The 111,602-nt window shown below is 60.2% G+C and carries 109 protein-coding genes and 4 pseudogenes (2 of these 113 only partly in view); 60 read left to right on the top strand and 53 right to left on the bottom strand.

What is annotated here, in order from left to right; genetic code table 11:
- The 7 genes from ACP7C6_RS09390 to ACP7C6_RS09420 all read right to left on the bottom strand — a co-directional run.
- A protein-coding gene (locus tag ACP7C6_RS09390) for a TrkH family potassium uptake protein (RefSeq protein WP_028617711.1) crosses the window boundary here: on the bottom strand, positions 1-44 show its start. Its footprint begins 1,411 nt before the window's first position; 44 of the gene's 1,455 nt are visible here — the first part of the coding sequence; the start codon lies at positions 42-44; its stop codon lies off the left edge, out of view.
- Between the two features lie 259 nt (positions 45-303).
- Positions 304-1,647 carry an imelysin family protein gene (locus ACP7C6_RS09395; RefSeq protein ID WP_426108646.1) on the bottom strand — a complete coding sequence of 448 codons (1,344 nt, stop codon included), beginning with the start codon at positions 1,645-1,647 and terminating at the stop codon, positions 304-306.
- Between the two features lie 127 nt (positions 1,648-1,774).
- On the bottom strand, positions 1,775-3,826 hold the full coding sequence (locus ACP7C6_RS09400) for a putative bifunctional diguanylate cyclase/phosphodiesterase (protein ID WP_028617709.1): 2,052 nt from the start codon (positions 3,824-3,826) through the stop codon (positions 1,775-1,777).
- A 161-nt stretch (positions 3,827-3,987) separates the two neighbouring features.
- Entirely contained in the window at positions 3,988-4,203 is a 216-nt protein-coding gene (locus ACP7C6_RS09405; protein WP_028617708.1) for a hypothetical protein, read from the bottom strand.
- Between the two features lie 130 nt (positions 4,204-4,333).
- Positions 4,334-4,930 carry a superoxide dismutase gene (locus ACP7C6_RS09410; protein ID WP_003175739.1) on the bottom strand — a complete coding sequence of 199 codons (597 nt, stop codon included), beginning with the start codon at positions 4,928-4,930 and terminating at the stop codon, positions 4,334-4,336.
- A 178-nt stretch (positions 4,931-5,108) separates the two neighbouring features.
- Positions 5,109-5,708: a LysE/ArgO family amino acid transporter gene (locus ACP7C6_RS09415; RefSeq protein WP_028617707.1), complete on the bottom strand. Its 600-nt coding sequence runs from the start codon at positions 5,706-5,708 to the stop codon at positions 5,109-5,111.
- 5 nt (positions 5,709-5,713) lie between these two features.
- A complete protein-coding gene (locus tag ACP7C6_RS09420; RefSeq protein WP_028617706.1) occupies positions 5,714-6,115 on the bottom strand; it encodes an ACT domain-containing protein in 402 nt (133 codons plus the stop codon).
- Between the two features lie 98 nt (positions 6,116-6,213).
- Here ACP7C6_RS09420 and ACP7C6_RS09425 point away from each other — a divergent pair, with 98 nt between their 5' ends.
- From ACP7C6_RS09425 to ACP7C6_RS09470, 10 genes are all read left to right on the top strand, one after another.
- A complete protein-coding gene (locus ACP7C6_RS09425; protein ID WP_068934978.1) occupies positions 6,214-7,107 on the top strand; it encodes a LysR family transcriptional regulator ArgP in 894 nt (297 codons plus the stop codon).
- A 52-nt stretch (positions 7,108-7,159) separates the two neighbouring features.
- The gene (locus ACP7C6_RS09430) at positions 7,160-8,158 is read left to right on the top strand and encodes an NAD-dependent epimerase/dehydratase family protein (RefSeq protein WP_323987385.1); all 999 of its coding nucleotides are present in this window, start codon (positions 7,160-7,162) and stop codon (positions 8,156-8,158) included.
- A gap of 114 nt (positions 8,159-8,272) precedes the next feature.
- The gene (locus tag ACP7C6_RS09435; RefSeq protein WP_028617704.1) at positions 8,273-9,118 is read left to right on the top strand and encodes a hypothetical protein; all 846 of its coding nucleotides are present in this window, start codon (positions 8,273-8,275) and stop codon (positions 9,116-9,118) included.
- A gap of 114 nt (positions 9,119-9,232) precedes the next feature.
- A complete protein-coding gene (locus tag ACP7C6_RS09440; RefSeq protein WP_311893435.1) occupies positions 9,233-10,492 on the top strand; it encodes an AGE family epimerase/isomerase in 1,260 nt (419 codons plus the stop codon).
- 104 nt (positions 10,493-10,596) lie between these two features.
- Positions 10,597-11,883, top strand: coding sequence for an ABC transporter substrate-binding protein (locus ACP7C6_RS09445; protein ID WP_028617702.1), 1,287 nt, complete (start codon positions 10,597-10,599; stop codon positions 11,881-11,883).
- 158 nt (positions 11,884-12,041) lie between these two features.
- A complete protein-coding gene (locus ACP7C6_RS09450; protein WP_028617701.1) occupies positions 12,042-12,950 on the top strand; it encodes a carbohydrate ABC transporter permease in 909 nt (302 codons plus the stop codon).
- The gene (locus ACP7C6_RS09455; RefSeq protein ID WP_016975397.1) at positions 12,943-13,788 is read left to right on the top strand and encodes a carbohydrate ABC transporter permease; all 846 of its coding nucleotides are present in this window, start codon (positions 12,943-12,945) and stop codon (positions 13,786-13,788) included. Before ACP7C6_RS09450 ends, ACP7C6_RS09455 begins: the two co-directional genes overlap by 8 nt.
- A gap of 2 nt (positions 13,789-13,790) precedes the next feature.
- Entirely contained in the window at positions 13,791-14,951 is a 1,161-nt protein-coding gene (locus ACP7C6_RS09460) for an ABC transporter ATP-binding protein (RefSeq protein WP_016975396.1), read from the top strand.
- Positions 14,952-15,036: 85 nt separating this feature from the next.
- Positions 15,037-16,383, top strand: coding sequence for a carbohydrate porin (locus ACP7C6_RS09465; RefSeq protein ID WP_122685479.1), 1,347 nt, complete (start codon positions 15,037-15,039; stop codon positions 16,381-16,383).
- 102 nt (positions 16,384-16,485) lie between these two features.
- Positions 16,486-17,331 (top strand): D-hexose-6-phosphate mutarotase, encoded by an 846-nt coding sequence (locus tag ACP7C6_RS09470; protein WP_028617698.1) that lies wholly within the window; start codon positions 16,486-16,488, stop codon positions 17,329-17,331.
- 204 nt (positions 17,332-17,535) lie between these two features.
- Here the strand turns inward: ACP7C6_RS09470 and ACP7C6_RS09475 are convergent, their stop codons facing one another.
- Positions 17,536-18,396 (bottom strand): MurR/RpiR family transcriptional regulator, encoded by an 861-nt coding sequence (locus ACP7C6_RS09475; RefSeq protein ID WP_174890969.1) that lies wholly within the window; start codon positions 18,394-18,396, stop codon positions 17,536-17,538.
- Between the two features lie 218 nt (positions 18,397-18,614).
- On the opposite strand from ACP7C6_RS09475, the gene zwf reads away from it, so the two are divergent.
- Genes zwf through ACP7C6_RS09490 form a run of 3 tightly spaced genes read left to right on the top strand, consistent with a single transcriptional unit; the run spans position 18,615 to position 21,464 of the window.
- Positions 18,615-20,081 carry a glucose-6-phosphate dehydrogenase gene (gene zwf / locus ACP7C6_RS09480; RefSeq protein ID WP_028617697.1) on the top strand — a complete coding sequence of 489 codons (1,467 nt, stop codon included), beginning with the start codon at positions 18,615-18,617 and terminating at the stop codon, positions 20,079-20,081.
- Entirely contained in the window at positions 20,068-20,781 is a 714-nt protein-coding gene (gene pgl / locus ACP7C6_RS09485) for a 6-phosphogluconolactonase (RefSeq protein WP_028617696.1), read from the top strand. Before zwf ends, pgl begins: the two co-directional genes overlap by 14 nt.
- 17 nt (positions 20,782-20,798) lie before the next feature.
- A complete protein-coding gene (locus tag ACP7C6_RS09490) occupies positions 20,799-21,464 on the top strand; it encodes a bifunctional 4-hydroxy-2-oxoglutarate aldolase/2-dehydro-3-deoxy-phosphogluconate aldolase (RefSeq protein ID WP_025858441.1) in 666 nt (221 codons plus the stop codon).
- A gap of 182 nt (positions 21,465-21,646) precedes the next feature.
- Here ACP7C6_RS09490 and ACP7C6_RS09495 read toward each other — a convergent pair whose 3' ends face one another.
- Together ACP7C6_RS09495 and ACP7C6_RS09500 are read right to left on the bottom strand one after the other, a co-directional pair.
- Positions 21,647-22,828, bottom strand: a complete 1,182-nt coding sequence (locus ACP7C6_RS09495; protein WP_068932385.1) for an aminotransferase class V-fold PLP-dependent enzyme — start codon at positions 22,826-22,828, stop codon at positions 21,647-21,649.
- A gap of 11 nt (positions 22,829-22,839) precedes the next feature.
- Positions 22,840-23,076, bottom strand: a complete 237-nt coding sequence (locus tag ACP7C6_RS09500; RefSeq protein ID WP_028617694.1) for a DUF3820 family protein — start codon at positions 23,074-23,076, stop codon at positions 22,840-22,842.
- Between the two features lie 205 nt (positions 23,077-23,281).
- On the opposite strand from ACP7C6_RS09500, the gene ACP7C6_RS09505 reads away from it, so the two are divergent.
- Positions 23,282-23,749, top strand: coding sequence for a ferritin-like domain-containing protein (locus ACP7C6_RS09505; protein WP_003175720.1), 468 nt, complete (start codon positions 23,282-23,284; stop codon positions 23,747-23,749).
- 55 nt (positions 23,750-23,804) lie between these two features.
- Here ACP7C6_RS09505 and ACP7C6_RS09510 read toward each other — a convergent pair whose 3' ends face one another.
- Complete coding sequence (locus tag ACP7C6_RS09510; RefSeq protein ID WP_010208208.1) at positions 23,805-24,275, bottom strand: MaoC family dehydratase; 471 nt, start codon at positions 24,273-24,275, stop codon at positions 23,805-23,807.
- Between the two features lie 57 nt (positions 24,276-24,332).
- Positions 24,333-25,277, bottom strand: a complete 945-nt coding sequence (locus tag ACP7C6_RS09515) for a lysophospholipase (protein WP_426108647.1) — start codon at positions 25,275-25,277, stop codon at positions 24,333-24,335.
- A 219-nt stretch (positions 25,278-25,496) separates the two neighbouring features.
- Here ACP7C6_RS09515 and fadD2 point away from each other — a divergent pair, with 219 nt between their 5' ends.
- Complete coding sequence (fadD2, locus tag ACP7C6_RS09520; protein ID WP_068932381.1) at positions 25,497-27,185, top strand: long-chain-fatty-acid--CoA ligase FadD2; 1,689 nt, start codon at positions 25,497-25,499, stop codon at positions 27,183-27,185.
- A 344-nt stretch (positions 27,186-27,529) separates the two neighbouring features.
- On the top strand, positions 27,530-29,221 hold the full coding sequence (gene fadD1, locus ACP7C6_RS09525; RefSeq protein ID WP_028617690.1) for a long-chain-fatty-acid--CoA ligase FadD1: 1,692 nt from the start codon (positions 27,530-27,532) through the stop codon (positions 29,219-29,221).
- Between the two features lie 45 nt (positions 29,222-29,266).
- On the opposite strand, the gene ACP7C6_RS09530 is transcribed toward fadD1, so the two are convergent.
- Positions 29,267-29,644, bottom strand: a complete 378-nt coding sequence (locus ACP7C6_RS09530; protein WP_010208214.1) for a hypothetical protein — start codon at positions 29,642-29,644, stop codon at positions 29,267-29,269.
- Positions 29,645-29,845: 201 nt separating this feature from the next.
- Here ACP7C6_RS09530 and ACP7C6_RS09535 point away from each other — a divergent pair, with 201 nt between their 5' ends.
- The 3 genes from ACP7C6_RS09535 (at position 29,846) to def (ending at position 31,706) form a co-directional block, all read left to right on the top strand.
- Positions 29,846-30,031, top strand: a complete 186-nt coding sequence (locus ACP7C6_RS09535; RefSeq protein ID WP_028617689.1) for a CsbD family protein — start codon at positions 29,846-29,848, stop codon at positions 30,029-30,031.
- Positions 30,032-30,212: 181 nt separating this feature from the next.
- Positions 30,213-31,163 (top strand): YihY/virulence factor BrkB family protein, encoded by a 951-nt coding sequence (locus tag ACP7C6_RS09540; RefSeq protein ID WP_016975971.1) that lies wholly within the window; start codon positions 30,213-30,215, stop codon positions 31,161-31,163.
- A gap of 3 nt (positions 31,164-31,166) precedes the next feature.
- Positions 31,167-31,706 (top strand): peptide deformylase, encoded by a 540-nt coding sequence (def, locus tag ACP7C6_RS09545; RefSeq protein WP_028617688.1) that lies wholly within the window; start codon positions 31,167-31,169, stop codon positions 31,704-31,706.
- Positions 31,707-31,908: 202 nt separating this feature from the next.
- Here def and ACP7C6_RS09550 read toward each other — a convergent pair whose 3' ends face one another.
- A complete protein-coding gene (locus ACP7C6_RS09550) occupies positions 31,909-32,727 on the bottom strand; it encodes a class I SAM-dependent methyltransferase (protein ID WP_305382520.1) in 819 nt (272 codons plus the stop codon).
- A gap of 59 nt (positions 32,728-32,786) precedes the next feature.
- Positions 32,787-33,224, bottom strand: a complete 438-nt coding sequence (locus ACP7C6_RS09555; RefSeq protein ID WP_068932377.1) for a GNAT family N-acetyltransferase — start codon at positions 33,222-33,224, stop codon at positions 32,787-32,789.
- A 301-nt stretch (positions 33,225-33,525) separates the two neighbouring features.
- Between ACP7C6_RS09555 and ACP7C6_RS09560 the strand changes: the two genes are divergently transcribed.
- From ACP7C6_RS09560 to ACP7C6_RS09600, 9 genes are all read left to right on the top strand, one after another.
- Entirely contained in the window at positions 33,526-34,455 is a 930-nt protein-coding gene (locus ACP7C6_RS09560) for a fatty acid desaturase (protein ID WP_426108648.1), read from the top strand.
- 9 nt (positions 34,456-34,464) lie between these two features.
- A complete protein-coding gene (locus ACP7C6_RS09565; RefSeq protein WP_426108649.1) occupies positions 34,465-35,256 on the top strand; it encodes a phosphate/phosphite/phosphonate ABC transporter substrate-binding protein in 792 nt (263 codons plus the stop codon).
- Between the two features lie 108 nt (positions 35,257-35,364).
- Entirely contained in the window at positions 35,365-35,874 is a 510-nt protein-coding gene (locus tag ACP7C6_RS09570) for a sigma-70 family RNA polymerase sigma factor (RefSeq protein WP_068932374.1), read from the top strand.
- A complete protein-coding gene (locus ACP7C6_RS09575; RefSeq protein WP_122554760.1) occupies positions 35,871-36,815 on the top strand; it encodes a FecR domain-containing protein in 945 nt (314 codons plus the stop codon). The genes ACP7C6_RS09570 and ACP7C6_RS09575 overlap by 4 nt, the downstream gene beginning before the upstream one ends.
- Before the next feature lie 241 nt (positions 36,816-37,056).
- A complete protein-coding gene (locus ACP7C6_RS09580) occupies positions 37,057-39,693 on the top strand; it encodes a TonB-dependent receptor domain-containing protein (protein ID WP_426108650.1) in 2,637 nt (878 codons plus the stop codon).
- 66 nt (positions 39,694-39,759) lie between these two features.
- Positions 39,760-40,773, top strand: coding sequence for an ABC transporter substrate-binding protein (locus tag ACP7C6_RS09585; protein WP_426108651.1), 1,014 nt, complete (start codon positions 39,760-39,762; stop codon positions 40,771-40,773).
- Positions 40,773-41,699 (top strand): aliphatic sulfonate ABC transporter substrate-binding protein, encoded by a 927-nt coding sequence (locus ACP7C6_RS09590; RefSeq protein WP_122685456.1) that lies wholly within the window; start codon positions 40,773-40,775, stop codon positions 41,697-41,699. The genes ACP7C6_RS09585 and ACP7C6_RS09590 overlap by 1 nt, the downstream gene beginning before the upstream one ends.
- Positions 41,700-41,701: 2 nt before the next feature.
- On the top strand, positions 41,702-42,706 hold the full coding sequence (locus ACP7C6_RS09595) for an ornithine cyclodeaminase family protein (RefSeq protein WP_311893427.1): 1,005 nt from the start codon (positions 41,702-41,704) through the stop codon (positions 42,704-42,706).
- Positions 42,703-44,091 (top strand): aromatic amino acid lyase, encoded by a 1,389-nt coding sequence (locus ACP7C6_RS09600; protein WP_311893426.1) that lies wholly within the window; start codon positions 42,703-42,705, stop codon positions 44,089-44,091. Before ACP7C6_RS09595 ends, ACP7C6_RS09600 begins: the two co-directional genes overlap by 4 nt.
- 76 nt (positions 44,092-44,167) lie before the next feature.
- Here ACP7C6_RS09600 and gstA read toward each other — a convergent pair whose 3' ends face one another.
- Positions 44,168-44,770 carry a glutathione transferase GstA gene (gene gstA / locus ACP7C6_RS09605; protein WP_311893425.1) on the bottom strand — a complete coding sequence of 201 codons (603 nt, stop codon included), beginning with the start codon at positions 44,768-44,770 and terminating at the stop codon, positions 44,168-44,170.
- 96 nt (positions 44,771-44,866) lie between these two features.
- On the opposite strand from gstA, the gene ACP7C6_RS09610 reads away from it, so the two are divergent.
- The 3 genes and pseudogenes from ACP7C6_RS09610 to ACP7C6_RS09620 all read left to right on the top strand — a co-directional run.
- Entirely contained in the window at positions 44,867-45,736 is an 870-nt protein-coding gene (locus tag ACP7C6_RS09610) for a LysR family transcriptional regulator (protein ID WP_028617675.1), read from the top strand.
- 167 nt (positions 45,737-45,903) lie between these two features.
- Positions 45,904-46,680 (top strand): annotated as a pseudogene (locus ACP7C6_RS09615) (PAS domain-containing protein); the annotation flags it as partial.
- A gap of 129 nt (positions 46,681-46,809) precedes the next feature.
- A pseudogene (locus tag ACP7C6_RS09620) lies at positions 46,810-47,223 on the top strand (methyl-accepting chemotaxis protein); the annotation flags it as partial.
- Positions 47,224-47,314: 91 nt separating this feature from the next.
- Here the strand turns inward: ACP7C6_RS09620 and ACP7C6_RS09625 are convergent.
- From ACP7C6_RS09625 to ACP7C6_RS09645, 5 genes are all read right to left on the bottom strand, one after another.
- Complete coding sequence (locus tag ACP7C6_RS09625) at positions 47,315-47,812, bottom strand: hypothetical protein (protein WP_078049946.1); 498 nt, start codon at positions 47,810-47,812, stop codon at positions 47,315-47,317.
- A 133-nt stretch (positions 47,813-47,945) separates the two neighbouring features.
- Positions 47,946-49,355 carry an MFS transporter gene (locus tag ACP7C6_RS09630; protein WP_028617672.1) on the bottom strand — a complete coding sequence of 470 codons (1,410 nt, stop codon included), beginning with the start codon at positions 49,353-49,355 and terminating at the stop codon, positions 47,946-47,948.
- An 8-nt stretch (positions 49,356-49,363) separates the two neighbouring features.
- A complete protein-coding gene (locus tag ACP7C6_RS09635; protein WP_426108652.1) occupies positions 49,364-50,101 on the bottom strand; it encodes an NAD-dependent epimerase/dehydratase family protein in 738 nt (245 codons plus the stop codon).
- A 16-nt stretch (positions 50,102-50,117) separates the two neighbouring features.
- The gene (locus ACP7C6_RS09640; RefSeq protein ID WP_028617670.1) at positions 50,118-50,750 is read right to left on the bottom strand and encodes a glutathione S-transferase family protein; all 633 of its coding nucleotides are present in this window, start codon (positions 50,748-50,750) and stop codon (positions 50,118-50,120) included.
- A gap of 40 nt (positions 50,751-50,790) precedes the next feature.
- A complete protein-coding gene (locus ACP7C6_RS09645) occupies positions 50,791-51,822 on the bottom strand; it encodes a LacI family DNA-binding transcriptional regulator (protein WP_028617669.1) in 1,032 nt (343 codons plus the stop codon).
- Positions 51,823-52,035: 213 nt separating this feature from the next.
- Between ACP7C6_RS09645 and ACP7C6_RS09650 the strand changes: the two genes are divergently transcribed.
- Together ACP7C6_RS09650 and ACP7C6_RS09655 are read left to right on the top strand one after the other, a co-directional pair.
- On the top strand, positions 52,036-52,569 hold the full coding sequence (locus ACP7C6_RS09650) for a gluconokinase (protein WP_016975994.1): 534 nt from the start codon (positions 52,036-52,038) through the stop codon (positions 52,567-52,569).
- Positions 52,570-52,653: 84 nt separating this feature from the next.
- Positions 52,654-54,006: a GntP family permease gene (locus ACP7C6_RS09655; protein ID WP_068932357.1), complete on the top strand. Its 1,353-nt coding sequence runs from the start codon at positions 52,654-52,656 to the stop codon at positions 54,004-54,006.
- 218 nt (positions 54,007-54,224) lie between these two features.
- On the opposite strand, the gene alaC is transcribed toward ACP7C6_RS09655, so the two are convergent.
- Positions 54,225-55,436, bottom strand: a complete 1,212-nt coding sequence (gene alaC, locus ACP7C6_RS09660) for an alanine transaminase (protein ID WP_028617667.1) — start codon at positions 55,434-55,436, stop codon at positions 54,225-54,227.
- 196 nt (positions 55,437-55,632) lie between these two features.
- Here alaC and ACP7C6_RS09665 point away from each other — a divergent pair, with 196 nt between their 5' ends.
- Positions 55,633-56,115, top strand: coding sequence for a GyrI-like domain-containing protein (locus tag ACP7C6_RS09665; RefSeq protein WP_236320925.1), 483 nt, complete (start codon positions 55,633-55,635; stop codon positions 56,113-56,115).
- Between the two features lie 60 nt (positions 56,116-56,175).
- Here ACP7C6_RS09665 and ACP7C6_RS09670 read toward each other — a convergent pair whose 3' ends face one another.
- Entirely contained in the window at positions 56,176-56,676 is a 501-nt protein-coding gene (locus ACP7C6_RS09670) for a GNAT family N-acetyltransferase (RefSeq protein ID WP_426108653.1), read from the bottom strand.
- A gap of 149 nt (positions 56,677-56,825) precedes the next feature.
- Here ACP7C6_RS09670 and ACP7C6_RS09675 point away from each other — a divergent pair, with 149 nt between their 5' ends.
- Genes ACP7C6_RS09675 through ACP7C6_RS09690 form a run of 4 tightly spaced genes read left to right on the top strand, consistent with a single transcriptional unit; the run spans position 56,826 to position 59,348 of the window.
- Positions 56,826-57,245, top strand: a complete 420-nt coding sequence (locus tag ACP7C6_RS09675; RefSeq protein ID WP_028617664.1) for a YybH family protein — start codon at positions 56,826-56,828, stop codon at positions 57,243-57,245.
- 42 nt (positions 57,246-57,287) lie between these two features.
- Positions 57,288-57,632 carry a YciI family protein gene (locus ACP7C6_RS09680; protein ID WP_028617663.1) on the top strand — a complete coding sequence of 115 codons (345 nt, stop codon included), beginning with the start codon at positions 57,288-57,290 and terminating at the stop codon, positions 57,630-57,632.
- Between the two features lie 34 nt (positions 57,633-57,666).
- Positions 57,667-58,143, top strand: a complete 477-nt coding sequence (locus tag ACP7C6_RS09685) for an SRPBCC family protein (protein ID WP_028617662.1) — start codon at positions 57,667-57,669, stop codon at positions 58,141-58,143.
- Complete coding sequence (locus tag ACP7C6_RS09690; protein WP_426108654.1) at positions 58,140-59,348, top strand: RNA polymerase sigma factor; 1,209 nt, start codon at positions 58,140-58,142, stop codon at positions 59,346-59,348. The genes ACP7C6_RS09685 and ACP7C6_RS09690 overlap by 4 nt, the downstream gene beginning before the upstream one ends.
- Before the next feature lies 1 nt (position 59,349).
- Here the strand turns inward: ACP7C6_RS09690 and ACP7C6_RS09695 are convergent, their stop codons facing one another.
- Positions 59,350-60,075, bottom strand: coding sequence for an SDR family oxidoreductase (locus ACP7C6_RS09695; RefSeq protein ID WP_028617660.1), 726 nt, complete (start codon positions 60,073-60,075; stop codon positions 59,350-59,352).
- 111 nt (positions 60,076-60,186) lie between these two features.
- On the opposite strand from ACP7C6_RS09695, the gene ACP7C6_RS09700 reads away from it, so the two are divergent.
- On the top strand, positions 60,187-61,029 hold the full coding sequence (locus ACP7C6_RS09700; RefSeq protein WP_426108655.1) for a LysR family transcriptional regulator: 843 nt from the start codon (positions 60,187-60,189) through the stop codon (positions 61,027-61,029).
- 128 nt (positions 61,030-61,157) lie between these two features.
- Here ACP7C6_RS09700 and ACP7C6_RS09705 read toward each other — a convergent pair whose 3' ends face one another.
- Positions 61,158-62,012, bottom strand: a complete 855-nt coding sequence (locus tag ACP7C6_RS09705; RefSeq protein WP_123474628.1) for a LysR family transcriptional regulator — start codon at positions 62,010-62,012, stop codon at positions 61,158-61,160.
- A gap of 88 nt (positions 62,013-62,100) precedes the next feature.
- Here ACP7C6_RS09705 and ACP7C6_RS09710 point away from each other — a divergent pair, with 88 nt between their 5' ends.
- On the top strand, positions 62,101-62,613 hold the full coding sequence (locus tag ACP7C6_RS09710; protein ID WP_068932343.1) for a multidrug/biocide efflux PACE transporter: 513 nt from the start codon (positions 62,101-62,103) through the stop codon (positions 62,611-62,613).
- Here the strand turns inward: ACP7C6_RS09710 and ACP7C6_RS09715 are convergent.
- Positions 62,512-63,270: an SDR family NAD(P)-dependent oxidoreductase gene (locus ACP7C6_RS09715; protein WP_068932340.1), complete on the bottom strand. Its 759-nt coding sequence runs from the start codon at positions 63,268-63,270 to the stop codon at positions 62,512-62,514. The genes ACP7C6_RS09710 and ACP7C6_RS09715 overlap by 102 nt on opposite strands.
- Positions 63,271-63,376: 106 nt before the next feature.
- Between ACP7C6_RS09715 and ACP7C6_RS09720 the strand changes: the two genes are divergently transcribed.
- Positions 63,377-64,273, top strand: coding sequence for a LysR family transcriptional regulator (locus ACP7C6_RS09720; protein WP_028617656.1), 897 nt, complete (start codon positions 63,377-63,379; stop codon positions 64,271-64,273).
- Here ACP7C6_RS09720 and ACP7C6_RS09725 read toward each other — a convergent pair.
- Positions 64,270-65,187 (bottom strand): LysR family transcriptional regulator, encoded by a 918-nt coding sequence (locus ACP7C6_RS09725; RefSeq protein ID WP_028617655.1) that lies wholly within the window; start codon positions 65,185-65,187, stop codon positions 64,270-64,272. The two genes, ACP7C6_RS09720 and ACP7C6_RS09725, sit on opposite strands and share 4 nt — an antisense overlap.
- Before the next feature lie 130 nt (positions 65,188-65,317).
- On the opposite strand from ACP7C6_RS09725, the gene ACP7C6_RS09730 reads away from it, so the two are divergent.
- From ACP7C6_RS09730 to ACP7C6_RS09740, 3 genes are read left to right on the top strand one after another with little or no spacing between them, the layout of a single operon-like run.
- Positions 65,318-66,076, top strand: a complete 759-nt coding sequence (locus ACP7C6_RS09730) for a 5-oxoprolinase subunit PxpA (protein WP_426108656.1) — start codon at positions 65,318-65,320, stop codon at positions 66,074-66,076.
- Between the two features lie 57 nt (positions 66,077-66,133).
- Positions 66,134-67,012 carry a 5-oxoprolinase subunit B family protein gene (locus tag ACP7C6_RS09735; protein ID WP_028617653.1) on the top strand — a complete coding sequence of 293 codons (879 nt, stop codon included), beginning with the start codon at positions 66,134-66,136 and terminating at the stop codon, positions 67,010-67,012.
- Complete coding sequence (locus ACP7C6_RS09740; RefSeq protein WP_122685437.1) at positions 67,009-67,983, top strand: biotin-dependent carboxyltransferase family protein; 975 nt, start codon at positions 67,009-67,011, stop codon at positions 67,981-67,983. The genes ACP7C6_RS09735 and ACP7C6_RS09740 overlap by 4 nt, the downstream gene beginning before the upstream one ends.
- A 59-nt stretch (positions 67,984-68,042) precedes the next feature.
- Here ACP7C6_RS09740 and ACP7C6_RS09745 read toward each other — a convergent pair whose 3' ends face one another.
- Together ACP7C6_RS09745 and ACP7C6_RS09750 are read right to left on the bottom strand one after the other, a co-directional pair.
- On the bottom strand, positions 68,043-69,659 hold the full coding sequence (locus tag ACP7C6_RS09745; protein ID WP_426108657.1) for an inorganic phosphate transporter: 1,617 nt from the start codon (positions 69,657-69,659) through the stop codon (positions 68,043-68,045).
- A gap of 102 nt (positions 69,660-69,761) precedes the next feature.
- Positions 69,762-70,784: a transporter gene (locus ACP7C6_RS09750; protein ID WP_016978332.1), complete on the bottom strand. Its 1,023-nt coding sequence runs from the start codon at positions 70,782-70,784 to the stop codon at positions 69,762-69,764.
- A gap of 1,283 nt (positions 70,785-72,067) precedes the next feature.
- Here ACP7C6_RS09750 and ACP7C6_RS09755 point away from each other — a divergent pair.
- Entirely contained in the window at positions 72,068-72,676 is a 609-nt protein-coding gene (locus ACP7C6_RS09755; RefSeq protein WP_426108781.1) for a methyl-accepting chemotaxis protein, read from the top strand.
- Here ACP7C6_RS09755 and ACP7C6_RS09760 read toward each other — a convergent pair whose 3' ends face one another.
- Both ACP7C6_RS09760 and ACP7C6_RS09765 read right to left on the bottom strand, forming a co-directional pair.
- Positions 72,677-73,849, bottom strand: a complete 1,173-nt coding sequence (locus tag ACP7C6_RS09760; RefSeq protein WP_068932333.1) for a GAF domain-containing sensor histidine kinase — start codon at positions 73,847-73,849, stop codon at positions 72,677-72,679.
- Positions 73,850-74,027: 178 nt separating this feature from the next.
- Positions 74,028-74,336 carry a PepSY domain-containing protein gene (locus tag ACP7C6_RS09765; RefSeq protein ID WP_068932331.1) on the bottom strand — a complete coding sequence of 103 codons (309 nt, stop codon included), beginning with the start codon at positions 74,334-74,336 and terminating at the stop codon, positions 74,028-74,030.
- A 153-nt stretch (positions 74,337-74,489) separates the two neighbouring features.
- Here ACP7C6_RS09765 and ACP7C6_RS09770 point away from each other — a divergent pair, with 153 nt between their 5' ends.
- Entirely contained in the window at positions 74,490-75,353 is an 864-nt protein-coding gene (locus ACP7C6_RS09770) for a sterol desaturase family protein (RefSeq protein ID WP_308907933.1), read from the top strand.
- On the opposite strand, the gene ACP7C6_RS09775 is transcribed toward ACP7C6_RS09770, so the two are convergent.
- Entirely contained in the window at positions 75,345-75,998 is a 654-nt protein-coding gene (locus ACP7C6_RS09775) for a helix-turn-helix domain-containing protein (RefSeq protein ID WP_068932327.1), read from the bottom strand. The two genes, ACP7C6_RS09770 and ACP7C6_RS09775, sit on opposite strands and share 9 nt — an antisense overlap.
- Positions 75,999-77,126: a glycerophosphodiester phosphodiesterase family protein gene (locus ACP7C6_RS09780; RefSeq protein WP_028617645.1), complete on the bottom strand. Its 1,128-nt coding sequence runs from the start codon at positions 77,124-77,126 to the stop codon at positions 75,999-76,001. It lies immediately after the preceding gene.
- Positions 77,127-77,358: 232 nt separating this feature from the next.
- On the opposite strand from ACP7C6_RS09780, the gene ACP7C6_RS09785 reads away from it, so the two are divergent.
- Positions 77,359-77,682, top strand: coding sequence for a DUF2025 family protein (locus ACP7C6_RS09785; RefSeq protein WP_028617644.1), 324 nt, complete (start codon positions 77,359-77,361; stop codon positions 77,680-77,682).
- On the opposite strand, the gene ACP7C6_RS09790 is transcribed toward ACP7C6_RS09785, so the two are convergent.
- Together ACP7C6_RS09790 and ACP7C6_RS09795 are read right to left on the bottom strand one after the other, a co-directional pair.
- Positions 77,679-78,002, bottom strand: coding sequence for an antibiotic biosynthesis monooxygenase family protein (locus ACP7C6_RS09790; protein WP_068932324.1), 324 nt, complete (start codon positions 78,000-78,002; stop codon positions 77,679-77,681). The two genes, ACP7C6_RS09785 and ACP7C6_RS09790, sit on opposite strands and share 4 nt — an antisense overlap.
- Positions 77,999-78,700, bottom strand: coding sequence for a CTP synthase C-terminal region-related (seleno)protein (locus ACP7C6_RS09795; protein ID WP_311893419.1), 702 nt, complete (start codon positions 78,698-78,700; stop codon positions 77,999-78,001). The genes ACP7C6_RS09790 and ACP7C6_RS09795 overlap by 4 nt, the downstream gene beginning before the upstream one ends.
- 80 nt (positions 78,701-78,780) lie before the next feature.
- On the opposite strand from ACP7C6_RS09795, the gene ACP7C6_RS09800 reads away from it, so the two are divergent.
- Complete coding sequence (locus tag ACP7C6_RS09800) at positions 78,781-79,659, top strand: LysR family transcriptional regulator (RefSeq protein WP_426108658.1); 879 nt, start codon at positions 78,781-78,783, stop codon at positions 79,657-79,659.
- Here the strand turns inward: ACP7C6_RS09800 and ACP7C6_RS09805 are convergent.
- The 5 genes and pseudogenes from ACP7C6_RS09805 to ACP7C6_RS09825 all read right to left on the bottom strand — a co-directional run bounded on the left by ACP7C6_RS09805 (position 79,656) and on the right by ACP7C6_RS09825 (position 83,708).
- Positions 79,656-80,174 carry a DUF1003 domain-containing protein gene (locus ACP7C6_RS09805; protein WP_028617640.1) on the bottom strand — a complete coding sequence of 173 codons (519 nt, stop codon included), beginning with the start codon at positions 80,172-80,174 and terminating at the stop codon, positions 79,656-79,658. The two genes, ACP7C6_RS09800 and ACP7C6_RS09805, sit on opposite strands and share 4 nt — an antisense overlap.
- A gap of 76 nt (positions 80,175-80,250) precedes the next feature.
- Positions 80,251-80,802, bottom strand: a complete 552-nt coding sequence (locus tag ACP7C6_RS09810; RefSeq protein ID WP_426108782.1) for a methyl-accepting chemotaxis protein — start codon at positions 80,800-80,802, stop codon at positions 80,251-80,253.
- A pseudogene (locus ACP7C6_RS09815) lies at positions 80,803-81,570 on the bottom strand (PAS domain-containing protein); the annotation flags it as partial.
- A 262-nt stretch (positions 81,571-81,832) separates the two neighbouring features.
- Positions 81,833-82,891: a diguanylate cyclase gene (locus tag ACP7C6_RS09820; RefSeq protein ID WP_068932318.1), complete on the bottom strand. Its 1,059-nt coding sequence runs from the start codon at positions 82,889-82,891 to the stop codon at positions 81,833-81,835.
- 190 nt (positions 82,892-83,081) lie between these two features.
- Entirely contained in the window at positions 83,082-83,708 is a 627-nt protein-coding gene (locus ACP7C6_RS09825; protein WP_068932317.1) for a TetR/AcrR family transcriptional regulator, read from the bottom strand.
- Between the two features lie 123 nt (positions 83,709-83,831).
- Here ACP7C6_RS09825 and ACP7C6_RS09830 point away from each other — a divergent pair, with 123 nt between their 5' ends.
- From ACP7C6_RS09830 to ACP7C6_RS09840, 3 genes are all read left to right on the top strand, one after another.
- Positions 83,832-84,881, top strand: a complete 1,050-nt coding sequence (locus ACP7C6_RS09830; protein ID WP_028617636.1) for an MBL fold metallo-hydrolase — start codon at positions 83,832-83,834, stop codon at positions 84,879-84,881.
- A 569-nt stretch (positions 84,882-85,450) separates the two neighbouring features.
- Positions 85,451-85,750, top strand: a complete 300-nt coding sequence (locus ACP7C6_RS09835) for a hypothetical protein (protein WP_240040354.1) — start codon at positions 85,451-85,453, stop codon at positions 85,748-85,750.
- A gap of 249 nt (positions 85,751-85,999) precedes the next feature.
- The gene (locus tag ACP7C6_RS09840) at positions 86,000-87,364 is read left to right on the top strand and encodes an amidase family protein (RefSeq protein WP_426108659.1); all 1,365 of its coding nucleotides are present in this window, start codon (positions 86,000-86,002) and stop codon (positions 87,362-87,364) included.
- Here the strand turns inward: ACP7C6_RS09840 and ACP7C6_RS09845 are convergent.
- Positions 87,348-88,151: an SDR family NAD(P)-dependent oxidoreductase gene (locus ACP7C6_RS09845; RefSeq protein WP_028617633.1), complete on the bottom strand. Its 804-nt coding sequence runs from the start codon at positions 88,149-88,151 to the stop codon at positions 87,348-87,350. The genes ACP7C6_RS09840 and ACP7C6_RS09845 overlap by 17 nt on opposite strands.
- A 114-nt stretch (positions 88,152-88,265) precedes the next feature.
- Between ACP7C6_RS09845 and ACP7C6_RS09850 the strand changes: the two genes are divergently transcribed.
- The gene (locus tag ACP7C6_RS09850) at positions 88,266-89,204 is read left to right on the top strand and encodes a GlxA family transcriptional regulator (RefSeq protein ID WP_426108660.1); all 939 of its coding nucleotides are present in this window, start codon (positions 88,266-88,268) and stop codon (positions 89,202-89,204) included.
- Positions 89,205-89,208: 4 nt separating this feature from the next.
- On the opposite strand, the gene ACP7C6_RS09855 is transcribed toward ACP7C6_RS09850, so the two are convergent.
- The 7 genes from ACP7C6_RS09855 to argH form a co-directional block, all read right to left on the bottom strand.
- A complete protein-coding gene (locus ACP7C6_RS09855; RefSeq protein WP_028617631.1) occupies positions 89,209-89,574 on the bottom strand; it encodes a helix-turn-helix domain-containing protein in 366 nt (121 codons plus the stop codon).
- Between the two features lie 93 nt (positions 89,575-89,667).
- Entirely contained in the window at positions 89,668-90,615 is a 948-nt protein-coding gene (locus tag ACP7C6_RS09860) for a hypothetical protein (protein WP_353632238.1), read from the bottom strand.
- A gap of 54 nt (positions 90,616-90,669) precedes the next feature.
- Positions 90,670-91,839 carry an MFS transporter gene (locus ACP7C6_RS09865; RefSeq protein WP_028617629.1) on the bottom strand — a complete coding sequence of 390 codons (1,170 nt, stop codon included), beginning with the start codon at positions 91,837-91,839 and terminating at the stop codon, positions 90,670-90,672.
- A gap of 118 nt (positions 91,840-91,957) precedes the next feature.
- Positions 91,958-92,779: an ABC transporter substrate-binding protein gene (locus tag ACP7C6_RS09870; RefSeq protein ID WP_421557354.1), complete on the bottom strand. Its 822-nt coding sequence runs from the start codon at positions 92,777-92,779 to the stop codon at positions 91,958-91,960.
- Positions 92,780-92,804: 25 nt separating this feature from the next.
- A complete protein-coding gene (locus ACP7C6_RS09875) occupies positions 92,805-93,569 on the bottom strand; it encodes an amino acid ABC transporter ATP-binding protein (protein WP_010208290.1) in 765 nt (254 codons plus the stop codon).
- Positions 93,570-93,593: 24 nt separating this feature from the next.
- A complete protein-coding gene (locus ACP7C6_RS09880; protein ID WP_426108661.1) occupies positions 93,594-94,472 on the bottom strand; it encodes an amino acid ABC transporter permease in 879 nt (292 codons plus the stop codon).
- Between the two features lie 97 nt (positions 94,473-94,569).
- Positions 94,570-95,997, bottom strand: coding sequence for an argininosuccinate lyase (gene argH / locus ACP7C6_RS09885; RefSeq protein WP_068932307.1), 1,428 nt, complete (start codon positions 95,995-95,997; stop codon positions 94,570-94,572).
- Positions 95,998-96,190: 193 nt separating this feature from the next.
- Here argH and ACP7C6_RS09890 point away from each other — a divergent pair, with 193 nt between their 5' ends.
- Positions 96,191-97,150 (top strand): LysR family transcriptional regulator, encoded by a 960-nt coding sequence (locus ACP7C6_RS09890; RefSeq protein WP_426108662.1) that lies wholly within the window; start codon positions 96,191-96,193, stop codon positions 97,148-97,150.
- A gap of 144 nt (positions 97,151-97,294) precedes the next feature.
- Here ACP7C6_RS09890 and ACP7C6_RS09895 read toward each other — a convergent pair whose 3' ends face one another.
- The 4 genes and pseudogenes from ACP7C6_RS09895 to ACP7C6_RS09910 form a co-directional block, all read right to left on the bottom strand.
- Entirely contained in the window at positions 97,295-97,939 is a 645-nt protein-coding gene (locus ACP7C6_RS09895) for an HAD-IB family hydrolase (RefSeq protein WP_032864314.1), read from the bottom strand.
- Positions 97,940-98,011: 72 nt separating this feature from the next.
- Positions 98,012-98,182, bottom strand: a pseudogene (locus ACP7C6_RS09900) (HNH endonuclease); the annotation flags it as partial.
- 65 nt (positions 98,183-98,247) lie between these two features.
- A complete protein-coding gene (locus ACP7C6_RS09905; protein WP_016979813.1) occupies positions 98,248-99,498 on the bottom strand; it encodes a ribonucleotide-diphosphate reductase subunit beta in 1,251 nt (416 codons plus the stop codon).
- 484 nt (positions 99,499-99,982) lie between these two features.
- The gene (locus ACP7C6_RS09910; RefSeq protein ID WP_028617622.1) at positions 99,983-100,252 is read right to left on the bottom strand and encodes a DUF2790 domain-containing protein; all 270 of its coding nucleotides are present in this window, start codon (positions 100,250-100,252) and stop codon (positions 99,983-99,985) included.
- Between the two features lie 397 nt (positions 100,253-100,649).
- On the opposite strand from ACP7C6_RS09910, the gene acs reads away from it, so the two are divergent.
- The 7 genes from acs to ACP7C6_RS09945 all read left to right on the top strand — a co-directional run bounded on the left by acs (position 100,650) and on the right by ACP7C6_RS09945 (position 108,697).
- Positions 100,650-102,605, top strand: a complete 1,956-nt coding sequence (gene acs / locus ACP7C6_RS09915) for an acetate--CoA ligase (protein WP_028617621.1) — start codon at positions 100,650-100,652, stop codon at positions 102,603-102,605.
- A 684-nt stretch (positions 102,606-103,289) separates the two neighbouring features.
- Entirely contained in the window at positions 103,290-104,075 is a 786-nt protein-coding gene (locus ACP7C6_RS09920; RefSeq protein ID WP_033901307.1) for an ABC transporter substrate-binding protein, read from the top strand.
- A gap of 91 nt (positions 104,076-104,166) precedes the next feature.
- Complete coding sequence (locus tag ACP7C6_RS09925; protein ID WP_010208305.1) at positions 104,167-104,856, top strand: ABC transporter permease; 690 nt, start codon at positions 104,167-104,169, stop codon at positions 104,854-104,856.
- A complete protein-coding gene (locus ACP7C6_RS09930) occupies positions 104,853-105,551 on the top strand; it encodes an ABC transporter permease (protein WP_122726364.1) in 699 nt (232 codons plus the stop codon). The genes ACP7C6_RS09925 and ACP7C6_RS09930 overlap by 4 nt, the downstream gene beginning before the upstream one ends.
- A 1-nt stretch (position 105,552) precedes the next feature.
- On the top strand, positions 105,553-106,665 hold the full coding sequence (locus ACP7C6_RS09935) for a succinylglutamate desuccinylase/aspartoacylase family protein (protein WP_028617618.1): 1,113 nt from the start codon (positions 105,553-105,555) through the stop codon (positions 106,663-106,665).
- Between the two features lie 27 nt (positions 106,666-106,692).
- Positions 106,693-107,457 carry an ABC transporter ATP-binding protein gene (locus ACP7C6_RS09940; protein ID WP_010208310.1) on the top strand — a complete coding sequence of 255 codons (765 nt, stop codon included), beginning with the start codon at positions 106,693-106,695 and terminating at the stop codon, positions 107,455-107,457.
- 259 nt (positions 107,458-107,716) lie between these two features.
- Complete coding sequence (locus ACP7C6_RS09945; protein WP_016979802.1) at positions 107,717-108,697, top strand: GlxA family transcriptional regulator; 981 nt, start codon at positions 107,717-107,719, stop codon at positions 108,695-108,697.
- A gap of 14 nt (positions 108,698-108,711) precedes the next feature.
- Here ACP7C6_RS09945 and ACP7C6_RS09950 read toward each other — a convergent pair whose 3' ends face one another.
- On the bottom strand, positions 108,712-111,602 hold the 3' portion of the coding sequence (locus ACP7C6_RS09950) for a dermonecrotic toxin domain-containing protein (protein ID WP_426108663.1). Its footprint extends 3,037 nt past the window's final position; 2,891 of the gene's 5,928 nt are visible here — the last part of the coding sequence; the start codon falls outside the window, past its right edge — the gene reads right to left on this strand; its stop codon occupies positions 108,712-108,714.

The raw sequence follows: 111,602 nt of genomic DNA on the forward strand, positions 1-111,602 counted from the left end.
ATGCCGATGATGAAACCGATGATGCGCAGGGTCGGCAACGCCATGAAATTCGCTCGGATGTTTGAGGTGGCGCCATTCTACCTGCGGTGCAGGTCTTGTAAACCGGGGCTTGGAAGCGATGTGAGTCTAATGTGGGAGCGGGCTTGCTCGCGAAGGCGGCGTGTCAGTTGAAGAATTTGTATCTGATAGACCGCATTCGCGAGCAAGCCCGCTCCCACATGGATTGTGTTGTGTCTGATTGATTGTCGACATCCGCGCACAAAAAAGGCGACCCGAAGGTCGCCTCATTTAATTGCGTACTGATCAGAACTCGTGATCAGCGCTGTCCGGGTTCAGGTCGCTGATGCCCAGCTTGCCCGCAGCGGCTTCGATCGAACCGGTCTGCTTGACCAGTGCCGCGATGGCGTCACGGACGATCTGATTGCCGGCATCGTTACCAGCAGCGATCAATTGGTCGTAGTGCTCACCCTTGTTGGCGTGGTCAACCATGACTTGGATCTTCGCTTCAGTCGCTGCCAGGTCCGCTTTCAATGCGGTATCGGCAGCCGGGTCGGCCTTGGCCACCAGGGATGACAGGCTGGCGCCGGTCATTTTGGTGCCGTCGACGCGGGTGTACTCGCCCAAATAGACGTTGCGGATACCCTTGGCGTCGTAGAAATGCGAGTTGTGGGTGTTGTCGCTGAAGCAGTCCTGCTCGTCTTCCGGCGAGTTGGCTTCCAGGGAAACCTTCATGCGCTCACCGGCCAGTTCGCCCAGGGACAGGCTGCCCATGCCGAACAGCATTTTGCGCAGGCCGTCGGTGGCAGGTTCTGCCTCCAGGGTGGCGCGGTAGTTGTCTTCGACGTTGGGTTTCCAGTTGCCGACCATTTCTTCCAGGTCACTGACCAGCAGTTGGGTCACAGCGCTCAGGTAGGCGCGGCGACGCTCGTTGTGGCCGCCGGTGGCGCCTTCGCCGGTCAGGTAGTCCGACGCAGGACGGTTGCCGGCACCTGGGCCGGTGCCGTTCAGGTCCTGGCCCCAGAGCAGGAATTCGATAGCGTGGTAGCCGGTGGCGACGTTGGCCTCGGAACCGCCCAGCTCGTTGAGGCTGGCGAGTTTTTCCGGGGTGATGTCTTTCACGTCGACCTTGTCTTCGCCGACCTGGATTTCGTTGTTGGCGATGATGTTAGCGGTAGCACCTGGGTTACCCAAGGCGTGTTCGTAGGACTTGTCGACGTAGTCGATCAGGCCTTCGTCCAGCGGCCATGCGTTCACCTGGCCTTCCCAGTCGTCGATGATGGTGTTGCCGAAGCGGAACACTTCGCTCTGCAGGTAAGGAACGCGAGCGGCGATCCAGGCGGTGCGCGCGGCTTTCAGGGTTTCGTCGTTCGGCTTGGCAAGGAATGCGTCGATCGCGGTTTGCAGGGTTTTCGCGGTGGACTCGGCATCGCTGTAGACCGCGAACACCATGTCAGCGTAATGCGCGACCACGGCCTTGGCGGCGGCTTCGTCGACCTGGCCGGCAGGCGTGGCAGCCGCTGGAGCGGTAGTGCTGGCAGCCGGGGTCGGCGCCTGGGGCGCTGCGGCCTTGTCTTTACCTTCGCCGCAACCGGCGAGAGAAATGGCAATGGCCAGCAGACTGGCGGTGGCCAGGGGCATACGAATCATGGCGAACATCCTGCTTCGGTTGTTGATGGGGCGCGCGCGGGAGCGCAAAAACTGCGACATAATGCGAAAGATTTGCATTTTGTGTAAAGGGTTAAACGCGGGAAATATTCAGTATCGGTTTACCGGGTCAAAGAATTGCGGCGTTGTTGCGTTCCGACTGCTTCAAGAACGCCGCCAGCTCTCGCGCCGGCAAGGGTTTGCTGTAGTGGTAACCCTGACCTTCATGGCAGCCTTCGGAGATGATATAGGCCTCCTGCTCGGCGGTTTCCACGCCTTCGGCGATCACTTGCATGCCCAGGCTTTTGCCCAGTTGGATGATCGCCCGCACGATGGTGGCGTCGTCATCATCATCCAGCAGGTCCTGCACGAAGCTCTTGTCGATCTTGATCTTGTCCAGAGGCAGGCTTTTTAGATAGCTGAGGGATGAGTAGCCGGTGCCGAAGTCATCAATCGCAATCAATGCTCCGGAACGGCGCAGGCTCAGCAGGTGCTGGGCGGCGGTGCTGATGTCTTCCATCAGGCCGGTCTCGGTGACTTCCAGTTCCAGGCTGCGCGGTGGCAGGCGGTAGATCTGCATCAGGTTGTTGACCACCCGCGGCAACTCGGTGTGGTGTAACTGCACGGTGGACAGGTTGACCGCCATGCGCAGCTCGGTGAAACCCAGGTCGTGCCATTCGCGTAGCTGTCGGCAGGCCTGGTCCAGCACCCATTCGCCAATCGGGATGATAGTGCCGTTCTGCTCGGCCAAGGGGATAAACAGATCCGGCGGCACCAGGCCGTGTTCCGGGTGCTGCCAGCGGATCAGCGCTTCCACGCCGACCACATGATGATCGCGGTAGCTGATCTGCGGCTGGTACACCAGGTGGAACTGGTCGCGGCTGAGGGCGTCGCGCAGGTCTTTTTCCAGCTCACGGCGACGGCGCATTTCGCTGTCAACGCTGGCGATATAGAACTGATAGCGATTGCGCGAGCGGGTCTTGGCGAGGGTCATGGTCTGCTCGGCTTTCTGCAGCAGCTTTTCGGTGCTGTCGCCGTCTTCCGGGAACAGAGTGATACCGATCGTGGCGCGCAGGCGGATGCCTTCGTGGTCGAGAGCGAATTCCGCTTCCAGGTCATCGAGGATGCTTTGCGCCAGTTCGGCGGCCTCGTAGGGCTGGTCGATATCGGCCTGCACCAGGGCGAACTGGTCGCCGCCCAATCGGGCCAGTGCGCCAAGGCGACCGCTGTGGGCGCGCAAGCGGTCAGCCAACGCCAATAGCAGTTTGTCGCCAGCCTGGTAGGTGAACTGCTCGTTGACACTTTTGAAGTCGTCCAGCCCCACACACAGCACAGCCACACGGCGCTGGCGGCGGCCGGCGTCGATAAGGATCTTGTCCAACTGCTCCTGTAGCTTTTGGCGGTTCGGCAGGCCAGTCAGGAAATCGTACTGCGCCATGCGCAGCAGGCTGCTTTCAGCTTCATGGCGCAGATGGGTATTGCGTTCGATGGATTCAAGCAACTGATTGGCAGTATTGATCCACAACCCCAGTTCGTTGCGCTCGTGGCCCTTGAGCTGCGGGATCTTGTGTTCGCTGGGCCGGTCGGGGTTGATGGAGGTCAGGTGCTCGATGATCCGTGACAGCGGCTTGGTCAGCAGCCAGTGGTAGACCAGGTACAGCACCAGCCCCATCGCCAGCGCGCGCAACACCCCGGAAATAAAGATGATCACCGAACTGACAATAAACCCCTTGCCGTAGGTGGCCGTGTCAAGGGTGATGCTCAGGTCGCCGTAATACTCGCTGTAGGGGCCTTTGCCGACCAAAGCGGTGGTGAATGTGCGTTCCTGGCCGAGTATCAGATCGGTCAACCAACGGCTGGACGATTGCTGCAGGGCGCGGCTTTTTTCGGCCAGCATGGTCTCGTTGGGATGGCCGATGGACGCCATGCGCACGGCGTCATCCTGGAACAGGCCCTCAATCACTTGCATGCCCATCTCGCGGTCCAGGCTGTAGACGGCCTGGGTCGAGGGGTCGCGAAACATGTCGAGGATGCGCTGGGCATCGCCGGCCACGGCCTGGCGCGTCTTGTAGGCATCGAAAACGATCTGCGCCACGCTCAGCGCTACGCCCACGATCAATGCCGACAGCAGCACAACCCGTAGCAACTTCACCGACAAGCTGTTCTTGAGTTCCAGCTTCAAAGGGTCATTCCTTGTTCCATGCGGGTAGCCTCAATATGCCATGAGTATTGGCAATCTGGTGAGGGCAGTCAAAGGAACATTGGGGTAAAACCGGGTTTGAAGCGGGAGGCGAGGCGGATTGCTGTCCGCCCGCCCGTTACGAGGCCGCAGCGGCGGGTCGTTTAGAACGTCAGCGTGCGTTTTCCGATTTCCTGTGTGTTCGAAAAATCCACTGATTTCTGGGTGGGTTCGAAAGTCTGGTCAAGCATCTTGCCCAAAGCCTTGGCTGCGACGTCAGCAAAGGGTTGGGCCAGCGGTGCGAGGGACTTGGTGATGTCGCCAGCGGTTTTGACGAGGTCGCCAACGATAGGCAGAGCTGCGAGTGCGCCAATGGTCATGGTGATTTCTCCGACAGATAAGAAAGGCTGATTCCTCTCCAGAGACTGCGTGGCCAAGGCTTGTCACTCGGTTCCATGGCGCATGAAAAAGCCCGGCATTCGCCGGGCTCTTTTTTACTGCAAGCAGTGCTTAGGCAGTGAAGGTCTTGCCTTCGAACTGCTCAGCCACGAACTTCCAGTTGACCAGGTTCCAGAACGCTTCCACATACTTTGGACGCACGTTGCGGTAGTCGATGTAGTAGGCATGTTCCCACACGTCGCAGGTCAGCAGCGGGGTGTCGCCGTTGGTCAGCGGGTTGCCGGCGCCGATGGTGCTGGCCAGTGCCAGGGAACCGTCAGCCTTTTTCACCAGCCAGCCCCAACCGGAACCGAAGGTGCCGACGGAGGTTTTGGTGAACTCTTCCTTGAACTTGTCGAACGAACCGAACGCGGCGTTGATAGCTTCAGCCAATGCGCCGGTTGGTTGGCCGCCGGCGTTTGGCGCCAGGCAGTTCCAGTAGAAAGTGTGGTTCCAGACCTGAGCGGCGTTGTTGAAGATGCCGCCCGAAGAGGATTTGACGATCTCTTCCAGGGTCTTGCCTTCGAACTCGGTGCCTGGCACCAGGTTGTTCAGGTTCACGACGTAGGTGTTGTGATGCTTGTCGTGGTGATATTCCAAGGTTTCCTTGGAGATGTGCGGCTGCAGGGCATCGTGTGCGTAGGGCAGCGGCGGCAATTCGAAAGCCATGATGATTCTCCTAATCAGGTCAGTTGCGGTGAGCGCAAGGCCGATCACGGGCGGCCAAACAAGCGCCGGGGAGTTTGTACTCTTTGCGGCGCAGGGTCCGGATCATAGCACCGGGGGTGCGGCAAAACCACGCAACAACTGTGTGGGATAGAGGTTCCAGAGCGTTTTGGAATATTCCTCAGGCGGTGATCAGTTGATAGGCCACGCTGAACATCATCGCGGCCACCAACAGGTCGAGCAAACGCCACGTGGCCGGGCGTGCCAGCCAGGGGGCCAGCCACGCTGCGCCGAGTGCCAGGGTGGCGAACCACAGGAACGACGCGCTGGCGGCACCGGCCACGTAGGCGCCGGGCTCGGTCTGTTGGGCGCCGAGTGAGCCGATCAGCAACACGGTGTCCAGGTACACGTGCGGGTTGAGCAAGGTCACGGCCAGTGCGCTCAGCAGCACCGCGCGCAGTGAGCGCACCTTGAGATTGTCGCCTTGGTCCAGGCTTTGTTTAGAAAACGCTCGGCGCAGTGCGCAGGCGCCGTACCAGATCAGGAATGCTGCGCCGCCCCAACGTGCCACCGCCAGCAGCACCGGGCTTTGCGCCAGCACCGTCGCCAGGCCGAACACCCCTGCGGCGACCAGCAAGGCATCACACACCACGCATAGCGCGGCGACGGGCAGGTGATGTTCGCGGCGCAGGCTTTGCGCCAGCACAAAGGCATTCTGAGTGCCGATGGCCATGATCAGGCCCAGCGCCACCAGCAAACCATTCAGATAACTCTGCCACATAGCATTTACTCCGCGTCTGCTGCCAGTTGCCGCAACACCTGCAGGGCGCGCTCGGCATCGGCACGCCCGACGAACAGGTGGTCGTGGTAATAGCCGGCAATTACATTGCAACTGATGCCGGCCTGGCCCAGCGCACTGGCGAAAGCGGCGGTGAGGCCTACGGCTTCCAGGGCCGAATGCACGTTCAAGGTGATCCACGCGGCGACGTAGTCAAACGCCAGGCCGGCCTGTTCCGCTTGTTGACGTTCAACGATCAGGGTCAGGCCTTCCTGCTCGCGAAAGCTGCCGATCACCTCGCAGCCAGCCGGGATGCGGTTGTCGGGCACGGTGCAGAACACGTAGTCGCCGTCGTTGAGCTGGGGGCTCATGCTGCGCAGCAGGGTTGCCAGGGCGATTTCGCCAGCCATGGGAGGTTCCTTATAAAGAGAGAAGCGATGCTGGCTATTCTCAGGGTGCAGGCTGTATAAGAAAAACCAATATTGCTGATCGCTCATTAGAGAAACTGATGTTCGACTATAAATTGCTCTCTGCCTTGGCGGCAGTGGTGGAACAGGCCGGCTTCGAACGCGCCGCACAAGTGCTGGGACTGTCGCAGTCGGCAATCTCCCAGCGCATCAAGTTGCTGGAGGCGCGCATTGGCCAGCCGGTATTGGTGCGGGCCACACCGCCGACGCCCACCGATATCGGCCGGCGCCTGCTCAATCATGTGCAACAGGTGCGCCTGCTGGAGCGTGACCTGCAAAGCCAGGTGCCAGCGCTGGATGAAGAGGGCATGCCCGAACGCCTGCGCATCGCGTTGAACGCCGACAGCCTCGCCACGTGGTGGGCCGAGGCCGTCAGTGGGTTTTGCGCTGAGCAGCATCTGCTGCTGGATTTGGTCGTGGAAGACCAGACCGTCGGTCTCAAACGCATGCGCGCGGGTGAAGTAGCGGCTTGTATCTGCGCCAGCGAGCGTCCGGTGGCGGGCGCGCGCAGCCTGTTGCTGGGTGCCATGCGCTATCGCGCGCTGGCCAGTCCGGCCTTTATCGCCCGGCACTTTCCCCAGGGCGTACGGGCGGATCAACTGGCGCGCACCCCGGCATTGGTGTTCGGGCCGGATGATTTCCTGCAGCACCGCTACCTGGCATCCCTCGGCGTGGACGGCGGTTTCGAGCATCATTTATGCCCATCGTCCGAAGGCTTCATCCGCTTGGCAGAGGCGGGCCTGGGGTGGGGGCTGGTGCCGGAATTGCAGGTTCGCGACCAGTTGGAAAAGGGCATATTGGTCGAGTTATTGCCAGATAAGCCCATCGATGTGCCGTTGTACTGGCATCATTGGCGCAGTGGCGGGCAACTGTTGGGCTTGTTGACCGATCATCTGGCCCAGGCCTGTGGTCAATGGTTGGTGCCGTTGGAGTGATGGCGCGCGTCAAGGCAACAGCGATGAAAAACGAAAGAACATGGGGTAATACATGAAGATTCTGGTCACCGGCGCAAGCGGCTTCATTGGCGGACGCTTTGCGCGTTTCGCCCTGGAGCAGGGCCTGGACGTGCGGGTCAACGGGCGACGTGCCGAAGGTGTGGAGCACCTGGTCAGGCGCGGCGCCGAGTTTATCCAGGGTGATCTGAATGACGCCGACCTGGTACGCGACCTGTGCCGTGACGTTGAAGCCGTGGTGCATTGCGCTGGCGCCGTCGGCCTATGGGGCAAGTATCAGGATTTTCATCAAGGCAACGTGCTGGTCACCGAGAACGTCGTCGAAGCCTGCCTCAAGCAGCACGTCGGGCGTTTGGTGCATTTGTCATCGCCCTCCATCTACTTTGACGGCCGCGACCACCTGGGCCTGACCGAAGAGCAAGTGCCCAAGCGCTTCAAGCACCCTTATGCCGCCACCAAATACCTGGCCGAGCAAAAGGTGTTCGGTGCCCAGGAATTCGGCCTCGAAGTGATTGCCCTGCGTCCGCGATTCGTCACGGGCGCCGGCGACATGAGCATCTTCCCGCGCCTGTTGAACATGCAGCGCAAGAACCGCCTGGCCATCGTCGGCAACGGCCTGAACAAGGTCGATTTCACCAGCGTGCACAACCTCAACGAAGCCTTGCTCAGCAGTTTGCTCGCGCCGGGCTCGGCACTGGGCAGGGCCTACAACATCAGCAACGGTGCGCCGGTGCCGGTGTGGGATGTGGTGAACTACGTGATGCGTCAAATGGAGATGCCGCAGGTGACGCGGTATCGGTCCTACGGTTTGTCCTACAGCGTGGCGGCGCTTAACGAGGCGTTTTGCGCGATGTGGCCCGGGCGTCCGGAGCCGTCGCTGTCGCGCCTGGGCATGCAAGTGATGAACAAAGATTTCACCCTCGACATCAGCCGCGCCAGGCATTATCTGGACTACGAGCCCAAAGTCAGCCTGTGGACTGCCCTGGACGAGTTCTGCAGTTGGTGGAAAGCCCAGGATCCGGGGGTCAAGTAAGCACACAAGCGGCAACACTTCGGGAACCGAATCCGGCGTTCCGAGTCGATCAGTGCGCCGGGAACGCGGTTTATACTCCCGTCGCTCGCCACTTCACCGATTCAGGGTTGATACATGCGCAACGATGCTAAAGACGACTTCGACAACGTTCCCAGCCTGCGGGCCGATGTCGGGGATGACGATGATTTCGAATCCACCCCAGCCACCTCGGTGCGCTCGCGCAACACCAAGGTGGTCAAGGTCAAGAGCGCCAGCACCGGGCCATTGTGGGCCTTGATCGGCGCGCTGCTGATCGCCTTTGCGGGCCTGGCCTGGTGGAGCTTCCAGCAGATCTCCCTGATGGGCCAGCAGTTGGTGGCCACCCAGGAAAGCTTCGCGCGCATCAGCGAGGAAGCGGCGGGGCGCCTGCAGGACATTTCCGGCAAGGTGGTGGCCAGTGAGGCCAGCGTCAACAATGGCAGTGAAGCGCTGAAACTGCAGATCAAGCAGCTTGAAAACCAGTTGCTGGAGCAGGGCAAGCAGCAAGTCGGCGTGGCCGGGCAAGCCACCGAGTTGGATAAGCGTCTGGCGCAAATGACCGCCAGCACCACCGACCTGTCCAATGCCAACAGCAAGCTGCAGGGCCAGGTCCAGGCGCTGACCGACGCCGTGGCGACACTTAAAGCGTCGCAAGGTGATGTCGGCAAGCGTGATAGTGAAATCAAAGAGCTTTCCGCTGACGTGGCCGCCTTGAAGAAACAGGGCAACCCGAGTGCCGCCATTGCACGTATAGAGCAGGACCTTGTGGTGCTCAAGAGCGCCCAGGAGAACCAGCCGGCCAACAGCGATGCTCCGACCAATAAAGAGTTCGACGTGTTCCGCATCCAGACCACGCGCAACATCACGACCTTGCAAAGCCAGGTGCAGAACCTGAACCAGCAACTTAACGCGCCGGCGAAGATCACCCCTCTCGGCCAATAACGCGGCGATGGAAATGTCACCACTTGGTGACATTTCCCATCCCCTTCGTTACTTGCCGCCACCTCGCCCTTGTTTAGACTCCGGTCATCCCACAAAAAACAATAAGGGCTACCCATGACCACGCAACCACTGCCTGCCAGCAGTTGGCTGAACGCGCCTGCCCATCACGCTTGGCTCGCGGCCGAAGGTCAGCGCCTGCTGGCGTTTGCCAAGGCGTCCCGACTGCCCGACGGCTTTGGCAACCTGGACGACAAAGGCCAGTTACCGGCCGATGCCCACGCCGAAACCATGAACACTGCCCGCATGACTCACAGCTTTGCCATGGCTCACGCCCTGGGCTTGCCGGGGTATGCCGAGCTGGTTGCACATGGCGTTGCAGCCCTCAGTGGCCCGCTGCGTGACAGTGATCACGGTGGCTGGTTCGCCACGGCCTACGCCCTTGATGGCAACCGTGGCAAGGCCGCTTACCTGCACGCGTTTGTTGCCCTGGCCGCCAGCTCGGCGGTAGTGGCTGGTGCGCCGGGTGCACACACCCTTCTGACCGACGCCATCCATATCATCGACCAGTTTTTCTGGAGCGAAGAGGAAGGCGTGATGCTCGAATCGTTCGCCCAGGACTGGAGCGGCATCGAAGCCTATCGCGGCGCCAACAGCAACATGCACGCCACCGAAGCCTTCCTCGCGCTGGCCGATGTCACCGGCGATACACGCTGGCTGGACCGCGCGCTGCGTATTGTCGAGCGCGTGATCCACACCCACGCCGCCGGCAACCAGTTCATGGTGATCGAACATTTCGACACGCACTGGCAACCTTTGCTCGGTTACAACGAAGACAACCCCGCCGACGGCTTTCGCCCCTACGGCATCACCCCCGGCCACGGTTTTGAGTGGGCGCGGCTGGTGCTGCACCTGGAGGCCGCGCGCCTGCAAGCCGGGCTCGCCACGCCCGAGTGGCTGGTGACCGATGCCAAGGGCCTGTTCGCCAGCGCGTGCGAATACGCCTGGTCCGTGGATGGCGCCCCCGGCATTGTCTACACCCTCGACTGGAACCAGCGCCCGGTGGTGCGTGAACGTCTGCATTGGACCCACGCTGAAGCCAGCGCCGCTGCCCAGGCCCTGCTCAAACGTACGGCCGAGTTGCATTACGAAACCTGGTACCGGCGTTTCTGGGAGTTTTGCGAAACCCACTTCATCGACCGTGTCCACGGCAGTTGGCATCACGAACTCAGTCCACACAATCAACCCAGTAGCAACATCTGGGGTGGCAAGCCGGACCTGTACCATGCCTGGCAAGCGGTATTGCTGCCTGCGCTGCCGCTGGCGCCAAGCATGGCCAGTGCCATCGGTGCTGGGCGCTATGTCACCAGATGGTGACATTTGTGCATCCCTTTGTTACCTGCGCCTGAAAAATCCATGTTTAAACTCCGTGCAGCGCAAGCCTAAGACTTGCATGCATAACAACAAGAAAAGGTACTCAGATGAACGCGATTAATCGCCTCGCCGTCGCTATTTCCATTGCCTCGTTGTTTCCTCTCTCTGCATTTGCCGCCGACTCGAAAGGTACGGTTGAAGTTGTGCATTGGTGGACCTCGGGCGGTGAGAAGGCGGCCGTAGATGTCCTGAAGGCCCAAGTTGAGAAAGATGGCTTCGTCTGGAAAGACGGCGCCGTCGCAGGTGGCGGTGGCGCCACCGCCATGACCGTGCTGAAAAGCCGCGCGGTCGCCGGTAACCCGCCAGGTGTTGCCCAGATCAAAGGCCCCGACATTCAGGAATGGGCGTCCACTGGCCTGCTCGACACAGACGTGCTCAAAGACGTCGCCAAAGAAGAGAAGTGGGACTCCCTGCTCGACAAGAAAGTCTCCGATACCGTGAAGTACGACGGTGATTACGTCGCCGTACCGGTCAACATCCACCGCGTGAACTGGCTGTGGATCAACCCGGAAGTCTTCAAGAAAGCCGGTATCACCAAGAACCCGACCACCCTCGAAGAATTCTACGCAGCCGGCGACAAGCTGAAAGCCGCGGGCTTCATTCCGCTCGCCCACGGTGGTCAGCCTTGGCAGGACAGCACCGTGTTCGAAGCGGTCGTTCTGTCTGTGATGGGTGCCGATGGCTACAAGAAAGCTCTGGTTGATCTGGATAACGCTGCGCTGACCGGTCCGGAAATGGTCAAGTCGCTGACCGAACTGAAGAAAGTCGCGACCTACATGGACGTCGACGGTAAAGGTCAGGACTGGAACCTCGAAGCGGGCAAGGTCATCAACGGCAAGGCCGGTATGCAGATCATGGGTGACTGGGCCAAGTCCGAATGGACCGCCGCCAAGAAAGTCGCCGGCAAGGACTACGAGTGCGTAGCCTTCCCAGGCACCGACAAGGCCTTCACCTACAACATCGACTCTCTGGCGGTGTTCAAGCAGAAAGACAAAGGCACCGCTGCTGGCCAGCAGGACATTGCCAAAGTCGTATTGGGTGAAAACTTCCAGAAAGTGTTCAGCATCAACAAGGGTTCGATCCCTGTTCGCAACGACATGCTGAACAAAATGGATTCCTACGGCTTCGACTCCTGCGCCCAGACCGCTGCCAAGGACTTCCTGGCAGACGCCAAGACCGGCGGCCTGCAGCCAAGCATGGCGCACAACATGGCCACTACCCTGGCTGTGCAAGGTGCGTTCTTTGATGTCGTGACCAACTACATCAACGACCCGAAAGCCGACCCGGCCGACACCGCCAAGAAACTTGGCGCTGCGATCAAGTCAGCCAAGTAACACAACCCATCTGTAGGAGCGAGCTTGCTCGCGAAAAACTCAAGATCACCGCGTTCATCCTGTATGCACGCGTTATCGTTGAAGTCCTTCGCGAGCAAGCTCGCTCCTACAGGGGACGGTTCATCTGCTAGTCCTTTTTCCCTGTACTGGATTTTCCCATGAGTTCTGTTGCTGTGTTCAGCAAAGCCTCGCCGTTCGATGCACTGCAGCGCTGGCTACCCAAACTGGTGCTGGCGCCCAGCATGTTCATCGTGTTGGTGGGCTTCTACGGCTACATCCTGTGGACGTTTGTACTCTCGTTCACCAATTCCACGTTCCTGCCAAGCTACAAATGGGCGGGCCTTGCGCAATACGCGCGGTTGTTCGACAACGACCGCTGGTGGGTAGCGAGCAAGAACCTGGCCGTGTTTGGCGGGATGTTCATCGGCATCACGCTGGTTATCGGCGTGACCCTGGCGATCTTCCTCGACCAGAAAATCCGTCGTGAAGGCTTTATCCGCACCATTTACCTGTACCCGATGGCGCTCTCGATGATCGTCACCGGTACGGCCTGGAAATGGCTGCTCAACCCGGGCATGGGCCTGGACAAACTCCTGCGTGACTGGGGCTGGGAAGGCTTTCGTCTCGACTGGCTGATCGACCCGGACCGCGTGGTCTACTGCCTGGTGATCGCCGCTGTCTGGCAAGCCTCCGGCTTCATCATGGCGATGTTCCTCGCGGGCCTGCGCGGTGTCGATCAATCGATCGTGCGTGCCGCGCAGATCGACGGTGCGAGCCTGCCGCGCATCTACTGGAGCGTGGTGCTGCCAAGCCTGCGTCCGGTGTTCTTCAGTGCGGTGATGATCCTGGCGCACATTGCGATCAAGAGCTTCGACCTGGTGGCGGCGATGACGGCTGGCGGCCCCGGCTACTCGTCCGACCTGCCGGCGATGTTCATGTACTCGTTCACCTTCAGCCGTGGCCAGATGGGCATGGGTTCGGCCAGTGCCATCCTGATGCTCGGTGCGATCCTCGCGATCATCGTGCCTTACCTCTACTCCGAGCTGAGGACCAAACGTAATGACTAGTCTCGCCTCCAAATCACCTATCAGCCTGAGTCGCATCGCGATCTACGCGGTGCTGATTCTTGCCGTGCTGCTGTACCTAGTGCCGCTGGTGGTGATGCTGCTCACCAGCTTCAAGACCCCGGAAGATATCAGCTCCGGCAACCTGCTGAGCTGGCCGACCGTGGTTACCGGCATTGGCTGGGTCAAGGCCTGGGCCACTGTGGACGGCTACTTCTGGAACTCGATCAAGATCACCGTCCCAGCCGTACTGATCTCCACCGCCATCGGTGCATTGAACGGTTATGTGCTGTCGTTCTGGCGCTTCAAAGGCTCGCAACTGTTCTTCGGCCTGCTGTTGTTCGGCTGCTTCCTGCCGTTCCAGACCGTGCTGCTGCCGGCGTCGTTCACCCTCGGCAAAATGGGTCTGGCCAGCACCACCACTGGCCTGGTGTTTGTGCACGTGGTCTACGGCCTGGCGTTTACCACGCTGTTCTTCCGTAACTACTACGTGAGCATTCCGGATGCGCTGATCAAGGCCGCGCGCCTGGACGGTGCGGGTTTCTTCACCATCTTCCGTCAGATCATTCTGCCGATGTCGACCCCGATCATCATGGTCTGCCTGATCTGGCAGTTCACCCAGATCTGGAACGACTTCCTGTTCGGCGTGGTGTTCTCCAGCGGCGACTCCCAGCCCATCACGGTGGCGCTGAACAACCTGGTCAACACCAGCACCGGGGCCAAGGAATATAACGTGGATATGGCGGCGGCGATGATCGCCGGGCTGCCGACCCTGCTGGTCTATGTGATCGCAGGCAAGTATTTCGTGCGCGGCCTCACGGCCGGCGCGGTCAAGGGGTAATCATGGCTACGCTTGAACTTCGCAATGTAAACAAGACCTATGGCGCCGGCCTGCCCGACACCTTGAAGAACATCGAACTGTCGATCAAGGAAGGCGAATTCCTGATCCTGGTCGGCCCTTCGGGGTGCGGCAAATCCACGCTGATGAACTGCATCGCCGGGCTTGAGACCATCACTGGCGGCGCGATCATGATCGGCGACCAAGACGTGAGTGGCATGAGCCCCAAGGACCGTGACATCGCCATGGTGTTCCAGTCCTACGCGCTGTACCCGACCATGAGCGTGCGCGAGAACATCGAGTTCGGCCTCAAGATCCGCAAGATGCCCCAGGCCGATATCGACGCCGAAGTGGCGCGCGTGGCCAAGCTGCTGCAGATCGAACACCTGCTCAACCGCAAGCCTGGCCAACTCTCCGGCGGCCAGCAACAGCGCGTGGCCATGGGCCGTGCCCTGGCGCGTCGGCCGAAGATCTACCTGTTCGACGAACCGCTGTCCAACCTCGACGCCAAGCTGCGTGTCGAGATGCGTACCGAAATGAAGCTGATGCACCAGCGTCTCAAGACCACCACGGTCTACGTGACCCACGACCAGATCGAAGCGATGACCCTGGGCGACAAGGTGGCGGTGATGAAGGACGGCATCATCCAGCAGTTCGGCACCCCGAAAGAGATCTACAACAACCCGGCCAACCAGTTCGTGGCGAGCTTCATTGGTTCGCCACCGATGAACTTCGTGCCCCTGCGCCTGCAACGCAAGGACGGTCGCCTGGTGGCCCTGCTCGACAGCGGGCAGGCCCGTTGCGAACTGGCGCTGAACACCACTGATGCCGGCCTGGAAGACCGTGACGTGATCCTGGGCTTGCGTCCGGAGCAGATCATGTTGGCGTCGGGCGAGGGCGACAGTGCGTCGAGCATCCGTGCCGAGGTGCAGGTCACCGAGCCGACCGGCCCGGACACCCTGGTGTTCGTGCAACTGAATGACACCAAGGTCTGCTGCCGCCTGGCGCCTGACGTGGCACCGCAGGTGGGCGAGACGCTGACCCTGCAATTCGATCCTTCCAAGGTACTGCTGTTCGACGCCAACACCGGCGAGCGACTGGGCACTGCTTCTTCATTGCCCGCACAGGGGCATGCCGACAATGTGGCCCAATTCAAAGGCCGTTGAAGCAGATAACTTGTTGTTTTAGATAAAAAAAGTAAACCGCGTTAGATAAAAACAGTTTAATAACAATAAAGACGAGGATGTAGGGATGAAAAAGCAACACAACAACACTCGGCTGATCTGCCAACTGTCAGCTGCAGCAGCCCTGGTATTGTCCGCCAATGCGATGGCAGACGATGCATTCAGCTCCAGTTCCAAGTGGATGACGGGCGATTGGGGTGGCGAGCGTACCAAGCTGATCGAGCAAGGTATCGACATCAAGGCTGACTACGTTGGGGAGATGGGCTACAACGCCAAAGGTGGTTACAACGACGACAAGACCGGTCGCTACTCTGACCAGTTCGGTCTCGGTGTGGCACTGGACCTGCAAAAGCTGTGGGGCTGGGATAACACCCAGGCCAAGATCCAGTTGACCAACCGTAATGGCCAAAACATCTCCAACGATCGTATTGGTGACCCGCGTGCCGGCACGCTGAGCTCGTCTCAAGAAGTTTACGGCCGTGGCCACATGGTGCGTCTGACCCAGTTCTGGATTCAGCACCAGATGTTCGACAACAAGCTGGACGTGAAACTCGGTTACTTCGGCGAAGGCGAAGACTTCAACACCTTCCCGTGCGACTTCCAGAACCTGTCGTTCTGCGGCTCGCAAGTGGGTAACTACGTCAACACCTGGTACAACTGGCCCGTCAGCCAGGCCGCGATCCGCGTGAAGTACAACATCACGCCAGAGCTGTACGCGCAAATCGGTGCGTACAACCAGAACCCATCGCAACTGGAGCACGGCAACGGCTTCAAACTCAGCGGCAGCGGCACCAAGGGCACCGTGATTCCGGTGGAATTGGTCTGGTCGCCGAAGGTCAACAGCCTGCCGGGCGAATACCGTGTGGGTTACTACAAGAGCGCGGCTGATGCTCCGGATGTGCGTGAAGACGTCAACGGTGGCAATGCGGTCCTCACGGGTGAAAGCTTCCGTACCCGCAGCAGCAAGAAAGGCTACTGGTTCGTTGCCCAACAGCAACTCACCACGCATAACGGCGACGCTTCCCGCGGCCTGAACATCGCGGCCAACGCCACCTTCCACGACAAGGAAACCAACCTGGTCGACAACTACCAGTCGATCATGCTGGTGTACAAAGGCCCATTCGATGCGCGTCCAAAAGACGACATCGGTATTGGCGTGGCTCGCCTGCACGTGAATGATGACGTAAAGAAAAACTCTGAACTGCTCAACGCCGCCAATGGCGTGAGCGACTATGACAACCCGCTGTACACGCCGATTCGCGAGACCGAGTACAACGTCGAACTCAACTACGGCTTCAAGGTGACCAACTGGCTGACCGTGCGTCCTAACCTGCAATACGTCGTCCAGCCTGGCGGCGTGGACAAAGTCGACAACGCGTTGGTGGCCGGTCTGAAAATCCAGTCTACGTTCTAACGCTGTTGCGATAAGCTCCTCCTCTCTGTGCGCATTTTGCGGGTAGCCATGGCTACCCGCTTTTTTTGGGCGGCACCGTGAAGACATTCAGGACTGTGGCACATGCATGAGCAACCGCTGCAACGCTTTTTCAAATCCCTGCGCGAGCGCCCGGTGTTCGCCTGGGAGCGCTTCCAGATGCGTGACGTGTTGGTGATCGACCATCCGCTGTGCCAGGCGGTGTTCAGTCGCCAGGGCGCGCAATTGCTGCACTTTCAGCCTACCGGTCAGAAGCCTTGGTTGTGGTGTGCGGCCAAGTGGCCGCAAGTCGGCGCCATCCGTGGTGGCGTTCCAGTGTGCTGGCCGTGGTATGGCCGTCACCCGAGCGAAAATGCCTGGCCTTCCCATGGCTGGGCGAGGCTGATCGACTGGAAACTGCTCGACAGCAGCACCGACGACGACGGCGTACGCCTGCACTGGCAATTGCAGTTGTGCGACTGGCAAGTCGACCTGCACGCGCATCTGGGCGAAACCCTGGAACTGCGCCTGAGCACCGAGCATCAGGACGAACTGCCGTGCCAATTGAGTCACGCGTTGCATGCTTACTGGCGTATCGGTCACGTCGATGAGGTAGCGCTGTCTGGGCTTGAGGGGGCACAAGGTTACGACCAGCTCAATCGCCAGGTTTGCCAGCAGGAAGGTGAGCTACGCGTGGAGGGCGGGTGCCAACGGGTGTTCCAGCACGAAGGCGAATTACAGCTCAAGGATCACGCCTGGCAGCGTGAATTGTGCATTGATACGGGCGACAGCGCCGACACGGTGGTGTGGCACCCAGGCAGCCGGCCACTGTTGGGCGTGAGCTTCAATGAGGCGTCGGGGTTTGTGTGCGTGGAGTCGGCGATGGCCGGGGCGAGCCTGGCGCCGGGGGAGCGGGCGCATCTCAGCCTGCAGGCAAGAGCGGGGGTTTAGCGTGGCATTGCGGTTGTTGTGGGCGGGCTTGTTGTGGTGAGCGGGCTTGCCCCGCGCTGGGCTGCGAAGCAGCCCCATTACAGGCGCGGTGTATGTACCTGATGTACCGAGGTGCCCGTTTTTCAGGGCGGCTTCGCCACCCAGCGCGGGGCAAGCCCGCTCACCACATACAAACTCCCTCTCACCAGCAGCGGTGTTGCAGGTTTAGTTGAACTCATCCCCCACCGGATACCGGCTGTCATTCAAGCTCTCTTTGATCTTGCGCAAATGCGGCTGGAAATCCACCCCGCGACGCAACGTCATGCCGGTTGCCAGCACGTCCAGCACCGTCAGTTGGATAATCCGCGAGGTCATCGGCATGTAGATGTCGGTGTCTTCCGGCAACGGGATGTTCAGGCTCACCGTGCTGGCCTTGGCCAGCGGTGAGTTCTCGGCGGTCACGCCCAGTACGGATGCGCCATTCCCACGTGCGATGCGCGCCACTTCCACCAACTCACGGGTACGCCCGGTGTAGGAAATGATCACGAACAACTCGCCCGTGTGTGCCACCGACGCGATCATGCGCTGCATCAGCACGTCGGCGTGGGCGGTCACCGCCAGATTGAAGCGGAAGAACTTGTGCAGGGCATCCATCGCCACCGGGGCCGAAGCGCCCAGGCCGAAGAAGTGGATCTGCCGTGCCTGGATCAACAGGTCCACGGCCTTGCTGATCAGGTTCGGGTCCAGTGCCTGGCAAGCACTGTCCAGCGATGCAATGGCGCTGCCAAAGATCTTCTGGGTGTAGGCCTCAGGGTTATCATCGGCCTCCACCGCACGGCTGACGTACGCGGCACCACTGGCCAGGCTTTGCGCCAGCTGCAATTTCAGTTCAGGGTAGCCGCTCACGCCGAACGAACGGCAGAAACGGTTGACCGTCGGTTCACTGACCGAAGCGGCCTGGGCGAGGGCAGCGATCGAGAAGCGGGTGGCCTGCTGTGGGTTGAGCAGGATGACTTCGGCGACTTTGCGCTCGGCCTTGTTCAATTCTTCGAGGCGGTTCTGGATCTGTTCCAGAAGATTTCGCACGCGGTCCATTCAGTCTTTCCTTCGGGCGACGATGCAAATTAGGGTGGCAACCAATCGACGAGTGGCCTTTTGCGGTGGCCTATCCTACTGAGGGTAGCTGAACACCACCACTCGGAATGCGTATTTCGGGAAAATGTTGTGGTTATTACTACATTTTTCCTTGAGTGATGCCTTGAAAAAAGGTATTTGTAGCTTAACTTGATAAAAGAACAAACATCATGCCTTCGATAACCGTAGAACCCTGCACCTTTGCCCTGTTTGGCGCCTTGGGTGATCTGGCGCTGCGCAAGTTATTTCCTGCCCTCTATCAACTCGATGGCGCCGCGCTCCTGCACGACGATACGCGCATCCTGGCCCTGGCTCGTGAAGCCGGTTCCGAGCAACAGCACCTGGCGCACATTGAAAAAGAATTGCGTAAATACGTCGGCAAGGAACTGGACGAAGCCATCGCCCAGCGTTTTCTGGCGCGCCTGACCTATGTTCACGTCGACTTCATGAAAGCCGATGACTACGTGGCCCTGGCGGAAATCGCCGGCACCGAACAACGCTTGATCGCCTACTTTGCCACCCCGGCGGCGGTGTACGGCGCGATTTGCGAGAACCTGTCCAAGGTTGGCCTGGCGGAAAACACCCGCGTGGTGCTGGAAAAGCCCATCGGTTCGGACCTGGAATCCTCGCGCAAGGTCAACGACGCCGTGGCGCAGTTCTTTCCGGAGAACCGCACCTACCGCATCGACCACTACCTAGGCAAAGAGACCGTCCAGAACCTGATCGCCCTGCGTTTCGCCAACAGCCTGTTCGAAACCCAGTGGAACCAGAATTACATCTCCCACGTGGAAATCACCGTGGCCGAGCAGGTCGGTATCGAAGGCCGTTGGGGCTACTTCGACAAGGCCGGCCAACTGCGCGACATGATCCAGAATCACTTGCTGCAGTTGCTATGCCTGATCGCCATGGACCCGCCGGCCGACCTGTCCGCCGACAGCATTCGCGACGAGAAGGTCAAGGTGCTCAAGGCCCTGGCGCCGATCAGCCCGGACGGTCTGACCACCCAAGTGGTGCGCGGCCAGTACATCGCTGGCTACAGCGCCGGCAAGCCGGTGCCGGGGTACCTGGAGGAAGAGAATTCCAACACCCAGAGCGACACTGAGACCTTCGTCGCCCTGCGTGCCGATATCCGCAACTGGCGTTGGGCCGGAGTGCCGTTCTACCTGCGCACCGGCAAGCGCATGCCGCAGAAGCTGTCGCAGATCGTCATTCACTTCAAGGAACCGTCCCACTACATCTTCGCTCCCGAGCAGCGCCTGCAGATCAGCAACAAACTGATCATCCGCCTGCAGCCGGACGAAGGTATTTCCTTGCGCGTGATGACCAAGGAGCAGGGCCTGGACAAGGGCATGCAACTGCGCAGCGGCCCACTGCAACTGAATTTTTCCGACACCTACCGCAGCGCCCGGATCCCGGATGCCTACGAGCGGTTGTTGTTGGAAGTGATGCGCGGCAATCAGAACCTGTTTGTTCGCAAAGATGAAATCGAAGCCGCGTGGAAGTGGTGTGACCAGTTGATCGCTGGGTGGAAGAAATCCGGTGATGCGCCCAAGCCGTACGCGGCGGGGTCCTGGGGGCCGATGAGCTCCATTGCACTGATCACGCGGGATGGGAGGTCGTGGTATGGCGATATCTGATTTGAAACTGCCCCAGGGCGTAACCCCCCACGAGTACCGCACCCCGGTGCTGTTGGCGGAAGGGCTGGCCAATGACGTGGCCGAGCAATTGCGCACGGCCATCAGTGCCCGTGGCGAAGCGACCCTGGTAGTGTCCGGTGGCCGCAGCCCCGTGGCGTTTTTCCAGCACCTGGCCAAGCAGGCGCTGGACTGGTCCAAGGTCACCATCACCCTGGCCGACGAGCGTTGGGTGCCGGTGGAACACGCCGACAGCAATGCAGGTTTGCTCAAGCAGCACCTGCTGCAAGGCCCGGCGGCCAAGGCTAAGTTCCTGAGCCTGTACAGCGCTGCCGCCAACCTCGAAGACGCTGCCGAGCAGGCCGATCGCCTGCTGGCCGAATTGCCAGCCATTGATGTGCTGGTCCTGGGCATGGGCGATGACGGCCACACCGCATCGCTGTTTCCCAACAGCCCGAACCTGAGCCAGGCCCTGCAGGCCGACGGTACCCGCCGTTGCTGGCCGATGCTGGCGCCGACCGTGCCGCACCAGCGCCTGACCATGAGTCGCGCGTTGCTGGCCACGGCGAACTACACCGTGCTGTCGATTTCCGGCAGTTCGAAATTGACCACCTTGAGCGCCGCGCTGGCCAGTGACGACGTTGCTGCCATGCCGATTCGCGCGTTTTTGCAACCTACATTAGAGATTTACTGGTGCCCATGAGCCAAGGATCAGCCGCTATGAAAAGCCCTCAACCGACCGTGTCCATGGCGGATAAAGTTGCCTTGATCGACAGCCTCTGCGCCAAGGCGCGGATCCTGCCGGTGATCACCATCGCCCGCGAACAGGACATCCTGCCGCTGGCCGATGCCCTGGCAGCCGGTGGTTTGACCGCATTGGAAGTGACCCTGCGTTCCGAGTTCGGCCTCAAGGCCATTCAGGTCCTGCGCGAGCAACGCCCTGAACTGTGCACCGGTGCCGGCACCGTGCTCGACCGCCACATGCTTGAAGCTGCCGAAGTGGCCGGTTCGCAGTTCATCGTCACCCCAGGCATCACCCGCGACCTGCTGGAAGCCTCGGTGCACAGCCCGATCCCGCTGCTGCCCGGCATCAGCAATGCCTCGGGCATCATGGAAGGCTATGGCCTGGGCTACCGCCGCTTCAAGCTGTTCCCGGCCGAAGTCAGCGGTGGTGTGGCTGCAATCAAGGCCCTGGGCGGCCCGTTCGGCGAAGTGAAGTTCTGCCCGACCGGCGGCGTCGGCCCGGCCAACATCAAAAACTACATGGCGTTGAAAAACGTGATGTGCGTGGGCGGTAGCTGGATGCTTGACCCTGAGTGGGTCAAGAATGGCGACTGGGCACGCATCCAGGAAGTCACCGCTGAGGCTCTGGCGCTGCTGGATTGATCTGATTTACCGAATCGTTGTTGCTGTGCTTAACGGCATTTTTGCGGTGCACTTGGTCGGTGTACCGCTTTTTTTTGCCCGCTGAAAAGTGCACCACCACCGGAAGGAGCCCGGCTTGCCGGCGATGGCGCCATCGAGGTAGGTGCAAGTCTTGCGGGCCTCATCGCCGGCAAGCTGGGCTCCTACAAGGTATGGGTGTTCAGTTCGGTAATGGCTTTAACCAAGGCATTGATATCCGTTGCTGACGTCACCAACCCCGGCGTTACCCGGATACAGGTACCAAACGACGCACCTACGCGCGTCGTGGTGAACAGGTTGTAGTCCTTGAGCAAACGCTCCGTCATCACCTGCTGATCCCGTCCTATAAACTTGAACGCCGTAATTCCGCAATAAAGGCGCGGATCGTCCGGCGTCAGCACTTCGATCCCAGGCAGTGCCCGCACCTGGCTTGCCCATAAGTCCCGCAAGTAGTTCACCCGCGCACCCTTGGCCGCCGCGCCGCCCAATTGCCGGTGCTCTTCCAAGACCAGTGGCAAGGTCATCAGCGCCGGGAAATTCGGCGTGCTGTAGGGCGTACGTGCGCGAACGTCGGTGGCGGGGTAGTGGAACTCGCCCATGTCCGGATCAATGTCTGCCAGACGCTCTGGGGCGATGTACAGAAAGCCCAACGTCAGCGGGGCGCCAATCCATTTGTGCAGGTTGAAACCGGCAAACTGGATCCCCAATTCGGCCAGGTTGAATTCGATCTGGCCCAGGGCATGGGCGCCGTCGAGGATTATGTCGATGCCCTGCTCCCGCGCAGCCTGGGCAATCGCGGCCACCGGCATGACAAGGCCGGTGCGGTGGGTCACGTGGGTCAGTGCCATCAGTTTCAAGCGCGGGTACTGCACGAATGCATTGCGATACGTCTGCACCAGGCTGTCGAAACTCGCCGGGTGCGTGTGGGACAGTTCGATGACTTCCACGCCGCGATAGCCCGCCAGCCAGCGCATGGCGCCTTTCACGGTGTCGTACTCCAGGTCGCTGATCAGCACCTGATCGCCCGGTTGCAGGCGGTTGTAGTTGCGGATCAGCGATTGCAGGGCTTCGGTGGCATTGCGGGTGAAGGCCACTGCGGCGGGGTCGGCGTCGATCAGCCCGGCCAGTTGGCAGCGGATCGCGTCATTTTCGCCACGCTCGAATTGCTGGCGCACATGCAACGAGTTGCTACGGTTGATAAACGCAACGTGTTCCAGGTACTGCGCCTGTACTGCTTGGCTCATGCGGCCGAAGTAACCGTTTTCCAGGTTGATCGGGCCGGGCTCCAGCGCGTAACGCTGGGCGATGGTGTACCAGTGAAGCTCGTTGTCTGCATTCCGTGGCATGGGCTGGGCTCTTAATGACGAGGGGCGGGTTTGCCGTGTTTTGCGCGCAGCGGTTCTAACAATTCAGCCAAGCCGTTGCTGTCGATTTCCTGCATCAGGGCCAGCAGACCACCCAGCTCGCCATGGGGGAAACCTTCGCGGGCAAACCAGTTCAGGTAGGGGCCGGGCAGGTCGGCGATGATCCGTCCCTTGTATTTGCCGAAGGGCATTTCGCGGGTGATCAGCAGTTCGAGTTTTTCAGGATTCATGAAGGCTCAGGTGTTTGTATCGAGAGCTTGGAAAATACAGGCATTCTGCATGAAGGCCAAATGACAGATCATGCAAATAACGTACATGCAGATGGTTCAATTTATCGTAAGTTATTGAAATATAAGATTAATTGAATTTTTGAAAACCTGGCACGGGCGCTGCAACCACTAAGACAACCTTCTAACCCGTACAAGGAATTGAAAAATGACTGACATCAATAAAGAATCGATCTCCGTACTGAACGACCTGATCGAGACCAGCATCGACGGCCAAAAGGGTTTCAAGGAGTGCGCTGAAGACATCAAGCACCCAGAACTCAAAGCCCTGTTTGCCAAGCGTTCCGCTGACTGCGCCACCGCCGCCGCTGAACTGAAAACCGCCGTACGTGCCTTGGGCGGTGATCCGGAAGATTCCGGCAGCGTTGCCGGTGCCCTGCACCGTGGGTGGGTCGACGTGAAGTCTATGGTCACTGGCAAAGATGAAGAAGCAGTACTGAACGAAGCCGAGCGCGGTGAAGACCACGCGTTGAAGGCTTACCGTGAAGCGATCGAAAAGATCAACAAGCACAACCTGTTGGGCATTCGTGACCTGGTTGAGCGTCAGTATCACGGCGTACAACGCAACCACGACCAGGTGAAAGCCCTGCGTAACCAGGCTCGCGCTCAGTCTTGAGGCGTAGCTGAATAAGAAAAGCCCCGCTGATGCGGGGCTTTTTTATGCGCAAGGATTAGCCAATGCTGATCGGCGGCAATTCGGTCAAGGTCACGACTTGCTGCTTACGCGGCGCAAGGATCTCCGCCTCACCGTCCACCACCAACTCATCACGCTGGTTGAATACACGGGTGGCGATGCGCACGCGGAATTTCGGCAGCTTTTCGAGGATTTCCAGGCGCACTGTCAAGGTGTCGCCGATCTTTACCGGCTTCTGGAAGCTCATCTGCTGGCCGATGTAGATGGTGCCCGGCCCAGGCAACTCGCAGGCAACGGCCGCACTGATCAAGGCGCCGCTGAACATGCCATGGGCGATACGCTCCTTGAACATAGTCGCCTTGGCGTACTCGGCGTCCAGGTGCACCGGGTTGTGGTCACCGGACATCGCGGCGAACAGCTGGATATCGCGCTCTTCCACCAATTTGCTGTAGCTGGCGGTCTGGCCGACTTCGAGGGCTTCGTACGGGGTGTTGGTTACCTGGGTCATCTAAAGGTGCATCCTGTGGCTAATCGGTAATTTAATTGACTGATTTTAAACAAAAAATTATTCGCAGCGAGTCGGCCTGCGTAATGTCAGCGCCTGGTCGAGCCACGCCAGCACATCCGCTGTGACAGCATCGCGGTTGGTTTCGTTGAACACTTCATGACGCGCCTGCGGGTAGACAGCCAGTTGCAGGTGCTGGCAGCCGGCGTCGCGCAACGCCTCGGCCAGACTGTTGAGACGCTTGCCCTCACTCACCGGATCACATTCGCCGCCCATCACCAGGATCGGCAGGCCCGGATCGATCTGAGCGAGATTGGACGCTTTGCTGATCTGCTGCAAGCCGCCTAGCAGGTCGATCCAGAGCTGGTTGGTACAGCGGAACCCGCACAGTGGGTCGTTGATGTACTTGTCCACCTCATCCGGGTCACGGCTGAGCCAATCGAAGGCGGTGTGATTGGGTTTGAACGCTTTATTGAACGAGCCAAACGACAGGAATTCGATCAGCGCACTACGCCCGCGCAACCCCTGGCGCAGGCGCTCGAACCGCGCGATCACCCGCGCGGCGCGGTACAGCGCCACCGGCTGGAAGTTCGAGCCACTGAGAATCGCCCCATCCAGGCTGGCGCTGTGGTGCAGGAGGTAGGCCTGGGCGATGTAACTGCCCATACTGTGGCCCAGCAGAATGATCGGCAACCCCGGCTGCTGCTGGCCGATATGCTGGTTGAGGCTGGCCAGGTCGCCCACCACCTTGTTCCAGCCGTCCTTCTCGGCGTACAGGCCCAAGGTGCCTTCATCGGCGGTACGGCCGTGTCCGCGCTGGTCCAGCGCATACAGGCCGTAGCCGGCGCCGCACAGGGCCTCGGCTAGGCGTGCATAGCGTGCACTGTGTTCGGCCATGCCATGGGACAGCATCACCACGGCCTTGGCCGGGCCGTCGGGCATCCATTGATTGACGTACAGGCGGCTGCGGTCATTCGCGGCCAGCCAGAAGGTGCTGTGGTTCATGGCGCTTCCTTTGCTCAGGGTCGTTGCAGTGTATAGCTCATCTATTGAAGGGCAGCGTATCTGTCTATGCATCCTAGGCATCAGGGGCAAGATTCATACAATCAATGACACGATTTAGCGTATTTGCCTGTTTGGTCATAGCTGCTAACGTCCCCAAAGCTCCGCTTTTTATAGCGTTAGGAAAGCGGCCGGACACACTCAGGTAAGAGGACAAGAATAATGCAACCTGATTTCTGGAATGACAAACGCGCGGCGGGCGTTCCCAATGACATCGACCTGTCTGCCTACAAGTCGGTGATCGAGGTCTTCGAGCGCTCCTGCAAGGCTTTTGCCGACCGTCCGGCATTCAGCAACATGGGCATCACCCTGACTTACGCCGAGCTTGAGCGCCAGAGTGCGGCGTTCGCCGGCTATCTGCAACAGCACACCGACCTCAAGCCGGGCGACCGCATTGCGGTGCAGATGCCCAACGTGCTGCATTACCCGATTGCCGTGTTCGGCGCCTTGCGCGCCGGGCTGATCGTGGTCAACACCAACCCGCTGTATACCCCGCGCGAGATGCGTCACCAGTTCAAGGACGCCGGCGTACGTGCGCTGGTCTACCTCAACCTGTTCGGCTCGCGGGTGCAGGAGGTGTGCAGCGACACCGAGATCGACTACCTGATCGAAGCCAAGATGGGCGACTTCATGCCCGCCGCCAAAGGCTGGCTGGTCAACACCCTGGTCGACAAGGTCAAAAAGATGGTCCCGGCCTACAGCCTGCCGCGCGCGGTGTCGTTCAAGCGCGCACTGCGCATGGGCGCGGGCCTGGGCGTGACGCGCCACCCGGTGACCCTGGACGATATCGCCGTGCTGCAATACACCGGCGGCACCACTGGCCTGGCCAAGGGCGCAATGCTCACCCACGGCAACCTGGTGGCAAACATGCAACAGGTGCGCGCCTGTATGTCCCAGACCGGTGAGGACGGCCACCCGTTGATCAAGGAAGGGCAGGAGGTGATGATCGCGCCGCTGCCGCTTTATCACATCTATGCCTTCACGGCGAATTGCATGTGCATGATGGTCTCGGGCAACCACAACGTGCTGATCACCAACCCGCGGGACATCGGCGGCTTTATCAAGGAGCTGAAAAAGTGGCGCTTCACCGGGCTGCTGGGGCTCAACACGCTGTTCGTGGCGTTGATGGACCATCCTGACTTCAAGTCCCTCGACTTCTCCCACCTCAAGCTCACCAACTCCGGTGGCACTGCACTGATCAAGGCCACTGCCGAGCGCTGGCAGCAGATCACCGGTTGCGCCATCGGCGAAGGCTACGGCCTCACGGAAACCTCTCCGGTGGCCAGCACCAACCCCTACGGCAATAAATCCCGCCTGGGCACCGTGGGCATCCCGGTGCCGGCCACGGCGATGAAAGTGATCGATGATCAGGGCGTCGAGTTGCCCTTGGGCGAGCGTGGCGAGCTGTGCATCAAGGGCCCACAGGTGATGAAGGGCTACTGGCAGCAACCGGCTGCTACCGCTGAAGCGCTGGACGCCGAAGGCTGGCTCAAGACCGGTGACATCGCGGTGATCGACGAAGATGGCTTTGTGCGCATCGTCGACCGCAAGAAAGACCTGATCATCGTCTCGGGTTTCAACGTGTACCCCAACGAAATCGAAGACGTGGTAATGGCTCACCCGGCCGTGGCCAACTGCGCGGTGATTGGCGTGCCGGACGAGCGCACGGGGGAGGCGGTGAAGCTGTTTGTGGTGGCACGTGCCGAAGGGGTGAGCCTTGAGGAGCTGAAGGCTTACTGCAAGACCAATTTCACCGGGTACAAGGTGCCCAAGCACATTGTGTTGCGGGAGTCGTTGCCGATGACGCCGGTGGGCAAGATTTTGCGGCGTGAGCTTCGCGACATCGCCTGACCTCGAATTGAAATGCAATCAAAATGTGGGAGCGGGCTTGCTCGCACCGCCGCTCCCACATTTGTCTTGTGTTGGCCTGAAGAACCCATTCCAGAGCCTTTTCCGGCGACATTTCAGCAATGTCTAAACCGTGACCAAATATTGTAGGACAGTCGCGTTTATGACCGCAGGGCCCATCTTTGGCTCTAGGCGACCTTTGGCAAAGCTGCTACTCTCGGCGCGCTTTGTGACGTCTCGGCCTGCTTGAAAGCGCCAGATTCACCTAAAAAAACATACACCAATAATAATCGCATCAAATGCGATGATGAATTCGCGTCGCTGACGTCGCTGAGGAGTGGGCTTCCATGAACGAAGACTTTTGGAAGGATAAGTACCCCGCCGGGATTGCTGCAGAAATCAATCCAGACGAGTATCCGAATATTCAGGCGGTACTGAAGCAGTCCTGCCAGCGCTTCGCCAACAAACCGGCTTTCAGCAACCTGGGCAAGACCATCACCTACGGTGAGTTGTACGAATTGTCCGGCGCCTTCGCCGCGTACCTGCAACAGCACACCGACTTGAAGCCCGGCGATCGCATCGCCGTGCAACTGCCCAACGTCCTCCAGTACCCGGTTGCCGTGTTCGGTGCCATCCGTGCCGGGCTGATCGTGGTCAACACCAACCCGCTGTACACCGCGCGGGAAATGGAACACCAATTCAACGACTCCGGTGCCAAGGCCCTCGTCTGCCTGGCCAACATGGCGCACCTGGCGGAAAAGGTCGTGCCCAAGACCGCCGTCAAGCATGTGATCGTCACCGAAGTCGCCGACCTGTTGCCGCCGCTCAAGCGCCTGCTGATCAACAGCGTCATCAAGTACGTGAAGAAAATGGTCCCGGCCTATCATTTGCCCAACGCGATCAAATTCAACGACGTGCTGGCCAAGGGGAACGGCCAACCGGTCAACGATGCCAGCCCGGCCAGTGGCGATGTGGCGGTGCTGCAATACACCGGCGGCACCACCGGCGTGGCCAAGGGCGCGATGCTCACCCACCGCAACCTGGTCGCCAACATGTTGCAGTGCAAGGCGCTGATGGGCTCCAACCTCAATGAAGGTTGCGAGATCCTGATCACCCCGCTGCCGCTGTACCACATTTATGCGTTCACCTTTCATTGCATGGCGATGATGCTGATCGGCAACCACAACATCCTGATCAGCAACCCGCGCGACCTGCCGGCGATGGTCAAGGAACTGTCGAAGTGGAAGTTCAGTGGATTTGTCGGCTTGAACACGCTGTTCGTGGCGCTGTGCAACAACGAGGCATTCCGCAAGCTGGACTTCTCCGCGCTGAAGGTCACCCTGTCCGGCGGCATGGCCTTGCAATTGGCCGCCGCTGAGCGCTGGAAGGCTGTGACCGGGTGTGGCATCTGCGAAGGCTACGGCATGACCGAAACCAGCCCGGTGGCCACCGTGAACCCGATCCAGCACATCCAGATCGGCACCATCGGCATTCCGGTGCCGTCCACCGTGTGCAAAGTCATCGCTGACGACGGCACTGAACTTGCCCTGGGTGAAACCGGCGAGCTGTGCGTCAAGGGCCCGCAAGTGATGAAGGGCTACTGGCAGCGCCAGGACGCTACCGACGAGATGCTCGACAGCGAAGGCTGGCTCAAGACCGGTGACATCGCGATCATCCAGCCCGACGGCTACATGCGCATTGTCGACCGCAAGAAGGACATGATCCTGGTTTCGGGTTTCAACGTGTACCCCAATGAGCTGGAGGACGTGCTGGCGGGCTTGCCGGGCGTGCTGCAGTGCGCGGCCATCGGTGTGCCGGACGAGAAGTCCGGGGAACACATCAAGCTGTTTATCGTGGTCAAGCCGGGCGCGACCCTGACCAAGGACCAGGTGATGGAGCACATGCGCGCCAACGTCACCGCCTACAAAGTGCCCAAGGCCGTGGAGTTTCGCGATGCATTGCCGACCACCAACGTGGGCAAGATCCTGCGCCGTGAGTTGCGCGACGAAGAGTTGAAGAAGCTCGGTCTTAAAAAGTAATCCCATAAAAAACCCCGCCGAAGCGGGGTTTTTTATTGAGGGGGGTTACAGCGCGAACTGCGCGAATCCCACGCCAGCCCCCGCCGGACGCACATCCTTCAAGAACGAATCCTTGTCTGCACTCAGCTCCAGCGTAATCTCCGGCTTGCGCTTGCCGGCATTGCGTACCACCAAGCCTTCGATGTGCTCACGCAAAAACGCCGTCGGCACCTTCAGGTGCAGCAACTGGTCAGTCTCGGCGTTGTGCATCAACAGGTGGATCCACTCGTACTGGCCCACGGCAATCCGGCCCACTGGCAGGTCGAACCACCAGATGTTGCGTTTGCGGTCCAGGTCGGTGAAGTGGCAGTTGTTGACGCCGAGTACGGCACCGCCCAGTTCGGTGTTTCGGCGGGCGATGGCCTGTGCTTTATTGAGTTTCATAACCTTCCTACGGGATCTGTTATTCAGCGTGTGAGCCTGAATTTGCCGGGCATTCTCAGGGGTTGGCGGCAAAACATAAAGCCAAACCTGCGGCCGGCGATGAAATGCGTGGGCAAAAATAATTGAAACTCTGCTGAACGGCCTCGGGTCAATCTTTAGGTAATGACCCAAAACCCTTGATTGTTCTTTCGGAGAAATACCATGAGCAGTACATCTGACAAGGTTAAAGGCGTGGCAAACGAGGCGGTCGGCAATATCAAGCAAGGTGTCGGTAAAGTCACCGGCAACGACAAACTGCGCGCTGAAGGTGTGGTCCAGGAAAAGAAAGGCGAAGTGCAAAAAGCGGTAGGCGACACCAAGGACGCGGTCAAAAAAGCGACCAAATAACACTGAATCGCTGGCTGGTTACACGCAGCCCGACGGCCATCCACGGATGGCCGTTTTTGTGTCACCTGATGCGGTTAAAGTTTCGAAATTGTTTCAAGGTCGCCAAATAGGCTACCTTGATGTAGAAAACGGCCCCTGAGTCGCCCACGAACTCAACCTTTTTGCGGCGAAAGGAGACGCTATGATTTTTCCGGTTCTCGATGGTCTCAAGCTGCACAAAGTGCTGCTGCGCACCGTCAAGGAATTCGTCGATGACGAAATGCCCACGTACGCCTCGGCACTGGCCTACCAGATGCTGTTCTCGCTGTTTCCCTTCCTGCTGTTCCTGATTGCCCTGATCGGTTTCCTGCACCTGCCCGACTTTTTCACCTGGCTGCGCCTGCAGTCGGAACTGGTGTTGCCGCCGCAGGCGCTGGAGCAGGTCAACCCGGTGATCGACCAGTTGCAGCAATCCAAGGGTGGCCTGCTGTCGGTGGGTATCGTGATCGCATTGTGGACGGCCTCGGCTGGCGTGCGCCTGATGATGAGCGCGATGAACGCCGCTTATGACGTGGTTGAAGGCCGACCGATCTGGAAGCGCTTCCCGCTGTCGATTTTCTACACCGTTGGCATCGCCGGCATGCTGCTGGCCGCCGCGGCACTGATGGTGCTGGGCCCGCAAGTGATGGAGTGGCTGGCCGGGCAGATCGGCATGCAGGAGTTCGTGGTCACCCTGTGGACCATCCTGCGCTGGCCGTTGATTGTGATTTTGCTGATGTTCGCCGTGGCCCTCATGTATTACGTGATGCCCGATGTCGAACAGAAATTCCGCTTCATCACCCCAGGCTCGGTGTTGGCGGTGGTGGTGTGGATCGTCGCGTCACTGGGTTTCGGCTACTACGTCAAAACCTTTGCAGACTACAACGCCATGTATGGCAGTATCGGCGCAATCATCGTGCTGCTCCTGTACTTCTACATTTCCGCCGCCGTGCTGTTGCTGGGCGCGGAGATGAATGCGGTGATCGAGCACATGTCCGCCGAAGGCAAGGATCCGGGTGAAAAAGAGTTCGATGAGCCCGGCCACACCGATGAAAAACAACACGTCTCAGGCCTCGGCCGGGACCACTCCAAGCCCACTGCCGATGAAGTCTGATCGATGATCCGTGAAATCCTGAAAATGGGCGACGAGCGCCTGCTGCGTATCGCGCCCCCGGTTCCGCCGGAAATGTTCGACAGCCCCGAGCTGTGGCAATTGATCGATGACATGTTCCAGACCATGGAACACGTGGGCGGAGTCGGCCTGGCCGCTCCGCAGATCGGTGTCGACCTGCAATTGGTGATCTTCGGTTTCGAGGCCAGCGAACGCTACCCGGACGCGCCGCCGGTGCCGCAGACGATCCTGATCAACCCGCTGATCACGCCGTTGAGTCCGGTGCTGGAGGAAGGCTATGAAGGTTGCCTGTCCGTGCCGGGTTTGCGGGGTGCGGTGGATCGCTATCAGCAGATTCGCTACGAAGGCTTTGATCCCAAGGGTGAACCCATCGTGCGCTTTGCCGATGGTTTCCATGCGCGGGTGGTGCAGCATGAATGCGATCACCTGATCGGCCGGTTGTACCCGTCGCGGATCACCGACTTCAGCAAGTTCGGCTTTATCGAAGTGATGTTCCCGGACTTGGATCCCACGGCCGACGATTGATCCTGCATCTGAATGTGGGGCTGCTTGTTGTGGTGAGCGGGCTTGTTGTGGTGAGCGGGCTTGTCCCGCGCTGGGCTGCGAAGCGGCCCTATCCAAGCCACCGCGGCGCGTCAGGCGCACTGCGGTGAAAGGTTTGGGTCTGCTTCGCAGCCCAGCGCGGGACAAGCCCGCTCACCACAGAAAAGCGATACTTCAATAATTGTTATCGGGTCGGTTTAATGAACCGCAACGTCATCCGATCCGACTCCCCGATCGCCACATACTTCGCCTTGTCCTGCCCGCCCAATCTCAGCGTCGGCGGCAACGTCCACACGCCAGCCGGGTAGTCCTTGGTGTCCTTCGGGTTGGCATTCACCTCACTCTGGCCCGCCAGCTTGAACCCGGCATCGGACGCCAGCTTCACCACCTGCGCGGTGGTCAGGTAACCGCTGTCCTTGATCGCTTCCAGATCCGCGCCATCCTTGGCCCGGTGATCTTCCACGCCCAGCACGCCGCCCGGTTTCAGTACCTTGTAGAACGCGCTGAACGTGGCCGGCGCAGTACCTGCCTCGACCCAGTTATGCACATTGCGGAACGTCAGCACTGCATCCGCCGACGCGGGTTTGCCGAACACCGGCGCCTTGGGATCGAACTCGACGACTTCAGCCTTACCGTACCGAGCCGGATCAGCCACGAATTTCTTTCTCAGGTTCTCTTCGGACGTGCGCGCATAGGCGCTGCTGCTCGCCGCCTGCACTGCGGCGATGTAGTGCCCATGATCCTTGAGCAGCGGCGCCAGCACTTCGCTGTACCAGCCGCCACCGGGGGTGATCTCGATCACCGTCTGCTTGGCGCCCAGGCCAAAGAATTCCAGCGTCTGTTGCGGATGGCGATAACCGTCGCGGGCGCTGTTGGCAGGGTCGCGCCAACTACCGGCGAGTACGCTCTGGTACTGCTCGGCGGTGATGGCTGCGTCGGCTGCCTGGCTCAAGACCGGGACGAGCAGGGCGGTGAGGGAGAGAGCTGCAAGCGTCGTTTTCATGATCATCCTGTAAAGGGCCACTGTGCCGCCGAGGCTAGCATGGGCCCTGCAGGCGCTGATCACACATTATCTGCGGTCGACCTCACCAAACGATCTAAGCCCATCGCGATCATGGGTTTGTTGCGCTTGTAGCGTACCAAGCGTTCGCTGAGGGATTGCGGCAGCACGGTGTCCTGAGTGAAGCCCATGCGTTGATACAACCCTTCCAGGTCTGGGTGACACAACAACCACAGGGTGCCGTCGACATCGGCAACCGCTGCCTCGATCACCCGCGCCGCCAGCCCTTGGCCGCGATAGGCAGGGTCAACGAACACCCCGGTCAACCATTGCCCACCTACCACGGGCGTCAGGCACAACCCGGCGACAATCTCACCGTCCCGCGCCACCCACAAACGCCCACCCTTGAGCGCCTTCATCGACGAATTGTGGTTGCGGTAAAACTTGTTCAGCAGCGGCCACAGCGGCTCTGCCAGCGGTTCGATGTTCAATTCGGGCATGGTGTTCAGGCAGCGTTATCCAGGGCCGGGGATTATAAGCGCCTTCTGCCGGGCAATAGGTGGTATACCCAGTGCTACATCCCCTGTAAGTGGAGCATGCATCATGGCCAAAGGTATGGATTCAAAGAAAGCCGCGAAGAAAAAACCGGCAAAGACCGCGGATGAAAAACGCGCCGACAAGAAAGCCAAGAAAACCGAGACAGGCCTGTTCGGTCACTGAGTTACAAGCTTAGAACCAAACGATCTGCAAGATTTTCGCGCCTCATTGCACAGAGCAGGAAACACCTGCTCTGAGCTGCCGATGGGCAACTACCTTGATCCGACCCAACGCCGGGAAATCGAAGCCCTGGCCACCACCTTTACCGCAAGAACCGAATGGCCAACCTGGCTGCTGCTGATCGGCGTGTACGCCGGTTGGTTCGGCGTGATCCTGGGTAGCCATTGGCTGGGCTTGGGGTTGAGCCTCTTGCTGCTGATTCCTATCGTGACGCTGTGGCTGTCGGTGCAACACGAATTGCTCCACGGCCATCCCACCCGTTCGCTGCGGCTCAATAAGCTGCTTGGCTATGCGCCCTTTGCCGTGTGGTATCCCTACACGCTGTACCGCGACAGCCACCTGTTGCACCACAACGACGAAGACCTGACCCTGCCGGGCATCGACCCGGAAAGCCGCTACCTCAACCAGCAGCAATGGGACACCAGCTCGCTGTTCGAGCGTGGCGTGCATTGGCTGACCAAGACGGTGCTCGGCCGCTTCCTGCTGGCGGCGCCCTTGGCGATTGGCCGTCTGTCCCGTCACGAATACCGGCGGCTGCCCCAGGTGTGGCCGATGTGGCTGGCCCACAGCGCCGTTACCGTATTGATGCTGGGTTTCATCGCCCACTACAGTGCGCTGTCGGTGTGGCATTACCTGCTGCTGGTCAGCGTGCCGGCCTTGTCCCTGGCCTCGATCCGTTCCTACTATGAACACCGCCCGCACCTGCAGCCGGAGCAACGCACGGTGCTCAACGAAGCGTCCTGGCCGTGGACCTGGCTGTTCCTCAACAACAACCTGCACTTGGTGCACCACGACCTGCCGAAACTGCCCTGGTACTTGCTGCCCACGGTCTACCGCGCCCGGCGTGAGCAATGGGTGGCGCGCAGCGGCGGCTTCCTGGTGCAGGGCTATGGCCAGTTGATCAGCCGTCACGGCTTCAAGGCCATCGACAGCCCCCGTCACCCTTTTGCGTGAGAGATGACCATGAGTGACCACTATGCTGAGCTGTTGATGTATGTCGCGCCCGCACCGATCGAACAGGCCAACCAGCAGTGGATTGCGCGCATCCTCGACCACCTGGGCATGGGGCGACTCGACGCCGCGCATCTCGACCTGCACCGTCTGTGGCTCGCGCCTGAATTACTCCTGACCCAGACTTGCGGTTATCCATTGATGACCCAGCTGCGCGGGCAAGTCCGTGTCATTGGCCGCCCGCGCTACGAGCTGCCCCACAGCAGTCAAGGCGAGCACTGCAGCCTATTGCTGACCCGCGATGACAACGCTCGCTTTACCCTGTCGGACTTCTACAACAGCCGTGGCGTTATCAACGGTCACGACTCCAACAGCGGCATGAACCTGCTGCGCGAACGCCTGGCACCCTTGCAACGCGACGGGCGTTTCTTCGCCAGCGTCGCCATCAGCGGCGCTCACCGCGAGAGCCTGCGCTGGCTGCGTGAAGACCGCGCCGACCTCGCCGCCATCGACAGCGTCACCTACGACTACCTGGCTCGTTTCGCGCCGCAGGAAGTGGCGGGGCTGCGCATCGTCAGCCGTAGCGCACCGAGCCCGGCCTTGCCCTATATCGGCCCATTGGGCTTGAGCGATGAACAGGTCATTCAACTCCGCCAGGCCATGAATCAGGCGTTGCAGGACTTGCCGCAAGTCGCCGAGACGCTGGGCCTGCAGGCCGTGCTACCCGCCAGCGAAGACGACTACGAAGTGCTCCTGGACTACCAACGACAGGCCATCAACGCCGGCTTCCCGATACTTCAATAAGGTTATATAAAAATACCTTTTAAATATTATTAAAGAATAAGCAGCTTTGCTAGGATCGCTCCACCGGAACACCGGACATAACGCGCAACCTACTCAGATGGAGCCACTATGTCCGGCGCCGACACTTCTCACAGCGATTACGTGGGCGGATTGTTCCGCAGTCATTACGACTGGCTGTGCAGCCGTTTGCACCGCCACCTCGATTCCCGTGCCCACGCCGAAGACATCGCCGCCGACACGTTCGTCCAGTTGCTGAGTGCGCCGGGTGTCGTGCCCATCCGCCAGCCGCGTGCGCTGCTCACCACCATCGCCCAACGCCTTATGTATCAACTGTGGCGCCGGCGTGATCTGGAGCGCGCTTACCTCGACGCTCTCGACAATGACGAGACCAGCAGCGCACCGTCGCCGGAAGAACTGGCGCAAATGCTCGAAGCCCTGCAAGCCATCGACCAGTTGCTTGACGGCTTGCCGGCCAAGGTCAAGGCGACCTTTTTGCTTTCGCAGCTCAATGGCCTGACCTACCCGGAAATCGCCAGCGAACTAGGGATTTCCCAGCGTTCAGTCAGCGACTATATGACTCGCGCTTTCAACCGCTGCCTGAGGCTGTGCCTGGAATGAGCGACGAGCTGATCGACAGCGCCACGCGCTGGTACGTGCTGCTGCGCTCCGGCCAAGCCACAGCGGGCGACTGGCAACGCTATGGACAATGGCGTGCTGCCGACCCGCGTCATGATGCCTTGTGCCGACAGTTGGAAAGCCGCCTGGGCATGTTCCAGGTTCCCCAGGCGCAAGGGGTGAGTGGCAAGGTGTTGCAGCAGGCGCTGGAGGCATCGTCCAGTCGACGTCATGTGTTGCAGGTCGCCCTGGCCGGCGCTGGTGTGGCAGTTGGCGCGGCCTTGCTGGCCAAGCCGCTCGGCGTGCCATTGAATGAACTCACGGCGGATATCCGCACCGGCACCGGCGAGCGCCGTGCCGTCACGTTGGACGATGGCAGCGAATTGCTGCTCAACGCGCACAGCGCGGCCGACATCCAGTTTGATCCGCAACGCCGCCTGGTACGTCTGCGCGAAGGCGAGTTGTTGGCCAAGGTCGCCAGTGATCGCATCCGACCGTTTTTGATCCAAACCGACCAGACCCGCCTGCGCGCCTATGGCAACCGGTTCCTGGTGCGTGAACGGGCAGGGCTGGGCCAGGTGGTCGCCCTCAACGGCGCGGTGGAAATCGACGGCCAGAACGGCGAACGCCTGCAACTCGCCGCTGGCCATGAAGTGCATTACGACCGTGCCGGATTCGGTCCGGTGCAGGCCAGTTCCTCCGGCGCCACGGCCTGGGTCGACGGCTTCCTGCAAGTGCGCGACCGCCCGCTGGCTGAAGTCATCGACGCACTGCGGCCCTATCACAATGGTGTGCTGCGCCTGGACCCTTCCGTGGCGGGCCTGCGCGTCAGCGGCTTGTACCGGCTGGACAACCCCCAGCAAATCCTTGACACCCTGGCGCGCACCTTGCCGATCCACATCACCCGCCGCACCGGTTTGTGGGTGACTGTCAGTGCGGTATAGCCGATTCACTCGGTCCCTGTGGGAGCTGGCTTGCCTGCGATGCGAGCGGCTCGGTCTGTCAGTCCAACCGAGTCGACGTCATCGCAGGCAAGCCAGCTCCCACATAAAGCGAGGAGGCTATGCCTATGTGGGTTCTAAGGACATAACCAAACGATCTGCAAGTTTTCCCCCCGCTGACCCACATCACTCCCGTAAGCGCTGCGGGGAGCAGCGTTCTCGTGTTTCCTTGGGGGGAGCCAAAGTGAATCAGTTCAACCGTGTGCCGCTTCGAACCTTTGCCCTGGTGCCGTTGGCCAGTCTGTTTTTCTCGTTTGCCGCCGGTGCCGAAGAAGCACGCCAGGTCTATCACATCGCCCCTGGCCCGCTGGATGAAGTGCTGCTCAACATCAGTCGGCAAAGTGGTCAGGTGATCTCGTTCACCCCGCAACTGGGTAACTATTCCTCGGCCAGCGTGGATGGTTCGCTGTCGGCGCAACAGGCGGTGGACGCCGCACTCAAGGGCACCGGCCTGCAAGTCCAGGTCAGTCCGGACGGTGCGTTCATCATCAAGGAAGGCGCGAGCAAAAACGCGACCAGCAACGTCAAGGCACAAACCAGCGCAGCGCAAGCGCCGACCCTGGACCGCGTAGTCGCCATCGGCACCCGGCGCAGTGATGCCACGGCCCTTACCAGCGCCGCACCGGTGGACGTAATCAACGCCGAAGAACTCAAGCAAACCGGCGCCACCAGCCTCAACCAGGCGCTGTTCCAACTGCTGCCGTCGTTCAACTTTCCGCAGAACCAGAGCGCCACCCGTGGCCAGAACCCCAAGGGCGCGTCCCTGCGTGGCCTGGCGCCGGACCAGACGCTGGTGCTCATCAACGGCAAGCGCCGTCATGCCTCGGCGGTGGTGAACATCTCCGGCGGCGTGCCGTTCATTGGCGCACAGCCGGTGGACCTGGATATGATCCCCATCAGCAGCATCGATCATGTCGAAGTGCTGCGCGATGGCGCGTCGGCGCAATACGGCTCGGATGCGGTAGCCGGTGTGGTCAACATTGTGCTCAAGGAACGTGACAGCGGTGGCCAGGTCAACACCCAGCTGGGTAAATACGCCCAGGGCGACGGCTTCAGCAAAACCACCGACGGCTGGTACGGCCTGGGTTTGCCGGGGGATGGCTTTCTCACCTTGAGCTTCAACACGCTCAACAACAAACCCACTGACATTGGCGACAAATACGTCGCCGACGGCCAACTGCAAGACCCGCGCTGGGGCGGTGCAGGGCGCGATAAATTCAACCTGGCAGCCAACGCCGAAATCGGTCTGAGCGACCAGTGGCGCCTCTACAGTTTCGCCACCTTCGGCCAGGACAAGTCGGTGAACAACACGCCACCGCTGCTGGCGAATAACCCGAACAACGTGCAGGGCATCTACCCCAACGGCACCATTCCCAAATATCGCTACCGCTATGAAGACGGTGCGCTCACCGTGGGCACCCGCTACGAAGACGACACCCTCGGGCGCTTCGACCTCAGTGCCACCTACGGTCGCGACAAGCACGATGAGTTGGCGTTCAACACCGTCAACCCGAGCTACGGCCTGAACAGCCCGACTAAATTCGACGTGGCCACCTTGATCAACGACCAGACCAACATCGGCCTGGATTACGCCAAGGATCTGGACGTCAACTGGTCAAGCCATCCGCTGACCGTCTCGGCGGGCATTGCCTATCGCCATGAGCAGTATCGTCTGGAGGAGGGCGACTACGAGTCCTACTCCTTTGGCGGCATCAACGGTGTGCAGGTCGGCGCGGTGCAAGCCTCCGGTCTCACGCCAGACGACGCCGGCACCTACAAGCGTGATGTCGGCGGCGTTTACTTTGGTCTTGAGCACCAGTTCACCGACAAATTCCAGGTCGGGCTGGCCGGGCGTACCGAGCACTATTCGGACTTTGGATCGGCCACCACCGGCAAGCTGTCGGCGCGGTATGACTTCACGCCGCAGGTGGGCTTGCGCGCCACGGTGAACAACTCCTTCCGTGCGCCGACCCTGGGGCAGATCGGCACGTCGTGGACCACCACCACCAACGTCGACATCAACGGCAACCCGGTGCTGACGCGCATGTTGCCCGCCGACAACCCGGCCGCCCGTGCGCTGGGTGCCGAGCCGCTCAAACCGGAAAAATCCACCAACTACTCCCTGGGCCTGGTGCTGCGCCCGATTGAAAACGCTTCGCTGACTATCGACGCCTACCAGATCTCGATCCGTGATCGCCTGCTCTACAGCGGCGGCATTTCCGGGCCGCGCGCCGAGCAGATTCTGCAGCAAGCCGGGTTTGGCCAGTACACCTGGGCGCAGTTCATGACCAACGCCGCCAACACCCGCACCCGAGGCGTCGACATCGTGGGCAAGTACAACCTGGACCTGGCGCAGTACGGCGCGTTGAGCCTTTCGGCCGGCTACACCAAGGCACGCACCACGATCGAGAAGGTCCACGAAAACCCCAACGGCTTCGACATCCTCACCCGCGAAGCCCGTGGCTTCCTGGAACACGGTTACCCCGAAGACAAGCTAGTGCTCGGCGCGACCCACCGCATCGGTGCGTGGACCATCGCCCTCAGCGAAACCCGCTACGGCGAATACCGCAAATACGCCGCCAGCGAAGCCAACGCCCAGTACGACCAGACCTTCGGCGCGCAGTGGAACACCGACCTGGACGTGAACTACGCCTTCACTCAACAACTGCGTTTGTCAGTCGGCGCCAACAACCTGTTCGACAGCAAGCCCGACGACTTCAACACCCGCCTGCGCCAGACGCCGGGCCAACAGTACAGCTACTTGTCGCCGTCGGCGCCGGAAGGGGCGTTTTACTACACGCGGCTCAGTTATGACTTTTAAGCAGGGGAAACCGAGTTGCGGCCATCGCCGGCAAGCCGGCTCCTACAGATCACCACGAGGTTCTGCATGAAAACACTTAAACACCTGCTCGGTTGCTCGCTGCTGGCACTGGCCGTCTTGGCGCAGCCATCAACGGCCGCTGAAGCCGTCAAACCCATCCACTTCGGTGACATTACCTGGGAAAGCGGCAGCCTGATCACCGAGGTACTGCGCCTGATTGTCGAGAAAGGCTACGGCCTGCCGACCGACACTTTGCCCGGCAGCACCGTGAGCCTGGAAGCCGCCCTGGCCAAGGACGATATCCAGGTGATCGGTGAAGAGTGGGCCGGGCGCAGTCCGGCATGGGTCAAGGCGGAAAACGAAGGCAAAGTGTTTGGCCTGGGCGACACGGTCAAAGGCGCCACCGAAGGCTGGTGGGTGCCGGAGTTCGTGATCAAGGGCGATGCCGCACGCGGTATCAAACCTCTGGCGCCGGACTTGAAGTCGGTGGCCGACCTGCCGCGCTACAAGGACGTGTTCCGCGACCCCGAAGACCCGAGCCGTGGACGCTTCCTCAACAGCCCAACGGGCTGGACATCGGAGATCGTCAACAGCCAGAAGCTAAAGGCGTACAAACTCACCGACAGCTTCGTCAACTTCCGCACCGGCTCCGGCGCGGCGTTGGATGCCGAAGTGGCGTCGTCGATCCGTCGTGGCAAGCCGGTGCTGTTCTACTATTGGTCGCCGACGCCGCTGCTGGGTCGCTTCAAGCTGGTCAAGCTGGAAGAACCGCCCTTCAACGCCGAAGCCTGGAAGACCCTGTCGGACGCGAAAAACCCCAACCCCATCGGCACCCGCTCGATGCCGGCGCGGCTGGCGATTGGTGTGTCGGCACCGTTCAAGGCGCAGTACCCGCAACTGGTCAGCGTGTTTGAAAAGGTCGACCTGCCGATTGATCTGCTCAATGGCATCCTCGGCGAAATGAGCGAGAAACGTACACCGCCGCGCCAGGTCGCTGAAGCGTTCCTCAAGGACCACCCAGACGTCTGGCAGCAATGGGTGCCGATCGATGTGGCGACCAAGGTCAAGGGAGCGCTCTGATGCTTAAAATCTTCGCTGCTGCGGTACTTTCGCTGGTCGTCGGTCAGGTGCTGGCGGCCGAACCTGCCACGTTACGCATCGGTTACCAGAAAAGTTCGGTGAGCATGGTATTGGCCCGTGAGCACAAACTCTTCGAGGAAGCGTTGCCCGGCACCCAGGTGCAGTGGATCGAATTCCTCGGCGGCCCGCCGCTGATCGAAGCGCTGAACGGCGGCAGCCTGGACATCGGCAATATCGGTGATATCCCGCCGATTTTCGCCCAGGCCGCTGGCATAGACTTGCAGTATTTCGCCGTAGAACCCAACGAGGGCAAGACCGAAGCGGTGTTGGTGCCAAAAGCCAGCAGCGTACAGAGCGTGGCCGAACTCAAGGGCAAGCGCGTGGCGCTGCTCAAGGGCTCCAGCGCCCACAACCTGTTCCTTAAAAGCCTGCTGCGCGCCGGTTTGCAATGGAAAGACGTGAATGTGGTGTACCTGTCGCCATCCGACGGGCGTGCCGCTTTTGAGCAAGGCAAAGTCGACGCGTGGGTGGTGTGGGACCCGTACTACTCCGCGGCCGTGGTCGACGGTTCCGCCCGCGTGTTGGGCGATGGCCAGGGCCTCAATCCGGCGGGCAGTTTCTTCGTGGTGAGCAGCCCGTTTGCCAAGCAATACCCGCAATCCATTGGCGCGATCATCCAGACACTGGCCAAGGCGCAGCGCCTGTCCCTCGACCAGCCCGAAGCCAGCATCGCGCTGATGGCCAAGACCCTGGGCCTGCAACCCGCGGTGGTCAAAAGCTACTTCGAACACCGTTCCTCCACGCCGATTCGTCCGCTGCAAGCCGCTGATATCGCCACCCAGCAACATACCGCCGACCTGTTCTTTGCCAACGGCCTGATCCCGAAAAAGGTCGATGTACAGCAAGCTGTCTTCAAGGCGCCATGACCATGCAACCGATCTACATCGATTTTCTCAACGGCCTCGACATCGACGAATTGGGGCTTACCAATGACGAAATCCTCAGCGCCATCGAAGCGAGCCTGGCGATCCAGGGGCGTGGCGAGGCGGTGATCGAGCCGCGTACCCACCTGATTCCCGGCGGCGGGATCAACGGTCACTTCAACGTATTGCGTGGTGTGCTGGGCGGCGATATCGGCTATGCCGGTGTCAAAGTGGTGGGGGACTTTGTCGACAACTACCGCAAGGGTTTGCCCTCGGAATTGGCGATCCTCAACCTGCTCGACCCCGCCACCGGGATTCCCAAGGCCATCCTGGATGCCTCGGCGATCACCGACATGCGCACCGGTGCCATCACGGCCATCGGCGCCAAATACCTGGCCCGGCCCGACAGTAAAGTGCTGGCGCACATTGGTGCGCGTGGCACGGCGTATTGGAACGTGCGCTTGCTGGATCACCTGTTCGACTTCGACGAAATCCGTGTGCACTCACGCCGCAGCGAAAGCCAGGAAGCCTTCGCCGAGCGCCTGCGCAAGGACCTGGGCAAGTCGGTGATCGTCACCGACGATTGGGAGTCCACCGTGCGTGGCGCCGACATTGTGGTCGAGGCGTCGCGCCTTGATCAGCCCGAGCCCTTACTGCGCACTGAGTGGATCAAGCCCGGTGCCTTTGTGGTGCCCTACGGCACCATGAGCGCGGTGGAATTGTCCCTCACCGACATCATGAGCAAGCTGGTGGTCGATGATTGGGGCCAATGCAAAGGCGGGCTATTTGGCTCGCTGCGCGCCCATGTTGAGACTGGCAAACTCACTGCCGAGACCCTGCATGCCGAACTGGGCCAAATTGTTGCCGGCTTGAAAAGAGGCCGGGAAACCGCCGAGGAAACCATCCTGTTCTGGCACCGCGGCCTGAGCCTCAGTGATATCGCGTTGGGCCATGCGCTGCTGGAAAAAGCCGGGCGCCTGGGGATTGGCCAGCGGTTGCGCTGGGCGTGATTCACTTCGATCCCGAAGGCTTGAGCCTCGCCGATTTGCTGGCGATTGCCCGCCAGGACGTACCGGCGGATTTCTCTGCGCAGGCCCGTCAGCGTATTGAAGAAGGCCATCAGTTGTTGGTGAAACTGGCGGCTGAAGGCACGCCAATTTATGGCGTAAATACCGGCCTCGGTGCAGCGGTGGATACGGCGGTGGCGCCCGTGCAGGCGAGTATTCCGTTGGGTCGTGCGGTGGGGGTCGGGCGCCTTGCCAATCGCCAGGAGCTGCGTGCGATCACGGCTGCGCGGCTGGCCGGATTGGCTCAGGGGCGTTCGGGTATTTCTCCGGGGGCGGCGGATGCACTGCTAGCGTTGCTCAATTCCGGCGTCGAGCCCGATGTACCGTTGCTCGGCTCGTTGGGCGAGAGCGACCTGGCGCCACTGGCGCACCTGAGTCTCGCGTTGTCAGTGCCGCTGACCGGCAAAGATGGCTTGGCGCTGGTCTCTGCGAATGCGGCCAGTGTTGGGCTGGGCGCGTTGCTGGTGGCTGAGGCGCAGCGGGCCTTGGAGGTTTTGCTGGCGGCGCTGGCGTTATCGTGTGAAGGCTATCGGGCCAACCTCAGTCCGTTCCAGCCGTGGGCTTCGCGTCTGCGGCCGGCTCCGGGGCAAAGCGAGCAGTCGGCGGCGTTGTTGCAGTTGCTGGCGGGTGGTGAGTTGGCGGACAGCCCACGGCGCTTGCAGGACCCGTTGAGCTTTCGCTGTGCCACGGTGGTCCAGGGTGCGGCGCAGCAGGCGCTGCACGCCCTGCATGAATTGGTTGAGTTGGAACTGCGCAGCGGTGCGGATAACCCGGCGTTGATCAGCGAAGCGTCGCTTGTGTTGGCCACGGCGAATTTCGACAGCACCCACTTGGCGCTGGCCACTGAAGGGTTGGGCCTGGCGCTTACCCGTGTCGCCGCGTGCAGCGCTGAACGCATTGCCAAGCTGCTGTCGCCGGCTTCCAGCGATCTGCCGCGCTTCCTGATCACTCAACCCGGTCATGTCGGCATGGCCGCCTTGCAGCGCACCAGTTCGGCGTTGGTCGCGGAAATCGGGCACCTGGCCAATCCGCTGCCGGCGGTCAGCGTGCCGGTGGCGGACCGTGTTGAAGACTATGCGGGCCAGGCCATGGCGGTGGTCGACAAGACTCGTCGCTTGACCGAGCGGGTGCTGTGGCTGGCCAGTATTGAACTGATCGTCGCCGCGCAGGCGGTGGATTTAAGGGGGGCGCTGCGACTGGGGCAAGGTGTGCGGCTGGTCCATCAAGCCGTGCGCAGCCAGGTGGCTCATCTTGATGAAGACCGCTCAGGCTCGGTGGATGTACTGGCACTGGCCACCTTCTTCGAATCCACCCCATTCCCTCTGTAGGAGCCGGCTTGCCGGCGATAGGGACCGTGAGGACGCCATCGCCGGCAAGCCGGCTCCTACAGGGGCTGCGTTTGCCTTATGGATTCTCGGCGGCCAACGCCGCAATCACCGCCTGCCGCTCACCCACTCGCTGCTGAAACGCCGCCAGCGCCGGCCACTTATCCAAATCAATCGCGTGAAACGCCGCCCAGCGCAGCACCACAAACAGGTAGGCATCTGCCACCGAGTACTGCGCACCCAACAGGTAATCCTGGCGCTCCAGCGTCTGCACCAGCACCGTGAAACGCTTGAAGAGCGTGGCCTGGAATGCAGCTTTCACCTCGCCCTGGATCGCGCCGTTGAAGAACACGGCCAAGCCGCCATGAATCTCGGTGGCAATGAAGTTCAGCCATTCCTGCAGGCGCACGCGTTCCCAGCTGCCATTAGCCGGCGCCAGGCCTGCGGCGGGTTTCAGGTCGGCCAGGTATTGCAGGATCGCGCTGGCTTCGGTCAGCACCTGGCCGTTGTCCAGTTTCAGCGCCGCGACGTAGCCCTTGGGGTTGATCTGCAGGAAGTCTTCGCCGTCGGCGGTGGTCTTGGCTTGGTTATCCACCAAGACCAGGTCGAACGGCAGCGCCAATTCGCGCAGCACGATATGCGGTGCGAGAGAACAGGCGTGGGGGAAGAAATACAGTTTCATCTGGGGCAGCTCCGTTGAATTTGCGCCAGTCTCGCGGGCGTGGCACCGTGCGTAAAATTAAACGTTCAGACCCCTGCCATAAGGACAGCTACTGCCATGATGAACCTGATGCACTGGCGCTTGCTGGTGGCCGTGGCCGATCACGGCAGCATCACCGCCGCCGCCGAGCGCGTGGGCATGACCCAATCCGCCGCCAGCCAGGCTATGGCCGGTATGGAAGCGACGCTGGGGGCGCAGCTGTTTACCCGTGAACCGCGCAAGACCTTGCCCACCGCCCTGGGCTTGAGTGTGATCGAGCAGGCGCGAGTCATGCTTGGGGCGTTGCAGGCGATTCGGAGCACCGTGGACGAAGCCAGGCCCATGTTGCGTGGGACGATTCGCATCGCCAGTTTCCCCATGGTGCTGGCGACATTTCTGACACCCGCATTGCAGCGTTTTGCGCAGCTCTATCCTGGTATTGACGTCACCACCTTGGATGTCACTGACAACGAAGTGCTCACCCTGCTCGACACCGGCCTTATCGACTTGGGCGTGGTGCTCAACCCCACGCCCGAGCGCAATGCGACGGTGTTGGGCCGTGACTTGTGGATGGCCGTGCTGCCAGTGGAGCACGCGCTGGCGCAGCGCCCCGCCGATGCCACGGTGTCGCTTGAGGAATTGCTTGAGCAGCCTTTCGTGCTGGCTACCGGTGGCTGTACCGCCAATGCCCGCAGCCTGGGCGCCGCCGCCGGGCTGACCCTGCGCGATGTCCGCGTTGAGGTGCGTGAATGGAACAGTGCCTTCAGCCTGGTGCGTGAGGGCGTCGGCGTCACACTGGTGCCGGAAATGGCCTTGCCGTCCCAGCGCAAGGGCCTGCGCGTGATGGCGTTGGATGTGCCGCTGCACCGCGAATTTGCCTTGGTCGGCTCGCCGGATCGCCCACTGTCAGCCGCCGCCCTCGCATTGTTAAAAATGCTGGCTGACTAGTGGCCTTGCATAGCGCCAAGCCCTGTCTATGCTCACCCGGAACCGTTTATGACGCTTGGCATATAAAGCGATTTGGATGGTTATTTCCCCATGAAGGTGTGCCAGCAATAGCCAACAAATGAATGGAATGCGCCTTCCAGGCGCCGGGAATCTAGGGTGATCTGACCATGTTCTACCGCCATCACAAATCCGACCTGCAACAAATCGAACGTTTTTCCTGCGCACTCACCGAATCCAACGCCAAACTCGCCGCTATCAGCCGTTCCATGGCCATGATCGAGTTCGACCCCAGTGGCGTGATCCTCGACGCCAACGACAATTTCTGCAAAACCATGGGCTATAGCGTCGAGGAAATACGCGGTAAACATCACCGCCTCTTTTGCGACGAGCCCTACACCCACACCGATGCCTACGCCAAGCTATGGCGCGACCTGGCGCGGGGCGAGGCCCTCAGTGGCACCTTCATGCGCTTGAACAAGCATGGCCAGGAAGTCTGGCTGGAAGCCAGCTACATGCCGGTGCTGGACAAGGACAATCACGTTCAGAGCGTAATCAAAGTCGCGTCGGACATTACTGCGCGAGTCCATCACGAGCATGAAAACCAGAGCCTGATCGATGCTATTGGCCGTTCCATGGCGGTGATCGAGTTCACCCCGCAGGGCCAGATCATCAACGCCAATGAAAACTTTCTGAAGACCGTGCAGTATTCCTTGGATGAAATCGTCGGCCAGCACCACAGCATGTTCTGCCACCGCAATGAAGTGGAATCGCCGGCCTACAAGGCGTTCTGGGCGTCGCTCAATCGTGGCGAATACCACTCGCACCGCTTCGAGCGCAAAAACAAGTACGGCAAGACCCTGTTCCTGGAAGCCTCCTATAACCCGATCTTCGACACCAATGGCCGCCTGTACAAAGTGGTGAAGTTCGCCAGCGACATCACTGACCAAGTCACCACCCTGCGCACCGCCGCCGACTCGGCCCACGCCACCTCGGTGCAAAACGACGCCTGCGCACGCAAGGGCTCGGAGGTGGTGCAGCAAACCGTACAGATCATCGAAGAAATTTCCCACGATTTGAACCAAGCGGCGCAGAGCATCGATGCGGTGAGTAAACAATCGGACATCATCGGCGCCATCGTGCAGACCATCCGTAGCATTGCCGAGCAGACCAACATGCTCGCGCTCAACGCCGCGATTGAAGCGGCGCGGGCCGGCGAACACGGGCGCGGCTTTGCAGTGGTGGCCGACGAGGTGCGCAGCCTGGCCGCACGGACGAGCCATGCGACGGTGGAAATCGTCGATGTGGTGCGCAAGAACCACGACCTGTCGCTGAGCGCGGTGTCGAGCATGCAATCGAGCTTGAGCCGCACGGGGCTGGGGGTGGAATTGGCGAATGAAGCGGGGCAGGTGATCCTGGAAATTCAGGAAGGGTCACGGCATGTAGTGGATGCGATCGGTCAGTTCAACTCGACGTTGCAACTGCAATAACCCAAACCCTATAGGAGCAGGCCTGCCGGCGATGGCGATCTTGAGGACGCTATCGCCGGCAAGCTGGCTCCTACACTGATTTGGGTGGCTTTTAGATTGCGGCCAGGGTTTCTTTTACTGTCTGGGCCTGCGGGTCAGCGGTTTTGGCGGCTACCTGCTGTTCTTGCTGTTGCTTCAAGCGCTCGGCCACTTGCTTGGAGAAGGCATCCTGCTTTTCCTTCGACATGTTCTGCAAATCGGCTTCGGTCAACCCCTGCTCCTTGAGCAGTTGGTCACGGATGCGCTCGGCCGGGGATTTGCTCATGTAGTCGGTGAATTCCGAGCGTGCACCGGAAGCGGCGCTGGTCGCCGGCACATCGCTGGTCGACGCGCTGGTCTGCAACTGCACGCGGGTCTTGGCAAAGGCTTCGTCGATGCGGTCGGCGGCCTTGTCCAGTTCCTTCTGCGCGGCGGGCACGGTCACGCTTTGCTGCGCGGCTTGCAAGGCGCCGCTGTACAGCGCGCTGGCGGCGGCGTTGGCGGGGTCCATGTCGGGCCGCTTGATCTGTTGAACAGTCGAAACGGCTTGGGTGTTGTTGTTAACCAGCATGATCGGTCACCTGGGGGAATGTTCGGTGCCACAGGTGGAGCAAATAGTGTGCCGGGTGTGAAGTGCCCGGTTTTATTGGGGATCGCCTGGCCGCTGCGGCAAGCATTGTCCCGCAGGCGGCCAACCGTTGCCGTCAATGGGCGATGTTTTCCAGCGCCAGGTTCCGCGTGCGCGGCCCGAACCAACTGATGGTGATCATCACGATCAACATGCTGCTGGCAATGAACGCCAACACGCCCGGCGTGCCCAGGTGTTCGAGGATAAAACCGATCAACAAGCTGCTGAACACCGTGGACAAGCGGCTGAACGAGTAACAGAAGCCTACTGCCCGTGCGCGGATGTTGGTGGGGAACAACTCACTCTGGTACGAGTGATAGCTGAAGCTCAGCCAGGCGTTGCAGAACGTGATCATCACCCCACAGATCACCAGCCCCACCGCCGTGGTTTGCAGAGCAAACAGGCTGCCGAAGATCATCGCGCCGAGGGCCGAGCCGACGATCTGCCATTTGTTTTCAAAACGGTTGGCCACCTTCACGAACAGCAGCGGCCCCAGCGGATAGGCGAGGGTGATGATGAAGGCGTAGAGCAAGCTGTGGGTCACGCTCACACCCTGGCCGGACAGCAACGCCGGCAGCCAGTTGCCGAAACCGAAGAAGCCGATGGCCTGGAACACATGGAACACGATCAGCATCAAGGCGCGGCGGCGGTAAGGGGGCTGCCAGATATCGGCGAAGCGGCCGCTGCCTTGCACGCTGACGGCTTCGGGTTCGGGCTCATCCAAGGGTTTGCCATGGTCTTTCTGGCAGCGCGCTTCGAGGTTGTCCATGATCAGACCGGCCTCTTCAAAACGCCCTTTTTGTGCAAGCCAACGCGGCGACTCCGGCAAACGCTTGCGCAGTTGCCAGATAAACAGCGCAAACACGGCGCTCGACAACACCACCCAACGCCAACCTGACACGCCGAACGGCGCTTGCGGCACCAGCCACCACGACATCAACGCCACCGCCGGCACCGACAGGAACTGGATAAAAAACGCAAAGGCAAACGCCGAGCTGCGCATACGCTTGGGCACCAGTTCCGAGAGGTAAGCGTCGATGGTCACCAGTTCAATGCCCAGGCCAATGCCGACCAGGAAACGCATGCAGATGATGCCCACGGCGGAGGTCTGGATGCCCATCAATACTGTGGCGACGGTGTACCAGATTAACGCAAAGGTGAAGATCGCCCGCCGTCCGAAGCGGTCGGCGATGGGGCTGAGCAGGCTGGCGCCGAGGAACAGGCCGAGAAAAGTTGCCGAGGCGAATGCAGCCTGGTCCGAGAAGCCGAATACGCCCTCGCTGCCGGTATGGAAAATTCCGTCACTGATCAGGCCGGGGCTGATGTAGGCGGTTTGGAACAGGTCATACAGCTCGAAAAAACCGCCAATCGACAATAACGCCACCAGGCGCCAGACGGTGGCGACGGCGGGGAGGCGGTCGATACGTGCGCTGATGTGGGCGGCGCGGATGGGGTCGATGCCGTCGGTGATAGAGAGTGCGGGCATGGGAAAACTCAATAAGTGATCGGAATCTCAAATGTCTGAAACGCATCATCCTGGGGATGGTAACCCAGCACCCGCGTGGTTTCGCTCAGGTCCAGGCGCTTGAAGCGGTTATTGGATATGCCATGGGCGATCAGGTGCTTCACGCCCTCGGCTTCCACCGAACGTTGCAGCAACTGCACGGCATCGCGTGGGCTGAGCCAGGCGCTGAGGTCGCGGGCGTTATTGAGGTCGTGGGTTTCGGGGAATTCGAAGGCGCCGATGCGCAGGGCAATGGTCGACAGCGGGGTCTTGGCAGCGTAATAGCCGCACAACGCTTCTCCGTAGCATTTGCTCACTCCATACAGATTGGCGGGCATCACCTGCATGCCGGGCGTGATCTGGCGGTCCACCGGGTAGCCTTCGATGGTTTGCGCGCTGCTGGCGAACACCAGGCGTTTCACGCCAGCGGCCACGGCGGCTTCGAACAGGTGGGTGGTGGCAAGGATGTTATTGGGCAGCAACTCATCGAATGACGCGCTGGCGTGGGGAATGCCCGACAAATGCACGATCACGTCGATGCCGTCGAGCAAGGCCGCCAGACGGGACTGATCGCTGAGGTCGGCGTGCACGAAGCGGTGCTCGCCCAAGTCGAAATCCGGCGCGATGCGGTCGGTGAGGGTGAAGCGGTAACGGTCTTTCGAGGCGTCGAAAAACGTCTTGCCGATTCTGCCGCAGGCGCCGGTGAGCAGTACGTTGAGTCCTTTCACAGTGGCGTCCTTGTTTTTAGTTATGGCCGTCGAGGGCGAAGGTTTTAAAGCCAGGGCGCTGGCTGAGGCGCTGGTAATACGCCTCCACTGCAAGGTAGGGCGGATGTTCCAGCGGGGCGTTGCGCCAGCGGTGTACCGAGAGGCCGACGAGTATGTCCGCCAGGGTGAATTCAGCGCCGGTGACGTAGGCGCCGGTCTTGATCAACTGTTGTTCGAGCAGGCCCATCTTGTCATTCCAGGCCTGCACGCCGGCTTGAATGCGCTGTGGGTCCTGGTAGTCCGGGTTCTGGCGCACCAACGCATGGAACGCGTAGCCCCAGGACGGGTTGAGTTCGGTGGCTTGCCAGTCCATCCATTGCTCGACCCGGGCCCGTGGCGCGGGTTCGGCGGGGAGCAGGTCGTGGCGTTGATAGAGGCTGACCAGGTAACGGCAGATGGTGTTGGATTCCCACAACACGCCGTGGTCATCGATCAACACCGGCACCTGGGCGTTGGGGTTCAGGGCGAGGAAGTCGGCGGATTGGGTGGGCTTGAAGCCGATGCCCCAGTCTTCGCGCTGGTAGTCGATGCCGAGTTCCTGGCAGGTCCAAAGCACTTTGCGCACGTTGATGGAGGACGTGCGGCCCAAGATTTTCAGTGAGTGTCCCATGGTGCTTTCCTAGCGGTGGAGAGCAACCAATCTAGCAGGGTCAGGTACTCTCCCGCACCTGCAACTCAAACCCCATGTCCACCACCGGCTTGGCGATCTTGTTGCCTGCCATGATTGTCAACAAGTGCTCCGCCGCACGCCGCCCAATCGCCTCACGCGGGGTGCTGATGCTGCTCAGGCGCGGCACCATGAAGGACGAGGCTGGCAGGTCGTTGAAACCGAGCACCGCGACGCGCTCCGGCACTTTGATGCCATGGCGCATGGCTTCCAGCAAGGCGCCCTGGGCCAGGTCGTCGTTGCCGAAGAAGATTGCATCCACGTCGGGATGGGCGGCCAGCAGTTGCAGGAAGAGTTCGCCACCCAGGCCGACTGAGGAAGGGCGGGGTGTCAGCAGTTCCAGCGCCGGGTCGTATAAGCCGGCGTGTTGCAGCGCTCGACGGAAACCTTCGCCGCGCAGCAACGTGCGTTGGTCCAGTTGCGCGCCGATATACGCCAGGCGTTTGTACCCACGGGACAACAGATGCGCCGCCGCCGTTTCGCCCGCGCTCAGTTGCGAGAAACCCACGCAGTTCACCCCGGCGTTGGGGTCCAGGTCCATCATGTACACGCACGGCACATTGCTGGCCTCGACCATCCGTCGGGCGCTTTCGGTGCGATCAAATCCGGTCAGCAGCAAACCCCGTGGCTGGTAGGCCATGTAGTTGCGCAGCAGGTTTTCTTCTTCATCGCGGGAATAATGGAAGTTGCCGATCAGCACTTCAAAGCCCTTGGGCCGCAGCACTTGGTGGATGGCTTCGAGGGTTTCGATAAACAGCAGGTTGGACAGCGACGGCACCAACACCACCACCGAATGGCTCTGGGCTGAGGCCAGGGCGCGGGCGGCGGGGTTGACCACGTAGTTCAGTTCGGCGGCGGCCTGCTGCACTTTTTCCACCAGTTCTGTGGCGACGGTGCTGATGCCGCGCAGCGCGCGGGACGCGGTAATCGGGCTGACGCCAGCCAGGCGGGCGACTTCGTTTAGGGTCGGGCGACCCGTGGTGCGCAATTTTTTATCGTTCTTGGAGGTCATCAGGCGGCTTGCCAAACAAAAATCGAGGCACTAAGGTAGCGCTGTCTCCAAAAGGCTGCAAATTCTTGAACAAAGGGTTGCCTGATCCTGTTCAAAGCGTTGGAGCGGATGCACGCGTCACTCCATAAAAAAAGACAAGACGGCGCGGGAAAAGCCTGTTTTTGCACTAGCCTTACAGCGTGCAAAGGTAGCGCTATCTGCGTCCTGAGGTGTTTCATGAGTCAACCTGTTACCGCCCTGGTCATCATGGGTGTTTCCGGCTGTGGCAAGTCCAGTGTCAGCGAGGCGCTGTGCCGCCTGAACGGCGCTACCGCCATTGAAGGCGACAGCTTTCACCCTGCCGCCAACATCGAAAAGATGAGCGCAGGCCACCCCCTCAACGACGACGACCGCGCCGGCTGGCTCGACATCCTCTGCGATGAACTGCGCCGTTCGCTCAAAGCGGGCGAGCATCCCGTGCTCACCTGTTCCGCCCTGAAAAAGAAATACCGCGATCACCTGCGCGAAGCCGCGCCGGGCCTGGGTTTTGTCTTTTTGGAGCTGACCCGCGCCGTGGCCGCCGACCGCGTGTCCCATCGCCCTGGGCATTTCATGCCAGCCAGCCTCATCGACAGCCAGTTTGCCACCCTTGAATCGCCCAAAGGCGAACCGCTGACCCTGGCTCTGAACGCCAGCGAAGACAGCATCGAGGAACTGGCCGAGCAGACCAACGCCTGGTGGCTGCAACACGGCTTTGAACCTACTCATTAATTTTTTGCCGGAAAAGATAGCGCTATCCCCGGCAGGAAATTCAACACCCGCTTTAATAACAACAACAAACAGGAGAGACCCCCCATGTTTGGCATGTCCCACGAGTCTTACCTGCTGCTTGATGCAGTGGTCACTATCATCGGGTTGATCGTTCTGATCACCAAGTTCAAGGTGCATCCGTTCATTGCACTGATCATCGCGGCCGGCTTCCTCGGCCTGACCTCGGGCATGCCCGTGGACAAGATCATCAAGGCGTTCCAGGACGGCTTCGGCGGGGTGCTCGGCTTTGTCGGCATCATCCTCGCGCTGGGCACGATGCTCGGCAAGATGATGGCCGAATCCGGCGGTGCCGATCAGATCGCCCAGACCCTGATCCGCGCCTTCGGCAAAGAGAAGGTCCAGTGGGCCATGATGTTTGCCGCGTTCCTGGTGGGCATCCCGCTGTTCTTCGAGATCGGCTTTGTGCTGCTGATCCCACTGGTGTTTATCGTCGCGCGCCGCACCGGCGTGTCGCTGATCAAGATCGGTATCCCGCTGCTCGCCGGCCTCTCGGCGGTACACGGGCTGGTGCCACCGCATCCGGGCCCGCTGCTGGCGATCGGCGTGTTTGGCGCGGACATCGGCAAGACCATCCTCTACGGCCTGATCGTCGCACTGCCGACCGCTATCATCGCCGGCCCGATCTTCGGTACGTTTATCGCCAAGTACATCCCGGGCAACCCGTCCCAGGAACTGGTTGATCAACTGGCCCGTGAGTCGGAACACAAGAACCTGCCGAGCTTCAGCATCACCCTGATTACCGTACTGTTGCCGGTGTTCCTGATGCTGCTCAAAACCTTCGCCGATATCGGCTTGCCGGACGGCCACATCGTGCGTAACTGGATGGACATGATCGGTCACCCGATCTCCGCCCTGTTGCTGGCGTTGCTGCTGTCGCTGTACACCTTTGGCCATCGCCAAGGCATCCACTCCAAGCAGATCCTCAAATTGCTCGACGCCAGCCTGGCGCCGACCGCTGCGATCATCCTGATCATCGGTGCCGGTGGTGGCTTCAAGCAGATGCTGGTGACCAGCGGTGTGGGCGACGTGATTGGCCATATGGCGGTGAACGCGCAGATCAATCCGATCCTGCTGGCGTGGCTGGTGGCGGCGGTGATCCGTGTGGCAACCGGTTCGGCCACGGTGGCGACCATTACTGGCGCGGGCATTGTAGTGCCGGTGGTGGGGATGATTCCGGGGGTTAACCGTGAGCTGCTGGTGCTGGCAACGGGGGCGGGTTCGTTGATCCTGTCTCACGTCAACGATGCAGGGTTCTGGCTGGTGAAGCAGTACTTCAACATGACCGTGGCCGAGACGTTCAAGACGTGGACAGCGATGGAGACGATTCTGTCGATTGTGGCCCTGATCTTCATCATGTTGCTGTCGTTGGTGGTCTAACCGACACACTACAAAGGCCCTTTGAAAATGGGCCTATTGTGGCGAGCTGGCTTGTGTGGTGAGCGGGCTTGCCCCGCGCTGGGCTGCGTAGCAGTCCTAAAACCAAACGCCGCATTCTGCCTGACAGAATGCGGCGTTTTTGTTGGGGCGGCTTCGCCACCCAGCGCGGGGCAAGCCCGCTCACCACACAAGCCCGCTCACCACATAAACCTGTTGTGTCAGGTCTTGTGAACCAGCCCATCCGCCCTGAACATCCCGCGAATCCCCCGCACCGCCTGGCGAATCCGGTCCTGGTTCTCGATCAGCGCAAAGCGCACATGGTCATCGCCATACTCGCCAAAGCCGATGCCCGGCGACACACACACCTTGGCCTCCAGCAGCAGCTTTTTGGCAAATTCCAGCGAACCCATGGCGGCATATGCCTCGGGAATCTTCGCCCAGACGTACATCGACGCCTTCGGGTTCTCAACCATCCAGCCCAGCTCATGCAGGCCCTTGACCAGCACATTGCGGCGCTGGCGGTATTGTTCGGCGATGTCTTTCACGCACTGCTGGTCGCCTTCCAATGCCGCAATCGCCGCGACTTGCAGCGGGGTGAAGGTGCCGTAGTCGTGGTAGCTCTTGATGCGTGCCAGGGCGTTGACCAGTTCCGGGTTGCCGACCATGAAACCGATGCGCCAGCCGGCCATGTTGTAGCTCTTGGACAAGGTGAAAAACTCCACCGCGATGTCCTTGGCGCCCGGCACTTGCATGATCGACGGGGCTTTCCAGCCGTCGTAGACGATGTCGGCGTAGGCCAGGTCGTGGATCACCAGCACGTCGTACTGCTTGGCCAGCGCGATCACACGTTCGAAGAAGTCCAGTTCCACGCACTGCGCGGTGGGGTTGGACGGAAAGCCGAGGATCATCATCTTCGGCTTGGGGATCGAGCCGCGAATCGCCCGTTCCAGTTCCGCGAAGAAGTCCACGCCAGGCACCAGCGGCACCGAGCGCACCTGGGCGCCGGCAATTACCGCACCGTAGATGTGAATCGGGTAGCTGGGGTTGGGCACCAGCACGGTGTCGCCCTGGTCCAGGGTGGCCAGCATCAAGTGTGCCAGGCCTTCCTTGGAACCGATGGTCACGATGGCTTCCGACTCGGGGTCGATGTCCACTTCATAACGGTCCTTGTACCAGCGCGAAATCGCCCGGCGCAGACGCGGAATGCCTTTGGACGTGGAGTAGCCGTGAGTGTCTTCACGCTGGGCGACTTGCACCAGCTTTTCGACAATGTGCGGCGGCGTGGCGCCGTCTGGGTTGCCCATGCTCAAGTCGATGATGTCTTCGCCGCGCCGACGCGCAGCCATCTTCAGCTCGGCAGTGATGTTGAAAACATACGGGGGGAGTCGATCTATGCGCGCAAAGCGGCGCGGCGAACCTTGGTCTGCCATTGTTGCCTCGAGAGTACGTAAGCGCCCGGAACCGTCCGAGCGACGTCGGCCACTGCGGTGGCCTGCGGGGCAGACAATACGGTCGATGATGGCCCGTTGTCCAGATGCGCCGAAAAATTTTCTACATGGAGTACGACGTGGATATGCCCCTATACTCGTTGCGGGTTTGTTCCCTCATAAGAAGGAGACTGTTCGTATGGATCAGCAGACAAAACAACCGTTAGAGCCACGCATGGAAGCCGGTAAAGCCCTGGTGATCGCCGGGGTGCAAGGGCGTTATTCGAAGGCCACCGTGGGCGATATCCCCAAACTGTGGGAGTTGTTCGATACCTGCATCAAGGACATCAAGAAGCGTGTGGGCGGTGTGACGTATGGCGTTTGCCATAACCCCAAGCATGGCGAATTCGACTACATGGCCGGTGTCGAAGTCCCGACCAAAGCCGATGTGCCAGGCAACTTCAAATGCATCGAAATCCCACCGCTCAACTACGCCGTGTTCCCCCATTACGGGCCGGTGCATGCGCTTGAGCAAACCTACGAGCGCATCATGTTCGAATGGCTGCCGCACTCGGGATACAAGGTGATGGGCGCGGATTTCGAGCGCTACAGCGCGGACTTTGACGTGAGCAAGGGCACCGGGACGGTGGAGATCTGGTTGCCGGTGGGCGAAAGAGGCTGAAGCCCTAGGCGATGTCACGTAAACAGGACATTGAGGTCTGAAGGTCATGTTTACGTGACATCAAGGGGCCCGGTTAAACACCCACCGCAACCTCCGCTCATACCCAATCCGCCCCTTATACGCCTCTCCGCCATCCACCCATCCAGCCCCCAGATACAGCCTCATCGCCGTCACATTGTCCGCATCCACCGACAACTCCAGTCCCTTGATCTGCGGCCACGCCTGCAATGCCGCTGCGGGCAGCGCTTGCAGGCAGGCTTTGCCAAACCCACGCCCTTGCTGATGCCGATCCACCTGCAACGCATGCAAGGTTGCGCTGTGTGCATCCGCCCAGTGGGGCAGGCAAGGCGGGCGTTTGAGCAGCAGGAAAGCCACGGGGGTTTCGTCGGCGAGCAGGGCGAAGCCTTTGATGGCATCGGGATGGGGATTGACCAGCAGGCTGTTCAGCGCACAGTAGATATCGCCGGAATACGCCAGTTGTTCGGGGTGCACTTGCAGGGTGTCGAGTTGCTGTTTCTGCGCAAGGCTCAGCGTCTCATAAAGGGCGAGGCGGGTTTCCATCGGGGGCGTATCCGAAATCCTACAAAGAGGCATCGATTCTAGCGGGTTTGCCGGGGGCGAAATTATTTTTAAGCGGCTTGTCGATTTGCCGGTTGGCCATTCGACTAAGGGTGTCTTCCGTGATGTTTTCTGCCCCAAGGAGTATCGCCATGAGCACTGCCATCAACACCCTGATCGAACAATGGAAAGAAGCGGTCACCGCCAAGGATGTCGAGAAAATTGTCAGCTATTACGCCGACGATATCGTCGCGTTCGACGCCGTTGGCGCCCTGCAATTCAAGGGCAAGGCGGCGTACCAGGCACATTGGCAGGCCTGCATGGAATTCTGCCCTGGCCCCGGCGTTTTCGACTTTCATGAGCTGCATATCGTTGCCGGAGCAGACAGCGCCTTTGCCCATTGGCTGGCCCACTGTGGCGGCACCGGGCCGGACGGTGTGCTCAAGACTTGCTGGATGCGCGTCAGCGCCGGTTATCAACGCATCGATGGCCAATGGAAAGTGGTGCATGAGCACTGGTCCGCGCCGTTCGACATGGAAACCGGCGCCGGTCTGTTCGACCTGAAACCTTGACCTGCGCGATCTATAGTCAGTAGTCCGAAAACGGAGAAGGCCATGAAATACCTCTGCCTGATCTACAGCAACGAACAGGTGCTGCACACCTCGCCGGATAGCCCGGCAGACCCGGAGTGCTTCGCCTACGCGCAGTCCGTTCGGGCCAGCGGTCGCATGCTGGCTGCCGAGCCGCTGCAGTCGGTGAGCACCGCCACCACCGTGCGTATGCGCAATGGCAAGTTGTCGATCACCGACGGGCCGTTTGCCGAGACCAAGGAGCAGCTCGCCGGTTTCTACCTGATCGAGGCCCGTGACTTGAATGAAGCGGTCCAGGTGGCCGGTGGTATTCCGGCCGCTCGGGTCGGCAGTGTGGAAGTGCGCCCCGTGCGTGAATTGAATCTCTGAATACAACAACCCTAAGACTCAAGAGGTTTACACCATGTCTACGCAATCTGCCGAGTTTGAATTGTCCATCCGCCGTGTGATCGATGCACCGCCTAGCCGCGTGTTCCGTGCCTGGACCGAGCCCGCCTTGCTCCAGCAATGGTGGGGGCCTCACGGCATGACCACCCCCGAGTGCGAAATGGACCTGTGGGTCGGTGGTTTGTTTCGCACCTTGATGCGGGCGCCGGACGGTGCCGAGTACCCGACCCAAGGTGTGTTTCTGGAAATTGATGCGCCCAATCGGCTGGTGTTTACCGACGCTTTCATGCCCGGCTGGATACCTTCGGGCAAGCCTTTCATGAGCGCCGAAGTCACCTTCGAAGAGGTCGACGGCAAGACGCTTTACACCGCCCGCGCCATGCACTGGAGTGCCGAAGACAAGCAGGCCCACGAAGCCATGGGCTTTCATGATGGCTGGGGCCAGAGCCTGGATCGGCTGGTCACCCTGGTGACCGAGGGCATGCCCGATTGACCCATCCGGTCGAGGCCATTTATCGCCGCGAATCACGTCGAGTCCTCGCGACGCTTATTCGCTTGCTGGGCGATTTCGACCTGGCCGAAGAAGCCCTGCACGAAGCGTTTTTTGTGGCGGTGCAGCGTTGGTCGCAGGAGGGTGTGCCGGACAATCCACGCGCCTGGCTGGTATCGACCGGGCGCTTCAAGGCCATCGACCGTCTACGCCGCCAGGCACGTTTCACCCCGTTGTTGCAGGAGCAGGCCAATGCATTGGAAGCGTCTGACTGGAGCGATGAAGACGTGGAAGACGATCGCCTACGGCTGATTTTCACCTGCTGCCACCCGGCACTGGCGGCCGACGCCCAGGCGGCGCTGACCTTGCGCGAGATCTGTGACCTCACCACCGAAGAAATCGCCCGGGCGTTCCTGGCCACGCCGGCCACCATCGCCCAGCGCATCGTGCGGGCCAAGGGCAAGATCCGCGAGGCGAAGATCCCGTATCAAGTGCCATCCCGAGACGAATTGCCTGAGCGGCTGGACAGCGTGTTGCGGGTGATTTACCTGGTGTTCAACGAGGGATATTCGGCGTCCATGGGGGCCGATATGACCCGCGAGGATTTGACCCGTGAGGCCATTCGCCTGGGGCGTTTGTTGACGGAGCTGCTGCCCGAACCGGAAGTCATGGGCCTGCTGGCGTTGATGCTGCTGCACGAATCCCGTCGCCCGGCACGCACCACGGCCAGTGGGGAGTTGGTGTTGTTGGATGAACAGGACCGCTCGCTGTGGGATGTGTCCATGATTGGCGAAGGCTGCGCACTGGTGGAGCATGCACTTGGCACACGGCGCTTTGGTCCGTATTGCCTGCAAGCCGCGATTGCGGCTGTACACGCCGAAGCGTCCAGTGCGGGTGAAACCGATTGGCCGCAGATCGTCGGGCTTTACGATGTGTTGCTCAGGATGATGCCGTCAGCGGTGATCGAACTGAACCGTGCCGTGGCATTGGCCATGCGCGATGGCCCCTTGGCGGGATTGCAGCAGGTCGAAGGGATTCTGGCGCGTGGCGAGTTGCTGGATTATCACCTGGCGCACTCGGCACGCGGGGAGTTTTACCGGCAATTGGGCCGTGTCGAAGAGGCGCGAGTCGCCTACGAACGGGCGCTGGCCTTGGCCCAACAAGCACCCGAACGCAGGTTTATCGAAAAGCGTTTGGCTGGACTCTGAATCAAGGCTGCTGACGCGTTGCCGCCAATACGATTTCGCGAATGCACACATGCTGCGGCTGCTGGTAGGCATAGGCAATCGCCGAGGCCACGTCATCGGCGCTGAGTACGGTGCCGCCCATGGCCTGTTTCCACGCCTGATAGCCGGTCTTGATCGCCTCATCGGTGGTGTGGCTGAGCAGTTCGGTTTCCACCGCACCTGGGGCAATGGTGATGACGCGCACGTTGCTCGGCGACAATTCTTCGCGCAGGTTTTCCGAAATCCCGTGTACCGCGAACTTGGTGCCGACATACGCCACATGATTCGGGAAGGTCTTGCGCCCGGCCACCGAGCTGACGTTGATGATGGTGCCGCCTCGGCGCGCAACCATGCTGCCGGCCACGGCGTGGATGCCGTTGAGCAGGCCTTTTACGTTCACATCCAGCATCTGTTCCCACTGCGCCGGGTCTTGCTCGCTGACTGCGCCCAGCAGCATTACGCCGGCATTGTTGATCAGCGCATCGGCTGGGCCGAACCGGGCTTCGGCTTCTTGCACGGCGGCGACCAGGGCCGCGCGGTCGGTGATGTCGACCCCACGGTTCAAGGTGTTCGGCAGGCGCAGATCGTTGAGGCGATCAATGCGACGCGCCAGCAACAACAGCGGGTGCCCGGCGGCTGACAATCGGCGGGCGGTGGCTTCGCCGATACCGGAACTGGCGCCGGTGATGATGATCAGTGGCTTGCTCATGCATGAACTCCTGGGATAAGAAAAACCGATAACTGAATCGTGACTGCAGTATATTTACCGTCGCAAAGGCTGAAAAATGCCTTATTTCTCTGTCAGCCATCGGATTCAGCTATGGATGTTCGTCACCTCAAGGCATTTCTCGCGGTCTTTGAAGAGCGCAATATCACTGCGGCGGCCCAGCGTTTGTTCATCAGCCAGCCGACCTTGTCGGTAACCATCAAACAACTGGAAGACGAACTGGGCGTGGCGTTGTTTGTGCGTCAGCCACGGGGTGTGGAGGTGAGTGCCGAGGCGCGTGTGCTGTACCCCCAGGCACGACGCATGGTGGCTGAAGCCGATGCATTGAGCCGCCTGTTTCGCGGACGCGAAAATCGCATCGCCCTGGAACTGGGGGTGGAAGGCGATATTGCCGACAGCCAGATCGAAACCTTCCTGCGCATGGCGCACCAAGGCCTGCCGGGTTTGCTGCTGACCTTGCAGGAAGGCTGCGAAGGCGAAGGGCGCCTGGCCGTGGAGGAAATGTGCTGCGAGGACGAGTTGTTCCTGCCGCTTTGGGAAGAGTCGTACGTGATGGCGTTGCCTGCCGCGCATCCCATGGCGCAGCCGGGCAAGGAACAGGCCTGGACGCCGATTGAAGACTGGATCACCTGCCCGCAGCACGATTCCCATCAACGCTTGATGGCCTTGTACGGTCGCTCGCCGCAAGCGGTGGCCGGGCATGCCGGTTCGCTGACCCAGGCGTTGCATATGGTCGCGGCGGGTGTGGGCGTGGCGATGTTGCCGCATTCGCTGGCGGCGGAGCGGGCCGGTGTGGTGATTCGGGAGTGGCATTTGCCGGCCCCCACGCGTCGGGTGGGCTTGTGTTTCGCTGCGCAAGCCTTGGAGTCGCCCGCATTACGTGCGCTGCACGAGTATTTCCAGACTAACCGCCCGCCGCAACTCGTAGCCGCTTGACTCATATCGAACGTTCAACGTTTGCCAATGTAGGAGCTGGCTTGCCAGCGATAGCGGCGTAACAGTCGATACACGCGGGACTGACCTACCGCTATCGCCGGCAAGCCGGCTCCTACACGGGTGGCGAACTATTCGAGCATCTGGCTCAACATCCAGCTTCCCGCCGGCCCTGGTGGATGTTGGCGCGACCACAGTGCATCCACCGCCACCGAGCGTGGCCAACCCCGGACGTTGAGTTCAACCAGCCCGGCATTACCAAAACGCTCCACCAACCAGCGCGGCAATTCCGCCCAGCCGAAGCCGAGTTGAGCCATCTCCATCAGCATCAGAAAACTCGGCGCCGACCATACACGGCCCGAGGGGCGCGTTTCGTTGGGGCTGATGATGCTCCCCAGGCGCAGTTCACGGTGTTGCTGCAAGGCTTGCGGGTCGATGTTTTGGACGCGGGTCAACGCGTGGGTGGGGGCGACGAACAGCGCGATTTCCGTGCGTTCGGCCACAGGCGAGCGCGTCAGGTCGGGCGGGTAAACCTCCTGGGCTTCGATCAAGGCAATCTGTGCACGGCCGCTCTGCACCAGGGCGATCAAGTCTTCGCACTCGGCGATCAGCCATTCCAGTTCAAGGTCCGGGTAGCGTTGTTCGAACGCTTTGAGGGCGAGCTCAAAGCGTTCTGACTGGTAGGTGTCTGACATGGCGATCGTCACCTTCGGCTCCAACCCCTGGGCCAACTGGCTCGCCGCCAACTCCAAACGGCTGCTGGCCTCCAGCACCTGCTCGGCGCGTTGCAGCAGCACCTGCCCGGCGGGGGTCAGTGTCGGCTTGCGGCTGCTGCGGTCGAACAGCACCACATCCAGGTCAATCTCCAGGCTCGCCACTGCCGCACTGACAGTGGACTGGCTCTTGCCCAGCTTGCGCGCTGCGGCAGAAAAAGAGCCTTGGGTCGCGGCCTGGACAAACGCTTGCAGCACTTCGGGGGAGGCCATGACTATCGCCTTGATCGATGGTTATTAGTTATGAAGTATCGATTCAAAGGGTAATCATGGCAACCATCGTCACTCACGGAGAAGGGCCATGCACCCCACCAAGTCGATTACTGAACGTGTTTGCCAAGCCCTGGGTTTTGAAGGCCTGGCGTTGTTGATCTGTACACCACTGCTGGTCTGGATCACCGGCCGGCCGGCGCTGGAAATGGGCGCGGTGACCTTGGGTCTGAGCCTGCTGGCGCTGACCTGGAACATCATTTTCAACAGCCTGTTCGACCGCCTCAAGGTGCGCCTGCAACTCTCGGGCGGCGGTTGGACGCGGGTGTTGCATGCGCTGATGTTCGAAGGCGGACTGATTATCGTCGCGGTGCCGTTGATCGCGGCGTGGCTGAACATCAGTCTGATGCAGGCGTTTATGCTCGACATCGGTGTACTGCTGTTTTTCCTGCCGTACACCTATGTCTATCACTGGGGCTATGACGTACTGCGCGAGAAGTTTCTACAGAAACATGCCGCCCGACGCCTCGATGCGCTGCCCCGTGATCCAGTTGCTGCCGTCGGCCAGCAGGACGCCGATGGCACCGCCAATATCGTCCGGTAAGCCTGCCCGGCCCAGGGCTGTGTTGTTGGCGACCATCGTATTGAGCGCCGCATTGTCGCGCACGGCGCCGCCGCCGAAGTCGGTTTCGATGGCGCCGGGCGCGAGGATGTTCACGGTGATCCCACGCCCGCCCAACTCCTTGGCTTGATAGCGGGTCAGCACTTCCATCGCACCTTTCATCGACGCATACGCCGCATACCCCGGCAGGCTGAATCGCGCCAGACCGCTGGAAATATTGATGATGCGCCCGCCATCGCTGATCAGCGGCAGCAGTTTTTGCGTGAGGAAAAACGGTGCCTTGAAGTGAATCGCCACCAGTTGGTCGAACTGCGCTTCGGTGGTCTCGGCAAAGCTGGCGTGGGCGCCGATGCCGGCGTTGTTGATCAGAAAGTTGAAGTGATCCTGTGCAAATACATCCTTGAGCAAGCGGCCGACTTCACCGACAAAGCCATCGAAGCTGCCACTCTGGCTCACATCCAGTTGCAACATGGCGGCGCGGCCACCCAGTGCTTGAACCTGTTCGACCACCGCTTGGGCTTCAGCCGCCGCGCTGTGGTAAGTGCCGATGATGTCAACGCCCTGTGCCGCCAGGTGCAACGCGGCGTTTTTACCCAGGCCACGGCTGGCGCCGGTGATGAGTGCGATTTTACGGGTCATGGTGCAGTCCTCTCAGGTGATCAGTGGCAGCGAGTGTATTTATTCGCGCATAACGTGATAAACAGCGCTATACCGGAATCACTGGCCGGATAAGGCGAACAATCCCATGAACAAACTTGAGCTGCTGCGCACCTTCGTGCGCGTCACCGAACTGTCGAGTTTTACCCAGGCCGGCGAGAGCCTGGGCCTGCCGCGCTCTACCGTGTCGGAACATGTGCAGGCGCTGGAAGAGTTGCTCGGCGCGCGTTTGCTGCAACGCACCACGCGCAAGGTGCAGGCGACCCAGGATGGCCGTGTGCTGTATGAGCGCAGCAAGGACTTGCTGGCGCACATGGAAGAGTTGGAAGGGTTGTTTCGCCAGGATGAGGCGCAACTGACCGGACGGATTCGCGTGGACATGCCCAACGTGATGGCGCGCAGCATGATTCTGCCGCACCTGCCGCTGTTCATGGAACGCCATCCGCTGATCCAGATGGAAATCAGCAGCTCGGACCGCCAGGTGGACCTGATCGCCGAAGGCTTCGACTGCGTGTTGCGAGTAGGTGCCCAGCCCGATCAAACCGTGGTGGCGCGCCGGGTGTGCAGCATGCCGATGGTCAACTGCGCGAGCCCGGCCTACCTGCAGCGCTACGGTGTGCCGCAGACCCTGGCGGACTTGGCGGATCATCAATTGGTGCATTACGTACGGCCGTTGGGCGCACGCTCATCCGGCTTCGAATACCTGTCGGGCGGCAAAGTGCTGCGGGTGCCGATGGCCGGGCGTGTCACCGTCAACAGCACGGATGCCTATCAAGCGGCGTGCCTGGGCGGCTTCGGCATTACCCAGGTGCCGTTGCTGGGGATACGCACCTTGTTGGCCAATGGAGAACTGGTGTCGGTGCTGCCGGATTACCCGGCGCCGCCGTTGGACGTGTCATTGCTGTATGCCGGCCAGCGTCACTTGCCGTTGCGGGTGCGGGTGTTCATGGACTGGTTGGCCGCGACGTTGCACGCCCACCTTTAACGCCGCGCCGACAATTGTTGCGGTGCCAGGAACGCGTCGTGGAAGTAATCGCGCACCGCCTGCATCGCCGGGGTAAACGCGCGCTCGCGGTGCCAGGCTAGGCCCACACTCATCGGCGTCACTGGATCGGTGACGGTGAGTGTTTCGATACGCTTGCCTTCCAGGGACCAGGGCCTGTGCACCAGGTCCGACAGGATCGCCACGCCGCTGCCATTGGCGACCATGCTGCGCACCGCCTCCACCGAACTGGTGCGCAGGCGCACCTTGGGCGTCTGCCCGGCTTGTTCCCAATAACGCATGGCGCTGTGTTCGGCCTCGTCGACGGTGAGCAGAATGTAGGGCTCCTGGGCCACATCCGCCAGGCTCACGGCGCCGCGTTCGCACAGGGGATGATGGCTGGGCAGCCATAGGCGGCGCTCCGAATTGAACAGGATTTCCGAGACGATATCCGGGTGAGTGAGGTTGGCAGTAAGTACCACCGCCATGTCGAACTGGCCGTCGAGCAACCCTTGTTCGATGGCCTGACGTTCCTGCTCAAAGACTTCGATGGTTACGTCCGGATGCCAGTGTTCCATGCGTTGCAAGTGATGGGGCAGGAAGTAGCCGAGCACCGTGTAACTGGCCGCCAAGCGCAGCACGCCGCGCGCGCGGTAGTCGGGCAGCGGGCTGTTCAGCGCGTCATCGACACTGCGCAGGATCACGTAGGCACGGTTGAGAAAGTGCCGGCCCGCGTCGGTCAGGTTCATGCCTTGGGCTGAGCGCACAAACAACTGCACACCGAGCATGGCTTCCAGTTCCTTGATCGCCGTGGTCACCGCCGATTGCGAGATGTTCAGGTGGATGGCCGCCTGGGAAATCTGGCCGATTTCGGCGGTGGCGACGAAGTAGCGCACTTGGCGCAGGGTCAGGGACATGCCGGGCTCCTCCAGTGGGTGGTGGTATGGAGTATCTGATTTTCAGAAGATGGGCCATCTGATAATAGATCTTCCCAAGGGGTCAAGCCGCAGCCTACTTTTCCTCCATCACTTAGGCGGAGCGACTCTGATGCAGGCAGTGGATTTCAATTCGGACATGGGCGAAGGCTTCGGCCCCTGGACCATCGGCGATGGCGTCGACGCCGAGCTGATGGCGTACATCAGCTCGGCCAACATTGCTACCGGCTTCCATGCTGGCGACCCCGGCACCATGCGTCGTACGGTCGAGCGCGCCAAGCAACTGGGCGTGGCCATCGGCGCGCATCCGGGTTTTCGGGACCTGGTCGGTTTTGGCCGTCGCCACATCAACGCACCGGCCCAGGAACTGGTGGACGATATGCTCTATCAGCTCGGCGCCCTGCGGGAAATCGCCCGGGCCCAAGGTGTGACCCTGCAACACATCAAGCCCCACGGCGCGCTGTACATGCACCTGGCCCGAGATGAAGAAGCGGCGCGGCTGCTGGTGAAGAACCTGCAAATCATCGAACCGACGCTGTTGTTGTACTGCATGCCCAACTCGGTGATCTGGCGCGTGGCCAAGGAGCTGGGGCAGCCGGTGGTGCGGGAGTTTTATGCCGACCGTGAGTACGATCTGACCGGCTCCATCGTGTTTACCCGCAATGTGCGAGCGCTGGATCCTGCGATGGTGGCGGCGCGCGTCCTGCGGGCTTGTCAGACCGGGCTGGTGCGAACCGTGGAAGGCGAAGACCTGTTTATTGAATTCGATTCCATCTGCCTGCACAGCGACACGCCGGGTGCCCTTGAGTTGGTAGAGGCGACCCGCGAAGCGTTGGACCGAGCGGGCATCACCGTCAAAACACCACAATAAAAACGATTCCTCAATTTTTTCGCCTGCCTTTCTACAATGATTCCAAGAGGAACAGACATGGCTGAAACATCTCCCATCCGCTACAGCTTCGGCGGTGATGAACACCTGTTTGCCGAGGTCAGCGACAGCATGTCCCTGGAGGCCTTTTTCAAAGGCATGGCGGTGACCCGTGCCGTGGAGCGCCTGGCGCTGGAAGGCGTGCTGGATGTGTGCCTGGCCAACGCGTCGTTCCAGATCCGCTTTGACCCCGACCGCATCGCCCCGCATGTGCTGCTCGATGCGGTGCAGACCGCCGAAGCCCAAGCTGTGGCTGAACGCACCTTGCACACGCGCATCATCGAAATCCCGGTGCTGTACAACGACCCGTGGACCCACGAAACCCTGATGCGTTTTCGCGACCGCCACCAAGACCCCAGCGGTACGGACCTGGAGTACGCCGCGCGCATCAACGGGCTGGCCGATGTCGAGGCGTTTATCGCCGCCCACAGTGGTGCGCCGTGGTTTGTGTCGATGGTCGGATTTGTGGCGGGCCTGCCGTTCATGTTCCAGATGGTCGAGCGCGAGCGGCAATTGCAGGTGCCCAAGTACCTGCGACCGCGCACTGATACGCCGAAACTCACCCTCGGCCATGGCGGCTGTTTTGGCTGCATCTACTCGGTACGCGGTGCCGGCGGCTACCAGATGTTTGGCGTGACCCCAGCCCCGATCTACGACCCGGCGCAGCAACTGGCGTACCTCAAGGAACACATGGTGTTCTTCCGTCCTGGCGATATCGTGCAGTTCAAACCCATGGACCGTGAGGCCTACGACTTGGCGGTGGCCGACGTGGATGCAGGACGTTTCGACCTGCGCATCCGTCCCGTGGAATTTTCCCTCGACGCCTTTCTCGCCGACCCCATCGGTTATCCGAAATCCCTGCAGGAGGCACTGGCATGATCAAGGTCCTCAAACCCGGCCTAGCCACCTCCGTGCAGGACCTTGGCCGTGAAGGCTATTACCACTTGGGCATCCCGCCGTCGGGTGCATTGGATCAATATGCGTTGAGTGCAGCCAACCACCTGGTCGGCAATCCAGTCGGCGCGGCGGGCCTGGAATGCACGCTGATCGGCCCCGAACTGGAGTTTCAGCAGGACGCGCTGGTGGCCCTCAGCGGCGCCTTGATGTCGCCGCGCCTGGACGGTGAAGTGGTGCACCAGGACACCGCGTTCCAGGTCCGCGCCGGGCAGGTGTTGCGCTTCGAGTTTCCCAAGGCGGGCGCACGGACCTACCTCGCGGTGGCCGGCGGGATTGACGTGCCGTTGGTGCTGGGCAGTCGCTCGACTTACACCCTCGGCGCCCTCGGCGGGTTCCACGGGCGGCGCTTGCAGGAAGGTGATGAACTGCCCATCGGTGCAGCCAGTGGCGTGGGCCGGGCGGGCAACAGCCTGCCGATGGCACTGCGCCGATCAGTGGGCGGTGATGTGACTCTGCGTGTAGTGCCGGGGCTGTATTACGAGCGCCTCACGGAGGCGGCCAAGAGTAGCTTTTTTGCCGAACCGTGGACCGTGGGTTCCGAAGCCGACCGCATCGGGTATCGCTTCAAAGGCGGGAGTGCCTTGAGTTTCCAGCCACGTGAGCAGCCGTTTGGCGCGGGGTCGGATCCGTCGAATATCGTCGACAGTTGCTACCCGATTGGCTCGATCCAGGTACCGGCGGGATTGGAGCCGATTGTGTTGCACCGGGATGCGGTGTCGGGCGGTGGCTACGCGATGATCGGTACGGTGATCAGCGCCGACTTGGACCTGATCGGCCAGATGCAGCCGAACCAGCGGGCGGGGTTTGTGGCGGTGACGCTGGAGGAGGCGTTGGAGGCGCGGCGGGTGTACAAAAAACGGCTGAAGGCTATGACTGGGCTTTTCAATCACTGAAGAAATACAAATCCAAATGTGGGAGCGGGCTTGCTCCCACATTGTTGCCCTGTGTGGTGTCAGAAGAGTTGGGTGAACAGCCAGTAGAGGCTACCTGACAGCAGGATGGCCGCTGGCAACGTCAGCACCCACGCCATCGCCAGGTTGCGGATTGTGCGCATCTGCAACCCGCCCCCGTTCGCGACCATAGTCCCCGCCACACCCGACGACAACACGTGGGTGGTCGACACCGGCAACCCATACATATCCGCCGCGCCGATGGTCAGCATCGCCACCATTTCTGCCGAGGCGCCTTGGGCGTAGGTCAGGTGCGTCTTGCCGATCTTCTCGCCCACGGTCACCACGATGCGCTTCCAGCCGACCATGGTGCCCAGGCCGAGGGCGATGGCCACGGCGATCTTCACCCACAGCGGAATGAAGCGCGTGGAACTGTCGATCTGTTGCTTGAACAGTTGCAGCTTGCCTTGGGTATCCGCGTCGAAATTACCGACCTTGCCCTTGTCCATCAGGCGAATGGTTTCGCTGGTCAGGTACATGTCATTGCGTACGTTGCCCACAGCCTCGGCGGGCACTTTGGCCAAGGAACCGTAGCCTTTGACTTCATCACCGATCTGCCCGGCCAGGGCGGCGAGGGCGGGGACCAGTTCCGGGGTAGCTTCCTTGGTGCGCACGTAGGTCGAGAGGATCGGGCGCGGGTCGCCGGTCAGTGCCTGCGGCGCGCTTTTCACCAGCGCCACTTGGGTCACTTCGGCCACCGCCGCAAACTGCAGCGACTGCTCGGCGGGCATGGTGCGGTTCAGCGCGTAGGCCATCGGCAGGGTGCCGACCAGGATCAGCATGATCAGGCCCATGCCTTTCTGCCCGTCGTTGGAGCCGTGGGCAAAAGACACGCCGGTGCACGTGGCGATCAGCAGGCCGCGGATCCACCACGGTGGCGGGGTGTCGCCTTTGGGTGCCTTGTACAGCGCGCGATTCTTGACGAACGCGCGCAGGGCCAGCAACAGCATCGCCGCAAAGGCAAAGCCGATCAGCGGTGACAGCAGCAAGGCGTAACCGATCTTGATTGCCTGGCTCCAGTCCACGCCGCTGGTGCCATCACGCCCGTGCATCAGGGCATTCGCCACACCTACGCCGATGATCGAACCAATCAATGTGTGGGACGACGACGCCGGCAAACCCAGCCACCAGGTGCCGAGGTTCCACAGGATTGCGGCGATCAACAGGGCGAAGATCATCGCGAAACCGGCCGACGAACCCACCTGCAGAATCAACTCCACCGGCAACAACGCAATGATGCCGAACGCTACCGCGCCGCTGGAAAGCAGTACGCCAAGGAAGTTGAAAAAGCCTGACCACACCACCGCAAAGTGCGGCGGCAAGGAGTTGGTGTAGATCACCGTCGCCACGGCGTTGGCGGTGTCGTGGAAACCGTTGACGAACTCGAACCCCAGGGCGATCAACAGCGCCACCCCCAGCAGCAAGAAGGGCGTCCAGGTGGTGAGTTGGGCGCCCATTTCGTGCATGTCATGCATCAGGCTGTAGGCGGTGAACAACAAGCCCATGGCGAGCACGGCGAAGAAGATGATTACCGTCACCAGGCCGGGTTTCTTGTCCAGCCTGGGTTTTGGGTCTGCAGGTGAGGCGTGTGTGGAGGCAGTCAGGGAAGGGGTGGCCATGCCGGAGCATCCAGTGTGATGAGGATGTCGTTCATAGTCATTGCAGAATGTTACAGAGATGCTGCCATACATCAGTGTTTAGGTGATTGAGCTGGCCGCTGGTCAGTAATCCTTGCGCTTTCTGAAGGCCCAGCGCCCGGCAATCAACGTGAAGGTCGCGACGAGCGCCACCAGAATCCAGAAGCCTTCCGGGTCTTGGGAAAGCGGCACACCGCCCACGTTCATGCCAAAAAAGCCGGCGATGATGTTGATGGGCAACGCCAGCACTGTCACCACGGTAAGGGTGAACAGCGTGCGGTTGCTTTGCTCGTTGAGGTTGGCGGCGATTTCTTCCTGCAACAACTTGATGCGTTCACCCAGGGCCATCAGGTCGTTGATGATCAACGCAAACTCCTCGGTGGATTTGCGCAGCTCCTTGACGTCTTCCTTTTGCAACCACTGCGGCGGCCGGTTGAGCAGGCGCAGCAGCGAGCCCGGCTCGAGCGCCAGCAGGCGTTGCAGGCGCACCAGCACCCGGCGTGCGGCGCCGAGTTCGGCGCGGTTGGTGGACAGGCGCGAGGACAGCAACTGGTCTTCGATATGGTCGACGCTGATGCTGGTCTTGCGCACGATCTGGGTCAGCACTTCACCCTGGTCGCGTAACAGGTGCACCAGTAAGGCCAGCGGCGAGCGAAAGCTTTCACCGGCTTTTACCGACGAGCGCAGTTTATCCACCGAGTGCAGCGGTTGCAGGCGCGCACTGATCAGCAAGCGGCTGCGGGCGCAGACCCACAGCGTGGAAATGTCCGACGAGACCATGCTGCTGAAGTTGAACACCACGTCGTTGACCACCGCCAGCAAGGCCGAGTCGACGTGTTCGATGCGCGTGGAACGCGAGCCTTCGTGCAGGGCTTCGAAGAACTCTTCCGGCAGGTCCAGGTGGGCCTGCATCCAGCGCTCGCACGCGGCGTGGGCTAGGTTCAGGTGCAGCCACAGGAATTCTTCCGGGTCACCCGGTTGGCGCAACGCCTGGAGCGCCGCCGCCGAATCTATCTGCTCACCCTTTTCCCCTGGGCGAAAACGAAAACCGTAGAGCAAGCCAAACAGGTCGGAATCCTGGTGGCTGTGATCGATGCTGTGGTTCATGAGGGCTCGCAGAAAAAGCGCCTGTAGGAGATTTCACAGGTTCGCATGCGCGAATCATTGCAAGTGGATTTGACAGTTTTGTGACGGTTTTGAATTTATTTCGTTGCGATGACATTTATTTGACCGTTTGTCAGGAACCGTTCAAGAAGGCTCTAATCCGGCCGATTCAAGGCATCAAGGCGCGCTGTGGATGGGCGGTGCCTTTTGATGACAAGGACGTTAGGCGTGCACGCACCAATTCCTTGTATCGAGGCTTTTCCCCGATGAATGTTTTGCGAACCTCCTTGAGAGCACAAATCCTGTCGCTGCTCGGTGGCAGTCTTTTGGCGATGCTGTTGATCGCCCTGGCCTGTTTCAATTTTTTGTCCAACGGGGTGCAGAGCTATCGCAGCTTGATCGATGGGCCGCTGCTGACTTCACAATTGATTGACGAGGCCAACCTGCAATTCAAGGTGCAGGTTCAGGAATGGAAAAACGTCCTGCTGCGCGGCAAACAGCCCCAGGACATGGAGAAATACTGGAATCAGTTTCAGGACCGCCAGCGCGACGTTCAAGGCATCCTCACCCGGCTGGTCACTCAGACCAGCAGCGACCCGAGCCTGAGCCGACGCATCGAAACCTTGCGCCAGGAACACCAGCAACTCGGCGTGGCTTACCAGAAGGGCCGCGATGCCTACGTGGCCGCCGGTGGCGATGCAACGGCCGGCGACACCGCGGTGAAAGGTGTGGATCGCGCCGCCAGTGAGCAGATGAGTGCGTTGGTCAGCGACCTGCGCGAACAAGGCAGCCAGCAATCCAAGGCCATCAGCGCCTATGCCGAGCGCACCGTGCTGGTGGGGCTGGCGATCATGCTGTTGTCGGGTGTGTTGATCGGTCTGTTCAGCCTGTGGTTGATCAACCGCAACCTGATCCTGCCGATCCGTGGCTTGATCGACTACGTGACGCAACTGAGCCATGGTCGCTTTGCCGAGCGTGTTGCCAGCCGTCGTCAGGATGAGCTGGGCCACCTGGCCGCTGCCGCGAATACCTTGCGTGACTTTCTTGCCGAAACCTTCAGCCGTTTACAGCGCAGTGCTACCGACCTGGTCAGCGCCAGCGGCGAGTTGAATGCCATCGCCGGGCAGATGGCGACGGGCACCAATGATCAATTCAACCGAACCGACCAGGTGGCCACGGCCATGACTGAAATGTCGGCCACCGCCCAGGAAGTCGCGCGCCACGCCGCCAGTGCCTCCCGCGCGGCGGACGAGGCCGATCACTCGGCCCGCGAAGGCGGTGAAGTGATGAAAGTCACTATTGCCACCATCGGCCAGATGCGTAACGAGATCCTGAATACCGGCACCATCATCCGCCGCCTGGAAACCGACAGCGTGCGCATCGGCAAGGTGCTGGAAGTGATTCGCGGCATTGCCGAGCAGACCAACCTGCTGGCGCTCAATGCCGCGATTGAAGCTGCGCGCGCAGGCGAAGCCGGCCGTGGTTTTGCGGTGGTGGCCGATGAAGTGCGAAGCCTGGCGCAACGCACGGCGGCGTCGATCATCGAGATCAACGGGATTATCGAAGCGGTACAGAACGGCGCGGTGGATGCGGCTGAAGCCATCGTGAGTGGCCAGTCGTGCAGCGATGAGAGTGTGGAAAAGGTCACGCAAGCCGGTGCCATGCTGGCTCACATTACCCAGGCGGTGGAAGCGATCCGCGACATGAACCGCCAGATCGCCACGGCGGCCGAGGAGCAGACGTCGGTGGCGGAAGATATTTCGCGCAACATCACGCACATCACCACCGTGGCCACGGCCAACCTCGATAACGTCAAGCGTACCGAAGCGGCTAGTCACAACCTACGTGGGCTGTCAGGTGAGTTGAATGAGGTGACGGCGCGCCTTGGCGCCTGATCAAACGGTCGGCAAGCTGAACGTGAACACGGTGCCGTGCTGCTCGGTAGTGGACACGCTCAGCTCACCACCGTGGGCATCGGCAATCTGCTTGACGATGTACAACCCCAGGCCGAGACCGGCTTGGGGCGCATCGGTAACTGGACGCGCGTAGGGCTGAAATAATCGCGGCAGGGCTTGTGCGCTGATCTGCCCCGGGTTTTTCACCGTCAGCGTGAACTGCGACTGCTCGACCCTTGCCGTGACTTCAACCGGGCCATCGTGACTGCCGTGGTGGATGGCATTGGCGACCAGGTTGGAGAGCAGTTGCGCCAGTCGCTCCCGGTCACCTTTGAGCCCTTGAAGTTCGCCGATATGCGCAACAATTTCGCGTTGTGGATGAACGCTCTGCACCTCAGACACCACATGTTGCAACGCAGCCTGCAAGCCCTGGCAATCACCCATGCTCAAGGGAATGCCGCTGCCCATGCGCCCGCGGGCGAAATCCAGCACGTCCTCCACCAGTTGCGCCGCGCGCCGACCGCTGGTGAGGATATGGCGCACAATCTTGTCAGTGGCGGGGTCGGGGTGTTTGCGCAGCAGTCGCTCAGCGCCGAAGTTTATGGCGAACAACGGGTTACGCAAGTCGTGCCCGAGCACCGCGATGAATTGTTCACGCAATTCGGCGGTGCCACGTTCTTCCTGCAACTCGGCTTCGGTTTGTTGCTGGCTTTCTTCGGCTTCGATCTGCAGCGACAGCACGCGTGCAAACGACTCCATAGTCGATTGGATGGTGCTGCTGCGCAGTGACGCGGGGTTGGGGTCCAGTGCGCAGATGGTGCCGAAGAAGCGCCCATCGGTGCGGAACACCGGCACGGAAATGTAGCTTTCAAACTGATAGATACGTGGCGTGTGGTGGTCGTGGTAAAGCGGGTCTTCGCTGGCTTTGTCGATCACCACGGACACGTGTGAACCGCGGATTTCGTGGCAGATCGTGGTGGTCAGGTCCAGCTCGCCTCCCACACCCAGGCCGAAACCCAGGTTGTCGAGCACCGCGCAGGCCGTCCAGGTGTCTTCCGTTACGCGAGCAACAGCGGCAAACCGCAGGCCGGTCATGTCACTGATCACCTTGAGCATGGCCGGTACGGCGCTGATACGCCCGATAGTGGCGATGTCGGCGGCTTTTTGCCCCATGTAACGGTCCCTGTTCGGGTGCAATGGCGTTATGCCTTGGCTGTAGCTTGAGAGTCTAACGGCCTTGTACTATGTGGGGGTAATTTCATTCGTCACCAAGGCAGGTTTCCTGCAGCTTGCCGACGAGCGCCCACAAAAAACGCCACCCGAGGGTGGCGCTGTTTTGTTCAGAGGGTAATCAAGTGTCCAGCTTGTCTTCCAGCACAGCACCGGTCTTGGCATCGAGCTTCACTTCGAACTTCTTGCCGGCGGTGTCGGTCAGGTCAACTTCGTAGACCAGTACGCCGCTGTTGTTACGGTCCAACTCGGTGTCAGTGATGGTGGCACCCGCGTGTTTGGCCACGGCGGCAGCATTGAGTTTTTCGAAAGGCATCACTGCGCCGGACTTGACCAGGCCTTCAATCTGGTCTGGACGAACATCGGCCTGGGCCAGGCCAGCGGTCAGGGTCAGGGCGGTAGCGGCGAACAAAGCGGTCAGGGTTTTCATGATGTGTATCCTTCTGGTGAGCTGTTTAAGTGGGATCAGGTTAACCAGCGCAACTTAATTCACCCTTAATTATTTCAAGCGGTTGCGCAGTTTGTTCAATCCGTCACGCGCGGGGAATTTCATGCTGGAGGCTCACTTCAAAGGAGACTCGGCATGAAACGGTTAGTGAGTTGGATCTACGCCCCTGCATTCCTGCTGGGGTTTCTCGGTTACGGGCTTTGGCAGCCGGACAGCTTGATTCTGCTGTTCGTGATTGCGGTCGTGGTGTCATTCCTGGCAGAACAATGGTTGCCCTATGAACCGCAGTGGAATCGCAGTCTGGGCGATCGTCGGCGCGATACGTTGCATGCCCTGGTCAACGAAAGCCTGAACGCTGTGGGCTTGTTGATCCTGCCAGGGCTCACGGCGTTAGTGGCGTTTGAGGGCATTTGGCCGCGTGGCTGGCCATTGTGGGAGCAACTGCTGATGGCCATTGTGCTGGCCGATGCCGGCATCACCTTGATGCATTACGCCAGCCATCGCGTCCGGCCGCTGTGGCGACTGCATGCGGTGCATCACAGCGTGCAGCGGCTCTATGGTTTCAACGGGTTGATGAAGCATCCGTTGCACCAGGTGCTGGAAGCCACGGCCGGTTTGCTACCGTTGATCCTGCTGGGCATTCCCTTGGACGTGGCCCAGTTGCTGGCGTTGGCCATTGCCCTGCAATTGCTGCTGCAGCACTCCAATGTGGACATGCGCCTGGGGCCGTTGCGCTGGGTGTTCGCCTGGGCACCGGTGCATCGCTTTCACCATATGAAATATGGCCGCGCCGGGGATGTGAATTTCGGTTTGTTCTTCAACCTGTGGGATTGGCTGCTGGGCACGGCGTATTACCGCGAACGCTATCGCATGGGGCCGGGGGATCTGGGGATTGGCAGTCGTCCGGACTTTCCGGTGGACTATGGGGCGCAGTTGCGTGATCCCTTCAAGGCGGTTGGCTTCAGCAAGGAGCCGTCACTGCCGGACGATTTACGTTAACAGTTGAACATCCAGCTGGCGCAATGAGGCGGCTGCCGTGACGCCAAACAGCTGCTTCATGGTTCGCGAAAAATGCGCCGAATCGGCAAACCCCGCACCGTGAGCCGCATCGGTCAGCGTGCCACCGGCAAGCGCCAGTTGCAGGGCGATGCGCAATCGTCGCCACAGCACCAAACGACGCACAGGTAAACCCAGTTGATGGGCGAACAGTCGCTCCAGTTGGCTCAATGACAGGTGCGCGGCTTGGGCCAGGGCCTGGGCTGATACTTTGCCGTCGAGTTGTTGATCCAGTGCGGTGAGGGCGCGCTCCAGACGTGGATCATCCAGGCTGCGCCGAGGGAGTCGGCGCAATGCCTCCAGGGACAGGTCCTGGTGCAGCAAAGGGGCGAGATCAAACACGGCCGGTTCGGCGTACAGCACCGAGACCTCACCTTGAGTCTCAAGAATGGCGTGGGTTTGTCGCGACGGGATAAACAGGCGATGGGCCGTGGTGACCTGGCCATCGAGGCTGATCGTGATCGGTGAACCTTTGGAGGCCATCAACTGATGGGCGTAGTGCGCATGGGGCGCGGTGCGCCCCAGCTCGCCGAGGATCAGGCCGTAGTCACGGCCCAACCATAGGCGGCCTGACCATTCGGCCTTCACTCAGTACTTATAGTCGTGCAGCAGGTCCTGCACGCTGGAGGACGGCCAGCGCTTGTAGAACTTCAGCAGTTCGGCGGCGCGGTTGGTGAAGATGCCATCCACGCCGGCCTTCATCACTTTGTCGAAGTCCACCGGCTCGTCCACGGTGTAGACGTGCACCAGCAGGCCCTTGTCGTGGGTCAGCTTGTTCATTTCCGGTTTGACCAGGTCCGAATAGCTCTGGTCGCCGTGGTCTGTCAGCTCAGCCGAGGGACCGGTGCCGATGGCGCCGAGGCTCTTGGCTTCGTCGACCCACTTTTCGAACTCGGCCGCGTCTTTCGGCTCTTGCTTGGCGTAGTAGGCGGCCTTGGTGGTTTCGCCGGATTCAGCAAATGTCTGCTTGTTCTTCGGCTCGATGCTGCCTTCACCCACCCACAGCAACAGGATCTTCGGGGTGTTGGGCATTTCTTTCTGCAGCTCTTTCAGGCTCGCCACTTCGAAAGTTTGCAGCACCACGCGACCCTTGCCCTGGCCGACGCCGGTGTTGCTCTTGCCCAGCTTGGAGCCGGCGGAGCTCAGCCAGCCTTTGTCGAGCAGCTTGTTCTTGAGGTCAGCTTCGATGCCCGGGAATTGCTTGGGCTCCTTGGTTTCGATGTACAGGCCGGGTTTGTGCTGTGGGTTGCCTTCGGCGATCTTGATGATGTCGTCCAGGCTCTGGATTTTCAGGCCGACGAAACCTGGACGTGCGCGGTCCGGGTAGGCGGCGTTGAACCAGCTGCCGGCGTCGAGGGTTTGCAGTTCTTTCCAGGTGAACTCGTTGGCCGGGGCGTCCTTGCGATCAGGGAACTTGGTGGCCACGTCGGTGGTGCGCTGCAGGTTGTTGTCGTGCAGGGCGAACAGCACGCCGTCCTTGCTGCGCTGCAGGTCCATTTCCAGGTAGTCGGCACCCAGGTCGCGGGCGATCTTGTAGGCGGCAGCGGTGGACTCCGGTGCATCGTAGGACGCACCACGGTGGGCGATCACGGCCGGGTACGGAATGCCTTCATTGGTTGCCAATTCAGCCGGGCTGATCGGATCGGCAGCCTGCGCTTGGCCAAGGCCGAGCATCAGAGCGAGCAGCAGGGCGCTCTTGGTAAACGTGACAGGCATATGCGAAGTCCTTTCGTGGAGGTAGCTTTGAGAAGGCCTCCTTTTTAACAATTGATTGCGAAAGGCGCTATCACCAAACCGACATTAACGTGCGCAGGCTTCAATTTTCTCGGATTTTTTGCCTGGCATTGCAGTATTCTTGCCCGAAGCTGCCCCATTAGAGGGCGGTACTTTCCGCCACGCGTGTAAACCATCTTTCCAGTCCCTGTGGGACTTTTCAGTGAGGTTTACCATGCGCATCACCTCCGAGCTTATCTGCCAGGCCGCCGACCAACTCCACGGTTTTGTTGGCCTCAACCGCAAGACAGGCCAGTACATCGTGCGTTTCAGCGAAGACTCCTTCGGCATGGACGTGGCCGATGACGGCATCATTCCCACCGCCGAATTCGTCTGGCTACCGGCCCCGGAGCAGACCATGACGCTGTCCCGCGAGCGCATCCAGTTGCTGCTGGACCAGAACATCGACGAGCGCATCAACATCACCGAGCCGTTGCGGGTGTATATGCGCCGGGTGGAGATTGCGCAGATCAGTGCGTTGCGCAGTCTGGTGAGCTAGCTCGCTTCAAAACTGTAGGCCCGTTCGACTTTGCATACCCGGGTCTGGAAGGCCGAGTACCAAGTGGCGCGCCCCTGTTCGCGCACCGCCTGGTGCTCGGCCTGCTGCTTCCAGGCCAGGATGGCCGCTTCACTTTCCCAGTACGACACGGTGATGCCCAGGCCGTCTTCCCGTGCGGACTCCACGCCGATGAATCCCGGTTGTTCACGCGCCAGTTCCAGCATGCGGCTGGCCGCCTGGCCGTAGCCTTGATCGCCTTCGGTGCGCAACGAGCTGAAGATCACCGCATAGTAGGGCGGCGCAGGTGTGCGGGCGATCATGCGGACACCGCCTGACAAGCTTTGAGCAGGGCCATCGCCAAGGGCGGGGTAATACCTTGCAGCGCGGCGCGTTCGGGTTGGAAGAGGGTGGCGACGAAGAACGGGTGGTCGAGCAGTTCCACCGCGCGCAGGTCGCCGGTCGAATCATGGCCGCTGGGGATCAGGTCGCCTTCGAGCAAGGCATCGAGGAACTCGGGGTTCACGCCGTAACGGCAGCGATAACCTTCCTGCACATCCAGGGTGTCATAGGCCTCGGCGATCCGGGTGTAGGGCGCCAGGCGCACGCTGTCGGTGGCCTCCACCAGGGCACAGCTCAGTGGCGCGATCACGACGCGCTTGGCCTGCGGCGCGAGTTCGCCATGCTCGGCATCCTTCCAGCCCAGGACATTGCGTGCGTATTCCAGCACGGCATGCTGAAAACCGCCGCACGTGCCGAGGAACGGTCGGCGTTGCTCGCGGGCAAACCGGATCGCCCGCATTGCGCCGTCAGTGTCGCGGTAAGGGCTGGCGGGGACGCACCAGAAACCGTCGAATTCATGCAGTGATTGGGGCAGGTTATCGGTGTCGAGCCACTGCACGTGAACCCCCAGGCCGAGGGTCTCGGCCGCCTGTTGCAGCGCCACGGGGATGGCCTGGTGGGCGATGACATCGGGGTTGTAATCGCCGATCAGGGCGAGGTGCAGAGGCGTGGTTTTCATCGTGTACATCCCATGGCTTGTGGTGTCCTGAGGCGCACTATAGATTGGCGTTCACGCAATCAATATTGGCGTTTTAGCACATGCTCAATGCAGTCACGCACTATTCAATTGACTACCCCGACTTATCGCTGATCCTCGCCCTGGTGCGCGGCGGCACACTCGCACGGGCGGCCGCGTTGTTGCGGGTGGACGTGTCCACGGTGTTCCGCGCGGTGCGGCGCCTGGAGGCGGCGCTGGGCCAGACGTTGTTCGAAAAAAGCCGCGCCGGCTACCTGCCCACCAGCCTGGCGAGCAACCTGGCGCAGCAGGCGGAACGCGCCGAGCAAGCGCTGGAGGCCGCGCGCATTGGTGTGGAGCAAGGTGGTGAGGTGATCAGCGGCACGGTGCGCCTGACCTGTACCGATTCTGTGCTGCAAGGCTTGCTGTTGCCGGCCCTGGCGCAATTCATGCCGCAGTACCCGGCGTTGATCCTGGAACTGAGTACATCGAATGACTTCGCCAACCTGAGCCGCCGCGACGCGGATATCGCGCTGCGCCTGACTCGCACGCCGCCGGAGCATCTAGTGGGCCGGCGCCTGGGCAATGTGGCGTATCGGGTGTGCGCCAGTCCGGGTTTCGCCCAACAACACGAAGGTCGCGAGCTGGCAGACTTGCCATGGATCGCCCCGGATGACTTCCTGCCCGACCACCCCACGGTAGCCTGGCGCCGCGAGCACCTGCCCGGCGTGCGTCCCAGCTATCGCTGCAACAGCATGTTGTCGGTGACCGAACTGGTGCGTGCAGGGTTGGGGGTGGCGGCGTTGCCGGACTTTCTAGTCGGGGACCGCCTGCAACCACTGGGCCCCGCATTGGCGGGGTACGACACGGCGTTATGGTTGCTCACGCGCCCCGATTGTCGGGCGCTGCGCTCGGTGGTGACACTGTTTGACGAGCTGGGGCGACACCTGCGGTTGCCTTAGGTTTTTCGCACAAAATGCTCGTGCATTTCGCTAGTCAGGCTTTCGATATGCTCTGTCAGTTGCTTGGTCATTTCCGTCAGTCGGGTGTTCTGCTCCAGCAGCTCCAGCAACTGTTTGGTGGTCTGCGCGGCCTGGGCCTGGCGCTCGGTGTTGGCAATCGCCAGCGCTTCGCGGTGCTGGGCGTCGGCGTCTGACTGCGCTTTGTCGCGAGCGGCCTGACGCGTCTGGGCCAGCAGGATCAGCGGCGCGGCATAGGCCGATTGCAGGCTGAAGGCCAGGTTGAGCAGGATAAACGGGTACACGTCGAAATGCGTGACGCCGGTCATGTTCAGCACCACCCACAACACGACGATGGCGGTTTGCGCGCCGAGGAAGGTGGGCGTGCCGAAGAAACGGGCGAACGCTTCGGCCTTGAGGGCAAAGGTGTCATTGCCGAAGGTTGGCGCCAAGTGGGCATGGGGACGATGGAAGCGCAGGTGGTCGACGGCGGCGGTTTCGGTCTTTTCTGGGGTCATGGCGGGCTCGGATCGTTTGCTTGAAGACAAGCAAGCACTATAGACCGAGCCCCCAGCGCCCCGTATGAAGATCGGGTCAGTTGCCACCGCGCTCATTGGCGAATGCACTCACCGCCTGCACGGCCTCGCTGGTGCCTTCGCGGATCTGCAGGATTACCGTGCCGGCGCGGTTTGCCAGGTCGACCCCTTGCGCGGCGCGGTCGCGGGTGCCGTCCATACTGTGGATGGCCTGGCGGGTCTCCTCCTGAATCATCGCGATCATGCTGGAAATTTCCGCCGTTGAACCGCTGGTGCGGGCCGCCAATTGCCGTACTTCATCGGCCACCACGGCAAACCCGCGACCTTGCTCGCCGGCACGCGCCGCCTCGATGGCGGCGTTGAGGGCCAGCAGGTTGGTCTGGTCGGCGATGCCGCGAATGGTATTGACGATGGCGGTGATCTGCTGCGAGCGCTCGCCCAGCTTGGCAATCAGCTGTGAGGAACCGTCGATGTCCGCCGCAATGTCGTGCATGCCACTGGCGGTTTGCTGGATCACTTCGGCGCCTTTTTCGGCGATGTCCCGGGTGTTCAGGGAGATGTGGTACGCCTGGGCCGCGCTGGCGGCGTCGGCGGTATGTTGTTGCACCATGGCGGTCACGTCCGAGGCGAACTTCACCACTTTGCACAGGCGTCCGCCGGCGTCGTACACCGGGTTGTAGTTCGCTTCGAGCCACACGGCCTGACCGTTCTTATCCACCCGTTCGAACTGGCCGCTGAACATTTCGCCCTGGTTCAGGCGCTTCCAGAAGTCGCTGTAGGTCGAGCTGCTGGCCACGGCCGCGCTGCAGAACATGCGGTGATGCTGGCCCTGGATCTGCGCCAGGGTGTAACCCATGCGCTGCAGGAAGTTGGCGTTGGCCGTGATAATGGTGCCGTCGAGGTTGAACTCGATCACTGCCATGGCGCGGCCGATGGCGGCCAGTTTGGCATTGGCTTCGCTTTCGGCCTGCAGGCGCGGCGTGACGTCCATGGCGTACTTCACCACTTTGATGACTTGACCTGCTTCGTCACGCACCGGGTTGTAGCTGGCCTCCAGCCAAACCGACTGGCCATCGCCCGCCACCCGTTCAAAGGTGCCGGACTGGAACTGGCCATTACGCAGGTTCGACCACAGCTGGTTGTACTCGGCGCTGCGGGCGAATGCGGGGGTGCAGAACATACGGTGGGACTGGCTCTCGATCTGCTCGGCGCGGTAGCCCATGGTCTGGAGGAAGTTGGCATTGGCTCGCAGCACAGTGCCGGACAGGTCGAATTCGATCACCGCCATGGAGCGCTCGATGGCATCCAGCAGGCTGGCCTGTTGGGCGACGGTGTGTTGCAGGGCGTTGATGGTTTTTTTATGGGCTTTAAATAGCATGTTCGGGGGCTCGGGCAAGCAAGCTTCTGGGTTTCCTTGGATATGCGCCTGCCCCCGTAAGGCATTCGCTATACGGTTGACTTGCTCATTGTCAGCTTCCTTGTACCGACAGCGGGGGTGGAACAACGGGTTCAGAGTGATCAGCCTGGCAAGAAGTTCGCCTCAGGGGCAGGACCTTTTTTGGGTAGCCGACAAGTGGTGGCATTATGCTTTCTCTTGGCGTGCACGCATGAGGATTCAGACGAGGACTCGTAGGACAACCTCAGGCGGAATGAGCGATCACTGCTTCGCTGATGTTGACCCGGTTACGCCCGGTGTCCTTGGCGGCATACAGCGCGCGATCCGCCGCATTCAGCCACATGGCGGCGTCGGTAAAGAAGGGCTGGAAATCAGCCAGGCCGATGCTCAGGCTCACGCGCAATTCAGGGATCTGCGGGTTGCGGTAATTGCTGAAGGTCTCGCGCATGCGTTCCATCACCTGTGCCGCCTCTTCCAGCGGAACTTGCGGAAGAATCACACAGAATTCATCGCCACCGTAACGCCCGGCCAGGTCATTTTCACGCAAGTTGCGTCGCAACTCCAGGCTCAGTTGACGCAGGACCGCGTCGCCGACGATGTGGCCGTGGGTGTCGTTGATCTGCTTGAAGTGATCGATATCGATCAACGCGATGGTGGCATGGCTTTGCTGCTGTTGGCACTTATGAAATTTAAGGTGCAGCAAGTCTTTCCATGAGCCGTGGTTCAGCAGACCGGTGAGGCTGTCGGTTCGGCTGAGGGCGCTGAGTGCGCGTTTGTGTTCCGACAACTTAATCGCCAACTGATAGCAAACCGTGCCGATGGCCATGGGGTAGAGCGTCAGCATCGGCAGGCAGGTGTAGACCTGTGTGAGGCTGACGTTGGGGTTGAATTTGATGCCGAAAAGCGCACAGGCGACCCCGACACCGGCCACTTGCGCCAGCAGCCCACGCAGGAACAGCCGCTTGCCGCCCGCCGCCACGTTGTTCATGGTCATCATGGAAAGGATGGTAACGGTTGTCAGTGGTGTGAACTGCGTGGCGGCGGCCCAGAACCCGCCGAACAATGAGTCGTACAGCAGGTTGCGTTGCTCAGCCTGGTAGGGGAATTGCGAGCGCGCTGAGAGTTGGTAGGCCACATGTGCCCAGGCGAAACCGTTGAACAACAGGAATGCCCAGACCCACCCCGGCATTGCGAGCGGATAAAGAGCGCCTGTGACACTGATGCAGCCGATGCCCAAGCCGATAATCCTTGGCTTGTAGATACGTCTGGCAAATGAAAGCCCTTTGCCTCGTCTGTTTTCCATAAATTCCTGGAGCCGTTTTTTCTGCAGGTGCGGCAAAGTGCGTCAGCGGGTTGAACCGTTGATCGGATAATAATTGTGAATATTGTCAGTTATTCGCGTGGGAATAATCAGTGTCCTTCCAAGCCATTTGCTCAGGACAGCGTGCGAATACGTCAAAAACGACCTGGAATGTCGTTCACACAACAGGTTTTTACGGCTGCCGGGGCGACGTGACTTCGTAGCCGGCCAGGAACAGGTCGATAGCCGATTCGATCACACTGGCCTGACTGGCGGCGTCCAGGACTGGTTGGCCCAGGGTAATCTGCGGCCAGAATGCAAACGCCTTGAGCAGGCTCTGGATCTGGTGGGCGGCAAATGCCGGGTCGCTGCAATTGAGCCGGCCATCGTCCTGGGCGGCGCGTACCCATTGGGTAAAACCTTCTTCGCGCTTGCTCAGGCGGGTGACCATGTCTTGCGCGCGCTCCGGCGAATGGATGGTGGCGGCGATGGCAACCCGGGCCAGGTCGAGGAAATTGGCATCCGCCATCATCTTCATTTTCGCTTCCAGCAAGCCGCGCAATTGTTCGCGCAGCGGGCGGTCGCTGGCGTAGCTGACGTCGAGCTGCGCAACGCTGCTGGCCCAGAGTTGATGGAGAATTTCGGCGAACAACTCTTCTTTGCTGGGGAAGTGGTTGTACACCGTGCGCTTGGAAACGCCGGCGGTGGCGGCGATCTTGTCCATGCTGGTCACCTCGAAACCGTTTTCGCGAAATTCAGCGATGGCCGCGGCCACGATGGCTTCGCGTTTACGGTCGGTAAGGCGTTGAGGGGCAGTCATGGAGGGCGCTCGGTTCGTCAAGGAAAGTTACACTCTGTAGTTTACTTGCTGTGTATTTTGTTGCAATCTTGAAACTACACTGTGCAGTGTAATTCAAGAGCGGTCTGTAGGAGTCACCTGTAAATGGCCACGATTTCGTCCCGCGTTGATTCTTCGCCGGCAGCGCCCAAGCAAGACCAAGGGCACTTCAGCAACGATGCACCCGTGCAGCAGGGTGGCTTCGGCAAGACCTTGCGTATTTTTTGGAACATGCTGTTCAACAAGCCGCGCACCACGCGGCCGGTAGGACAGATTCCGGTGCAGCCGCTGACCCGCGAGCAGTTGCTGGCGGCGCCGGATCACAGCGTATTCCGTCTCGGGCATTCCACCGTTTTACTGAAAATGCGCGGCAAATTCTGGGTGACCGACCCGGTGTTCGCCGAGCGTGCGTCGCCGTTCAGTTGGGCCGGCCCCAAGCGTTTCCACCAACCGCCCATCAGTCTTGAAGAGCTGCCGCCGTTAGAAGCGGTGATTCTTTCCCACAACCATTACGACCACCTGGACCGCAAGGCTGTCGTCCAATTGGCCGATAAGACCCGCTACTTTCTCGCGCCGCTGGGCGTCGGGGATATTCTGGTGAAATGGGGCGTGGACGCCAGCAAAGTGCGGCAACTGGATTGGTGGCAGGGCACCGAAGTGGATGGCATCCGGTTTGTCGCCACACCAGCGCAGCATTTTTCCGGGCGGGGCCTGTTTGATGCCAACCAGACCTTGTGGTGTTCCTGGGTGATGCTCGATGGTGCTCGACGGATTTTTTTCAGCGGCGATACCGGTTACTTCGACGGTTTTAAACGTATCGGCGAACAGTACGGCCCGTTTGACCTGACGCTGATGGAAACGGGTGCTTACAACGTCGATTGGCCGCACGTGCACATGCAACCTGAGCAAACCCTGCAAGCGCATATCGACCTCAAAGGCCGCTGGTTGCTGCCGATTCACAACGGCACCTTCGACTTGGCGTTCCATGCATGGCATGAACCGTTCGACCGCATTATGGCCCTGGCCTGGGAGCGTAACGTGTTTATCACCACACCGCAGATGGGGCAGGCGTTCAGCTTGCACCAGCCTGACCGAGGGTATGCGTGGTGGCTGGAGGTAGAAACCCAAGGTGCAGAGGAGCGCCTCGCCAACTGAAGTAAGAGGCGTCGGAAAAAGGAGTTTTCAAGCTGTTTCAGAGCTGCGACAGACGCCAGCCAAGGGTGCGATGATCCCCGGAAAGTCATTTCTCGGGGGCGGATTTTATGGACGGTAGATGTCAGAAATATTGGCATGCAGGTATGACTTGCCCGACGGGCCAACCTGCTCCTGTTCTCGCTGAACGTTCAGGCCTGGCGACGATAGCCAACAATCATGCGAGCCCTAAAGGAATCGATTTCGGCGTCGAGCCCCTGGCTCGTGAAAACCCTGGGCGAAGCGTCCCCGTTCCAGGGTATGACGTTCCGAGTCTTCCCCTGAAACCTTTGCGGGACCCATCGCTTTCATTGATTGCGTTGAGTGGAGTCGATCCTTCCGGGCCGGTGATGGTTGAAGTCCCCCTAGTAGAAAACAATACGGCCTTCACGGCGGATCACGCGCTGGGCGGCAGGCGCGTGGGGTTTGCCGAGCGGTTTGTAGATGACCACGAACATGAGCGGATCGAGCACAACTCATCCTTCCTGAGAGCCTTGGACATATTGCGTCGATCCGGAGCTGAGTTGATACCGGTGGCTGCCCACCGGGCCAATCACACCCTTCACACCCGCAACGAAATCGATGAGCTGGTGCGTGCATTCCGACTGGATGCCCTGGTATCCGACAGCCGCAGCAGCGCCTTCCACAGCGCGTGCTGGAGCGGCTATCCAGGGTTTGGCACGCCGCTCGAGGGTGGTGCGACGCTGTGGTTCTACGGTGCGCGATGGGCGAAGGATTGGCTGCCGGCTTTGGTGCAGGGGTATCAAAACGGACGCCGACTGATGGACCGGCAGGACGAGCCACCCGCAGCGCTGAACTATCCCACACGGTGAGTCGCCCGCGTCGCGCAGCCAATGAGGAGTGGAGTTTTTAGACTGGCCACGGATCAACATTGGTCCTTCTTCATCTCTTACTCCTCAAGAGGTCTTATGTTAGGCATCGCATCTGTAGGGATCGCATATGGCATGGGCTCCATGGTCCGGCAAGTCGTACAGTCCTTCGCTGGAGGCTACTTACCCGTTGCTTCAAAACCCTTGCCCGCCGGTACTGAGTACCTCAGTGTCAACGAGCTAAGCAGGCAAATGGCCCTCCCGGGCGGGCTTACTTCGGCCGATCTGGTCACTCATCTGCAGGAGCGGATTCGCAGGCTGGATCCGCAACTGAGCGCTGTCATTGAGCTCAACCCCAAGGCGCTTGAAACCGCACGTGAGCTGGACCGTGAACGGGCCAGCGGCAACGTGCGCGGGCCGCTGCATGGCATTCCCATCTTGCTCAAGGACACGATCGAAACCGAAGGTATGCAAACCAGCGCAGGCGCGTTTGGGTTGGTCGGTGCAACGGCCGGTAAGAACGCCCCGTTGGTGGACTATCTGATCAAGCAGGGCGCAGTGATCCTCGGTAAAACCAATATGACTGAAATGGCTGGGTTCCGTGGGGGGGCCGATGGCTGGAGTAGTCGAGGCGGGCAAACCCGTAACCCTCATCAAGCGGATGCCGACGTGGGAGGTTCCAGTTCCGGTTCCGCCGCAGCGGTTGCTGCTGGCTTCGCGCCTTTGGCGGTGGGTGCGGAAACCAATGGCTCGATCATTGTGCCGGCAGCACGCAACGGTATTGTCGGGTTCAAGCCTACTGTCGGGCTGCTGGACCGTAACGGGATTATTCCGGCGAGCCATCACCAGGACACACCGGGCCCGATGACGCGTTCGGTGTTTGATGCTGCGTTGATGCTCAATGCCATGTCAGGCAGTGATCCTAAGGACCCGGCAAGTGTAGGAGCGCCCCAAGGTATCGATTACACGCAGTTGCTGGTACCAGGGGCCTTGAAAGGCAAGCGTATCGGCTACCCTGCCACGTTCTCCAAAGATGGCGAAACCCTGTCAGTGGAGAACAGCCCGCAGTTCAATCGGACACTGGACGTGCTTCGCGAGCAAGGCGCGGTGTTGGTGCCGGTCAACCTGCGCCTGGCCGATACCTCACGCTACGACGAACTGTTGCTCTCGGATGTGAAGGAAGAGCTGAACACCTACCTGGGCAAGCGCTCGGGGTTGCCGGTCAGGTCGCTGACTGAACTGATCCGGTTCAACGATTTACGTGACGGCAGTGAGACGGATCATCAACCTATGCTAAAGGAGATCGGCGCCTCAACGCTGACGCCAGAGGAACGCAAGCCACTGTGGGACGCGCTGATCCAGGATTTCAGAAGCACGATCGATGGCCCGATCAAGGCAGAAAACCTGGACGCGATGGTGTCGGATTTCGACACCAACAGTTACTTCGGTGTCGCAGCGGCCGGCTATCCGGGAATTGCCGTACCGTCTGGCGTCGATGAGGAGGGCCTACCCACCAGTGCCCACTTCTTCGGTACCCAATGGGCCGAACCCATCTTGCTGGCAGTGGCCCATGGGTATGAGCAGGCAGCTCAGGTAGCGGTTAAACCGGAACTTTGACGCCGTAACGTGCCGCTGGGGAGCGATGTGACAGGTTGGGCCCCAGGGCCAGGCGTGCTGTTTCATAGGCATCCCAGTCCAGGCGGTCGGGCAATGAGGGGATTGTCACCTTCTCACCCTGGGCAAGGCCTGCCAGCGCGGCATCCACCAGATTTTCCGTGGTCATGACGATGGTGTCGGGGAGGTTGTTCACTGGTAGTCCCGCGACATTCCAGAACTCGGTGGCGGTGGCGCCGGGCAGCACCACTTGAACACTGACACCTTTGTCGCTCAGTTCATGGTCGAGGGATTCGCTGAACGCCTGCACAAAGGCCTTGGTGCCGCTGTACACACCATTCAACAACTTAGGCGCGAGCGCGACGATTGAGCCGATGTTGATCAGGGTGCCACGACCCTGGGCAACGAAATTGGTCGCGGCAGCTTTTGCCAGGCGAGTGAGCGCGAGGACATTGAGCAAGATCATGGCGTCCATCTTGTCCGCGTCCGAGGCCAGCAGTGACGCCGTTGCACCGACGCCGGCGTTGTTCACCAGCAGGCTGATGCGGCTGTCTTCAAGCAAAATCTGTTCAATGCGCGACAGGTCGGCAGGCAAGTTGAGGTCGGCCGCCACCGTCTGGATGTCCCGTTGGGTCTCGGCTTTCAGTCGGGCCGCGAGTTGGTCCAGTCGTTGCTGGTTGCGTGCCACCAGAATCAGGTCGTAACCCTGGTTAGCCAGGCGGTCGGCATACACAGCGCCAATCCCGGACGAAGCGCCAGTGATCAGGGCGAAACCTTTGGATTGAGTCATTGCAGTTGCTCCAGAAGGGCCGGGGAAGGGCGGCCTTGTTGGAACCAAGATTATGGGTGTAATGTATTGGCTGCAATGTCGTATATCCCTCCTTTTGGGACGTGAGGTCTCGCCATGGTATCTATTGGTATTCTGCTGTTTCCCGGGTTCCAGATGCTCAGCCTGGGCACCAGTACCGTGTTCGAATTTACCAACTTTGAGTTGGACCAGCCGTTTTATCGCGTGGACCTGTTATCGGAACACGGTGGGCCAATCAAAAGCTCCATGGGCTTCGCCATCGATACCGTGCCCTTCGGCCAACAGCACTACGACACATTGCTGGTGGTGGGAGACAACGAATTGCTGAAAGCCACGCCCGGGATGCTGACCTACTTGCAGCAAGCCATGTTTACCTCGCGTCGCGTGACATCGGCCTGCACCGGCTCCTTTTATCTGGCCGCCGCGGGGTTGCTGGAGGGCCGCAAAGCGACGACCCATTGGTACCACGCCCACACGTTTCGCCAGGCCTACCCGAATGTACGGCTGGAGGAAGACCGGATCTTCACCGTCGATGGTCCGCTCTGGACCTCCGCCGGCCTGACCGCCGCCCTCGACCTGGCCCTGGCACTGGTCGAGCATGACCTGGGTGTTGAGGTTGCACGCGCAGTGGCGCGTAAATTGGTGGTCTACCATCGCCGCGCAGGTGGCCAGTCGCAATTCTCCGCACTGCTGGAAATCGCCCCCAAATCCGACCGCGTGCAAACCGCATTGGTCTACGCCCGACAACACTTGCAGGCCGATCTCTCAGTAGAGCAGTTGGCTGAAGTCGCCCACTTGAGCCCACGCCAATTCAGCCGATTGTTCCGTGCCGAAACCGGCCAGTCACCCGCCAAGGCTATCGAGCGGTTGCGCATCGAGGCAGCCCGCCTGTTGCTTGAGTCTGGCGATCACTCCATCGATATCATCGCCCGCGAGACCGGCTTCGGCGACCCGGAGCGCATGCGCCGCGCCTTCCTAAGGGCCTTTGGCCAACCGCCGCAAATGATGCGTCGGGCGCTGCAACTGCAGGCTTGAAGCTCTATGTACCGCTAGGTTCAAGTGGTGCCGACGTTGCCCCTATCAAGCGAGAGAGGATGCCTTGCGCCACAGGCTCCGGTTCTTCGGTGTCGAACCGGCGCACACTCATCCCCCATCCCGGCGCAAACCCTGGGAAGAACACCAACCCTTCAGCTTCCAACCGAAACGCCAAGGCCAGGCGGGTTTCATCACCCACGTCATATTGGTTTTCAAACTGTTGAACCGCCTCAACCGCCACTCCGGCCTGGTGAGCCAGGTCTTCCCGGCTCCAGCCCAAGATCGCGCGGGCCTGCACGCTGTGCTTGGCGGTGAATTGATGCAGGACGATCTGCTGTTCTACGAAAGAGCTCATTGCCAGAGAGGACATGGGTTTTCTCCAGGTTCGACGGGGGAGGGCAAACTATACTGTGTTTTTGTACAGTTGTTTTGACCGCTCATCAACTGGATTCTCGAACATCCTCTATTCCACCCCTGGCGCCTCCCGAATGATCAGGTGGTCGAGGTTCTCGATGTTCGCGCTGAATACCCCAAACGTCTGCTCGGGATTCCTTTTGCTCGGCACCTGTTGCAGCTTCGGCGTCACCCCGTAGAAGAAGCAGTACAACGCTCGCTCACTGTCTACTGCTGCCTTGATCTGCTCTAAAAACGCTTTGCGCTTGCGATAGTTCTCTATGAGCTTTTTGCTCAGGTAGACGTTGACCGAGTAGGGCTTCTTGTCGAGCCACACTTTCTTTTCGAAATCGATGCGAAAGCTACTGGTGTAGTCTTTGATTTCTTTGATCTTGCCCCAGTAGATCAGGCCCTTGTTGTCTTGCAGGTATTCGATCTTCTTGAAAAACGTCCAGTAGCTCGCGGTGTGGTCACCGATCTTCAACGGCATGGACTTGAGCTTGTCCTTGTCGTCGATGTTGGACACGAAACATTCCACCGGGTGGGCGAACACGCTGGTTTTGTCTGGAGTGCTGTCGTTGGGGCTATGAGATACAGAGCTCCGGTTTGAAGGCACTTTCAGTGGATCGTATGGGACGTTTCCCTCTTTACTCACAACTGGTGTCTTGCGTTCGTACTGACGACGGGTGAGGACAAACTCCGATGGGAAATTGTCCTCACGCTCGTCGTCATTTTCATCTGTCGCGGTTTTATGGCTACTGGTGTAACGACAACCCTCTATATGCCGGGTGCTGGTCTTGTTCTTGAAATGCGGCGTGCGCAGGTAATTGACGTTTTTGGCGTTGAAGGTGCTCAGTGCGTTGCTGGTATCAAACGCCGCACGACATTCATCATTTGGGCAGAGGAAGCTGTCCTTGTCTGAGTCGAAGTCGGTTGTTTCGTCGAAATTCAGGTCTCGTACGTCGTAGATCGACAACTTGTCATCGAGACTCAGGCTGTAGGCCGTGTCGAATTTCATCGGGCTCGGGTCCGTGAGAAGTTTCGCTATTAATAGCGGGATCCAGCGCAAATATCAGCAAGAACCTGCAACCCTTCGCCCGCTCAAGAAACACAGCGTTCCACCGACCGCAGTCAGTGCCCCCAATGCATAGAACATGCTGGCCGGCGCCGCATTGATCAGCAGATAGCCGCAAATCACCGGGCTCATCGCCCCTCCAAACGCGGCCAGGTTCTGCGCGCCGTAGTAACTGCCGCGCAGTGCATCCGGCGCGATGGTGTCGATAAACAGGAACTCGGAGGGGTAGATGATCATCTCGCCGAGGGTGAATACGAACATCGCCAGGCACCAGGTGAGCAGGCTGTCCGCGAGGCTGAAACCGATCAGTCCGGCGATGAACAGCAGCGTGCCGAGCACAATCCAGTAGCGCAGTTGTTCACGCTTCAGAAAGCGGCCGATCTGGTACTGCATCAGAATTACGGTAATGGCATTGCACGCCAGCACCGCAGACAGAATCTTCAGCGCCTCTGCGGGTTTGTAGGCCACCAGCAAGAACTGCGACAGATACAGGGTGTAGCGCCCATGGACAATGGTGCTCAGCAAGCTGCCGCTGGTGAACAGGATGAGTGTGCGGTCGCTGCGCAACGTGCGCAGGGTGGTGAGAAAACTCAAGGGCTTGTTGCTGTCATCCCGTTGGGTGGGCGGAATGCCGATCATCAGGAACAGGCTGCCAAAGGCGATCGCACTGGCAATCAGGAACGGTGCCAGTTGCATGTGGCCGGCGATCACCACGCCGACCATCGGGCCTGTGGCGTAGCCGACGTTGGTCAGGGTGTAGCGCAGGGAAAACACCTTGGCACGGTCACCCACCGGCAGGTTCTCGCTGATTATGGCTTTTGAGCCAATCAGGAACAGCGCCGACGCCGCTTCGGTGATGACCAGAGTCAGGGTGGTGAGGTAGAGGTTGCTGGCAAAAGTCAGCAACAGAAAACCGATGGAGCTGGAGAGCATGGCCAGGATCAGCAGCTTGCGCTTTTCCAGGCGGTCGATGATGTAGCCGCCGTACAGGCCCAGCAAGGTCGCGATAAAGACGGCAATGCCCATCAGCAGGCCGATGTCCTGCTGGTTCAGGCCAAGGCGGGTACTCAGCAACAGGGCCAGCAACGGGCTGGTCATGGCGCGGCTGACCACGATGGTCACCGAGCAGATCATCAGGCGGCGGATTACCAGGGAGTAGGTGGCCACGGTGGGGCAGATGTCCTTATTCGATCAAGTGCACACATTCCGTGTAGGAGCCGGCTTGCCGGCGATGGCGTCCGTAAGCTCGCTATCGGCGGCAAGCCGGCTCCTACAAGGTTGTGGGTTACTGGCCGGCGTTGATGGAGATTTTTTCTACGGCGCCTTGCTCCAGGTCCCACTTTTTCAGGATCTTGCCGTAGGTGCCGTCATCAATCATGCCCTGCAACGCTTCACTGATCGCCGTGACCAATTCCGTGTTGCTCTTCTCAATCCCAAGCCCCGTGAATTGCTTGGAAATCGCCAGGCCCACCGGCTTGTACTTGCCCTTGTCCAGCGACATCAAGTAGGGAATGGTCTCGCTGCCCTGCATCGCGGCATCCAGGCGATTCTGCTGCAACTGCGCCCGCGCATCCGCCGAACCTTCGGTGCCGATCACCACGATCGCCGGCTTACCCGCCGCCTCGCAGTTTTCCTTGCTCCATGCGGCAATTTCCGACGGCCAGGTGGTACGGCGGCTGGTGCCGACTTTTTTACCGCACAGGTCAGTCAATTCCTTGAGGTCTTCACGCTTGGCCAGTGTGTAGAGCTGCGGGCCGCTGGTGAAGTAGTCGATGAAGGTCACGGCCTTCTGGCGTTCGGCGGTGTCGGACATGCCCGACAGCACGATGTCCACGCGCTTGGTGGTCAAGCCGCTGAGCATCTGCTCGAAGCCGGTCTCCTGCCATTTGATCTTCACGCCCAGGCGCTCGGCCAGGGCGTTGCCCAGGTCAAAGTCCAGGCCGGTGATCTTGTTGGTGGCCGGGTCCTTGAAATCCATCGGCGGATAGTTCGGCACGATGGCCGCGCTGATCTCGCCCTTGTCCTTGATTGCCGCCGGCAATGCCGCGAAAACAGCGGAGGAGGCCATCAGGCCTGCAAGCAACGTTGGGATAAACAATTTTTTCATGGGGGCGTTCTCGTTTGTTTTTTAGTTAAGTGCGAACGGCAGAAATAAAGCTTTGGGTACGCGGGTTTTGTGGGCTTATTAGAATTTCTTCCGGGCTGCCGGCTTCCACAATCTGGCCGGCATCCATAAACACCATGCGGTTGGAGACTTCGCGGGCAAAGCCCAACTCATGGGTGACCACGATCATGGTCATGCCGGTGGTGGCCAGGTCGCGCATCACCGACAGCACTTCGCCTACCAGCTCCGGGTCGAGGGCTGACGTGGGTTCGTCGAATAACATCAACTTGGGGCGCATGGCCAACGCGCGGGCAATCGCTACACGCTGTTGCTGGCCGCCGGACAATTCCACTGGGTAAGCATTGCGCTTGTCCGCCAGGCCGACGCGGGCCAGCAGTTCTAACGCATCTTCGATAGCTTCCTTGGGCGAGCGCTTGAGCACCTGGCAGGGGCCTTCGATGATGTTCTGCAACACGGTCATGTGCGGGAACAAATTGAAGCGCTGGAACACCATGCCGGTGGCCAGGCGCTGGCGGGCGATCTGCGATTCGTTCATCTCATGCAGCTTGTTGCCGACGACGCGGTAACCCACCAGTTCGCCGTCGACCCACAGCCCGCCCTTGTCGATTTTTTCCAGTTGGTTGACGCAACGCAGCAGGGTGCTTTTACCAGACCCCGACGGGCCGATGATGCACATGACTTCGCCTTGCTCGACCTCGATATTGATGTCGCGCAGCGCGTGATACTGGTCGTAATACTTGTTCAGGTTGACGGCCTTGACGATGCTTCTCATGGGGCAAATCTCCTCAACCCAGACTTACGAACGCTTGCCGGCGCCGCGGGCAAAACGACGCTCGAGGCGGCTTTGACCAAATGAAAGAACAGTCACCACCGCCAGGTACCAGATGCCGGCCACGATCAGCAGCTCCATGACCCGCGCGTTGGCGTAGTAGATGTTTTGCGCGTTGTGCAGCAGCTCCGAGTACTGGATCACACTGGCCAGGCTGGTCATTTTCACCATGCTGATAAACTCGTTGCCTACAGGCGGGATAATTACTCGCATCGCCTGCGGAAGAATGATCCTACGCAGCGCCTGCAGGCTCGGCATGCCGATGGACTTGGCGGCTTCATACTGGCCGGTATCGACCGACAACAGGCCGGCGCGCACCACCTCGGCGGTGTAGGCGCCCTGGTTGATGCTCAAACCGAGCAGGGCGGCCACGAACGGCGTCATCAGGTCGACGGTGTCCATGCTGAACAGGCCGGGAATCGCGATCACTGGGAAAATCAACGCCAGGTTGAACCAGAGCAGCAGTTGCAAAATCAGCGGCGTGCCGCGAAACAGCCAGGTGTAGGTGATGGCCACATAACGCAGGATCGGGTTGGCCGACATGCGCATGATCGCCGTGATCACCCCGATCACCACGCCCAGCACCATCGCCAGGATCGACATGACGATGGTGTTCACCAAGCCCCAGAGGATGGCCTCAGACGTGAGGAACTGCCCGATGTAGGACCATTCGATCTGGCCGTTGGCAAACGCACGCAACAGCGCGGCCAACACGATCACGATCAAGGTGGCAAAAAACATCCGCCCGTAATAACGACGCGGCACGTGTTCGTACTGCGTGATATCGAACTGGTTCTCGGACAACTTGCGCTCGGCTTCCAAGCGCTCTGCCGGGGTTTGGTTCATGGTGAATCTCCAAAACTTACAACGCTCTAACTACTGTACGCGGTCCAAATGTGGGAGCTGGCTTGCCTGCGAAGACGCCAGCCCGAACACCGCAGATTTAAATCCGGAACCCCTGATAACTCTCTGCCCACTGCTGTTGAGCCGCTAATGCGGACTTCAACCGCCCAATCTGCTCCCGAACCCGCTCCGGCGCCGTCCCACCCCACCCACTGCGCGCCGCAATCGCCGCTTCCAGTGTCAGGCAGTCGCGCACTTCGGGTGTGAGCCGAGCATCCACCTCCGCCAACATCGCCGGCGAGGCTTCCCACAACTCAATCTCATGCTTCTCACACGCCTGTACCAGCGCGCCGGTGATCTCATGGGCCTCTTTGAACGGCACACCACGGGTCGCCAACCAATCCGCCACCTCGGTCGCCAAGGTAAAGCCCATCGGCGCCTGACGCCGCAGCTCTTCCACTTGCACCTTCATGGTCGCAACCATTCCCGCCATCGCCGGCAACACCAGCAGCAACGTATCCACACTGTCCAACACGCTGTGCTTGTCTTCACTCAAATCACGGTTGTACGACAGCGGCAGCGACTTGAGCGTCGACATCAACCCGGTCAGGTTGCCAATCAAGCGCCCAGCCTTGCCCCGCGCCAATTCGGCAATGTCCGGGTTCTTTTTCTGCGGCATGATCGAACTGCCAGTGGCGTAGGCATCATCCAGCACCACCCAACGAAACTGCCGTGACGACCATAGGCAAAACTCTTCGGACAGGCGCGAAATATTCACCCCGAGCATGCCCGCCACAAACAGGAACTCCGCCACATGGTCACGGCTGGCGACGGCATCAATGGAGTTTTCGCACGGCCCGGTGTAGCCCATTTCCTTGGCCGAATGCTCAGGCTGGCGCGCAATCGCAGAACCTGCCATCGCGGCAGCGCCCAAAGGCGACAAGGCCGTGCGCGCATCCCAATCCACCAGACGTTGCACATCCCTCAACATCGACTGCGCGTGAGCCAGCAAGTGGTGAGCGAACACAATCGGCTGCGCCTGCTGCAAGTGGGTAAAGCCGGGGCAGATGCTCTCGATATGCTGCTCGGCCTGCTCCACCAACGCCTGCTGCAAACCCAGCACCTCGGTGGTGATGGTGCGCGCGTGGTCCCGTAGGAAAAGCCGCAGGTCATTGGCTGTCTGATCGTTGCGAGAACGCCCGGCGCGCAACTTACCGCCCAAGGCGCCAAGGCGCTCGGTCAATACGCGCTCGATGAAGGTGTGTACGTCCTCATCATCCAGGGTCGGATGCAGGTTACCGGCGGCGAAATCCGCACCGATCTCGTCCAGAGCGGCCAGGGTGCGTAACGTTTCCGACTCATCCAGCAACCCGGCGCGCTGCAACTCACGGGCATGGGCACGGGAGCCGGCCAGGTCGTAGGGCGTCAGGCGGAAATAGCGCTCAGGGCAACGCGACAACGCGGCCAATGCAGCAGACGGGCCGGTCTTGAAACGAGCGCCCCAAAGGCGGTCGGTGGGCTGGGACATGGGTATTCCTCACGCTTGTTTTTAGAAGAGTCGGAGGCAGTAAAAATAAGGTTTCAACTAGACTGAATCAGCGTCTGACGCGCCGTATTCAAGGTTGCCAAGGGCGGATGTTTATGTTCATTATCGCCGCCTGGCTATGTTCAAGGACTGGGTTGAAGCCTGTTGAATATGGCACTTGAGGTCAACGCGTATTATGGAAACTCCACTTTCCACTTCTGGAAACCTGCCGCCAAAACCCGGCACAAGACCGCCCCTGCAGTTGAGCGGGCTGGACTTCAAATTGCTGCGCGTGTTCATGGCCGTGGTCGAAGCGGGCGGCTTCAGTGCCGCGCAAAACGAGCTGAACGTGGGGCTCGCGGCCATCAGCAAACAAATCTCCGACCTCGAGATTCGCATCGGCATGCGTCTGTGCACGCGGGGCAGGGAAGGGTTCGGGCTGACCGAAGAAGGCAAGTTGGTGTATCAGGCATCCATCGAATTATTTACCTCGGTGGACAGTTTTCGCGACAAGCTTAGTTCGGCGCAAAACGAGCTTATTGGCGACCTTAGTGTGGGCGTTATTGATAACACCGTATCCGATGTTAATTCCCCGCTAATTGCCGCGTTGGGGAAGTTACATAGCGAGTCGCCGAAAATCAGATTACGGCTACACGCCTCACAATTGGACGAAGTTGAGCGTGGCGTGGTCGAAGGGCGGCTGATCGTCGGCATCGTGCCGGTGTACCAGCGCCGCGAAGAATTCGATTATTTCCCGCTGTATAAAGAAAAGGCCCACGCCTACTGTGCCGTAGGACACCCACTCTTCGACGCGAACGACATCACGCCCGAGGTCTTGCGCCAATACGAAGTGGTGAACCATCGGTATGCGATCCACCGCGACAAGGCCAACTTCGTCAACTATGACAGCCAGTCCGCGTCGGCCTCACAAGTCGAAGCCGTCGCGATCCTGATCCTTACTGGCCGTTTCCTCGGCTTCTTGCCCGAACACTACGCTATGCCCTTGGTAAGAGAAGGGCGCCTGCACGCACTGTGCCCGGAGCACGTTCACCTGAGCACCGCCTTCAACCTCATCCTGCGCCACAACGCCCCGCGCAGCCCGATGGTAAAAGCCTTCGCCACAGCCCTGGGCGTAGACCTCAAAGCCTCTGTCTGATCAACCTGTGGTGAGCGGGCTTGCCCCGCGCTGGGCTGCGCAGCAGTCCCAATAAAAACGCCGCATGCTGTCAGACAGAATGCGGCGTTTGGTTTTAGGGCCGCTACGCGCCCCAGCGCGGGGCAAGCCCGCTCACTACAATGGTCAGCGCAGCACTTTCGCCCGCTTCTTCTTCGCATGAAAATGCCGAAAATGCGCATCCTGCGCCGCCGCCAACAACTCCCGATCCCCACGTGTATCGCCCCAGGCCCGCAGCCGATACTCGCCCAAATCCCCATACACCGCTTCAAGCCGCAGCACCTTGTTCTCACAACGGCAATTGTTCCCGGTGAGCTTACCGGTCAATACCCCGTCGACCACCTCCAGCTCAGTCCCAATCAACTTGATCCCGAGCCGATTCGCAAACGGCTGCAACACCAACGCCGGCGACGCCGAACACAGTGTGACCTCCGCACCGGAGCCCAACTCCTGCTCCACCGAAAGCACCCCCGCCGGGCGCATCAACCGCGCCCAGTTGCGCTGGCAATACTCCTCGGCCTTCTGCTGCACCCACGTCTTCTGCACCCCAGTCATAAAGGTGCGGATCAACTGCGCCTTCAACTCATCCCGGCTGATCTGCCGCACCAGAAAGCGCAGCCCCGGCACCGCCAGCTTGACCATCCGGCCATAGAACTCACCGGGGCCAAAGGCAAACTTGAGGAAGGGCACGAAACTGTCGTGGTGGGTCAGGGTGCCGTCGAAGTCAAAGACGGAAAGTACTTTGGCGTCAGCGGGGCCGGCTTCGAGCATGTCTGGGTTCACGGGTTGGCCTCGGTCCTATCTACTGTTTTTTGAGTGTGCATCAGGTGTGACAGCGGGAGTTTACTCCCGTGCCAATCTTCCGACTTTGGCGTAAAGCCCTTCGGTAAAGGCATCCCGGTCACTCGACCGGTGACAACGCTGATGGCAATTGGGGCACAAGGCTACAGCATTGGTGATGCGATCCGAACCCTTCCGGGCGAGGTGGTCAGCTTGATGTGCTTCAAGAAGTGGCCATTCACCGGGCATAAAAAAGCCCTGAACGTGTCAGGGCTTAATGGGGTTGATGGGCTTAGGCATCAATCCCAGCTCAGCGCGCCGCCAGTCTGGTACTCGATCACACGGGTCTCGAAGAAGTTCTTCTCTTTCTTCAAGTCCATGATCTCGCTCATCCACGGGAACGGGTTGGTGGTGCCTGGATACTCTTCCTTCAAGCCAATCTGCGACAGACGACGGTTGGCGATGAACTTGAGGTAGTCCTCCATCATCGCCGCGTTCATGCCCAGCACGCCGCGTGGCATGGTGTCGCGCGCGTATTCGATCTCCAGCTGAGTCCCTTGCAGGATCATCTGGGTTGCTTCTTCCTTCATCTCGGCATCCCACAGGTGTGGGTTTTCGATTTTGATCTGGTTGATCACGTCGATACCGAAGTTCAGGTGCATCGACTCGTCACGCAGGATGTACTGGAACTGCTCGGCGACGCCGGTCATTTTGTTGCGACGGCCCATGGACAGGATCTGGGTGAAGCCGCAGTAGAAGAAGATGCCTTCCAGGACGCAGTAGTAGGCGACCAGGTTGCGCAGCAGCTCTTTGTCGGTCTCGACGGTGCCGGTTTCGAACTTCGGATCGGAGATCGAACGGGTGTACTTCAGGCCCCAGGCGGCTTTTTTCGCGACCGATGGGATCTCGTGGTACATGTTGAAGATCTCGCCTTCATCCATGGCCAACGATTCGATGCAGTATTGGTAGGCGTGGGTGTGGATCGCTTCTTCGAAGGCCTGGCGCAGGATGTACTGGCGGCACTCCGGGTTGGTGATCAGGCGGTACACGGCCAGCACCAGGTTATTGGCGACCAGGGAGTCGGCGGTGGAGAAGAAGCCCAGGTTGCGCATGACGATACGACGTTCGTCGTCGGTCAGGCCTTCGGGGTTTTTCCACAGCGCGATGTCGGCGGTCATGTTGACCTCTTGCGGCATCCAGTGGTTGGCGCAGCCGTCGAGGTACTTCTGCCAGGCCCAGTCGTACTTGAAGGGTACGAGCTGGTTGAGGTCGGCGCGGCAGTTGATCATGCGCTTTTCGTCAACGGCGACACGGGCGGCGGAGCCTTCCAGCTCGGCGAGGCCTTCGGCGACGTCGAGTTTGTCGAGGGCGGCCTTGGCGCGCACGATGGCGGCGGAGTCACTGGCGGTGACGGCGCGGGCTTCGAGGGCCGCTTTGGCGCCATCACCGTCGAGGCGGTCCATGTTGGCTTCGGTAGCGTGGCCAGCGTTGGCGCCTTTAGCGGCAACTTCGCCTTCTTCTTCTTTGTCGAATTCGTCCCAGCTCAGCATGACGTGTCGTCTCCTGCGTGAGGGCTCAAAGGTGCCCGTGTGAAACCGGATGGTTGGGTGTTCACACGGCCCTGAGGCCGCGGTGGATCTTAAGGAATCGTTTGTTGCAGCTAGCGCACGCATTAAACGGAATAGGGTTACGGGTGCTCTGCGTGAGGCTTGAGGTGCGGAGCGGTAGGTGCTTGCTCCAGCGGGATGCCTCAGGTCTGGCTCTTCATCCCAGCGTAAAGGGATATTGCAGGCCCGATTTACCCGCGCATTATAGGGAAAAAATCGGCTTTGTGTTGTGGCGGATGCTCACGGATCGCAGACAAAAAGCCTACTTTTCAAGCCAAGACGCGGGTTTGCTGGGGTTGGTCGGAGGGACGAGCGGCAGGATTTTTTTCGAGGGGGCGCAGCGAGGGGCGGAGGGGGCCGGTTCTTTGCCGCAAGAACGATTTCTTGCGGCGAATAAGATCAGGTTCAGATCGAACGCATCAAGTTATTACCCGTTAGAGCAACCGTTGCCCATCACATGGTAATTAAGAATATGGCGCTGACCTTGTGAGTCTTCATATTCCATCTTCACCGGTACAACTTCGCACACTTCCGGAATACTGCTCATGGACAATACTTTGGCAACATCCAAGTGGGTGCTGTAAGTGTAGTCTTCAACGATCGGGGTGTTGCGGCCAGCTACGTCAGTCGGGGCTTCGTCGGCCAGGGCGGCGGTTGCGCACAAGCTGCTGAGGGCCATAACTACTAAAGCTTTCATTTCTCTATTTACCTTATTTAGGTCGAATGGGGTCACGGGGCCCTTGTGAGGCCACGTGTGTAACTTAAGAGTTGGGAAGTTCGGATTAACGTTGCCTTCGTGGGGGCTGTTGCGTTGTTAATCACAGTGCCTTGTTGGCGGAGTTGATTTTAGGCCCCCAGGTTATATTCATATACCCGTACTTTTGATAAACACTATTGGCGGTTTTTGTAACAATCCCGTGGTAAAGCTTTTTTCACATAGCTGCGAAACGCCGCAGCCCGCGGGCTAGAGGTGCAAACGGGGATATCAGGGCAATTTGTAGGGGCTTGTTACTACCATCGTCGAATGGTTCTATAGGTCAGCCCCGGCTACAACAGGGCCATACAAAAACAACTATGTCACCGAGGTAAGAAAGATGAGTGCGGCTTCCCTGTACCCCGTTCGTCCCGAAGTAGCAGCCAACACGCTGACCGACGAGGCGACCTACAAGGCCATGTACCAGCAGTCGGTGGTCAACCCCGATGGCTTCTGGCGCGAGCAAGCCAAGCGCCTTGACTGGATCAAGCCTTTCACCACGGTGAAGCAGACCTCGTTCGACGATCACCATGTCGATATCAAATGGTTCGCCGATGGCACCCTGAACGTTTCCTATAACTGCCTGGACCGTCACCTCGCCGAGCGCGGTGACCAGGCGGCCATCATCTGGGAGGGCGACGACCCTTCCGAAAGCCGCACCATCACCTACCGCGAGCTGCATGAAGAAGTCTGCAAGTTCGCCAACGCCCTGCGCGGCCAGGATGTGCACCGCGGCGACGTGGTGACTATCTATATGCCGATGATCCCCGAAGCCGTGGTCGCCATGCTGGCCTGTACCCGCATTGGTGCGATTCACTCTGTGGTGTTTGGCGGTTTCTCGCCGGAGGCCCTGGCCGGTCGCATCATCGACTGTAAGTCGAAGGTGGTGATTACCGCCGACGAAGGCATCCGCGCCGGTAAGAAGATTCCGCTGAAGGCCAACGTCGACGACGCCCTGACCAACCCGGAAACCAGCAGCATCCAGAAGGTCATTGTGTGCAAGCGCACCAATGGCAACATCAAGTGGAACCAGCATCGCGACATCTGGTACGAAGACCTGATGAAAGTGGCGGGCACCGTCTGCGCGCCAAAAGAGATGGGCGCCGAAGAAGCGCTGTTCATCCTCTACACCTCGGGTTCCACCGGCAAGCCCAAGGGCGTGCAGCACACCACCGGCGGCTACCTGCTGTATGCGTCCCTGACCCACGAACGTGTGTTCGACTATCGCCCGGGCGAAATCTACTGGTGCACCGCCGACGTCGGCTGGGTCACTGGCCACACCTATATCGTCTATGGCCCGCTGGCCAATGGCGCGACCACGCTGCTGTTCGAAGGTGTGCCGAACTACCCGGATATCACCCGGGTGGCGAAGATCGTCGACAAGCACAAGGTCAATATCCTCTACACGGCACCGACTGCAATCCGCGCCATGATGGCATCCGGCACCGCTGCGTGCGAAGGCGCAGACGGCTCCAGCCTGCGCCTGCTCGGTTCGGTGGGTGAGCCGATTAACCCAGAGGCGTGGGACTGGTACTACAAGAACGTCGGCCAATCCCGTTGCCCGATTGTCGACACCTGGTGGCAGACCGAAACAGGTGGCAACATGATGAGCCCGCTGCCGGGCGCCCATGCGCTCAAGCCGGGTTCGGCAGCACGGCCATTCTTTGGCGTGGTGCCGGCGCTGGTGGATAACCTGGGCAACCTGATTGAGGGCGCTGCCGAGGGCAACCTGGTGATCCTCGATTCGTGGCCAGGCCAGGCGCGTACGCTGTACGGCGACCATGACCGCTTCGTCGACACCTACTTCAAGACTTTCCGTGGCATGTACTTCACTGGTGACGGTGCGCGTCGTGACGAGGACGGTTACTACTGGATCACCGGCCGAGTGGACGACGTGTTGAACGTGTCCGGCCACCGCATGGGCACTGCCGAGATCGAAAGTGCCATGGTTGCCCACCCTAAAGTCGCTGAAGCAGCGGTGGTGGGTGTGCCACACGACATCAAGGGGCAGGGCATCTATGTGTATGTCACGCTCAAAAATGGCGAAGAACCGAACGAAGCGCTGCGCCTGGAGTTGAAAAACTGGGTGCGCAAGGAAATCGGGCCGATTGCTTCGCCAGACGTGATCCAGTGGGCACCGGGCTTGCCGAAGACGCGGTCGGGGAAAATCATGCGCCGTATCCTGCGCAAGATTGCCACGGCCGAGTATGACGGTTTGGGCGATATCTCCACTCTGGCGGACCCGGGCGTGGTGGCGCATTTGATTGAGACGCACAAGACCATGAACGTCGCTTAAAGCAGGTTTGAGCGATGGAGCCCCATTCGGCGTAGGCCGGGTGGGGCTTTTTTATGCGCTCTCAAAAACACTGAAGATCAACTGTGGGGGCGGGCTTGCTCGCGAAGGTGGTGTATCAGTTGGCTGATATGCTGACTGACACATCGCCTTCGCGAGCAAGCCCGCTCCCACAGTTTGATTGCATTCCAAGGCTGCTCATTGGTGGGACGACTTCATAAGGTCAATAAATATCGGATTGTGTTGTGGGATATGTCTGAATGTTACCGTCGAGCGCAAATGTGTAACCCGCCGCCCAAACATGAGGCAAAGCGCTACGCCAATGCCCCGAAAAACCGCGTTTTAGACACCCCAGCAAATAAGATTAAACGCCAGACTTGCCGTGCTAGAAGGGTTTGCGAATAATAGGCCCGCAATTTGCAGCGTCTACAGGTTTAATGTCTTTTGTCTCTGCATAAAATACAGAGGCTGTCAATGAGCTGGAACCGCTTTCTCGGTGCTTCTGTAAATTGTTGTCGCATTGAGGAAATATCGGCTTCCGGCCTGTCGTTAGAATGCCGATCACTCGCTCGTCGTCTCCAGTGTGTAACTGGTGTGGGACGCAGCACCGCAATTCGGTTTCCCTTAAGTCGCATCGTGGGCCATGGCTCATACTGCTGTTTTGCCCTATACCGATGGAGTCCCAAGATGAAGAAACTCGTGCTGTTGGGCGCCCTGGCGCTGTCCGTGCTGTCCATGCAGGCTTTCGCTGAAGGCAAGCCCCTGAAAATTGGTATCGAAGCGGCTTACCCTCCGTTTGCCTCCAAAGCGCCCGATGGCAGCATCGTCGGTTTTGACTACGACATCGGCAACGCCCTGTGCAAGCAGATGGACGTGAAGTGCACCTGGGTCGAGCAAGAGTTCGACGGCCTGATCCCTGCGCTGAAAGTGCGCAAGATCGACGCGATCCTGTCGTCCATGTCCATCACGGAAGACCGCAAGAAGTCCGTGGACTTCACCAACCGCTATTACCTGAGCCCAGCGCAACTGGTGATGAAGGAAGGCACCACCGTCAGCGACAGCCTGGATGAATTGAAGGGTAAGAAAATCGGCGTACAACGCGGTTCGATCCACGATCGTTTCGCCAAGGAAGTCCTGGCTCCTAAAGGCGCCACGGTTGTGCCTTACAGCTCGCAGAACGAAATCTACCTGGACGTTGAAGCCGGTCGCCTCGACGGCACCGTGGCCGACGCCACCCTGCTGCAAGACGGCTTCCTGAAGACGCCGGCCGGTAAAGGCTACGCGTTTGTGGGCCCACAGTTCACCGACGCCAAGTACTTCGGTGACGGCATCGGCATCGCCGTACGCAAAGGCGACAAGGAAAACCTCGACCGCATCAACGCAGCCATTGCCGCGATCCGCGCCAACGGTGAGTACAAGAAAATCCAGGACAAGTACTTCGACTTCGATATCTACGGCGCTGACGCCAAGTAAATCGTCGCAGCTGTCTGTCCAAAATGGCGCAAGCAACAGAATTCCTGAGGTTTGCGCCATTTTTTCATCCCCCTTTTCGAGGACCTGAATCATGTTGAAAGGCTACGGGGCCGTCATCCTCGATGGCGCATGGTTGACGCTTCAGCTCGCCTTGTCGTCCATGGCCTTGGCCATTGTTCTGGGTCTGATCGGGGTCGCGTTACGCCTGTCGCCGGTGCGCTGGTTGGCTTGGCTGGGTGACTTGTACTCCACGGTGATCCGCGGGATCCCCGACCTGGTGCTGATCCTGCTGATTTTCTACGGCGGTCAGGACCTGCTCAACCGCGTCGCGCCGATGCTGGGCTACGACGACTATATCGACTTGAACCCCTTGGCCGCCGGTATCGGCACCCTGGGTTTCATCTTTGGCGCCTACCTGTCGGAAACCTTCCGCGGCGCCTTCATGGCCATTCCCAAGGGCCAGGCCGAAGCCGGCCTTGCATATGGCATGAGCAGTTTCCAGGTGTTTTTCCGGGTGATGGTGCCGCAGATGATCCGGCTGGCGATCCCCGGTTTCACCAACAACTGGTTGGTCCTCACCAAGGCCACTGCGCTGATTTCGGTGGTGGGCCTGCAAGACATGATGTTCAAGGCCAAGCAGGCGGCAGACGCCACCCGCGAACCTTTTACCTTCTTCCTCGCAGTGGCGGCGATGTACCTGGTGATCACCAGCGTGTCGTTGCTGGCCTTGCGTCATCTTGAGAAGCGCTACTCGGTAGGCGTAAGGGCGGCTGATCTATGATCTTCGACTACAACGTCATCTGGGAGGCCATGCCGCTGTACCTTGGCGGCTTGCTGACCACCCTGAAACTGCTCGCCATCTCGCTGTTCTTCGGCCTGCTTGCCGCCTTGCCTTTGGGCTTGATGCGCGTGTCCAAGCAGCCGATCGTCAACGGCGCGGCCTGGCTCTACACCTACGTGATCCGTGGCACGCCGATGCTGGTGCAACTGTTCCTGATCTACTACGGCCTGGCCCAGTTCGAGGTGGTGCGCGAGAGTTTCCTGTGGCCGCTGCTGTCCAGCGCCACCTTCTGCGCGTGCCTGGCCTTTGCGATCAACACCAGCGCCTACACCGCCGAGATCATCGCCGGTAGCCTCAAGGCCACCCCCAATGGCGAGATCGAAGCGGCCAAGGCCATGGGCATGTCGCGCTACAAACTGTATCGCCGCATCCTGTTGCCATCGGCCTTGCGCCGTGCGCTGCCGCAGTACAGCAACGAAGTGATCATGATGCTGCAGACCACCAGCCTGGCCTCCATCGTCACCCTGATCGACATCACCGGCGCCGCGCGCACGGTGAACGCCCAGTTCTACCTGCCGTTCGAAGCCTACATCACCGCTGGCGTGTTCTACCTGTGCCTGACCTTCATTCTGGTGCGCCTGTTCAAGTTGGCCGAGCGCCGCTGGCTGAGCTACCTGGCTCCACGGAAGCATTGATATGGAACGTATCGATCACCTGTTGCCTTGGGGCCACCTGGGCTGCGAGCGTCAACTGAGCGTATTCCGTTTCGGCCAGGGCGAGCGCAAGGCGTATATCCAGGCCAGCCTGCACGCTGATGAATTGCCCGGCATGCGCGCCGCGTGGGAGCTGAAAAAGCGCCTCGCCGAACTGGAACAGCAAGGCGCGCTCAACGGCGTGATCGAGCTGGTGCCGGTGGCCAACCCAATGGGCCTGGGCCAACTGCTGCAAGGCAGCCACCAGGGCCGTTTCGAGGTGGGCAGCGGCAAGAACTTCAACCGTGATTTCGTCGAGTTGAGCGAGCCGGTTGCCGAGTTGCTCAGCGGCAAGTTGGGTGATGACCCCCACGCCAATGTGCGTTTGATCCGTCAGGCGATGAGCGATGTACTCAGCGCGTTGCCCGAGCCAAGCAGCCAGTTGCAAGGCATGCAGCGCATCTTGCTGAGCCACGCCTGCACCGCCGATGTAGTGCTCGACCTGCATTGCGACGCCGAGGCCGCACTGCACATGTACGCGCTGCCGCAGCACTGGCCGCAGTGGCGTTCGCTGTCGGCGCATTTGAATGTGAAGGTCGGCCTGCTGGCGGAGGACTCCGGCGGCAGTTCGTTCGATGAGGCCTGTTCGCTGCCGTGGTTGCGTTTGTCTCAGGCGTTTCCTGAGTCGCAAATCCCGTTGGCTTGCCTGGCGACTACGCTGGAGCTGGGCGGTCAGGCCGATACCGGGCGTGACGAGGCGATTTTTCACGCCGAAGGTATTCTCGCGTTCCTCGCTGAGCAGGGCTTGATCAAGGGCGAATGGCCTGCGCCGCAATTCGAACCTTGCGAAGGCGTGCCTTTCGAGGGCACTGAATTGCTGTTCGCGCCCCACGCCGGGGTGATCAGTTACCTGCGCAAAGCCGGTGAATGGATCGAAAAAGGCGAGCCGATTTTTGAAGTGATTGATCCCCTGGAAGACCGCGTCAGCACCATCTGCGCAGGTACTTCGGGGGTGTTGTTTGCCGTTGAACGGCTACGTTATGCCCAAGCGGGTTTCTGGCTGGCCAAGGTGGCGGGGCGCGAAGCGCTGCGTCACGGGCGCTTGCTCAACGACTGACCACCTGTTTTTGTGAGAACCGACCGCATGTACAAACTTGAAGTCCAAGACCTGCATAAACGCTATGGCAGTCATGAAGTGCTCAAAGGCGTGTCCCTGGCCGCCGCAGCCGGTGATGTGATCAGCATCATCGGTTCCAGTGGTTCGGGCAAAAGTACCTTTTTGCGCTGCATCAACCTGCTGGAGCAACCCCACGCCGGCAAGATTCTGCTGAACAACGAAGAGCTGAAACTGGTGGCCAACAAGGACGGCGCCATGAAGGCTGCCGACCCTAAGCAACTGCAACGCATGCGTTCGCGGCTGTCCATGGTGTTCCAGCATTTCAACCTGTGGTCACACATGACCGCGATTGAAAACGTGATGGAAGCCCCGGTGCACGTGCTGGGCGTGTCGAAGAAAGAAGCCCGTGAAAAGGCCGAGCACTACCTGGCCAAGGTCGGTGTGGGTCATCGTAAAGATGCGTTCCCCGGTCACATGTCCGGCGGCGAGCAGCAGCGCGTAGCCATCGCCCGTGCCTTGGCGATGGAACCGGAAGTGATGTTGTTCGACGAGCCCACCTCGGCGCTCGACCCGGAACTGGTCGGTGAAGTGCTCAAGGTGATGCAGGACCTGGCCCAGGAAGGCCGCACCATGGTGGTGGTGACCCATGAAATGGGCTTTGCCCGTGAAGTGTCGAACCAACTTGTGTTTTTGCACAAAGGCATCGTCGAAGAGCGCGGTAACCCGCGTGAAGTGCTGGTGAACCCGCAGTCCGAGCGTTTGCAGCAGTTCTTGTCCGGCAGCTTGAAATAATCAAGACTGCCGTTGTGCACTGAAGTAGTGCATGCTCCACAGTCTTGAAACTGGCCCCAATCCCTGTAGGAGCTGGCTTGCCAGCGATAGCGATCTACCTGGCCCACCGCGATCGCCGGCAAGCCGGCTCCTACAGTAGATCGTCAGTTGATCGTTATCGGGTTTGCGTAGCTCGCTGTTTGTTTTGAGATTTGTGTTGGTTTACGGGCTAGCATTAGCCCTTGTCTTCATTACTGTTACTGGCTCCGGATAGCACTCCATGACCGCCCACAAAATTGGTTTCCTGATTTGGCCCAGCACAAAAGCCCTGACGCTTGCGCTGGCTGAGGAGGCCTTGCGCGTTGCCCAGCGGGTGCATCCGGATGTGGTCTACGAGCTGTCGTTCCTGCAAGCCGAGCCGGCAACCGAAGGCGCCTGGCAACTGCCGGGCGAGCCGTGGGCTGGCAAACTGGAAGGCTTTCAGAAACTGTTCCTGCTGGCGGATGAACCGCCGACGGTCATCGCTTCCCAACTGAGCACCGCGCTCAAGCAACTGGTCCGCGCCGGCTGTGTGATCGGCGGCTTGTCGGCCGGTGTGTACCCGCTGGCCCAACTCGGCCTGCTCGACGGCTACCGCGCCGCCGTGCACTGGCGCTGGCAGGACGATTTCGCCGAGCGTTTCCCCAAGGTCATCGCCACCAGCCATCTGTTCGACTGGGACCGCGACCGTCTCACTGCCTGCGGTGGGATGTCGGTACTCGACCTGCTCTTGGCAGTGTTGGCCCGTGATCATGGCGCCGAACTGGCGGGTGCGGTGTCCGAAGAACTGGTGGTGGAACGCATCCGTGAAGGCGGCGAGCGTCAACGCATTCCGCTGCAAAACCGCCTGGGTTCCAGCCATCCAAAGCTGACCCAGGCTGTTCTGTTGATGGAGGCGAATATCGAAGAACCGCTGACCACCGACGAAATCGCCCAACATGTATGCGTGTCGCGACGACAGCTCGAACGGATCTTCAAGCAGTACCTCAACCGCGTCCCCAGCCAGTACTACCTGGAACTGCGCCTGAACAAGGCCCGCCAGATGCTCATGCAAACCAGCAAGTCGATCATCCAAATCGGCCTGTCGTGCGGCTTCTCCTCGGGGCCGCATTTCTCCAGTGCCTATCGCAATTTCTTCGGCGCCACCCCGCGTGAAGACCGCAACCAACGCCGTAGCAGCAGCCCGTTCGAGTTGTCGTCGGTGCCGTCCGAGCGCGGTTGACCGCTGGCGAGTCGTTATTCCTCCGTGGGCTCTGGGGAGCTGGACCTCGCCAGTGGATTGCCGTTTGCATCCAGGCCCGCTGCCGCCACCTCCAAGTCGTCACCGGTTTGCGTGTAGTACTGCCTGAGGATATCCAGACTCGCTGCCGACAATGGGTTGCCGCTCAGGTCTGATGCGGTGTCGAGCTGCGTGGCCAGTTGTAAAAAGTCCGCAGGCACCTCTTCGATCAAATTGTCGCTCAAGTCCAAGGTGCGCAACTCGCGCAAGGCGAATAGCCCTTGTGGGATTTGAGTAATGTCGGTGTCTGGCAGGTACAGCGTTTCCAGTTCGGTCAGTTGACTGACGTCAGGCGTGAGGCCCAGCCGGTTGCCGCCCAGGTCCAGGTACTGCAGGGTTCTCATCCCCGACAAGGCGTCGGCACTGGTGGGTGTCAAACGGATAGCAGATTCAGTCAGGCTGAGCGCGTTGAGCTCAGCCAGGCTGAACGCGGTGAGGGGAATATCGCCCAGGCTGAATCGTGAGATGACCAGGCTCCTGAGTTTGGGGAAGCATTTGAGCAGTCCGTCGATAAGGGTGGTGGTGCCATTGCCTTCAAGGTCGAGTGTTGTCACATGCTCAAACCGGGCGCTCAGTTCGGGTAGCTCCCCTAGGATCGGCGCGTCAAAGGTCAGCTTATGGCTCGGCTCAAACCTGTCGTCGTTGTCGTCCACTTCGCTTTCGCGGCGCCAGGCTTCTTCAAGCAGCGCTTTGAATGCCCGGCGATTGAGCTGATCCTGTGCCCGCGTTTGTTCATCCAATAGCGTGTCCACGACGGGGTGCCGTTCTGGCACATCCACCACCCATTCTTCAAGGTCGGTGCGCAGTTGGGCGTATTCGGCTTCAAGCTGTTCGATGGCAGGCTCTGCCGCGTCCAGGTCACCGGGTAGCTCAAAAAAGAAGCGGCTGGCTTCGTTTTCGGTGAAGGTGGGGTACAGCGCTTCGATCCTTTCTCGCAACGACGTCGGCGCATCGACGCGCCAATGCTCGCCAGTGCGCTGGCAATGGCGTTTGATCTGCATCAGTGCCGAGCGGTTCAGTGGGTTGCGGGAGAGTTCGAAGACGGCGGTGACTGCGTCGGGCAGCCTGAACATGCTGTCGGGAACCTGGGTGATCAGGTTATTGCTCAGTTTGACGTGTTGGCGCTCCACGGCTGTCAGCAGGCTGTCGGGGATGGCCGTCAAGCCGATGTCTTCAAGGTCGATGCTGGAAAGCCTGGGCATCGCGCTGAAATCCGGCAGTTGCCCCAGAGGGTTATGGCTCAAGTCCAGTGTCCCCAGCTCGCTCAGCGTGGCCAGTGATGCGGCACCGTCGGTTGATAATGTGAGCGAGCATCGGGGTAGGCGCAATGATGACAGTTGCTGCAGGTCCCATAGCGATGCGGGAATATCGCCCATCACATAACCCTCGATAAATAAGTGGTTAAGCGTCGGGAATCCTCTAAAAAAAAGCGGCGACTGCAGGGGGAATGGACCTTGCGCACCCTTCAAGCGCAATGAAGACACGTGCTTGAACACGCCGCTGTCAAGTGACGGGAATGTGCCAGTCACAGGCTGTGGGCTTTCCACGGCGAACGTGGGAATGACCTGAGGGTTGCTCGCATCCAATGCACCTTCTCGGCGCCAGCAGGCTTGGAGTTCCTCTTTGAATTCCTCGCGCCAGGCTTTCTCCTCCGGTGCGGGGGCTTGCTGTGCCCACGTATCAAGCCCGTGGGACAGGTCAGCATATTCAACTTCCAGTCGCGCCAGTTCGATCTGGCCCATTTCAATGTTGCCAGTCAGACCAAAGAGAAAGCGGTTGACTTCGTTCACGCTGAAGTCCGGGAAGAGCGTATTGACGCGCTGAATATCGATTGCCAATGCGTCTGTGCTCCAATAGAGGCCTGTTCGCTGGTAATAGCTTTTTACCTGCTCCAAGGTTGCTCGCGACAGGGGATTTCCCGAGAAGTCGAAGGTGGTTGGGGTGTCGGCGGGCAGATCGAAAAGCGCGGAAGGCAGCTGTGTAATCTGGTTTCGGGACAGCACTGCCAGCTCCAGCGATGCTCGGCTGAGCAGACCGGTAGGTACGGCGCGAATGCCGGTCTCGGACAGGTCCAGGTTGCGCAGATCAATCATGCGTTCAACGTTGGGGGTGAACCCCAGCGGGTTGTTGTACAGGTCCAGGGTTCGAAGTCTATTCATGGCCGTCAGCGCATTCAGGCTGTCGGGTGTCAGGGTGATACCGCAGTCGCTGAGGACCAATGTGTTGAGGCGTGGCATTGCGCTGAGAGAGGGGGGCAGTTGACCCAGTTGGGTATTGGCGATGCTGAGGTGGCGAATGTTGGGAAAGCTACGCAAAAAACCATCGACATTATTCAGTGCGGTCTGGTTGCCATTGAATTCAAGGTAGGAAATATGCTCGAAATTAGCCTGCAGCGCCGGTAGCTCTCCAGACAGAATGGCGTGCGATTTGAGTTTCTGACCGTTTTGGCTGGGATGCTCGAAGTAGGTATCTGTCTCGGTTTCCCGGCGCCAGGCGCTCAAGAGTTCACGCCAGAAAAGCACGCGGTTTTGCCGCATGTCACTGTATTCCTCACGGCCCATGTTCACCTCGGTGCCCGGGTAGCGGCGCGGGGTGCGGGCTGCCCAGTCGGCCAGGAGACGATTAAGTTGCAGATACTCCTGGCGTAGGGCGGTTAGTGCCGGAAAGGCTCCACCCGGACGGCGTTCCAGTGCCTGGATCATCTCGCCGATTTGTTCATCGGTGTGGGCTGGATACAGCTCTCGTGCCAACGCCTGCGCGTTGGGCTGCTCAGCCGGTGCAGCCGGTGGGTAGTTGTCCATGCCCAGCAGGCGCAGATGGGTGCGGGTGTCGGTAGGCGCGCGGGCGG

The organism is Pseudomonas sp. TWR1-1-4 (assembly GCF_049897165.1).
In the GTDB taxonomy this organism is placed as follows: domain Bacteria; phylum Pseudomonadota; class Gammaproteobacteria; order Pseudomonadales; family Pseudomonadaceae; genus Aquipseudomonas; species Aquipseudomonas canadensis.

What these genes read in the sequence shown, in the direction of transcription:
- ACP7C6_RS09395 (WP_426108646.1), bottom strand. Translation starts at nt 1,647, where the DNA reads ATGATTCGTATGCCCCTGGCCACCGCCAGTCTGCTGGCCATTGCCATT.
- ACP7C6_RS09405 (WP_028617708.1), bottom strand. Translation starts at nt 4,203, where the DNA reads ATGACCATTGGCGCACTCGCAGCTCTGCCTATCGTTGGCGACCTCGTC.
- ACP7C6_RS09410 (WP_003175739.1), bottom strand. Translation starts at nt 4,930, where the DNA reads ATGGCTTTCGAATTGCCGCCGCTGCCCTACGCACACGATGCCCTGCAG.
- ACP7C6_RS09415 (WP_028617707.1), bottom strand. Translation starts at nt 5,708, where the DNA reads ATGTGGCAGAGTTATCTGAATGGTTTGCTGGTGGCGCTGGGCCTGATC.
- ACP7C6_RS09420 (WP_028617706.1), bottom strand. Translation starts at nt 6,115, where the DNA reads ATGGCTGGCGAAATCGCCCTGGCAACCCTGCTGCGCAGCATGAGCCCC.
- ACP7C6_RS09425 (WP_068934978.1), top strand. Translation starts at nt 6,214, where the DNA reads ATGTTCGACTATAAATTGCTCTCTGCCTTGGCGGCAGTGGTGGAACAG.
- ACP7C6_RS09430 (WP_323987385.1), top strand. Translation starts at nt 7,160, where the DNA reads ATGAAGATTCTGGTCACCGGCGCAAGCGGCTTCATTGGCGGACGCTTT.
- ACP7C6_RS09435 (WP_028617704.1), top strand. Translation starts at nt 8,273, where the DNA reads ATGCGCAACGATGCTAAAGACGACTTCGACAACGTTCCCAGCCTGCGG.
- ACP7C6_RS09440 (WP_311893435.1), top strand. Translation starts at nt 9,233, where the DNA reads ATGACCACGCAACCACTGCCTGCCAGCAGTTGGCTGAACGCGCCTGCC.
- ACP7C6_RS09445 (WP_028617702.1), top strand. Translation starts at nt 10,597, where the DNA reads ATGAACGCGATTAATCGCCTCGCCGTCGCTATTTCCATTGCCTCGTTG.
- ACP7C6_RS09450 (WP_028617701.1), top strand. Translation starts at nt 12,042, where the DNA reads ATGAGTTCTGTTGCTGTGTTCAGCAAAGCCTCGCCGTTCGATGCACTG.
- ACP7C6_RS09455 (WP_016975397.1), top strand. Translation starts at nt 12,943, where the DNA reads ATGACTAGTCTCGCCTCCAAATCACCTATCAGCCTGAGTCGCATCGCG.
- ACP7C6_RS09460 (WP_016975396.1), top strand. Translation starts at nt 13,791, where the DNA reads ATGGCTACGCTTGAACTTCGCAATGTAAACAAGACCTATGGCGCCGGC.
- ACP7C6_RS09465 (WP_122685479.1), top strand. Translation starts at nt 15,037, where the DNA reads ATGAAAAAGCAACACAACAACACTCGGCTGATCTGCCAACTGTCAGCT.
- ACP7C6_RS09470 (WP_028617698.1), top strand. Translation starts at nt 16,486, where the DNA reads ATGCATGAGCAACCGCTGCAACGCTTTTTCAAATCCCTGCGCGAGCGC.
- zwf (WP_028617697.1), top strand. Translation starts at nt 18,615, where the DNA reads ATGCCTTCGATAACCGTAGAACCCTGCACCTTTGCCCTGTTTGGCGCC.
- pgl (WP_028617696.1), top strand. Translation starts at nt 20,068, where the DNA reads ATGGCGATATCTGATTTGAAACTGCCCCAGGGCGTAACCCCCCACGAG.
- ACP7C6_RS09490 (WP_025858441.1), top strand. Translation starts at nt 20,799, where the DNA reads ATGAAAAGCCCTCAACCGACCGTGTCCATGGCGGATAAAGTTGCCTTG.
- ACP7C6_RS09495 (WP_068932385.1), bottom strand. Translation starts at nt 22,828, where the DNA reads ATGCCACGGAATGCAGACAACGAGCTTCACTGGTACACCATCGCCCAG.
- ACP7C6_RS09500 (WP_028617694.1), bottom strand. Translation starts at nt 23,076, where the DNA reads ATGAATCCTGAAAAACTCGAACTGCTGATCACCCGCGAAATGCCCTTC.
- ACP7C6_RS09505 (WP_003175720.1), top strand. Translation starts at nt 23,282, where the DNA reads ATGACTGACATCAATAAAGAATCGATCTCCGTACTGAACGACCTGATC.
- ACP7C6_RS09510 (WP_010208208.1), bottom strand. Translation starts at nt 24,275, where the DNA reads ATGACCCAGGTAACCAACACCCCGTACGAAGCCCTCGAAGTCGGCCAG.
- ACP7C6_RS09515 (WP_426108647.1), bottom strand. Translation starts at nt 25,277, where the DNA reads ATGAACCACAGCACCTTCTGGCTGGCCGCGAATGACCGCAGCCGCCTG.
- fadD2 (WP_068932381.1), top strand. Translation starts at nt 25,497, where the DNA reads ATGCAACCTGATTTCTGGAATGACAAACGCGCGGCGGGCGTTCCCAAT.
- fadD1 (WP_028617690.1), top strand. Translation starts at nt 27,530, where the DNA reads ATGAACGAAGACTTTTGGAAGGATAAGTACCCCGCCGGGATTGCTGCA.
- ACP7C6_RS09530 (WP_010208214.1), bottom strand. Translation starts at nt 29,644, where the DNA reads ATGAAACTCAATAAAGCACAGGCCATCGCCCGCCGAAACACCGAACTG.
- ACP7C6_RS09535 (WP_028617689.1), top strand. Translation starts at nt 29,846, where the DNA reads ATGAGCAGTACATCTGACAAGGTTAAAGGCGTGGCAAACGAGGCGGTC.
- ACP7C6_RS09540 (WP_016975971.1), top strand. Translation starts at nt 30,213, where the DNA reads ATGATTTTTCCGGTTCTCGATGGTCTCAAGCTGCACAAAGTGCTGCTG.
- def (WP_028617688.1), top strand. Translation starts at nt 31,167, where the DNA reads ATGATCCGTGAAATCCTGAAAATGGGCGACGAGCGCCTGCTGCGTATC.
- ACP7C6_RS09550 (WP_305382520.1), bottom strand. Translation starts at nt 32,727, where the DNA reads ATGAAAACGACGCTTGCAGCTCTCTCCCTCACCGCCCTGCTCGTCCCG.
- ACP7C6_RS09555 (WP_068932377.1), bottom strand. Translation starts at nt 33,224, where the DNA reads ATGCCCGAATTGAACATCGAACCGCTGGCAGAGCCGCTGTGGCCGCTG.
- ACP7C6_RS09560 (WP_426108648.1), top strand. Translation starts at nt 33,526, where the DNA reads ATGGGCAACTACCTTGATCCGACCCAACGCCGGGAAATCGAAGCCCTG.
- ACP7C6_RS09565 (WP_426108649.1), top strand. Translation starts at nt 34,465, where the DNA reads ATGAGTGACCACTATGCTGAGCTGTTGATGTATGTCGCGCCCGCACCG.
- ACP7C6_RS09570 (WP_068932374.1), top strand. Translation starts at nt 35,365, where the DNA reads ATGTCCGGCGCCGACACTTCTCACAGCGATTACGTGGGCGGATTGTTC.
- ACP7C6_RS09575 (WP_122554760.1), top strand. Translation starts at nt 35,871, where the DNA reads ATGAGCGACGAGCTGATCGACAGCGCCACGCGCTGGTACGTGCTGCTG.
- ACP7C6_RS09585 (WP_426108651.1), top strand. Translation starts at nt 39,760, where the DNA reads ATGAAAACACTTAAACACCTGCTCGGTTGCTCGCTGCTGGCACTGGCC.
- ACP7C6_RS09590 (WP_122685456.1), top strand. Translation starts at nt 40,773, where the DNA reads ATGCTTAAAATCTTCGCTGCTGCGGTACTTTCGCTGGTCGTCGGTCAG.
- ACP7C6_RS09595 (WP_311893427.1), top strand. Translation starts at nt 41,702, where the DNA reads ATGCAACCGATCTACATCGATTTTCTCAACGGCCTCGACATCGACGAA.
- gstA (WP_311893425.1), bottom strand. Translation starts at nt 44,770, where the DNA reads ATGAAACTGTATTTCTTCCCCCACGCCTGTTCTCTCGCACCGCATATC.
- ACP7C6_RS09610 (WP_028617675.1), top strand. Translation starts at nt 44,867, where the DNA reads ATGATGAACCTGATGCACTGGCGCTTGCTGGTGGCCGTGGCCGATCAC.
- ACP7C6_RS09625 (WP_078049946.1), bottom strand. Translation starts at nt 47,812, where the DNA reads ATGCTGGTTAACAACAACACCCAAGCCGTTTCGACTGTTCAACAGATC.
- ACP7C6_RS09630 (WP_028617672.1), bottom strand. Translation starts at nt 49,355, where the DNA reads ATGCCCGCACTCTCTATCACCGACGGCATCGACCCCATCCGCGCCGCC.
- ACP7C6_RS09640 (WP_028617670.1), bottom strand. Translation starts at nt 50,750, where the DNA reads ATGGGACACTCACTGAAAATCTTGGGCCGCACGTCCTCCATCAACGTG.
- ACP7C6_RS09650 (WP_016975994.1), top strand. Translation starts at nt 52,036, where the DNA reads ATGAGTCAACCTGTTACCGCCCTGGTCATCATGGGTGTTTCCGGCTGT.
- ACP7C6_RS09655 (WP_068932357.1), top strand. Translation starts at nt 52,654, where the DNA reads ATGTTTGGCATGTCCCACGAGTCTTACCTGCTGCTTGATGCAGTGGTC.
- alaC (WP_028617667.1), bottom strand. Translation starts at nt 55,436, where the DNA reads ATGGCAGACCAAGGTTCGCCGCGCCGCTTTGCGCGCATAGATCGACTC.
- ACP7C6_RS09665 (WP_236320925.1), top strand. Translation starts at nt 55,633, where the DNA reads ATGGATCAGCAGACAAAACAACCGTTAGAGCCACGCATGGAAGCCGGT.
- ACP7C6_RS09670 (WP_426108653.1), bottom strand. Translation starts at nt 56,676, where the DNA reads ATGGAAACCCGCCTCGCCCTTTATGAGACGCTGAGCCTTGCGCAGAAA.
- ACP7C6_RS09675 (WP_028617664.1), top strand. Translation starts at nt 56,826, where the DNA reads ATGAGCACTGCCATCAACACCCTGATCGAACAATGGAAAGAAGCGGTC.
- ACP7C6_RS09680 (WP_028617663.1), top strand. Translation starts at nt 57,288, where the DNA reads ATGAAATACCTCTGCCTGATCTACAGCAACGAACAGGTGCTGCACACC.
- ACP7C6_RS09685 (WP_028617662.1), top strand. Translation starts at nt 57,667, where the DNA reads ATGTCTACGCAATCTGCCGAGTTTGAATTGTCCATCCGCCGTGTGATC.
- ACP7C6_RS09695 (WP_028617660.1), bottom strand. Translation starts at nt 60,075, where the DNA reads ATGAGCAAGCCACTGATCATCATCACCGGCGCCAGTTCCGGTATCGGC.
- ACP7C6_RS09700 (WP_426108655.1), top strand. Translation starts at nt 60,187, where the DNA reads ATGGATGTTCGTCACCTCAAGGCATTTCTCGCGGTCTTTGAAGAGCGC.
- ACP7C6_RS09705 (WP_123474628.1), bottom strand. Translation starts at nt 62,012, where the DNA reads ATGGCCTCCCCCGAAGTGCTGCAAGCGTTTGTCCAGGCCGCGACCCAA.
- ACP7C6_RS09710 (WP_068932343.1), top strand. Translation starts at nt 62,101, where the DNA reads ATGCACCCCACCAAGTCGATTACTGAACGTGTTTGCCAAGCCCTGGGT.
- ACP7C6_RS09715 (WP_068932340.1), bottom strand. Translation starts at nt 63,270, where the DNA reads ATGACCCGTAAAATCGCACTCATCACCGGCGCCAGCCGTGGCCTGGGT.
- ACP7C6_RS09720 (WP_028617656.1), top strand. Translation starts at nt 63,377, where the DNA reads ATGAACAAACTTGAGCTGCTGCGCACCTTCGTGCGCGTCACCGAACTG.
- ACP7C6_RS09725 (WP_028617655.1), bottom strand. Translation starts at nt 65,187, where the DNA reads ATGTCCCTGACCCTGCGCCAAGTGCGCTACTTCGTCGCCACCGCCGAA.
- ACP7C6_RS09730 (WP_426108656.1), top strand. Translation starts at nt 65,318, where the DNA reads ATGCAGGCAGTGGATTTCAATTCGGACATGGGCGAAGGCTTCGGCCCC.
- ACP7C6_RS09735 (WP_028617653.1), top strand. Translation starts at nt 66,134, where the DNA reads ATGGCTGAAACATCTCCCATCCGCTACAGCTTCGGCGGTGATGAACAC.
- ACP7C6_RS09740 (WP_122685437.1), top strand. Translation starts at nt 67,009, where the DNA reads ATGATCAAGGTCCTCAAACCCGGCCTAGCCACCTCCGTGCAGGACCTT.
- ACP7C6_RS09745 (WP_426108657.1), bottom strand. Translation starts at nt 69,659, where the DNA reads ATGGCCACCCCTTCCCTGACTGCCTCCACACACGCCTCACCTGCAGAC.
- ACP7C6_RS09750 (WP_016978332.1), bottom strand. Translation starts at nt 70,784, where the DNA reads ATGAACCACAGCATCGATCACAGCCACCAGGATTCCGACCTGTTTGGC.
- ACP7C6_RS09755 (WP_426108781.1), top strand. Translation starts at nt 72,068, where the DNA reads ATGAAAGTCACTATTGCCACCATCGGCCAGATGCGTAACGAGATCCTG.
- ACP7C6_RS09760 (WP_068932333.1), bottom strand. Translation starts at nt 73,849, where the DNA reads ATGGGGCAAAAAGCCGCCGACATCGCCACTATCGGGCGTATCAGCGCC.
- ACP7C6_RS09765 (WP_068932331.1), bottom strand. Translation starts at nt 74,336, where the DNA reads ATGAAAACCCTGACCGCTTTGTTCGCCGCTACCGCCCTGACCCTGACC.
- ACP7C6_RS09770 (WP_308907933.1), top strand. Translation starts at nt 74,490, where the DNA reads ATGAAACGGTTAGTGAGTTGGATCTACGCCCCTGCATTCCTGCTGGGG.
- ACP7C6_RS09780 (WP_028617645.1), bottom strand. Translation starts at nt 77,126, where the DNA reads ATGCCTGTCACGTTTACCAAGAGCGCCCTGCTGCTCGCTCTGATGCTC.
- ACP7C6_RS09785 (WP_028617644.1), top strand. Translation starts at nt 77,359, where the DNA reads ATGCGCATCACCTCCGAGCTTATCTGCCAGGCCGCCGACCAACTCCAC.
- ACP7C6_RS09790 (WP_068932324.1), bottom strand. Translation starts at nt 78,002, where the DNA reads ATGATCGCCCGCACACCTGCGCCGCCCTACTATGCGGTGATCTTCAGC.
- ACP7C6_RS09795 (WP_311893419.1), bottom strand. Translation starts at nt 78,700, where the DNA reads ATGAAAACCACGCCTCTGCACCTCGCCCTGATCGGCGATTACAACCCC.
- ACP7C6_RS09800 (WP_426108658.1), top strand. Translation starts at nt 78,781, where the DNA reads ATGCTCAATGCAGTCACGCACTATTCAATTGACTACCCCGACTTATCG.
- ACP7C6_RS09805 (WP_028617640.1), bottom strand. Translation starts at nt 80,174, where the DNA reads ATGACCCCAGAAAAGACCGAAACCGCCGCCGTCGACCACCTGCGCTTC.
- ACP7C6_RS09810 (WP_426108782.1), bottom strand. Translation starts at nt 80,802, where the DNA reads ATGGTGCAACAACATACCGCCGACGCCGCCAGCGCGGCCCAGGCGTAC.
- ACP7C6_RS09820 (WP_068932318.1), bottom strand. Translation starts at nt 82,891, where the DNA reads ATGGAAAACAGACGAGGCAAAGGGCTTTCATTTGCCAGACGTATCTAC.
- ACP7C6_RS09825 (WP_068932317.1), bottom strand. Translation starts at nt 83,708, where the DNA reads ATGACTGCCCCTCAACGCCTTACCGACCGTAAACGCGAAGCCATCGTG.
- ACP7C6_RS09830 (WP_028617636.1), top strand. Translation starts at nt 83,832, where the DNA reads ATGGCCACGATTTCGTCCCGCGTTGATTCTTCGCCGGCAGCGCCCAAG.
- ACP7C6_RS09840 (WP_426108659.1), top strand. Translation starts at nt 86,000, where the DNA reads ATGGCCCTCCCGGGCGGGCTTACTTCGGCCGATCTGGTCACTCATCTG.
- ACP7C6_RS09845 (WP_028617633.1), bottom strand. Translation starts at nt 88,151, where the DNA reads ATGACTCAATCCAAAGGTTTCGCCCTGATCACTGGCGCTTCGTCCGGG.
- ACP7C6_RS09850 (WP_426108660.1), top strand. Translation starts at nt 88,266, where the DNA reads ATGGTATCTATTGGTATTCTGCTGTTTCCCGGGTTCCAGATGCTCAGC.
- ACP7C6_RS09855 (WP_028617631.1), bottom strand. Translation starts at nt 89,574, where the DNA reads ATGTCCTCTCTGGCAATGAGCTCTTTCGTAGAACAGCAGATCGTCCTG.
- ACP7C6_RS09860 (WP_353632238.1), bottom strand. Translation starts at nt 90,615, where the DNA reads ATGAAATTCGACACGGCCTACAGCCTGAGTCTCGATGACAAGTTGTCG.
- ACP7C6_RS09870 (WP_421557354.1), bottom strand. Translation starts at nt 92,779, where the DNA reads ATGAAAAAATTGTTTATCCCAACGTTGCTTGCAGGCCTGATGGCCTCC.
- ACP7C6_RS09875 (WP_010208290.1), bottom strand. Translation starts at nt 93,569, where the DNA reads ATGAGAAGCATCGTCAAGGCCGTCAACCTGAACAAGTATTACGACCAG.
- ACP7C6_RS09880 (WP_426108661.1), bottom strand. Translation starts at nt 94,472, where the DNA reads ATGAACCAAACCCCGGCAGAGCGCTTGGAAGCCGAGCGCAAGTTGTCC.
- argH (WP_068932307.1), bottom strand. Translation starts at nt 95,997, where the DNA reads ATGTCCCAGCCCACCGACCGCCTTTGGGGCGCTCGTTTCAAGACCGGC.
- ACP7C6_RS09890 (WP_426108662.1), top strand. Translation starts at nt 96,191, where the DNA reads ATGGAAACTCCACTTTCCACTTCTGGAAACCTGCCGCCAAAACCCGGC.
- ACP7C6_RS09895 (WP_032864314.1), bottom strand. Translation starts at nt 97,939, where the DNA reads ATGCTCGAAGCCGGCCCCGCTGACGCCAAAGTACTTTCCGTCTTTGAC.
- ACP7C6_RS09905 (WP_016979813.1), bottom strand. Translation starts at nt 99,498, where the DNA reads ATGCTGAGCTGGGACGAATTCGACAAAGAAGAAGAAGGCGAAGTTGCC.
- ACP7C6_RS09910 (WP_028617622.1), bottom strand. Translation starts at nt 100,252, where the DNA reads ATGAAAGCTTTAGTAGTTATGGCCCTCAGCAGCTTGTGCGCAACCGCC.
- acs (WP_028617621.1), top strand. Translation starts at nt 100,650, where the DNA reads ATGAGTGCGGCTTCCCTGTACCCCGTTCGTCCCGAAGTAGCAGCCAAC.
- ACP7C6_RS09920 (WP_033901307.1), top strand. Translation starts at nt 103,290, where the DNA reads ATGAAGAAACTCGTGCTGTTGGGCGCCCTGGCGCTGTCCGTGCTGTCC.
- ACP7C6_RS09925 (WP_010208305.1), top strand. Translation starts at nt 104,167, where the DNA reads ATGTTGAAAGGCTACGGGGCCGTCATCCTCGATGGCGCATGGTTGACG.
- ACP7C6_RS09930 (WP_122726364.1), top strand. Translation starts at nt 104,853, where the DNA reads ATGATCTTCGACTACAACGTCATCTGGGAGGCCATGCCGCTGTACCTT.
- ACP7C6_RS09935 (WP_028617618.1), top strand. Translation starts at nt 105,553, where the DNA reads ATGGAACGTATCGATCACCTGTTGCCTTGGGGCCACCTGGGCTGCGAG.
- ACP7C6_RS09940 (WP_010208310.1), top strand. Translation starts at nt 106,693, where the DNA reads ATGTACAAACTTGAAGTCCAAGACCTGCATAAACGCTATGGCAGTCAT.
- ACP7C6_RS09945 (WP_016979802.1), top strand. Translation starts at nt 107,717, where the DNA reads ATGACCGCCCACAAAATTGGTTTCCTGATTTGGCCCAGCACAAAAGCC.